Source organism: Nocardia sp. NPDC041819 (assembly GCF_055590505.1).
The window spans coordinates 227,294-341,726 of the sequence record NZ_JBVJAP010000005.1; the positions used below are offsets into that span (position 1 = coordinate 227,294).

At 67.2% G+C, this 114,433-nt stretch carries 108 protein-coding genes and 1 pseudogene (2 of these 109 cut by a window edge); 39 read left to right on the plus strand and 70 right to left on the minus strand.

What is annotated here, in order from left to right; genetic code table 11:
• A protein-coding gene (locus ACZ6DL_RS18025) for a TetR/AcrR family transcriptional regulator (protein WP_181720889.1) crosses the window boundary here: on the minus strand, window positions 1-41 show its 5' portion. It extends 526 nt beyond the left edge of the window; 41 of the gene's 567 nt are visible here — the first part of the coding sequence; its start codon is at window positions 39-41; its stop codon lies beyond the left edge, outside the window.
• An 87-nt stretch (window positions 42-128) separates the two neighbouring features.
• Between ACZ6DL_RS18025 and ACZ6DL_RS18030 the strand changes: the two genes are divergently transcribed.
• Window positions 129-698, plus strand: a complete 570-nt coding sequence (locus ACZ6DL_RS18030) for a hypothetical protein (protein ID WP_466052388.1) — start codon at window positions 129-131, stop codon at window positions 696-698.
• A 39-nt stretch (window positions 699-737) separates the two neighbouring features.
• A complete protein-coding gene (locus tag ACZ6DL_RS18035; RefSeq protein ID WP_466052390.1) occupies window positions 738-1,535 on the plus strand; it encodes an SDR family NAD(P)-dependent oxidoreductase in 798 nt (265 codons plus the stop codon).
• Between the two features lie 209 nt (window positions 1,536-1,744).
• Here the strand turns inward: ACZ6DL_RS18035 and ACZ6DL_RS18040 are convergent, their stop codons facing one another.
• Together ACZ6DL_RS18040 and ACZ6DL_RS18045 are read right to left on the minus strand one after the other, a co-directional pair.
• Entirely contained in the window at window positions 1,745-2,008 is a 264-nt protein-coding gene (locus ACZ6DL_RS18040; RefSeq protein ID WP_466052392.1) for an alpha/beta fold hydrolase, read from the minus strand.
• Between the two features lie 43 nt (window positions 2,009-2,051).
• Window positions 2,052-3,113 carry an AraC family transcriptional regulator gene (locus ACZ6DL_RS18045; RefSeq protein WP_466052394.1) on the minus strand — a complete coding sequence of 354 codons (1,062 nt, stop codon included), beginning with the start codon at window positions 3,111-3,113 and terminating at the stop codon, window positions 2,052-2,054.
• A 167-nt stretch (window positions 3,114-3,280) separates the two neighbouring features.
• Here ACZ6DL_RS18045 and ACZ6DL_RS18050 point away from each other — a divergent pair, with 167 nt between their 5' ends.
• Window positions 3,281-4,879: a DHA2 family efflux MFS transporter permease subunit gene (locus ACZ6DL_RS18050; protein ID WP_466052396.1), complete on the plus strand. Its 1,599-nt coding sequence runs from the start codon at window positions 3,281-3,283 to the stop codon at window positions 4,877-4,879.
• A 48-nt stretch (window positions 4,880-4,927) separates the two neighbouring features.
• Here the strand turns inward: ACZ6DL_RS18050 and ACZ6DL_RS18055 are convergent, their stop codons facing one another.
• Window positions 4,928-5,185 (minus strand): tyrosine-type recombinase/integrase, encoded by a 258-nt coding sequence (locus ACZ6DL_RS18055; protein WP_466052398.1) that lies wholly within the window; start codon window positions 5,183-5,185, stop codon window positions 4,928-4,930.
• Between the two features lie 17 nt (window positions 5,186-5,202).
• Window positions 5,203-5,466, minus strand: coding sequence for a hypothetical protein (locus ACZ6DL_RS18060; protein WP_466052400.1), 264 nt, complete (start codon window positions 5,464-5,466; stop codon window positions 5,203-5,205).
• Between the two features lie 362 nt (window positions 5,467-5,828).
• Here ACZ6DL_RS18060 and ACZ6DL_RS18065 point away from each other — a divergent pair, with 362 nt between their 5' ends.
• Window positions 5,829-6,377: a S1 RNA-binding domain-containing protein gene (locus tag ACZ6DL_RS18065; protein WP_466052402.1), complete on the plus strand. Its 549-nt coding sequence runs from the start codon at window positions 5,829-5,831 to the stop codon at window positions 6,375-6,377.
• A gap of 582 nt (window positions 6,378-6,959) precedes the next feature.
• On the opposite strand, the gene ACZ6DL_RS18070 is transcribed toward ACZ6DL_RS18065, so the two are convergent.
• From ACZ6DL_RS18070 to ACZ6DL_RS18080, 3 genes are all read right to left on the minus strand, one after another.
• Window positions 6,960-7,253 carry an AbiV family abortive infection protein gene (locus tag ACZ6DL_RS18070; protein WP_466052404.1) on the minus strand — a complete coding sequence of 98 codons (294 nt, stop codon included), beginning with the start codon at window positions 7,251-7,253 and terminating at the stop codon, window positions 6,960-6,962.
• Between the two features lie 162 nt (window positions 7,254-7,415).
• The gene (locus ACZ6DL_RS18075; RefSeq protein ID WP_466052406.1) at window positions 7,416-7,919 is read right to left on the minus strand and encodes an MTB12 C-terminal domain-containing protein; all 504 of its coding nucleotides are present in this window, start codon (window positions 7,917-7,919) and stop codon (window positions 7,416-7,418) included.
• Window positions 7,920-8,070: 151 nt separating this feature from the next.
• A complete protein-coding gene (locus ACZ6DL_RS18080) occupies window positions 8,071-8,856 on the minus strand; it encodes an enoyl-CoA hydratase (protein WP_466052408.1) in 786 nt (261 codons plus the stop codon).
• A gap of 274 nt (window positions 8,857-9,130) precedes the next feature.
• Between ACZ6DL_RS18080 and ACZ6DL_RS18085 the strand changes: the two genes are divergently transcribed.
• Window positions 9,131-9,784, plus strand: a complete 654-nt coding sequence (locus ACZ6DL_RS18085) for a TetR/AcrR family transcriptional regulator (protein ID WP_040864010.1) — start codon at window positions 9,131-9,133, stop codon at window positions 9,782-9,784.
• A 44-nt stretch (window positions 9,785-9,828) separates the two neighbouring features.
• Complete coding sequence (locus tag ACZ6DL_RS18090; RefSeq protein WP_466052410.1) at window positions 9,829-10,635, plus strand: acyl-CoA thioesterase; 807 nt, start codon at window positions 9,829-9,831, stop codon at window positions 10,633-10,635.
• 8 nt (window positions 10,636-10,643) lie between these two features.
• Here ACZ6DL_RS18090 and ACZ6DL_RS18095 read toward each other — a convergent pair whose 3' ends face one another.
• Both ACZ6DL_RS18095 and ACZ6DL_RS18100 read right to left on the minus strand, forming a co-directional pair.
• On the minus strand, window positions 10,644-11,531 hold the full coding sequence (locus tag ACZ6DL_RS18095) for an ArgK/MeaB family GTPase (protein WP_466052412.1): 888 nt from the start codon (window positions 11,529-11,531) through the stop codon (window positions 10,644-10,646).
• 25 nt (window positions 11,532-11,556) lie between these two features.
• A complete protein-coding gene (locus ACZ6DL_RS18100) occupies window positions 11,557-12,702 on the minus strand; it encodes a thiolase family protein (protein ID WP_466052413.1) in 1,146 nt (381 codons plus the stop codon).
• Window positions 12,703-12,823: 121 nt separating this feature from the next.
• Between ACZ6DL_RS18100 and ACZ6DL_RS18105 the strand changes: the two genes are divergently transcribed.
• Window positions 12,824-13,588 (plus strand): SDR family NAD(P)-dependent oxidoreductase, encoded by a 765-nt coding sequence (locus ACZ6DL_RS18105; protein WP_466052414.1) that lies wholly within the window; start codon window positions 12,824-12,826, stop codon window positions 13,586-13,588.
• Between the two features lie 404 nt (window positions 13,589-13,992).
• Here ACZ6DL_RS18105 and ACZ6DL_RS18110 read toward each other — a convergent pair whose 3' ends face one another.
• Window positions 13,993-14,487 carry a hypothetical protein gene (locus ACZ6DL_RS18110; protein ID WP_466052416.1) on the minus strand — a complete coding sequence of 165 codons (495 nt, stop codon included), beginning with the start codon at window positions 14,485-14,487 and terminating at the stop codon, window positions 13,993-13,995.
• 359 nt (window positions 14,488-14,846) lie between these two features.
• Between ACZ6DL_RS18110 and ACZ6DL_RS18115 the strand changes: the two genes are divergently transcribed.
• Complete coding sequence (locus tag ACZ6DL_RS18115; RefSeq protein ID WP_466052693.1) at window positions 14,847-15,077, plus strand: MmyB family transcriptional regulator; 231 nt, start codon at window positions 14,847-14,849, stop codon at window positions 15,075-15,077.
• Here ACZ6DL_RS18115 and ACZ6DL_RS18120 read toward each other — a convergent pair.
• Window positions 15,025-16,050, minus strand: a complete 1,026-nt coding sequence (locus ACZ6DL_RS18120) for an NAD(P)H-dependent amine dehydrogenase family protein (RefSeq protein WP_466052694.1) — start codon at window positions 16,048-16,050, stop codon at window positions 15,025-15,027. The two genes, ACZ6DL_RS18115 and ACZ6DL_RS18120, sit on opposite strands and share 53 nt — an antisense overlap.
• A gap of 121 nt (window positions 16,051-16,171) precedes the next feature.
• Window positions 16,172-17,233: a Rieske 2Fe-2S domain-containing protein gene (locus tag ACZ6DL_RS18125; protein WP_396983961.1), complete on the minus strand. Its 1,062-nt coding sequence runs from the start codon at window positions 17,231-17,233 to the stop codon at window positions 16,172-16,174.
• 141 nt (window positions 17,234-17,374) lie between these two features.
• Here ACZ6DL_RS18125 and ACZ6DL_RS18130 point away from each other — a divergent pair, with 141 nt between their 5' ends.
• The gene (locus ACZ6DL_RS18130; RefSeq protein WP_466052418.1) at window positions 17,375-17,992 is read left to right on the plus strand and encodes a TetR/AcrR family transcriptional regulator; all 618 of its coding nucleotides are present in this window, start codon (window positions 17,375-17,377) and stop codon (window positions 17,990-17,992) included.
• 141 nt (window positions 17,993-18,133) lie between these two features.
• Here the strand turns inward: ACZ6DL_RS18130 and ACZ6DL_RS18135 are convergent, their stop codons facing one another.
• The 3 genes from ACZ6DL_RS18135 to ACZ6DL_RS18145 form a co-directional block, all read right to left on the minus strand.
• The gene (locus tag ACZ6DL_RS18135) at window positions 18,134-18,709 is read right to left on the minus strand and encodes a hypothetical protein (RefSeq protein WP_466052420.1); all 576 of its coding nucleotides are present in this window, start codon (window positions 18,707-18,709) and stop codon (window positions 18,134-18,136) included.
• Between the two features lie 269 nt (window positions 18,710-18,978).
• Entirely contained in the window at window positions 18,979-19,914 is a 936-nt protein-coding gene (locus tag ACZ6DL_RS18140) for an alpha/beta hydrolase (RefSeq protein ID WP_466052422.1), read from the minus strand.
• Between the two features lie 57 nt (window positions 19,915-19,971).
• On the minus strand, window positions 19,972-20,991 hold the full coding sequence (locus ACZ6DL_RS18145; RefSeq protein WP_466052424.1) for an SDR family oxidoreductase: 1,020 nt from the start codon (window positions 20,989-20,991) through the stop codon (window positions 19,972-19,974).
• A gap of 320 nt (window positions 20,992-21,311) precedes the next feature.
• Between ACZ6DL_RS18145 and ACZ6DL_RS18150 the strand changes: the two genes are divergently transcribed.
• Complete coding sequence (locus tag ACZ6DL_RS18150) at window positions 21,312-22,325, plus strand: SDR family NAD(P)-dependent oxidoreductase (protein ID WP_466052426.1); 1,014 nt, start codon at window positions 21,312-21,314, stop codon at window positions 22,323-22,325.
• A gap of 503 nt (window positions 22,326-22,828) precedes the next feature.
• On the opposite strand, the gene ACZ6DL_RS18155 is transcribed toward ACZ6DL_RS18150, so the two are convergent.
• Genes ACZ6DL_RS18155 through ACZ6DL_RS18175 form a run of 5 tightly spaced genes read right to left on the minus strand, consistent with a single transcriptional unit; the run spans window position 22,829 to window position 29,605 of the window.
• On the minus strand, window positions 22,829-24,304 hold the full coding sequence (locus ACZ6DL_RS18155) for an aldehyde dehydrogenase family protein (RefSeq protein WP_466052428.1): 1,476 nt from the start codon (window positions 24,302-24,304) through the stop codon (window positions 22,829-22,831).
• Between the two features lie 32 nt (window positions 24,305-24,336).
• Window positions 24,337-25,353: a zinc-binding dehydrogenase gene (locus ACZ6DL_RS18160; RefSeq protein ID WP_466052430.1), complete on the minus strand. Its 1,017-nt coding sequence runs from the start codon at window positions 25,351-25,353 to the stop codon at window positions 24,337-24,339.
• Between the two features lie 32 nt (window positions 25,354-25,385).
• Window positions 25,386-27,326 (minus strand): hydantoinase B/oxoprolinase family protein, encoded by a 1,941-nt coding sequence (locus ACZ6DL_RS18165; RefSeq protein WP_466052432.1) that lies wholly within the window; start codon window positions 27,324-27,326, stop codon window positions 25,386-25,388.
• 1 nt (window position 27,327) lies between these two features.
• The gene (locus ACZ6DL_RS18170; RefSeq protein ID WP_466052434.1) at window positions 27,328-29,370 is read right to left on the minus strand and encodes a hydantoinase/oxoprolinase family protein; all 2,043 of its coding nucleotides are present in this window, start codon (window positions 29,368-29,370) and stop codon (window positions 27,328-27,330) included.
• 25 nt (window positions 29,371-29,395) lie between these two features.
• Window positions 29,396-29,605 (minus strand): hypothetical protein, encoded by a 210-nt coding sequence (locus tag ACZ6DL_RS18175; protein WP_466052436.1) that lies wholly within the window; start codon window positions 29,603-29,605, stop codon window positions 29,396-29,398.
• A gap of 189 nt (window positions 29,606-29,794) precedes the next feature.
• Here ACZ6DL_RS18175 and ACZ6DL_RS18180 point away from each other — a divergent pair, with 189 nt between their 5' ends.
• The 7 genes from ACZ6DL_RS18180 to ACZ6DL_RS18210 all read left to right on the plus strand — a co-directional run bounded on the left by ACZ6DL_RS18180 (window position 29,795) and on the right by ACZ6DL_RS18210 (window position 38,882).
• Window positions 29,795-30,784, plus strand: coding sequence for an AraC family transcriptional regulator (locus ACZ6DL_RS18180; RefSeq protein WP_466052438.1), 990 nt, complete (start codon window positions 29,795-29,797; stop codon window positions 30,782-30,784).
• A gap of 100 nt (window positions 30,785-30,884) precedes the next feature.
• Window positions 30,885-31,973, plus strand: a complete 1,089-nt coding sequence (locus ACZ6DL_RS18185) for a helix-turn-helix transcriptional regulator (RefSeq protein WP_466052440.1) — start codon at window positions 30,885-30,887, stop codon at window positions 31,971-31,973.
• A 130-nt stretch (window positions 31,974-32,103) separates the two neighbouring features.
• Entirely contained in the window at window positions 32,104-34,170 is a 2,067-nt protein-coding gene (locus tag ACZ6DL_RS18190) for a hydantoinase/oxoprolinase family protein (RefSeq protein ID WP_466052442.1), read from the plus strand.
• A 9-nt stretch (window positions 34,171-34,179) separates the two neighbouring features.
• The gene (locus tag ACZ6DL_RS18195; protein WP_466052444.1) at window positions 34,180-36,096 is read left to right on the plus strand and encodes a hydantoinase B/oxoprolinase family protein; all 1,917 of its coding nucleotides are present in this window, start codon (window positions 34,180-34,182) and stop codon (window positions 36,094-36,096) included.
• 17 nt (window positions 36,097-36,113) lie between these two features.
• Window positions 36,114-36,374 (plus strand): hypothetical protein, encoded by a 261-nt coding sequence (locus tag ACZ6DL_RS18200; protein ID WP_466052446.1) that lies wholly within the window; start codon window positions 36,114-36,116, stop codon window positions 36,372-36,374.
• A gap of 211 nt (window positions 36,375-36,585) precedes the next feature.
• On the plus strand, window positions 36,586-38,049 hold the full coding sequence (locus ACZ6DL_RS18205; RefSeq protein WP_466052448.1) for an aldehyde dehydrogenase family protein: 1,464 nt from the start codon (window positions 36,586-36,588) through the stop codon (window positions 38,047-38,049).
• Window positions 38,046-38,882 carry an SDR family NAD(P)-dependent oxidoreductase gene (locus tag ACZ6DL_RS18210; RefSeq protein ID WP_466052450.1) on the plus strand — a complete coding sequence of 279 codons (837 nt, stop codon included), beginning with the start codon at window positions 38,046-38,048 and terminating at the stop codon, window positions 38,880-38,882. The genes ACZ6DL_RS18205 and ACZ6DL_RS18210 overlap by 4 nt, the downstream gene beginning before the upstream one ends.
• Window positions 38,883-39,217: 335 nt before the next feature.
• On the opposite strand, the gene ACZ6DL_RS18215 is transcribed toward ACZ6DL_RS18210, so the two are convergent.
• The 7 genes from ACZ6DL_RS18215 to ACZ6DL_RS18245 form a co-directional block, all read right to left on the minus strand.
• Entirely contained in the window at window positions 39,218-40,372 is a 1,155-nt protein-coding gene (locus ACZ6DL_RS18215) for a lactonase family protein (protein ID WP_466052451.1), read from the minus strand.
• 121 nt (window positions 40,373-40,493) lie between these two features.
• Window positions 40,494-40,916 (minus strand): ester cyclase, encoded by a 423-nt coding sequence (locus ACZ6DL_RS18220; RefSeq protein ID WP_185757115.1) that lies wholly within the window; start codon window positions 40,914-40,916, stop codon window positions 40,494-40,496.
• Window positions 40,917-41,015: 99 nt separating this feature from the next.
• Window positions 41,016-41,585, minus strand: a complete 570-nt coding sequence (locus ACZ6DL_RS18225) for a GTP-binding protein (RefSeq protein ID WP_466052454.1) — start codon at window positions 41,583-41,585, stop codon at window positions 41,016-41,018.
• Window positions 41,586-41,604: 19 nt separating this feature from the next.
• Window positions 41,605-41,988, minus strand: a complete 384-nt coding sequence (locus tag ACZ6DL_RS18230; protein WP_466052456.1) for a DUF742 domain-containing protein — start codon at window positions 41,986-41,988, stop codon at window positions 41,605-41,607.
• Window positions 41,985-42,416: a roadblock/LC7 domain-containing protein gene (locus ACZ6DL_RS18235; RefSeq protein WP_466052457.1), complete on the minus strand. Its 432-nt coding sequence runs from the start codon at window positions 42,414-42,416 to the stop codon at window positions 41,985-41,987. The genes ACZ6DL_RS18230 and ACZ6DL_RS18235 overlap by 4 nt, the downstream gene beginning before the upstream one ends.
• Before the next feature lie 12 nt (window positions 42,417-42,428).
• Window positions 42,429-44,810, minus strand: a complete 2,382-nt coding sequence (locus tag ACZ6DL_RS18240; protein ID WP_466052459.1) for a sensor histidine kinase — start codon at window positions 44,808-44,810, stop codon at window positions 42,429-42,431.
• A gap of 65 nt (window positions 44,811-44,875) precedes the next feature.
• A complete protein-coding gene (locus tag ACZ6DL_RS18245) occupies window positions 44,876-46,009 on the minus strand; it encodes a lactonase family protein (RefSeq protein WP_466052461.1) in 1,134 nt (377 codons plus the stop codon).
• Between the two features lie 239 nt (window positions 46,010-46,248).
• Between ACZ6DL_RS18245 and ACZ6DL_RS18250 the strand changes: the two genes are divergently transcribed.
• On the plus strand, window positions 46,249-47,400 hold the full coding sequence (locus tag ACZ6DL_RS18250; RefSeq protein WP_466052462.1) for a lactonase family protein: 1,152 nt from the start codon (window positions 46,249-46,251) through the stop codon (window positions 47,398-47,400).
• Between the two features lie 77 nt (window positions 47,401-47,477).
• On the opposite strand, the gene ACZ6DL_RS18255 is transcribed toward ACZ6DL_RS18250, so the two are convergent.
• Together ACZ6DL_RS18255 and ACZ6DL_RS18260 are read right to left on the minus strand one after the other, a co-directional pair.
• Entirely contained in the window at window positions 47,478-47,849 is a 372-nt protein-coding gene (locus tag ACZ6DL_RS18255) for a hypothetical protein (RefSeq protein ID WP_357959402.1), read from the minus strand.
• A 104-nt stretch (window positions 47,850-47,953) separates the two neighbouring features.
• Window positions 47,954-48,673 carry a GntR family transcriptional regulator gene (locus tag ACZ6DL_RS18260; protein ID WP_195152440.1) on the minus strand — a complete coding sequence of 240 codons (720 nt, stop codon included), beginning with the start codon at window positions 48,671-48,673 and terminating at the stop codon, window positions 47,954-47,956.
• Window positions 48,674-48,911: 238 nt separating this feature from the next.
• On the opposite strand from ACZ6DL_RS18260, the gene ACZ6DL_RS18265 reads away from it, so the two are divergent.
• From ACZ6DL_RS18265 to ACZ6DL_RS18280, 4 genes are all read left to right on the plus strand, one after another.
• Entirely contained in the window at window positions 48,912-49,733 is an 822-nt protein-coding gene (locus ACZ6DL_RS18265) for an acyl-CoA thioesterase domain-containing protein (protein ID WP_466052463.1), read from the plus strand.
• Window positions 49,734-49,823: 90 nt separating this feature from the next.
• Window positions 49,824-50,942 (plus strand): NDMA-dependent alcohol dehydrogenase, encoded by a 1,119-nt coding sequence (locus ACZ6DL_RS18270; RefSeq protein ID WP_466052465.1) that lies wholly within the window; start codon window positions 49,824-49,826, stop codon window positions 50,940-50,942.
• 20 nt (window positions 50,943-50,962) lie between these two features.
• A complete protein-coding gene (locus tag ACZ6DL_RS18275; RefSeq protein WP_466052466.1) occupies window positions 50,963-51,172 on the plus strand; it encodes a hypothetical protein in 210 nt (69 codons plus the stop codon).
• On the plus strand, window positions 51,169-51,459 hold the full coding sequence (locus ACZ6DL_RS18280) for a WhiB family transcriptional regulator (protein WP_195152310.1): 291 nt from the start codon (window positions 51,169-51,171) through the stop codon (window positions 51,457-51,459). Before ACZ6DL_RS18275 ends, ACZ6DL_RS18280 begins: the two co-directional genes overlap by 4 nt.
• A gap of 458 nt (window positions 51,460-51,917) precedes the next feature.
• On the opposite strand, the gene ACZ6DL_RS18285 is transcribed toward ACZ6DL_RS18280, so the two are convergent.
• The 8 genes from ACZ6DL_RS18285 to ACZ6DL_RS18320 all read right to left on the minus strand — a co-directional run bounded on the left by ACZ6DL_RS18285 (window position 51,918) and on the right by ACZ6DL_RS18320 (window position 61,983).
• Window positions 51,918-53,273, minus strand: coding sequence for an MFS transporter (locus tag ACZ6DL_RS18285; RefSeq protein WP_466052467.1), 1,356 nt, complete (start codon window positions 53,271-53,273; stop codon window positions 51,918-51,920).
• Window positions 53,274-53,446: 173 nt separating this feature from the next.
• On the minus strand, window positions 53,447-53,974 hold the full coding sequence (locus tag ACZ6DL_RS18290) for a cupin domain-containing protein (RefSeq protein ID WP_466052469.1): 528 nt from the start codon (window positions 53,972-53,974) through the stop codon (window positions 53,447-53,449).
• Between the two features lie 96 nt (window positions 53,975-54,070).
• Window positions 54,071-55,027: an alpha/beta hydrolase gene (locus tag ACZ6DL_RS18295; protein ID WP_466052470.1), complete on the minus strand. Its 957-nt coding sequence runs from the start codon at window positions 55,025-55,027 to the stop codon at window positions 54,071-54,073.
• 51 nt (window positions 55,028-55,078) lie between these two features.
• Entirely contained in the window at window positions 55,079-56,587 is a 1,509-nt protein-coding gene (locus ACZ6DL_RS18300; protein ID WP_466052472.1) for a sugar ABC transporter ATP-binding protein, read from the minus strand.
• 5 nt (window positions 56,588-56,592) lie between these two features.
• The gene (locus tag ACZ6DL_RS18305) at window positions 56,593-57,675 is read right to left on the minus strand and encodes a hypothetical protein (RefSeq protein WP_466052473.1); all 1,083 of its coding nucleotides are present in this window, start codon (window positions 57,673-57,675) and stop codon (window positions 56,593-56,595) included.
• A complete protein-coding gene (locus ACZ6DL_RS18310) occupies window positions 57,672-59,840 on the minus strand; it encodes an ABC transporter permease (RefSeq protein WP_466052474.1) in 2,169 nt (722 codons plus the stop codon). The genes ACZ6DL_RS18305 and ACZ6DL_RS18310 overlap by 4 nt, the downstream gene beginning before the upstream one ends.
• A 6-nt stretch (window positions 59,841-59,846) precedes the next feature.
• Window positions 59,847-60,920: a sugar ABC transporter substrate-binding protein gene (locus ACZ6DL_RS18315; protein ID WP_466052476.1), complete on the minus strand. Its 1,074-nt coding sequence runs from the start codon at window positions 60,918-60,920 to the stop codon at window positions 59,847-59,849.
• 43 nt (window positions 60,921-60,963) lie between these two features.
• On the minus strand, window positions 60,964-61,983 hold the full coding sequence (locus ACZ6DL_RS18320) for an ABC transporter permease (protein WP_466052478.1): 1,020 nt from the start codon (window positions 61,981-61,983) through the stop codon (window positions 60,964-60,966).
• Between the two features lie 255 nt (window positions 61,984-62,238).
• Here ACZ6DL_RS18320 and ACZ6DL_RS18325 point away from each other — a divergent pair, with 255 nt between their 5' ends.
• Window positions 62,239-63,282, plus strand: coding sequence for a helix-turn-helix transcriptional regulator (locus ACZ6DL_RS18325; protein WP_466052480.1), 1,044 nt, complete (start codon window positions 62,239-62,241; stop codon window positions 63,280-63,282).
• Between the two features lie 186 nt (window positions 63,283-63,468).
• On the opposite strand, the gene ACZ6DL_RS18330 is transcribed toward ACZ6DL_RS18325, so the two are convergent.
• Window positions 63,469-65,070 (minus strand): sigma-54-dependent Fis family transcriptional regulator, encoded by a 1,602-nt coding sequence (locus ACZ6DL_RS18330; protein WP_466052482.1) that lies wholly within the window; start codon window positions 65,068-65,070, stop codon window positions 63,469-63,471.
• A gap of 196 nt (window positions 65,071-65,266) precedes the next feature.
• On the opposite strand from ACZ6DL_RS18330, the gene ACZ6DL_RS18335 reads away from it, so the two are divergent.
• Together ACZ6DL_RS18335 and ACZ6DL_RS18340 are read left to right on the plus strand one after the other, a co-directional pair.
• A complete protein-coding gene (locus ACZ6DL_RS18335) occupies window positions 65,267-66,145 on the plus strand; it encodes a helix-turn-helix transcriptional regulator (protein WP_466052484.1) in 879 nt (292 codons plus the stop codon).
• 306 nt (window positions 66,146-66,451) lie between these two features.
• A complete protein-coding gene (locus ACZ6DL_RS18340; RefSeq protein WP_466052486.1) occupies window positions 66,452-67,666 on the plus strand; it encodes a CoA transferase in 1,215 nt (404 codons plus the stop codon).
• A 134-nt stretch (window positions 67,667-67,800) separates the two neighbouring features.
• Here the strand turns inward: ACZ6DL_RS18340 and ACZ6DL_RS18345 are convergent, their stop codons facing one another.
• Complete coding sequence (locus tag ACZ6DL_RS18345; RefSeq protein WP_466052488.1) at window positions 67,801-68,973, minus strand: CaiB/BaiF CoA transferase family protein; 1,173 nt, start codon at window positions 68,971-68,973, stop codon at window positions 67,801-67,803.
• 277 nt (window positions 68,974-69,250) lie between these two features.
• Between ACZ6DL_RS18345 and ACZ6DL_RS18350 the strand changes: the two genes are divergently transcribed.
• Window positions 69,251-70,732 carry an aldehyde dehydrogenase gene (locus tag ACZ6DL_RS18350; RefSeq protein WP_466052490.1) on the plus strand — a complete coding sequence of 494 codons (1,482 nt, stop codon included), beginning with the start codon at window positions 69,251-69,253 and terminating at the stop codon, window positions 70,730-70,732.
• 23 nt (window positions 70,733-70,755) lie between these two features.
• Entirely contained in the window at window positions 70,756-72,150 is a 1,395-nt protein-coding gene (locus tag ACZ6DL_RS18355) for an MmgE/PrpD family protein (RefSeq protein WP_466052492.1), read from the plus strand.
• A 57-nt stretch (window positions 72,151-72,207) separates the two neighbouring features.
• Here ACZ6DL_RS18355 and ACZ6DL_RS18360 read toward each other — a convergent pair whose 3' ends face one another.
• The 10 genes from ACZ6DL_RS18360 to ACZ6DL_RS18405 all read right to left on the minus strand — a co-directional run bounded on the left by ACZ6DL_RS18360 (window position 72,208) and on the right by ACZ6DL_RS18405 (window position 82,370).
• The gene (locus ACZ6DL_RS18360) at window positions 72,208-72,426 is read right to left on the minus strand and encodes a hypothetical protein (protein ID WP_466052493.1); all 219 of its coding nucleotides are present in this window, start codon (window positions 72,424-72,426) and stop codon (window positions 72,208-72,210) included.
• Between the two features lie 95 nt (window positions 72,427-72,521).
• Complete coding sequence (locus ACZ6DL_RS18365; protein WP_466052495.1) at window positions 72,522-73,739, minus strand: acetyl-CoA C-acetyltransferase; 1,218 nt, start codon at window positions 73,737-73,739, stop codon at window positions 72,522-72,524.
• A gap of 13 nt (window positions 73,740-73,752) precedes the next feature.
• A complete protein-coding gene (locus ACZ6DL_RS18370; RefSeq protein ID WP_466052496.1) occupies window positions 73,753-74,901 on the minus strand; it encodes an acyl-CoA dehydrogenase family protein in 1,149 nt (382 codons plus the stop codon).
• A gap of 36 nt (window positions 74,902-74,937) precedes the next feature.
• The gene (locus ACZ6DL_RS18375) at window positions 74,938-75,594 is read right to left on the minus strand and encodes a GntR family transcriptional regulator (protein WP_466052498.1); all 657 of its coding nucleotides are present in this window, start codon (window positions 75,592-75,594) and stop codon (window positions 74,938-74,940) included.
• Window positions 75,594-76,769, minus strand: a complete 1,176-nt coding sequence (locus tag ACZ6DL_RS18380) for a CaiB/BaiF CoA transferase family protein (RefSeq protein ID WP_466052500.1) — start codon at window positions 76,767-76,769, stop codon at window positions 75,594-75,596. Before ACZ6DL_RS18380 ends, ACZ6DL_RS18375 begins: the two co-directional genes overlap by 1 nt.
• A complete protein-coding gene (locus ACZ6DL_RS18385) occupies window positions 76,766-77,557 on the minus strand; it encodes an enoyl-CoA hydratase/isomerase family protein (RefSeq protein ID WP_466052697.1) in 792 nt (263 codons plus the stop codon). The genes ACZ6DL_RS18380 and ACZ6DL_RS18385 overlap by 4 nt, the downstream gene beginning before the upstream one ends.
• Before the next feature lie 11 nt (window positions 77,558-77,568).
• Window positions 77,569-78,729: a CaiB/BaiF CoA transferase family protein gene (locus ACZ6DL_RS18390; RefSeq protein WP_466052502.1), complete on the minus strand. Its 1,161-nt coding sequence runs from the start codon at window positions 78,727-78,729 to the stop codon at window positions 77,569-77,571.
• A 14-nt stretch (window positions 78,730-78,743) separates the two neighbouring features.
• A complete protein-coding gene (locus ACZ6DL_RS18395; RefSeq protein WP_195152290.1) occupies window positions 78,744-79,913 on the minus strand; it encodes an acyl-CoA dehydrogenase family protein in 1,170 nt (389 codons plus the stop codon).
• 2 nt (window positions 79,914-79,915) lie between these two features.
• Window positions 79,916-81,871, minus strand: a complete 1,956-nt coding sequence (locus ACZ6DL_RS18400) for an AMP-binding protein (RefSeq protein ID WP_466052505.1) — start codon at window positions 81,869-81,871, stop codon at window positions 79,916-79,918.
• 37 nt (window positions 81,872-81,908) lie between these two features.
• Complete coding sequence (locus ACZ6DL_RS18405) at window positions 81,909-82,370, minus strand: MaoC family dehydratase (protein WP_067488553.1); 462 nt, start codon at window positions 82,368-82,370, stop codon at window positions 81,909-81,911.
• A 130-nt stretch (window positions 82,371-82,500) separates the two neighbouring features.
• On the opposite strand from ACZ6DL_RS18405, the gene ACZ6DL_RS18410 reads away from it, so the two are divergent.
• From ACZ6DL_RS18410 to ACZ6DL_RS18430, 5 genes are read left to right on the plus strand one after another with little or no spacing between them, the layout of a single operon-like run.
• Window positions 82,501-83,664 (plus strand): acyl-CoA dehydrogenase family protein, encoded by a 1,164-nt coding sequence (locus ACZ6DL_RS18410; protein ID WP_466052507.1) that lies wholly within the window; start codon window positions 82,501-82,503, stop codon window positions 83,662-83,664.
• The gene (locus ACZ6DL_RS18415) at window positions 83,661-84,560 is read left to right on the plus strand and encodes an HpcH/HpaI aldolase/citrate lyase family protein (RefSeq protein ID WP_466052509.1); all 900 of its coding nucleotides are present in this window, start codon (window positions 83,661-83,663) and stop codon (window positions 84,558-84,560) included. Before ACZ6DL_RS18410 ends, ACZ6DL_RS18415 begins: the two co-directional genes overlap by 4 nt.
• The gene (gene fabG / locus ACZ6DL_RS18420) at window positions 84,557-85,303 is read left to right on the plus strand and encodes a 3-oxoacyl-ACP reductase FabG (protein WP_466052511.1); all 747 of its coding nucleotides are present in this window, start codon (window positions 84,557-84,559) and stop codon (window positions 85,301-85,303) included. The genes ACZ6DL_RS18415 and fabG overlap by 4 nt, the downstream gene beginning before the upstream one ends.
• Window positions 85,300-86,169: an FAS1-like dehydratase domain-containing protein gene (locus ACZ6DL_RS18425; protein ID WP_466052513.1), complete on the plus strand. Its 870-nt coding sequence runs from the start codon at window positions 85,300-85,302 to the stop codon at window positions 86,167-86,169. Before fabG ends, ACZ6DL_RS18425 begins: the two co-directional genes overlap by 4 nt.
• Window positions 86,170-86,181: 12 nt before the next feature.
• Entirely contained in the window at window positions 86,182-86,634 is a 453-nt protein-coding gene (locus ACZ6DL_RS18430) for a MaoC family dehydratase (RefSeq protein ID WP_466052515.1), read from the plus strand.
• 55 nt (window positions 86,635-86,689) lie between these two features.
• Here the strand turns inward: ACZ6DL_RS18430 and ACZ6DL_RS18435 are convergent, their stop codons facing one another.
• The 8 genes from ACZ6DL_RS18435 to ACZ6DL_RS18470 all read right to left on the minus strand — a co-directional run bounded on the left by ACZ6DL_RS18435 (window position 86,690) and on the right by ACZ6DL_RS18470 (window position 95,753).
• Complete coding sequence (locus ACZ6DL_RS18435; RefSeq protein WP_466052516.1) at window positions 86,690-87,583, minus strand: HpcH/HpaI aldolase/citrate lyase family protein; 894 nt, start codon at window positions 87,581-87,583, stop codon at window positions 86,690-86,692.
• 55 nt (window positions 87,584-87,638) lie between these two features.
• Window positions 87,639-88,775 (minus strand): lactonase family protein, encoded by a 1,137-nt coding sequence (locus ACZ6DL_RS18440; RefSeq protein WP_466052518.1) that lies wholly within the window; start codon window positions 88,773-88,775, stop codon window positions 87,639-87,641.
• 267 nt (window positions 88,776-89,042) lie between these two features.
• The gene (locus ACZ6DL_RS18445) at window positions 89,043-90,542 is read right to left on the minus strand and encodes an aldehyde dehydrogenase (protein WP_466052520.1); all 1,500 of its coding nucleotides are present in this window, start codon (window positions 90,540-90,542) and stop codon (window positions 89,043-89,045) included.
• A gap of 129 nt (window positions 90,543-90,671) precedes the next feature.
• A complete protein-coding gene (locus ACZ6DL_RS18450) occupies window positions 90,672-91,415 on the minus strand; it encodes a GntR family transcriptional regulator (protein ID WP_466052522.1) in 744 nt (247 codons plus the stop codon).
• A 291-nt stretch (window positions 91,416-91,706) separates the two neighbouring features.
• Window positions 91,707-92,147: a nuclear transport factor 2 family protein gene (locus tag ACZ6DL_RS18455; RefSeq protein WP_466052524.1), complete on the minus strand. Its 441-nt coding sequence runs from the start codon at window positions 92,145-92,147 to the stop codon at window positions 91,707-91,709.
• Window positions 92,148-92,192: 45 nt separating this feature from the next.
• Entirely contained in the window at window positions 92,193-93,683 is a 1,491-nt protein-coding gene (locus ACZ6DL_RS18460; RefSeq protein ID WP_466052526.1) for an aldehyde dehydrogenase family protein, read from the minus strand.
• Window positions 93,680-94,129, minus strand: coding sequence for a VOC family protein (locus tag ACZ6DL_RS18465; protein ID WP_466052528.1), 450 nt, complete (start codon window positions 94,127-94,129; stop codon window positions 93,680-93,682). Before ACZ6DL_RS18465 ends, ACZ6DL_RS18460 begins: the two co-directional genes overlap by 4 nt.
• Window positions 94,130-94,199: 70 nt before the next feature.
• Entirely contained in the window at window positions 94,200-95,753 is a 1,554-nt protein-coding gene (locus ACZ6DL_RS18470; protein ID WP_466052529.1) for an aldehyde dehydrogenase family protein, read from the minus strand.
• A gap of 726 nt (window positions 95,754-96,479) precedes the next feature.
• On the opposite strand from ACZ6DL_RS18470, the gene ACZ6DL_RS18475 reads away from it, so the two are divergent.
• The 4 genes from ACZ6DL_RS18475 (at window position 96,480) to ACZ6DL_RS18490 (ending at window position 98,981) form a co-directional block, all read left to right on the plus strand.
• A complete protein-coding gene (locus tag ACZ6DL_RS18475) occupies window positions 96,480-96,773 on the plus strand; it encodes a putative quinol monooxygenase (protein WP_466052531.1) in 294 nt (97 codons plus the stop codon).
• Window positions 96,774-96,799: 26 nt separating this feature from the next.
• Window positions 96,800-97,342 (plus strand): hypothetical protein, encoded by a 543-nt coding sequence (locus tag ACZ6DL_RS18480; RefSeq protein WP_466052533.1) that lies wholly within the window; start codon window positions 96,800-96,802, stop codon window positions 97,340-97,342.
• Between the two features lie 42 nt (window positions 97,343-97,384).
• Window positions 97,385-98,728: a uracil-xanthine permease family protein gene (locus ACZ6DL_RS18485; protein ID WP_466052535.1), complete on the plus strand. Its 1,344-nt coding sequence runs from the start codon at window positions 97,385-97,387 to the stop codon at window positions 98,726-98,728.
• 61 nt (window positions 98,729-98,789) lie between these two features.
• Entirely contained in the window at window positions 98,790-98,981 is a 192-nt protein-coding gene (locus ACZ6DL_RS18490) for a DUF3072 domain-containing protein (protein WP_040866726.1), read from the plus strand.
• A gap of 134 nt (window positions 98,982-99,115) precedes the next feature.
• Here ACZ6DL_RS18490 and ACZ6DL_RS18495 read toward each other — a convergent pair whose 3' ends face one another.
• The 5 genes from ACZ6DL_RS18495 to ACZ6DL_RS18515 all read right to left on the minus strand — a co-directional run bounded on the left by ACZ6DL_RS18495 (window position 99,116) and on the right by ACZ6DL_RS18515 (window position 104,227).
• On the minus strand, window positions 99,116-99,484 hold the full coding sequence (locus ACZ6DL_RS18495; RefSeq protein WP_466052537.1) for a VOC family protein: 369 nt from the start codon (window positions 99,482-99,484) through the stop codon (window positions 99,116-99,118).
• 480 nt (window positions 99,485-99,964) lie between these two features.
• Window positions 99,965-101,224, minus strand: coding sequence for a cytochrome P450 (locus ACZ6DL_RS18500; RefSeq protein WP_396977903.1), 1,260 nt, complete (start codon window positions 101,222-101,224; stop codon window positions 99,965-99,967).
• Window positions 101,225-101,447: 223 nt separating this feature from the next.
• Window positions 101,448-102,620: an aminoglycoside phosphotransferase family protein gene (locus ACZ6DL_RS18505; protein WP_466052539.1), complete on the minus strand. Its 1,173-nt coding sequence runs from the start codon at window positions 102,618-102,620 to the stop codon at window positions 101,448-101,450.
• Between the two features lie 291 nt (window positions 102,621-102,911).
• Entirely contained in the window at window positions 102,912-103,064 is a 153-nt protein-coding gene (locus tag ACZ6DL_RS18510) for a hypothetical protein (protein ID WP_466052541.1), read from the minus strand.
• A gap of 65 nt (window positions 103,065-103,129) precedes the next feature.
• Window positions 103,130-104,227: a YihY/virulence factor BrkB family protein gene (locus ACZ6DL_RS18515; protein WP_466052543.1), complete on the minus strand. Its 1,098-nt coding sequence runs from the start codon at window positions 104,225-104,227 to the stop codon at window positions 103,130-103,132.
• A 277-nt stretch (window positions 104,228-104,504) separates the two neighbouring features.
• Between ACZ6DL_RS18515 and ACZ6DL_RS18520 the strand changes: the two genes are divergently transcribed.
• Window positions 104,505-105,536: a DUF2293 domain-containing protein gene (locus tag ACZ6DL_RS18520; protein WP_466052545.1), complete on the plus strand. Its 1,032-nt coding sequence runs from the start codon at window positions 104,505-104,507 to the stop codon at window positions 105,534-105,536.
• A gap of 59 nt (window positions 105,537-105,595) precedes the next feature.
• Here ACZ6DL_RS18520 and ACZ6DL_RS18525 read toward each other — a convergent pair whose 3' ends face one another.
• From ACZ6DL_RS18525 to ACZ6DL_RS18555, 7 genes and pseudogenes are all read right to left on the minus strand, one after another.
• The gene (locus ACZ6DL_RS18525) at window positions 105,596-106,180 is read right to left on the minus strand and encodes a GNAT family N-acetyltransferase (RefSeq protein WP_466052547.1); all 585 of its coding nucleotides are present in this window, start codon (window positions 106,178-106,180) and stop codon (window positions 105,596-105,598) included.
• Window positions 106,181-106,320: 140 nt separating this feature from the next.
• Window positions 106,321-107,016 carry an MBL fold metallo-hydrolase gene (locus ACZ6DL_RS18530; protein WP_466052549.1) on the minus strand — a complete coding sequence of 232 codons (696 nt, stop codon included), beginning with the start codon at window positions 107,014-107,016 and terminating at the stop codon, window positions 106,321-106,323.
• A 122-nt stretch (window positions 107,017-107,138) separates the two neighbouring features.
• Window positions 107,139-107,944, minus strand: a pseudogene (locus ACZ6DL_RS18535) (aldehyde dehydrogenase family protein); the annotation flags it as partial.
• A gap of 3 nt (window positions 107,945-107,947) precedes the next feature.
• Window positions 107,948-109,144, minus strand: a complete 1,197-nt coding sequence (locus tag ACZ6DL_RS18540) for a GDSL-type esterase/lipase family protein (protein WP_466052551.1) — start codon at window positions 109,142-109,144, stop codon at window positions 107,948-107,950.
• A 223-nt stretch (window positions 109,145-109,367) separates the two neighbouring features.
• Window positions 109,368-110,954: a GMC oxidoreductase gene (locus tag ACZ6DL_RS18545; protein ID WP_466052553.1), complete on the minus strand. Its 1,587-nt coding sequence runs from the start codon at window positions 110,952-110,954 to the stop codon at window positions 109,368-109,370.
• Window positions 110,955-111,138: 184 nt separating this feature from the next.
• Window positions 111,139-112,473: a lipase family protein gene (locus tag ACZ6DL_RS18550; protein WP_466052555.1), complete on the minus strand. Its 1,335-nt coding sequence runs from the start codon at window positions 112,471-112,473 to the stop codon at window positions 111,139-111,141.
• Window positions 112,474-112,606: 133 nt separating this feature from the next.
• Window positions 112,607-113,170, minus strand: coding sequence for a hypothetical protein (locus ACZ6DL_RS18555; protein WP_466052556.1), 564 nt, complete (start codon window positions 113,168-113,170; stop codon window positions 112,607-112,609).
• A 727-nt stretch (window positions 113,171-113,897) separates the two neighbouring features.
• Here ACZ6DL_RS18555 and ACZ6DL_RS18560 point away from each other — a divergent pair.
• Together ACZ6DL_RS18560 and ACZ6DL_RS18565 are read left to right on the plus strand one after the other, a co-directional pair.
• Window positions 113,898-114,383 carry a hypothetical protein gene (locus ACZ6DL_RS18560; RefSeq protein ID WP_466052558.1) on the plus strand — a complete coding sequence of 162 codons (486 nt, stop codon included), beginning with the start codon at window positions 113,898-113,900 and terminating at the stop codon, window positions 114,381-114,383.
• A gap of 38 nt (window positions 114,384-114,421) precedes the next feature.
• Window positions 114,422-114,433, plus strand: the beginning of a protein-coding gene (locus ACZ6DL_RS18565) for a helix-turn-helix transcriptional regulator (protein WP_466052560.1). The gene runs 663 nt beyond the window's last position; only the first 12 of its 675 coding nucleotides appear in the window; its start codon is at window positions 114,422-114,424; the stop codon falls past the right edge of the window.

Sequence of the window (114,433 nt, forward strand, 5' to 3'; positions counted from 1 at the left end):
CGCTTCTCCTCGCGGTTCTGCGGGCGTCGATTCCTGGGCATCTCACCACCTTATCTTGAATGTCGCTCAAGAAGGCGTTACGCTTCTTGAGCGACATTCAAGAGATCACGAGATGAGGCTGGTTTCCCATGGACACCGACAACGCGGCCGCCGAGCTGCGCCGGCTCGACACCAGCGGCCTGCTTGCCCTGTTCACCACTCTGGAAGCCCCCACGATCGCCGAGATCCACGGCGAGTACACCGCCACTCTGCTCGCCCAGCCCAATCTGTTCGCCGTCGTGACCGGAAAGGTGGCCGTAGCCAACCCGCTCGGGCCGTGGCTGTGCAAGGCATTCCGGCCCGTCGACGAGAACGGCGGGCGCGGTTACAACACTTTCGGCGAATTCGGCCGGGTCCGGCAGCGCTACCCGATGCGCACGCTTTTGGCCCCGTCCCGCTACGACGGCGCTCCGGCCTACACGCTCATCTACCGCGCCTATACCTCGATGTGCGGTTCGATCCACATGGTGGACGAGGTGCGGCGTGCCGCCACCGACGTCTACCTGGGCATGGGCACCTGGGGATTCACCGACGCTCAGCGCCGCGTCCCCCGGCCTTTCCTGCTGACCGGCCCGGTCGGCCCGTACCGCGGCGACATCGGCACAGCCCGGCCCGCCTTCACGCCCGGCCGCCGCGAGCTGCCCGGTCTACCTGCCTGACGCCCCTCACCTCCCGACCCCCACCCGAGCGAAGGAACCATGACCACCTCCCCCCGCACCGCGCTGATCACCGGCGCGTCCGCCGGCATCGGCGCGGCGTTTGCCCACCACCTCGCCGCAAGCGGCTACCAGCTGCTGTTGGTCGCCCGCCGCGGCGACCGGCTCCGAGAACTCGCCGCGCAGCTGACCGAACAGCACGATGTGCGCTGCGAGGTCTTCGCTGCCGACCTCACCGACCCCGTTGCGCCCACCGCGGTCTTGGACCACGCCGACCAGCAGGGCCTGAACATCGACATCCTGATCAACAACGCGGGACTGTCGGGCAAAACCGCCTTCGCCGACACCCCATGGGAGGTCTTGGCCAGCGAGATCCAGCTGATGGTGACTGCCCAGACCCAACTCGTCCACCTGGTCATCCCGGGCATGAAGGAACGCCGCTGGGGCCGCATCATCAACCTATCCTCGGTCGCCGCGTTCGCTCCACCCGCGGCCAGCCTGCTCTACACCGGCATCAAGTCCTACGTCCTCAACACCTCACAAGCCCTCGACATGGAACTCAAACCCCACGGCATCCACGTCACTGCCCTGTGCCCCGGCTTCACCCACACCGAGTTTCACGATGTGATGGGCACTCGCGACCGAGCTGACCACCTGCCCCGAATCCTCTGGCAGCAGCCCGACGCCGTCGTCACCGAGGGCTGGTCAGCCGTGATGAAAGGCAGACCCGTGTGCGTCCCGGGCACCGTCAACAAGATCTCCGCTGCCGCCATGAAGCCCCTGCCCGTCCGCTTGGGCTACCTCGCCGGAAAGACCCTCAACCCCTTCAAGAACAGCTGAAGCCGCCCACTCGCGTTGAGCGACGGCCTCTCACCCGCACCGGACCAAGGTCGCCTTCGACCACGCCGGAGGCACGCTCATCGGCAATAGCGATGGTCTGAGCCGCAACAGCTCTGGCTCGCCGGCCGTCTCGGCTTGGCCGCTTCGCTCAGCGCGATAGGCGGCAGTATGGTGCGTTCCGCCGGCTCAGTATTCCTCCCATCCGGCGGTTACAGGGCGAGCATGGCGGTAGCGACCTGGTCGGCCGCGGTGTGCCGCAGCGCGGTACCCATGTCGTCGAGGACGAGCAGTCGCGCCCCGGGGATCTCGGCGGCGAGGACCTCGCCGTTGCCGACCGGGAAGAACGGGTCGGCGCGACCGTGCACCACGAGCGTGGGCACGTCGAGTTCACCGAGCCGGCCCCGCCAGCGCGGCGCGCAATCGATCCGGGAGAACACCATTCCGAGCTGATTCGCCTGATCCTTGGACGCCACGCCACCTAGCCGACCCGAGAATATGGGCAATCGATGGAAACGTTCACCGGCGGTAGGTACTCGGAGAGTTTCCCGTCCACCGGGTGAACGACCTGCTGAACGCCGCAGAACCGGAGTATCCGAGGCGGATTGCGGTCTCCTGCACAGTGAGTCCGAGGACACTCAGCATGTCGATCGCCAGTGCACAGCGGACTTCCTCGTTGAGGACTCGGAAGCTGGTCCCCTCTTCGGCAAGCCTTCGGTGCAGAGTACGACGGTCCATGTTCAGTCTCGTCGCGATTTCCTCCGCCGTGGGCGTGGTGCCGATCTGCTGGAGAAGCACCGCGCGAATTCTGGTGGCGAGTTGACCACGCTGTCTTCGCTGCTGCAAAAGGTCCAGGCAGTGCTTCTCACATAGCGCGGCCGTAGCGGGATCGGGCATGGACATCGGTTCGGCGAGAAGATCGATGGGAAACGTCAGGCCGGTGCTCAGCCGGTCGGCGAAAATCGGGAACCTGTCGACCGGGTTGTGCGAAACATCGGAGAGCAGCTGAGCCATGCCGTCGATCATGGTGGCCGCGCTGCGGCTGGGCAATGCCAGCTCGAGGCGTGTATCACCGAGACGGTCTGCAAGTCGCGGGCTGAGGCAACGCAGCACGATCACACCGAAGATGATCACAATGTCACGCTCGAGCAGAAAAGCGCGGACGTCGGCGGGAATGGTGTCGTCCCGAAATTCGATCCGTCCTGCCGTCTGGCTGAGACTGACAGTTATATCGACGAACCGGTTGCCGATCCGCAATGTCTCCAGTGCGACCCGCAGGGCTTCACCGGCAGTGGGGCTGCTGAGCATGGCGAAGCCCAACAGCCCGAAGTTGGCCAATGAGAAACGCTTCGCCACCTCGGTGCCGAGTCCTGATCTGTCGCCGATGGTCTGCACCAGGTTGCGTGCGACCGACAGTTCTTGGATCGCTTCGACTTCCAGATCGTCGGCCTCGAGGTCGATCGGTCGCAGGCCGGTCGTGGCGAGCAGCCGACGCTCCGTGACGCCGTGATCGGTGCCGACCTGCACCATGTGACGGACTCCGATGATGCTGCGTCTGAAGTCCCACGATGGTCGCTCCACCGGCCCGAAACTATCAAAGTTCTGTCCCAAGTGAGCATTTCGGTCGAAATCAACGGTTCATACAGTGGCGTGACGCGGGTCGGAAGTCGGCGCGGGTGCGCAGGTGGCCGGCAGGGTTGCCAGTGGCGGCTCGGCACCGTCCGGCACAGACGAGAAGGGCGCAATAGGTGGATTCCCCGGTGATTCGATGGTTCGGTTTGGCGGCATTGTGCTTCGCCGAACTGCTGGTTTTCGTGGACAACACGATTGTGAATGTTGCATTGCCGAAGATTGCAACCGATTTGGGTGCGGGCACGTCCGGATTGCAGATGGTTGTGGACATGTACACGCTGGTTTTTGCCGGGTTGCTCCTCACCGGCGGCTATGTGGGAGACCGCTTCGGACGCAAGACGATACTCATCATAGGAATCGCGGGTTTCGCAGCGTTGTCGGCACTCGCGGCGACAGCGAACAACCTCGGGCAATTGATCGCCGCACGGGCCGGCCTCGGACTCTTTGCTGCTCTGGTGTTTCCGGCCACCTTGGCGATCGTTGTGATCATGTTCGACGATCTGCGCGAACGCGCAATCGCGGTCGCTTGCTGGGCCGCTGTCGCCGGAGCCGCCGCCGCGATCGGCCCCGTGATCGGCGGCTGGCTGCTCAACCACTACTCGTGGGGTTCGATCTTCTGGATCAACGTGCCCGCCGGCGCCATTGCCCTCATCGGCGCGGCGGTCCTGGTCCCGCAGAGTCGGAATCCTGAGGTCGGCCCGTTCGATTTCGGTGGCATGGTGCTATCGATGATCGGTATCTCGGTCTTCGTTTACGTCGTGATCGAGGCGCCGAACCACGGTTGGCTATCGCCTCGTACTGTCGCCGGGCTGGTGATCGGTTCAGTGGTGATCGGCGCATATGTGGTGTGGGAGAAACGGTTTTCGTCGCCGTTGTTCGATGTGCGACTGTTCCGCGACCGTAACTTCGCCACGGCAGCAATGATGCTTACCTTCGGCATGTTCGCCCTGATGGGATTTGTATTTCTCATGACGCAATATTTCCAGGGCGTCAAAGAATATATGCCGTTCGAAACGGGTATCCGCACCTTGCCATTCGCGATTGCAATGGCGGTATTTGCCGGGCCCAGCATGTGGTTGGGTTCGAAGATCGGAGCCGGCCGTGTGGCCGCGATCGGGTCGCTGGTGATGGCCGCGGCCTTCTGGCTGACGATCCGCTACGACATGTACACGTCTTATTGGGGCGTCATCGTTCCGGTAATGGTGACACTGGGTCTCGGAGTGACGCTCGTCTCCGGCCCCGCTACCTTTGCCGTGCTCAACGAGTTGTCGCCCGGGCAGGTCGGTGCAGGGTCAGCCGTCAACGATACGAGTCGCGAACTCGGTGGAACGCTGGGTGTTGCGGTACTAGGTTCGGTCCTGGCCTCCGTGTATTCGGGAAAGATGGCCGATGGCCTGGGCGCCATCCAGCTACCAGAGGAGGCACGCGGCGCGGCGGCGAATTCGATGTTGTCCGGTGTTCATGCGGCGCGGTCGATTCCCGGCCCAAGCGGTATCCAGCTCATCGATCTTGTGAAGGCGGCTTTTCTGGATGGCTTCCACATGGCCTCCATTGTCGCTGGTGGTGTCGCGGCAATTGCTGCGACCGCGGGATGGCTCCTTCTCGCAACTCGCTCACGCATGACTGACAACGGCGACGGGGACCACAGGTCGGGGGCCGGTAGTAATGGCACAGAAACTCCCCAGTCTGAACCGGACGCACCGTCGCGCAGGTGATGCGTGCCGATAAGCGCACGGAAATCGGCAACAGCGTGCGTCGAGTTGTCACGTACCCGAGGCCATGTAGGCAGCCAGGATGTAGTTGGCGTGCCGGTCGAGGTTGGTTCGAGCCCGGTCGTAACGCATGGTTGTCCGCGGGTCGGCATGGCGAGCGGCGATCTGAACATCACGTAGGTCGACGCCAGCGTCGAGCATCGTCGTGACGAAGGTGTGGCGCAGCATGTGCGGGTGCATATGCGGAAGCCGGACCACCGAATCCTTGGCCAAAGCGCGGAGTCGGCGGGTGGCGCAGTGACGGTCCATGCGGCGTCCACGAGAGTTCAGGAGGATCGGTCCGATATCACGGTCGGTGATCGCTCGGTCGGGCCGCGTCCGACCGCGGGCGGTAGCGGAAAGAGCACGATTCTGGAGCCCTTGCCCATGACGCGCAGGACCCGGTGGCCGTGTTCTTCACCGACGTCAGCGATGTCGGTGCCGCAGGTTTCAGCGATCCGTAAACCGGGCAGCCCGAGCATGACAACGAGCGCGAAGTCGAACCGATTGGCTGAGTCCCGGGCCGTACTCAGCAGCGCTTCGAACTGCAAGTGTGAAAGTCCCAGTGTCGGCAACCCACCATGCGAAGTACAGGCGCAGGTCCGAGCTGCAGTGGGTGCGGGAGGTTCCGGAGAACCGCGCAAGGTACGCGGCGCAAGACAGCCGCAACACGACGTCGTCACCAGCGAAGGTGACGTCTATGTCTGGTGAAGTGCCCATACATGACGCATGCCCACCCGGCAGCACCAACATCCACTCGGTGGCAGAAACGGGTGTCTACGCGGTGCCGGACCTCGCACTGGGACCCCGAGGGTCGCGGCATGAGCGTACGTTCCGGCGCTACTCGACTGCCATGGCGCGACGTTCCGCCGGGTAGTTGAGCGGGCTGTCCGTGTTATGAAAGGCTGGAGAGATGGACTGGCGGGCCGAGAGCCCCGAACTGTGGGCGTTCCTGGGGTCATTGCGGCTCGGCGAGATCCTTTCCGGCACCGTCACAGCGATTGAATCGTTCGGCGTGTTCGTGGCGTTGGACGATGGCCCCCCGCATCCGCTCTACCCGGGCGCCGGGTTCATCACGATCCCAGAATTGTCCTGGAGACGTTTCAAAGCGGCTTCCGACGTTGTTCAGGTCGGGCAGCGGGTTTCCGGTGAATTTCTGCAGTTCGACACCTGGAATGCCGAGGCCAGGCTGTCCCTGCGAGCAATGCAGCCCGACCCCTTCCATACCTTTGCTTGCACCGCTGTCGGCAGCGAACTACACGGGCACATCACCAAGCTGGTGCCGTTCGGCGTCTTTGTGCAAGTGGCGGATGGGATCGAGGGGCTGATTCATCGCCGAGACCCAACCCTGACGCCGGAGGATGTCGGCCAGATCGGGGACGATGTCATGGTCGTTGTCACCCATGTCGATCGGGAAAAACGTCAGCTGCTCCTCTCCCGGCAAACCACCGGTCAGCGCTGAGCTTCGAGCACTCTGGATCAGGAAGGGCTACCGTCCCAGCACGCCCGACGTCGCCAGTTGTGCACTCAACTCGGCAATACAGTGCGTTGGCCGTCAGCGCCCGCACCCACGAGGCTTGGAGGCGTTAGGCGCGAGCAACCTGGCCACCCTCCGATCAGGACTACCGAATACTGCACGTTCGGAATACGGGCACGTCACCAGTCAACCAGCGGTACCGACTCGGCATCCTCGTACCGGCGCAGTTTCGCCAGCTCTCTCGGCGAATATCTAAGGATGCACCTCCTGGCGAGCCTCGAGATGCCAACAAGCCGAAGTTCGTTCGAGGCTTGCTCCGAGCTCTCCACCGACTTTCCACGCAGAGGTGTGCTGACCGAGCAACGGCTCCGGATCCTGCTCAGTCGAGCTTCCATCCTCGTCCTCGCTCATCCAGCGGATTCCGCTGTCGATCTGCCGTGGACCGAAAGCCCCGCCGTGCTGAGATCCAGACCGTCTTCGGGAAGTTCACCCAGAGGTGGTTGGGATGCTCCTCATCAAGGACCACAGCCGGATGAAGCTCGAAGCGGTCACGCCGTACGACAGCACCTACGAGCAGCACCGCTTGCTGCCAATTTCCCATCCTGAGGACTGGAACGCGGCGTCGGAGGAGTTCAGGAGGGGCGACTTGCCGAACTCTTCCTGAGCGAGCACAGCGAGAGATCGGGCGCGTCCGTAGGAGCCGTGCTTCAGCAGCACGTCGGCGTCGCAGATCAGGCTCGAGGCGTTGACTATTAGCGCCTTCCAGATCGTGCGCGCTGTGCGCGGATGCATTTCCACAGTGAGATTCTCCCGCAGGGGAACGCAAGCCAGGCACAACGCGGTTCCGATCAGTGCGGTCATCGGCACTATCGTGCGTTGCCCGGAGCGCAGCCACGCATGATCGAGGTGCTCGTCAAGACTGAACGGCGTGTCGCCTTGCTCAGTGCAGTGAAGCCGGCACCCGGGGAAAGGCCCGGCACCGGAATCCACTCCGGTGCCGGGCCTTTCGGTGCGCAGCGGCGATCAGCAAGCCGGCGACGTACCGCCCTGGAGGGTCATCAACGCGCAGAACGTGGCGGTGGCGACCTTCCACCGGCCGCCGTCCTCGACCGCCTGCCCGGTCTGGTTCGGCAGCACCGGATTGCCGCCCATCAACAGCGTGTAGGTGACATCGGCGTTGTTCGCGTCCACGAGCTTCACCGCCGAGACCGTCACCGACGTGCCCTGGGACTGCGGGTTGGCCGCCTGCGCCTGGAGGACCGGCAGGAAGACATCGCCCTTCTGTACCAGCGCGGCCTTCTGGTCCGGCGGGGTCGAAGGGCTGAAGAAGCCGGTGTACACGTCGGTGATCGCCTTGGTGGTCGCCGCGTCGGCCTGGGCGGGCGCCGCACTGGTCGCCGCGGCGGCCGACGTACTGGACGCGGTGCCGGTCGATTCGTCGTCGTCGCCGCAGCCGGTCAACGCCGCGGCCGCGACGACGGCCAGGCCGCAACATGCCACGGCCTTGCGAAGGATGGAATCGCGCATGGAAATCCTCGTTTTCGGAAAAGGAACAGCGCGGGCGCGTTCGCGCCCGATCGCCGGTGAATCGCACGGACACGGTGTCCCTTTCGAGGCGGCAAGGGCCGTGCGAATACTGCCGGAACGCACCGGCAGACGATGGAGCCGGAGAACCGGCTTACTGCATGTTGGCCTTCATGTCGTCCAGCCGGACAAGGATCGGGAATCCGTTGACGCTCAGCGCGTTGCCGTGACCGGTCTGGTGCACGTCGAACACGGATTGGATCGCGGCGTAGAAACCCTGCACATCCAGTGTCTGGTTGACCGCGCGCTTGGCCTGGCGCAGCCCGAACGGGGGCATCGTCGCGATCTGCGCGGCCAGTTCCCTGGTCTGCCGGTCGAGCTCGGCGCGCGGCACCACCTTGTTCACCATGCCGACCTGCCGCGCCTCCTCGGCGGTCACGGGTCGACCGGTGAACAGGATCTCCTTCGCCTTACGCGCGCCGAGTTCCCAGGTGTGGCCGTGGTATTCGACGCCGCCGATACCCATGAGCACCACCGGGTCGGAGAACAGCGCGTCGTCGGCGGCCACGATGAGATCGCACGGCCAGCACAGCAGCAGGCCACCCGCGATGCACCGGCCCTGCACCGCCGCGATGGACGGTTTCGGTACGTTGCGCCAGCGCAGCGAGTACTCCAGGTAGCGGCGCGACTCCAGTCCGTAGATGCGGTCGAGGGTGATCTTGCTCGGGTCCGGCCACGATCTGTCCTTCAGATCGTGGCCCGCCGAGAAGTGCTTGCCCTCCCCGCGCAGCACGATGACCGCGACGTCGTCGTCCTCCGCGGCGCGCACCCAGGCGGCGTCGAGCTGGTCGAGCAGTTCGCCGTTCTGCGCGTTGGCCGCCTCGGGCCGGTCCAGGGTGATGGTGGCGATCCGGTCCGCGACCTCATAGCGGATGTACAAAACGAGCTCCTCGAGTCCGGGAAGGCCGGGCGCGGGCCCGGTCACGACGGCGCGGCGGAATGCGGCCGGGCCGACCGGAGCGGTGTCCGACGATCATCACGGCCTGCCTCCTTCCCGCGCCGATGCCTGAATGGGAGCGAGAATAGCATTCTCTTTACTGAAAAGGGTAGTCTCGCCAGGAGGTCGGACACGGTGACCCAGGAACCCGATGACACACCGTTCTCCGGTACAGTGCATTCATGTTCTCTTCAGATGACCGAGGACCGAGGCGCCCGTGACCAGCCCGAGCGAGAAACCGGCCTGGAAGCAGCGCGCCGTCGAGCGCTCCCTCCGCACCGCCAAGCTGCGCGCCGAGGAGCGTGTGCAGCGGTTCCTGGACGCCGCCCAGGCGATCATCACCGAGAAGGGCAGCACGGACTTCACGGTGCAGGAGGTCGTCGACCGCTCCCGGCAATCCCTGCGCAGCTTCTACCTGCAGTTCGACGGCAAACACGAGCTGCTGCTCGCGCTGTTCGAGGACGCCCTGAGCCGCACGTCCGAGCAGTTGCGCGCCGCCGCGGACGGCCAGACCGACCCGCTGGACAAGCTCCAGGTGGCCGTCGAGCTGCTGTTCGAGCTGTGCAGGCCGGATCCCTCGGCGCAGCGGCCGCTGTTCACCGATTTCGCACCGCAGCTGCTGATTTCGCATCCCGATCACGTGAAGGTCGCGCACGCGCCGATGCTGGCCCTGTTCACCGAACTGATGGATCTGGCCAAGGACGCCGGGCAGCTGCGGCCGGAGGTCAACTCCCGCCGGACCGCGGCCATGGTGATGCAGACCGTCATGTTCACCGCGCAGTCCGCGGGAGCCTCCGACGACGAGACGCAGCATCCGATCACCGCATCCGAAGTATGGAACTTCTGCGCGCACGGTTTCGCTCGCGGTTGAGAACGCTATTCTCCTGAAGGAGAATTTTACTTACACTCGGGCTCATGCCCGATCTGTGGAGTGATCTCGTCTCCTGCCTCGACTTGTCCGCGACACCCTCCGGTGACGACGTGTTCGAGGGCCGCAATCTGCGGTTGCCCTACGGGCGGGTGTTCGGCGGCCAACTGCTCGGCCAGTTCGTCCAGGCGGCCACCGCGGGCATCCCGGACAAGTCGATCAAGTCTCTGCACACGGTGTTCGCGCGTGAGGGCCGCACCGACGAGCCGATCCGCTACCGGGTGCACCGCCACCACGCGGGCCGCTCCTTCGCCACGCTGTCGTTGGTCGCCGAGCAGTCCGCCGGCGTCGTGGCGACCGCCTCGGTCTCCCTGCACGCGGAGGAACAGGGCCCGCACCGGCAGTCCGTCGCGGGGCCGGCGGGGCTGCTGTCCGCCGAGCACAAGGTGGAGTGGGACCTGCTGCCCTGGGAGACTCGCGCGAACGTGGACCTCGACGATCTCGGCGCCGCCCCACCGGAATTCGAGTTCTGGATGCGCACCCCGCAAGTCGATCCGGCGCTGGCGCCTGCGCTGACCGCCTACGCGACCGACCTCACGCTCATCGGCACCGCGCTGCTGCCGCTGGACGGATACGCCCAGGGCGGCAACGGCACCGCGTTCGTCTCTGCCGTCACCTCGCACACACTCTGGTTCCATCGGCCTTTCCGCACCGACGAATGGCTGCTGCTGCGCCAGCACAGCCCGCTGCTCACACAGGCTCGCGCCTACGGCCGCGGCGACGTCCTCACCGAGGACGGCACGTTGGTGGCCTCCTACGCCCAAGAAGCCATGGTGCGCATCCCGCAGACCTGACGACGGCGTCACTGCGGCGCGGGCAGCAGCAGTTCGGCCGCGCGGTAGGCGTCGCATTCGCCCGCCGCGACGGCGGCGGCCAGGCGGTCCAGCTCGGCATGCGCGCGCAACCGCGTCTGCGCCAGTGAGAGGATCTGCGCGCGGGCCCGCGCCGTGCGCCGCGCCGGGCTGTCGGCGCGATGGTGCGCCTCGATAGCCTCGGCCAATTCGGCGACCCGCTCGCCGCGCGCGGCGACCAAGGTGAGGATCGGCACGTCGGATTCGGCCCGCAGATCACGCACGGTCTGTTCGGCGCCCTCCCGGTCCGCCTTGTTCACCACCAGCAGGTCGGCCACCTCCAGCAAGCCCGCCTTCGCGGCCTGGACAGCGTCGCCCGCACCGGGATTGAGGATCACCAGCGTGGGATCCGCGACCGCCGCGATCTCGATCTCCGACTGCCCCACCCCCACCGTCTCCAGCAGCACGACGTCGTAATGCAGCGCGGCGAGCAGCCGGATGGCGGCCGGAACCGCGGCGGCCAGCCCGCCGAGGTGTCCGCGCGTGGCCAGCGACCGGATCAGCACACCGGGGTCGTCGATGTGCTGCGCCATGCGGATCCGGTCCCCCAGCAGCGCTCCCCCGCTGTACGGCGAGGACGGGTCGACCGCCAGGACCGCGACCCGCAGCCCGCGCGCGCGGTAGACGCCGGCCAGCGCGGCGATCGTCGTCGACTTGCCCGCTCCGGGCGGACCGGTCACGCCGATCACCCGGACCGCGCGCGGCTCGAGTGCGGCTTGCACCTCGTCGCGGTGGTCCCCTTCGACAAGGCTCAGCAACCGGCCCGTCGCCCGCGCCGACCCGGAGCGCGCCAGGGCCAGCAACTCGGCGACGGTCGCCGCCGCCAGGCTCACGCCCATCCCGCCGCGCCGCAGTGCGATGCGGTCACGGAGCGGGGACCTCGATGACCGTGGCCGCGCCCATGCCACCGCCCGCGCACATCGCCGCGATTCCCAAACCGCCACCGCGACGGCGCAACTCGTGGACCAGCGTGACGATCATGCGCGCTCCCGAGGCGGCCACCGGGTGCCCGAGCGAGCAGCCGCTCCCGCTGACGTTCACCTTGTCCGGATCGAGGTCGAGTGCGCGGATCGCCGCGATCGGGACCGAGGCGAAGGCCTCGTTGATCTCGATCAGCCCGACCGCCGACAGCGAGATCCCCGCCCGGTAGACCGCTTTGGTGATCGCCTCGATCGGAGCCAGACCGGTATCGGCGGGATCGACGCCCACCGACGACCAGGCGCGGATGTAGCCCAGTGCGGGCAGGCCCAGCCGGTCGCTGGCGATGGCGAGCGCGGCGGCGCCGTCGTTGGCGCCGGACGCGTTGCCCGCGGTGATCGAGAAGCCCTCGATCTCCGGATGCAGCACCGCGAGCGAGGCCAGTTTCTCCGGGCTGGTGTCGCGCCGGGGATGCTCGTCGGTGTCGAACAGGCCGTGCCGGGTCTCGATGGGCACGATCTCCTCTTCGAACCGGCCCTCGTCGATGGCGGCGATCGCGTTGCGGTGCGAGCGCAGGGCCCAGGCGTCCATCTCGGCACGGGAGATGCCAGCCTTCACCGCGGCGTTCCAGCCCACGGTGATGGACATGTCCAGAGCGGGGGCGTCCGGGCGGTCCGGGTGGCTCGGCGACACCCACGGATCGATCCACTCGTCCGCGCCGACCCTGAACCGTGCTTTGGGTGCGGTGGATTCGGAATTCACCCCGCCCGCGATCACGAGTTCGTCCATGCCGGAGCGAATCCCGGCCGCCGCGGTCTGCACCGCGGACATTCCCGCCGCGCAATGCCGGTTCTGGGCCAAGCCCGGCACCCTGGTCAGCCCCGTGGTCACGGCCGCGTGCCGGGCCAGCACGCCGCCGCCGTAGCGGCCCTCACCCAGGACGACGTCATCGATCCGGGCGGGGTCGAGCCCATCGGCGGTCGCGCCGACCACGTGGTGAGCCAGATCGAACGCGTTGGTGTCGCGCAGCGTTCCCTTCCGTGCGGTACCGATGGGCGTCCGCAGCGCGGACACGATGACGGCTTCGGGCATTGGGGGCCTCCATTCCGGGCGACGCGAGTGCGGCGCGGCGACTCTTCAGTGCTCATGCCGACAGTCATGAGAATATTATTCTTTCAATACGAGAGTACGACTTGCAAGATAGGATTACGACATGCAGATCAGTGGAAGCTCCGCGCTCGTCGTCGGCGGGACCGGAGGGCTGGGCGAGGCGACCGTGCGGCGCCTGCACGCCGCCGGGGCGAAGGTCGTGGTCGCCGATGTCGCCAACGACAAGGGCAAACAGCTCGAGAACGAGCTCGGAATCCGCTATACGCACACCGACGCCACCGACGAGGGCTCCGTGCTCGCCGCCATCGCGGAGGCGCAATCGCTCGGGCCGCTGCGCATCTCGGTGGACACCCACGGCGGTCCCGCGAAAGGCGGCCGCCTGATCGGCAAGGACGGCGCGCCACTGTCCCTCGACGGTTTCCGCACCACCATCGAGTTCTATCTGACCGCCGTGTTCAACGTGCTGCGTCTCACCGCGGCCGCGATCGCGAAGAACGACCCTCAGGAGGAGGGCGGGCGCGGCGTCATCGTGAACACCGCCTCGATCGCCGCGTTCGAGGGGCAGGTCGGTCAGCTTCCCTACGCCGCGGCCAAGGGCGGCGTGGTCGGGATGACCCTGGTGGCCGCTCGCGACCTCTCGCCGGTGGGCATCCGCGTGGTGACCATCGCCCCGGGCACCGTGAACACGCCCGCCTACGGCAAGGCCGCCGACCAATTGGAGGCGTACTGGGGTCCGCAGGTGCCGTTCCCCAAACGTATGGGACGCTCCGAGGAGTACGCCAAACTGGCTACCGCCATCATCGAGAACGACTATCTCAACGGCGAAGTCATCCGGCTCGACGGCGCTTTGCGGTTCCCGCCGAAATAGCCGCCGCCTCGCCGAGCAGGCCGATCGGCCTCGGCGGCCCGCTGTACGCGCCCCGGGTCGTCGAGTCGTGCAACATGCCCCCTCTCTGAACGCTGCATGGCTGCGCGGGAAGCCGCCGGGGCGGCGCCGAACGGGGCTTCAGACGAGGGGGGTCGAGAAGTCGATCCGGCGGCGCGTTGGAAAGGGTAGTGACCACGCAGGTGCCGACGGAGCCGGTGCGGTCGTAGAGGGTGGCGGTGCCGATGGAGATCCCGGCCGAGGCGATGGTGCTGTCGGCGCGCAGTCCGAGTTCGGAGAAGGCCATCGCGCGTCACTCATCGGTGAATATCGACGTCGCTCGGCGACGGGAGATCGTTGTATCGGCGAATTCCGGCGTCGGGGTCCCAGGTCCCCCCGCCGAGGGGCTACTGGCCGCTGAGGCCCCAAGCGTCGAGTCCGCTGTAGATGTGGGCCTCCTGGCAGCGAGAGGCGGTGTAGCCGACGGCTTCACCGCGATAGATGGCGATAAGTGAGTCCTTGCCCCGCCACCAAGTGTCGGTGAGGCCCTGGACCTCGGGTACGGGCTCGAATCCGTCGAGATCCACCTCTTCGACAGCGTCGCCCTTGATTCTCGTGACGGTCTGGGCCCAGCGGCCGGCGTGGTGGGCCAGTGCCAGGGCTTCGACCCATCCCTGCGTGCTGGCGTGCAGAGGTACCCAATGGTCGGCGTCGATTCCGAATTCGCCTCCGGGCCCGATCATGAATCCGTAGGCCATGGACACGCGGCAGTCGCCGGCTGGAAAGCGCCACCCGTCCGCGGCCGGACCCTCGGGGACGTCGGCTTCGAGCACACGCGGGCCGCCCTCGTACGCGGGAGCAGGGGGCAGGACGAGGCCGCCCCACATCTGTTGGAAGGCCACCGCCCGGTCGATCTCCGCAGCAGGTATCCCGTGCTCGAGCCATACATCCCGAGAGGGGCGGATATCCCGGCAGGGAAGACGCATTCCGTGCGTTTCGACGAAGCACTGGGCCCGGCGGCTCAGGCCTTCCGGCGTTCGAGGCGGCAACGGCACTCGCGCGTCCCTCATGAGCCGATAGCGAAGGCCGAACAGCACGAGCAGAGGAATCCGAGATCACCGAGCATGATCGGAGCTTAGATCGTGGCCCACGACGATCCGCGGCCGTCCGCGACCATTTGCCGCAGCAGCTCCGCGGCTTGTGCGCACCCAGGCAGGGCACCCCTACGACCGCGGCCCGCAAGACCTCGGCGGTGAACTGACTGACCACCCGCAGCGAGACCTTCCACCGGCTCTGGCGCGCCCACGACGTCCGCATCCACGTCACCGAGCGCTTCCATCATCCCGAAGTCGGCGAAGCCCCCGATATGCGGCGGCGGTTTGACGTCGCGAGCGGCTGCGGTGTTCTTCGCGCGTTCCGGGGTCGGAAAATGAACCCGTTCAACGTACGAAGCGACCGGCGAATCCGCGCAACGGCAGGTCGGCGCTGGTGATGATGCCTGGGCGGGCGGCGACGACGGATACGATCGAGTTCAGGGCGGGCAGCCCGGTGACGGTCATGCCGATCGAGGCGAAGTTGTCCGGGTTGGACAGATCGGTCCCCTTGCGCGGAATGATCATGTGTTTGCTGTAGATGTTCGGGTCGCCGGTGATCTGGGTGATATAGCAGCCCTTGATGTTCCAAGCCGGGTCGGTGTGCGGGGTCATCTGCCATTCGAGGTGGCTTTCCACGCGCGGCACGCCGTCGACGAGGCCCTGGTACTTGATGTAGTTCGCGCCGAGCGACCCCTTCGGCAAGAAGTACCAGCCCAGATCGATGTCCTCGGTGCAGGCGCCGAGTTCGTAGGTGAAGCTCACCTCGTCGAGCTCGAGGTCGAAGGCATCGGCCAGGAGATGGACCGAGTCGGCGAACACCGCGGTGTATTTGTAGAGCGAATCCGGGATGGTCGAGTCATCGATCGGGCGGCCGTAGCCGACGGCTTTCCAGGTGTCGACGGAATGGTGGCAGGAGACGTCGACCGATTCGGTGACGGTGATGTTCTCGATATCGGCGACATCGGCGCTGTGCACGATGCCGAGGATCTGGCAGAGGCCGGGATTCATGCCGGTGCCGTAGAAGGTCGCGTTGCCGCGTTCGCAGGCGGCCTGGATGACTTCGCTGACCTTTCGGCCGGACGGATGCGGATGGTTCTTGTCGCGGTGGTATCCGGTGATCCAATCCGCGGTGGTCACGACGTTGATACCCGCCTGGAGGACCCTCTCGTACAGGTCCTCGTCCGGGAACACCCCGTGGAATGTGAGCACGTCCGGCTTCGCCGCGATGATCTCCTCCACCGATCCGGTGGCGGTCACCCCAATCGCGCCGATGCCCGCTATCTCGCCCGCGTCTCGGCCGATCTTGTCCGGCGAATAGCAGTGCAGCCCGATCAGTTCGAGGTCGGGGTGGTTTCGGATACGGCCGATCATCTCGGTGCCGAGGTTGCCGGTCGCGACCTGAAATACCCGAACCTTGCTGGAACTCGTCACGTGTGGGCCTTTCACTAAGGGTTCGACGTCGGTATCCACGCCGCGGCGGCGAACGAACTCATCAGGGAGCCCTGCCATCGGCGAGACGGGCGGGGTCGACTGCGCCGCTGTAGAGCCGGTGCGGGTCGGTGCGAGCCGGTCCGCCGCCGGGGTAGAACTGTCGTGCCCATTCCCGCAGCGCCGTGAACCCCTGGTACTCCTTCTGCGACAGGGCGGGCGGATCGGAATAGCGCTGGTGCGCCCAGATGTGGATATCGGCTTCGAACTGTTCGATGACGAAGGCGGCCATCGTTTTCCCGTATCGAGTGATCTCGGGGCCGTCATCCCCGGGTTTGCGTCCGATCCATACCGTGAAGCGGACATCGGAGGTGTGTTCGTCCACGGGTGTCACCGCGGGCATCGTGCGATTGTCGACCATGCCCCAGCTCTTCGTGAGAGAACACCCCAGACCGGCGTTGATCGATTCGACGCCGCTGTCGACCTGGTCCGCGGTCACGCCCTCGTCGAAGGCGATGGTGAAGTCGACGTAGGAGACGGGTCCGGAGAAGTCGTGGCGGGTGAATTCCGGGACGAACGGTGTCTTGTGCACGAACTCGAAATGCGCGAAATCGACACCGTTCTCCATGACGTACTGCGGATGCAGTTCCAGCCCCGGCCGGTACAACGTGGCGATGGGCACCGGAGGGTAGTAGTCGGCGGCGGTCTTGCCGTCACCGAACGCTACGAACAGGTCGGGAACCTCGAAATACGGAGCGCGACCCTCGATGTCATACCAGATCCACACCGCTTCGTTCCGTTCCACCACGGGGTAGCTGCGGATCCTGCGTCCCTTGTTCGGATGCCTCTCGTAGGGAATGCAGACGTTGCGCCCCTCACCGTTCCATTCCCAGCCGTGGAACGGGCACACAAGATTCTCGCCCGCCACATGACCGCCGTAACCGAGGTGAGCGCCGAGGTGCTCGCAGTAGGCGTCGAACACCGCGACCCGGCCCGACGTCGACCGCCAAGCGACCATCTCGCGCCCGAAATACTTCATCTTGCGCACCGCGCCGACCGCGATCTCGCTGCACCAGGCCACTTGGAACCAGCCCGTCGGCTCCATCGACAGTGGTGGTTTCGCCATCTCGATCCTCCCCGCTCCAAGGGCAGCTCGGCTTTGAATCCCGGCCTCGGGACGATCTGATCGTAGAACCCTCTGCTAAAGTATTCAAGAGGGTTCTACGAAACTTGGAGTCGCCGACCGAGGCCGATAGACTCCGGCATTGTGGCGGAGGTGGCGGCAAGCGGACGACGTGCCAACCGGCGCGGGATTCAATCCCGGGAAAGCATGCTCGAGGCGGCGATCGCCTCACTGGCCTCCGGCGACCCCGCGGCGGTATCCGGCAACCGGATCGCCCGTGACATCGGTGCGACCTGGAGCGTGGTGAAATACCAGTTCGGCGACATCGACGGCCTGTGGGCAGCGGTCTTGCGCTACACCGCCGACAAACGCGGCGACCTGCCCGCCGGAATCAAACCCGACGGCACGCTGCATGAACGAGTGACCGCGATGATCACGGCCATGGCCGTAGGACTGCGCAGGCCCGAATCGCTTGCCATCGAAACTCTCCGCGCCGCCCTTCCCCGCGACCACGCCGAACTCGAACGCGACTACCCCCGCACCGCCGCTGAACTCGCCTCATGGAAACCACACTGGGACAAGGCTTGCCAGAAAGCATTCGTAGATCTTGAACTCGACCCGGTCAAAGTGCGGCAGGTAGCCGCGCTCCTCCCCGCAGCCATGCGCGGGATCACATCCGAACGCACTCTGGGCACCTATGGCAACCTCGACGACGCCATGCAGGCTCTGATCGGCGGCATAGTCGCCTACCTCGAGACCTGATCACAGCGGACGTTCGGGCGCATCGACATACCGAGCGCCCAGGGACGATGGGGTCCATCGTCACCGTGCAGGATTGGCGAGAGAGGTGCAGTCTGCGGCTGGACCGGCTCGGCGCCGGGCCGGCGATGATCGCCCGCCGATCTATGGCCCGAAGGTGAGGCCGAAATGCGCACCCAGGCGAGCGAGCGCCTTCGGATCACCGAAGACGGCTTCCCCGCTGACATCTTCGTCCGGCGGGTCGACCGAACAGAATCGTTCAGCGACACCGGTGTGAATTCCGGTGAGATAGGTCGCGAAGACGAGCGAGGCTTCCACGTCCTCGTCGTCGCCAGGATAGACCGGCCACGATTCGGTGACACCGTTGGAATCGAACAGGAGTTCCCAGTTCGACTCCCTCTCCACCAGCCGTACATCGGTGATGGTCACCACGCCGCGGCTGCAGGCGGCGATCGACTGCAAGGCCGACTCGTACCACTCCCGCCGCTCGTCGTCGGTGCAGTCATCGATGCCACGAAATGCCTTGTAGCTGAAGCTGTATCGGATGCCGACCTCGCTGAGCAGATTGAGTACGGCACTCTGCTCGGTGTGTCCGTAATAGGTCAGCGGCTCCTCGACCGATTCCGCCACGAAGGGCAGCCGCGCGAGGATGTCCGGATCGACGAGACCGAGTTCGACGATCAGGTCAACGACCTCCCGCACGGTGCGTTGGGTACCCATCGAGTCCTCCTCTGGGCCTTCACATTCGGGCAGCCGCAAGGGGCCGAGGGTATCCCGTTCCCGAACACTCCGTCCCAGCCGTGGATCTTCCCACTCCCGGGAGGTACAGACCCCGCGAGCGCCCTCAGCGCCACTCGGCCGAGCCGCGAACCCGCGAATGCCGGGGTGCTCGTCAACCGGCCATCGCAGCGCCGCCCCGCGGCGAAGCCGACCTGGGCGTCTTCGACTCGGCCTACGGTCTGGACCTCGACGGCGTTCAAAGCCACCGGTCAGAGATGGTCCTTGAAGAAGGGCACGAGGCGGTCCAACGCCTGCGACACCGCTTCGGGCTTGTCGTAGAGGTCGTAGTGCGTCACGCCCTCCAAGACGACGAGGTCCTTGTCGGTGGACGCGGCACGCTGGTAGAGCTCGAACCCGTCGCGGTAGGCGCCGAACGCGCCGGGTTTGTCGCCGACGACGATGCACAACGGCTGGGTGAGCAGGATCTCGGCGCGGGTATAGGCGTCCCAGCCGACGAGGCGGGCCTGCCGGGAGAACAGAAAGCTGGTGCGACCGTTGGGTTTACGCCCACGATCGGTCTTGTAGTACTCGGTCGCCTCGACCAGGTCGACATCGGTCAGGCCTGCCTGCTCGGCAGCTTCCGGCGACGGCGGCAGCAGATCGTTGACCTGCTCATCCTGGCCACGAGCCTCGGCGGTGCGCTGCGCGGCCATCGCCTCGAGCGCGCCGAGCGGGTCGTATTCGGTGAATCCCTCGAGCATCCGCCGCCCGACGTTGGCGCCGGTCACCGTACCCAGGGCTTTGATGCGGCGTTCGGTCATGGTCGCGCTGACGGCATAGCCACCGCCACCACAGATGGCCAGCACCCCGATGCGGTTCTCATCGACCCACGGCTGCGTGACCAGGTAATCGATGACGTAGCTGAAGTCCTCGGCACGGAAGCCGGGGTCCTCGATCAGGCGCGGTTCGCCGCCGCTGTCACCCTGAAAGCTCGCGTCGAAGGCGATCGCGACGAACCCCCGCTGCGCCAGCGCGGTGGCATAGATATTGCCCGCGGTTTGTTCCTTGCAGCTACCGGTCGGATGGGCGCTGATGATCGTGGTGTATTTCCGCTCGGCGTCGAATTCCGGTGGATAGTAGATGTCGGCCGCGAGATCCCAGGCCAGCGCCTTGATTCGAACGTGTTCGATGTTGTCGGTTGTCATGAGCTTCCTCTCTCGTCGGGTCGGAGCTTCCGAGTCGGGCGCAGTGTGCGTCGGTGCTTACACGGCGGTCCTTGCGCGGGCGGCCCATCTCGTTCCCAGCCCGCCGAGCGCACCGGCCCAGAGCAGGCGGCGTGCGGTGGGGTGGGTCGCCAGCCAGGTGTAGGGACTGAATGGCAACGCTTGTTTCCCGAAGTCCCCCTGAACGCGTGCGTCCCCGCTGGGCTCGTAGAGATTGCCGCCGGTTTCGGTCGCCGCGTCCTTCGTTTGCTCCATCGGGATACCGAATTTGGCCAGAACGACATCGGCCACTCTCGGGGTGAGATGTTGGGTCACCTTCATGAGCTTGGCCGCGCCGCCGGCGTAGAGATCGCGGACCGGGTGAGTGGCGGCGTACAGAACGCACTCGGCGACCACACCCGGGTCGTAGAACGGTGGGGCGCCCTTCGGCTTCACCTCCATCTTGTTGCGGCCGTTGTTGAAGAACGGCGTATTGATCGCGGCCGGTTTGATACTGGTGACCGAAATCGGCGTCTCTGCGGCTTGCAGCTCGCGCCGCAGCGCGTCCAGCATCCCTTCGACAGCATGTTTGGACGCGGCATAGGCGCTGTTGAGCGGCATGGAAATCACAGTCTCACCCGATCCGACCGACACCAGCGCACCCCCGCCGGCACGCCGCAGATGCGGCAGGGCCACCTGGAAGCCGTGCACCTGGCCCATGAAGTTGACTTCCATCAACCGACGAAACTCCTCGGGTGTGGTGTGTTCGAACTCCGCGTAGACCACCACAGCCGCGACGGCGACCCACGTGTCGATACGACCGAACCTCGCCACCGCCAACTCGGCAACAGACTCGACCTGAGTCCGATCGCTGACATCGCACACGGCATACGCAGCCTCCCCACCGGCTTCCTCGATCTCGCGCACGAGGGTCGCCAGCCCCGCTTCGTTGCGCGCCGCCGCCACCACCTTCGTTCCGGCGGCGGCCAACCGAAGCGCGGTCTCTCTACCGATCCCGCTGGATGCGCCGGCGACGACGGCCACCTGCTGCGCGAGTGGTCGGAGCTTGATACCTGCCATCCGGGATTCCTCCTATTCGACTGTCAAACGAGAATTACGCATTATGCTTAGTTGCGTTCACAGTAGGCGTACCCGCTACGGCGACTCCGAATCAGCGCGCAGAGTCTCCCTGCCGCTGCCTCCCGACCCGTGAGCGCGGAAGGCCGCGGTTGATCAGCTCTTGACGGGAGCGAGATTGAATCCGCGGACCTCGTGAGGCCAACCCCAACTGCGCCGACTCGCTCGTACAACCTGCAGGGCCCAGCTCATCCACATCGTCGCGGGCTGGGGGCTCGTGAACAGCCGACGCCGACCACCGCCGGCTGATTTCGCCCGATCTCTTGCCTCGACATACCTCATCCAACATATACTATTCAATATATTTTAGACTCGATGGGCCGTCCCGCGTCCCGTCGAACTGCGTCCATGCCACGCATGGAGGGAAGCGAGAGACCATGTTGCGTTTTGACGGGAAGGTCGCCATCGTCACGGGCGGCGGCCGGGGGCTCGGCCGTTCGCACGCGCTGCTGCTGGCCTCACGGGGAGCATCGGTCGTGATCAACGACTTCGGATCTTCTGCCGCGGGGCAAGGGTCCGATACCTCTCCGGCCGACGACGTGGTCTCCGAGATCATCGCGGCGGGCGGGAAGGCCGTCGCCAACTACGACAGTGTGTCGACCGGCGCCGAGGCGATCGTGCAGACCGCGATCGAGGCATTCGGACGTCTCGACATCGTCGTGAACAATGCCGGCATCAACCACATGACGCCTTTCGGCCCGGATGCGATCGAAGGCATCCGGCAGCACATCGAGGTCAACTTCCTCGGCACCGCGGCCGTGACGGCCGCCGCATGGCCGCATCTCATCGCGTCGGGCGCGGGACGAGTCGTCAACACCGCTTCGCCGACGCTGGTCGGGTTCGAACAGCAGAGCGCGTACGTCGCCTCCAAGGGCGCCATCTTCTCGTTCACCCGCACACTCGCCATGGAGGCGCTCAAAGTCGGTATTCGCGTGAACGCGATCGCACCCACCGCCTACACGCGAATGGCGGCGGAGGCGGAGATCCCCGACGATCTCAAAAAGAAGCTCGAGAAGACGATGACCACCGCAATGGTCTCCCCGACTGTCGCTTATCTCGCGCATGAGGACTGTTCCATCACCGGCGAGACCCTCCTCAGCCAGGGTGGTTTGATGCAGCGCTTCGCACTGACGATGAACGACGGCTATACGAACCCCGAGGCAACGCCGGAGGACATCCAGGCGAACCTCGACGCGATCCTCGATGATGTCAGTAGCAAGCCGGTCGGGATAATCGGCACGGACAAGGAGGGATCACTTCTCGACTTGTTCGACTGACCGGGTCCAGGCCGGGGTGAACAGCAACTTCATCCCGGCCGCAGCTCTTTACGCACCGCTGACCCAGCCACCGGAGGAGCACAGATCGACCGGCACGTCGTCGCCGATCAACGCTTCGTCCTCCCCCGCCCCGACAACCTCGACCCCGCCGTCGCGTGCGCGCTACCGACCGGCCTGCTCACCGAACACGGCGCACTCACCACCGCCGGCTTCACCACGGGCCAGAGCGCGCTCATCACCGGCGCTTCCACCGGCATCGGACTCATCGGCACCCAATTGGTCAAAGCCCTCGGCGCCGCCCAGGTCGTCGGCACCACCCGCACCGCCACTAAACGCGACCTGCTGGAAAAGGCCGGTGTCGACAGTCGGCGCCGTCGCCGCGGTGGCGGCGCTCTTCCTCGCCGACCCGCTCCGGGATCGTGAACGCGTGACTCGCTGGTCCTCGCCGAACAGGAAAATGGCCGGGAGACGACATTGTCTCCCCGCCATTCTCACTGGGCGGCTCAGCCCAGGTTCATGTAAACGGCCTTCGGGTAGAGGTAGCTCTCCACGTGTTCGCGGCCACCCTTCCAGCCGTAGCCGCTCATCTTCGTTCCGCCGAAGCCGACCGACGGGTCGAGGACGCCGTAACAGTTGACCCAGACCGTGCCCGCATTGATACCGCGCGAAACCTTGTGCGCGGTGCTGAGCTCCCCGGTCCAGACACCGCCGGCCAGCCCGTACGGGGTCGCGTTGGCCAGGCGCAGTGCCTCGTCCATGTCGTCGAACGGGATCACCGTCGCGACGGGGCCGAAGATCTCCTCCTGCGCGATGGTCATCTCGTTGGTGGCGGAGGCGAAGACGGTGGGTTCGACGAAGAATCCCGATGCGCGGTCGCCGTCGAGCCGCTTACCGCCGCTGACCAGTTCGGCCTCACCGGAGCCGATGTCGATGTAGTTCAGCACCCGGTCGAGCTGGCGTTGTGAGATCAGCGGGCCCATTTGACTGTTCGGGTCGAGGCCGTCGCCCACGCGGATCGTCTTGGTGAATTCGGCCATGCGCGAGACGAATTCGTCGTGAATCGAGCGCTGGACGAAGATTCGCGTTCCGGCGACGCAGACCTGGCCGCTGTTGGTGTACACGCCCATCGCCGCGCCCGGCACCGCCAGGTCCAGATCGGCGTCGGCGAAGACGATGTCGGGCGACTTGCCACCGAGCTCGAGCTGCAGCCGTTTCATGTTCCCGGCCGAGGCGCGCACGATGGTCCGGGCGGTACCCACCGAACCGGTGAACGCGATCCGGTCGACACCGGGATGCTCGGCCAGTGCCGCGCCTGCGTCCTTGCCGTAGCCGGTCACCACGTTGACGACACCGTCGGGAACACCGGCCTCGGTGAGCAATTCGGCCACCCGCAGCACCGACAGCGACGCGTCCTCGGCGGGCTTGAGCACGGCCGTGCAGCCGGTCGCCAGTGCCGGACCGAAGATCCACCACAGGCCGATGAGCGGACCGTTCCACGGGATGATCCCGCCGACCACGCCGACAGGCTCGCGATAGCGCAGGGTCAGGAAATCGCCGGGCAGCGAGTTCGGCGGAGTGCTGGCCGTGCCCGCGTCGACCTGCGAGGCGAAGAATTGCAGCACCTGCGAGGTCCACTCCCGCAGGCCTCGGGTCCGGGTCAGCGGGGCGCCCATGTCCAGGGTTTCGATGGTGGCGAGTTCCTCGAAGTTCTCGAGGACCAGGTCGTGGACGCGCAGGATCAGCGAGCGACGCTGGTGCGGGGTCCAGCGGCTCCATTCGCCCTCGAAGGCGGCGCGCGCGGCCGCGACGGCGGCGTCCACGTCGGCGGCGCCGCTCGCGGCGATGGTGCCCATGGTGGCACCGGTGGCGGGATTGACTACGTCGATGGTCTCGCCCGAGGCGGCGGGCACCCAGCGCCCGCCGATCAGGTTGTGCTTTGCCGTGCCGACGAACGCCGGCTCTGAATGAGTGGTGGTCATAATTCTCTCCGAGTCAGCGAAAGGCTTGGCGGTCAGTCGAACAGGAAGACGCCCTTGCCCGCGTCCTGCTTGTCGAACCACCGGTAGGCTTCCTCGGCCTGCTCGATGGTCCAGGTGTGCGAATAGAGGTTGTCGACCGGAAGCTTGTGCGCGACAACGTAATCGGCGCAGCGCGCCTGCTCGATCGTCGACATGGTCCAGGACGTCATCAGCGTCCACTGGTTCTTGTAGACGGCCTGGGTCGTGAACTCGACGTGACCGGGCAGGCCGATGAACACGGCCCGGCCGAAGGTGCCGAGCACGGCGAGCGCGTCGTCACCGGCCCGACCCGACGTTTCCAGCACGACATCGGCCATCCGGCCACCGGTGTGTTCGGCGACCACCTCGGCCACCGACCGCTCGCGGGAATTCACCACGAGATCGGCACCGAAGCGTTCGCTCTCGGCGAGCCTGCGATCGTCGACATCGACGGCGATGACCCGGGCGCCCATCGACGCGGCGAACATCGTCGCCGAAAGTCCCACCGGCCCTTGCCCGAACACCACCGTGGTCGTATCCGCGACGCCGCCGGCCCGCTTGATCGCGCCCCACGCCGTCCCGGTGCCGCAGCCGATGGCCGCGCCCGCCTGGAACGACAGCCCCTCGGGCATCGGCAGCAGCGCTGCCACCGGCACCAGGGCGAAGGACGTGTGACCGCCGTTGACGTGCACCGCCATGGTCTTGCCCGGCGCGGTCTCACACATCTGCGGCCAGCCCGCACGACAACGACGACAGGTGTTACAGCCGAAATAGTGGTGAATCATCACCCGGTCACCGACCGCGAACCGGGCCGGGTCGACGCCCGCGCCGACCGCGTACACCTCACCGCACGGTTCGTGACCCTGGATCACCGCGTGGTCGAAATCGAAAGCGCCGTGGTAGAAGTGCAGGTCCGAACCACACATCCCCGAGGCGCGGATCTTCACCACCACAGCGCCGTGGCCCGGCTCGGGTTCGGGGAAGTCCTTCAGCACCGTCGTCCCGTCTCCCGGGAACACGATCCCCTTCATCAGTTGTCTCCTGTCTCTTACGGCAATCAGGCTCAGGGGCGGGCGCGCAGCCGCGCTGTCGCCTCGTGATCGATGCGCAGGCCCTCGGGGTCCCGGCACGGGTCGCCCTCGATGACGACCCCGTAGTCGCGCGCGGCCCCCGCGATGCTCACGTACTCGTTGCGGACGTCGGCGAGCACCCGTTCGGGATCACGCTGCAACGGATCGCCCCACCCGCCACCACCATTGGTGAGGCACCGCAGGATCGTGTTCGGTCCCGTCGCCCACACCTGTTCGGCGGCGAAGTAGTGGTAGCGACCGTCGACCGGGTCCAGCGCCTTGGTGTCGGGGTCGAGCACCCCGGCGACGGGCACGCTGTCGGCGTAGACCCGCGGGTCGGTGCCGAGCAGGTTCGGGGTCGCGCCGTCGTCACTCGGAGGGAACAGCCACATCGCCCCGGTGGGCCCGGCCTGTCCGCCGTTGGCGCCCACGCCCGAGGGCTGTTTGGTGCGGAAGGGCGACAGGTAGTGCGCACCCGCGGTGAGCCACAGCGCGTCCTTGAGATTGGCCGCCCCGCCGCGGAAGGTGCCCGCGCCGCCGGTGTCGATGGCGTGTTCCTTGCGCAACAGCACCACCGGCGAATCGCGTTCGATCGTCTCGGTCGCGGGGTCGAGGTTGTTGAGCGTGAACAGGACGGTGTAGCTGTCGCCGTCGCCGACGTGGGTGGCGCCCCAGGGCCCGTGCTCGCCGCCGCACTGGGTGGCCGAGGTCCACGGGGTGCCGTCGGCCCGCAGACCGGACGCGTTGTGGGTATTGGTCGACCCGTAGTCACCACCGACGCCGTGTCGACCGAGGACCGGATTGAGCGCGTCGAAGATCGCCGACGCGACGGCCCCCGAGGCCTCCCAGAACATCATGATGCCGCCGTCGGGCGGCAGCGAGGAGACGATGGTGCCCGGCGGCACCGCGATGTCGACGTTGCGCCAGGTGCCCGAGGTGAACGGCACCTTCGGGTCGAGGAGCATCGTGAGGGCCACGCCCACAGCGGTTTTGGCGTCGAGGACACCGCAGTTGATGCAGGTCCGGGCCTGAGGCGAGGTGCCGGACAGGTCGATCTCCATGTCCTCGCCACGCTTGCGCACGAGCACCCGCACGGTGTAGTCGACGGTGTCGTCGAGACCGTCGGCGTCGATCAGCGCCGAGCCCGCGTAGTCGCCGTCGGGTACCAGCGCGATCGCGTCGCGCATCCGCTCGGCGGAGGTGTCGCACGAGTAGTCCAACGTGCCGAGGTATGCCCCGAGCCCGTAGCGGTCGATGTTCTCCAGCACCAGCCGCTCCCCCAGCTTCAACTGCTGGAAGATGCTCTTGAAGTCGGGCAGCAACATGCCGCCCCAGCGGGTGTTGTCGAAGATCAGGCTGAAGGTGGAGCGCACCGGTTCGTCCTGCGACCACAGCAGCATGGGCGGGATCACCAGCCCGTTCTCGTAGACATTGCTCTTGGTCGCCGAGAAACCGCCGGGCACCGTGCCACCCATGTCGAGCTGATGCGCGCACATGGTGACGAAGGAGACGATCTCTCCGTCGACGAACACCGGCCGGGTGAACGCCACGTCGTTCACGTGCCTGCCGCCGCGATACGGGTCGTTGCAGATCAGGACGTCACCGGGACGCAGGTTCTCGGACCCGTACTCCTCCACGGCGTTGCGGACCGCGTCGCCCATGGTGCCGAGGAACACCACCAGGCTGTTGCTGACCACGGCCATCGGATAGCCCTTGTTCGCGGGACCGCTGATGGTGCAGGCGAAGTCGTACCAATCGCGGATGATCGGCGAGAACGCCTCACGCATGAACCCGGTCGACATGTGCTCGACCGCGTAGCGCAGCCGGTTGGTGATCACGGTGACGCTGAACCGGTCGGCACCGTAGCGCTCGCGGAACTGGGCATCGGTGAGGTCTCGCAGCCGGGGGGCGGTGGGGATGGCTGGACTGGACATGTCACTTCCTCCGGATCACGATTTCGCCGTACTCACCGACGGTGGCCTGCTGACTCGCGCCGACGTGAGTGGTCGACAGTTCTTCCTCGACCACGGCGGGGCCGTCGAGCACATCGCCGGCTCGCAGGCTCGTGCGGTCGTAGACCCGGGCCTGCTGGGCGCCGACACCGTCCGCGTCGAGGTCACCGAGGTACCGCAGGGTCACGGTGCGGATCGAGGTGAGCGGCCCGTCGGCCGCCGACCGGGCCGGGAGCGCGGCGTATTCGACCTTGGGGGTGTCGAGCACCGCGCGCACCCGGAACGTCACGCCTTCGACGGGCATGATCTCGAAGCGGTTGCCCGAGCGGGCCTCGTAGGTGTCGTGGAAGGCCGACACCATGGTGGCGACGGCGGCCTCGTCGATCGTGCCGCTCGGCACCGGCACGAACGGGGTCTCCCAGCTCTGCCCGGCCAGATGCGCGTCCATGCTGCGCAGCATCCGTACCGACCCGCCGCCCGTGCGCGCCCGCAGCTGTTCCTCCATCTCGGCGAACAACGCGTCGATCGCGGGGGCGGCCTCGCCGGTGAGCATCAGGTACGCGCTGCGGTCGACCGTGAAAACCTGGTCGGTGGAAAGCAATCCGACCGCCGAGAACAGGCCGGGATTCGGTGGCACGATCACCTGCTTGCACTGCACGGTGTCGAGCACCGCGGGCAGCAGCATCGGGCCTGCCGCACCGAAGGCGACCAGACTGTAGTCACGCGGGTCGACACCGTTCTTGATGGCGACGTTGAATACGCCCTCGGCCATGTTGTCGACGGCCATCTCGTAGGCGTAGCGCACCCGGTGAGCGAGGTCGAGCTCGGTTTCCAGGCTGTCGAACGCCCGTCGCGCCGCGGCGGCGTCGAGTTGCAGTTCCCCGTCCGCGAAGTCGTCAGGGTCGAGGATTCCGATCAACAGGCACGTATCGGTTGTCGTCGGTTGGGTGCCGCCGCGGCCGTAACACGCGGGTCCGGGCTGGGCCCTCGCGCTCTCCGGTCCGACCTGGATCTCGCCCGCGGAACCGATCGACACGATGCTCCCGCCGCCGGCGCCGATGCTGGAGATGTCGTTGGCGAGGGCGTTGACCACGAGGTCGTGCTCGAGTTCGAAGGTAGTGTCGACGAACGGTTCGCCGCCGCTGACCACGCTGATGTCACACGAGGTGCCGCCCACGTCGGCACACAGCAGGTCGTTCTCCTCGATCAGCGCGCCGAAGTGCGCGCAGGCGACAGTTCCGGCGGCGGGACCGGAGAACACGATCCGGAACGGCTGCTCCATCGCCTGCGCCGACGGGACCAGGGTCGCCGCGCAGTCGGCGAAGTTGAGCTGACCGGCGAAACCGAGTTCGCTCAGGCCCTTCTCCAGGCCCGCGGTGTAATCGGAGTAGATGATCTTCATCATCGTGTCGACCACGGTGGTTGAGGCGCGGGCGTATTCCTTGGCCAACGGCGACACCTCGCTCGAGATCGAGCACGGCACGTCGCCGAGCACCTCACCCACCAGCTCACGCAGCCGCACTTCGTGCACGGGGTCGACGTAGGCGTTGATCAGGCAGATCGCGACGCCGGCGACCTCGCATCGGCGCAGCACCTCGAGTTCGGCCCTGGCCTGGTCCTCGTCGAGTGCGAACAACACTCCGCCGTCGGCGGTGATCCGCTCGTGGATGCCGCGCCGCAGGTAGCGCTGCACCAGCGGCCTGGAGGCGTCGCCGAAACTGCGCCGCCAATGCGGGTCGAGGATGGCCTCGGCGGGGCGCCACACGCGGCCCATGTCGAGGATGTCGCGGTGGCCCTCCGTGGTCAGGAAGCCGATCTTCGGCAGCCGGCGGGTGATGACGGCGTTGAGGCCGTGCGTGCTGGCGTGGTTGAACACCGCCGCATCGGCTACGCCGAGCACCTCGGCGCCACGCAGTACCGGGCCTGCGACCTCGGCGTAGTCGGTGGAGATCTTGGCGGTGTGGATCCGCCCGTCGCGCCAGGCGACGACGTCGGTGAACGTGCCGCCCACATCGACTGCGATCATGGTGTCTCCTGAAGTGATTCGGTGCTCAGACGAGGTCTGCGAGCAGTTGGATGGGGCCTAGCCGATGCCACGGTTCCCGCGTCACGGAATGCAGGCACTGCTGGCACTTGACCACCTGCACCCAGCCCTGTTCGGCGACGACGGGGTACGCGCGCAGTTCGGCGGCGCCGCATCGTGGGCAGGTGCCGTCGCGGGGTTCGCGGTTCACCTCGAGTGATGTCGGTGCGTCAGCCATGACCGGGTCCTCCTACGGCGGTGAAATGTGCGGCCGGGTGCCGTGCGGACGACGGTAGGATCGGGAGACCTGGGTCACAATCCGCCCGGCGAAGGCACACTGTCCGTCGAGCGAAGCATGACTCGAATTGCACACAGTATATTATATTCATTATGTGATACCTATCACGCCTGAAAGGAGGGTCTGCCGTTGTCGTCAGCACCCGTGGCGTGCGTGAGCACCTTTCGCACGGAAGATCCCGCCGCCGCCCACGATCACGTGGCCGCGACCTTCGCCCACCACGAGCTCGTCCTCGACGAGCGTCGCGGGATCGACTTCGCCCTGGAGACAGTGCGATCGGAAAGTCTGACCGTCGGCCGGATGGCCTACGGCACCGACGCGCGCATCGACGGACCACCGATGCAGACGTGCTATCACGTGAATCTGTCCGTCGCGGGACAGAGCACGGTGGCACAACACGGCACCCGCCGATCCTTCGGCGCGGGTGAGGCCGGAGTGGCGTTCGTGCACGACGCGCCGGTGTCCATCCGCTGGAGCGCAGACGCCGCGCACTATCACATCAATCTGCGCCGCGTGCCGTTCGAACGCCACGCGGCTCGGCTGCTCGGTCGCCGGGACACCGAGCCGGTCCTGTTCGATCTCACCTTCCCCATCGACTCCCCAGCGGGTCGCGCCCTGCTGGCCTCGACCCGGTTCGTCTACGACGAGTTGGCCCGCGAAGGTGGAGTGTCGACGATGCCGCTGGCCTGCCGCGAACTCGAGTCGACGCTGATGACGCAGATTCTGCTCACCGCACCGAGCCAGCTGACACCGATACTGACCGGTTCCGCGCCGAGCATCGGACACGCGCGAGTGCGCGAGGCCGTCGCCTACATCCACGCTCATCCCGATGCCGACATCTCGACCGCCGAACTCGCCGCCCGCGCCGGGGTCACCGCCAGGGCGCTCCAATTGGCTTTCCGGGACGCGGTAGGCATGTCGCCCAGCGCTTATGTCCGATCCGTGCGACTCGACCGGGTGCGTGGCGAATTGTCTTCCGGCCGCGTGGTTTCGGTGAGTGACGCGGCGATGAAGTGGGGCTTCTTCCATCTCGGCCGCTTCGCACAGCAGTACCGCGAAAGGTTCGGTGAACTGCCGTCGGAGACCGCGGGCCGCGGCGGCCTCGACTCCAGTCCCTGACCAGCCGCACCGGGCCACAGCCAGGAGGCGGGCTTGACTGCGGACCTCAATACCGGATCACTATATTTTATTTAATACTGGCGGATTACAGGAGCCGAGTATGCGCAGCGCATCGAATCAGTGCAGTGTCGCTGAGCTGAACGCCACCATCACCGAGATCGCCGAGCACGCGTACACCGTGCTCGACCGCGATCCCGCCGAGAATCACCCACCCACCGGTGGTTGGAACCTCGGCGAGCTCTGGGACGTGGTGACCACCCGCGCACTGCGCGAAACCGACGGCTCCTCTCCCGCGCGGCTGGCCGAATTGATCGGTCTTCTCGACCGGATCAGGGCGGCGGAATCGATGCAGGCACAGATGCGGCTCGCGAACCGGACCCAGCGGGTGAGCGAAGTGCACGCCGCGCTGTCGGAAGTGAGTTCGGCGACCACCGTGGATTCGCTGCTCACCCGTATCCCGGAAGCGACCTGCGGCCTCGGGTTCGACCGCGCGTTGGTCTCCACCGTGGACGGCGCGTGGCGACTGCACACGATGCACGTCGTCCGCGATCCCCAGTGGGCAGCCGATATTGTCGCGGTCGGGCGGGAGAACCCGCCGATCCTCGACCAGGGGCTGGTCGAGAACGACACGGTGGTCGACGCACGCACGGTACTCGTACACGAGGTGCAGGACCATCCGCGAGTCAACCGCCCGCTGGCGGCGATCACGAAGTCCTCCTCGTACGGGATCGCACCGCTGCTGGTCGACGGTGAGGTGGTCGGCCTCGTGCACGGGGACTGCTATCACCAGCAGCGCGTGCTCGACGATGTCGATCAACTGCTGTTGTCCGCCTTCGCTCAGGGGGTGGGCCAGCAGTTGGCTCGCTTGTCGGTGCTGGAGGGGATGTCGGCGATTCGTGCCCAGCTCGACGGGCTGGGCCGGTGGTCGGCGCCGCGGCACGCTATCGCGGAGTCGATCGCGCTGAGCCGTGACGACGACGCCGTGCTGACCCGCCGGGAAGTGCAGATCGTCCGGTTGCTCGCCGAGGGCGACTCCAACGCCCGCATCGCCCGCAAGCTCACCATCTCCGAGGGCACCGTCAAAACCCACATCACCCGCGTGCTGCGCAAGCTGGGTGCCGCCAATCGCGCGGAAGCGGTGTCGATCTGGTTGCGGAACTCGAACTCGTCCGGGTCGCTGCGCGCCTGATGACACCGAACCGGCCGAAGGTCGTACGAATCTCCCACCCGCGCCAGATGTCGTCGTACCCGCCGAGCGGAAAAGTGACGTGCGACATAGAGCGGCAGCACTGCCGCCGCACACGGCACGGAGGCGCGGGATGACACAGAGCGAACGGGAAGCCGACTGGATCGTCGGCATCGACGTCGGTGGCACGTTCACCGACATCATCGGGCTGAACCAGGCCACCGGCGAGGTCCGCGACGGCAAGGTGCTGTCCACCACGGAACAGGAGGTCGGCGTCCTCGCGGCGCTGGCGGCGATCGACGTCGCCGTGCCCGAGGTCGCCGAGATCGTGCACGGGCACACGGTGGGGATCAACGCGCTGCTGAGCCGCACGGGCGCGCACACCGGCCTGATCGCCACCGGCGGCCACCGCGATCTGCTCGACATCGGGCGCATGCACCGCGAATTCGGTGACCGTTTCTACGATCCCACCTGGCTGCGCCCGCACCAGGAGCGCCCGATCGTGCGGCGCGAATCCCGCTTCGGTGTTCCGGGTCGGCTGCGCTACGACGGCACCGAACTGCTCGCGCTCGACGAGGACGCCGTGCGCCGCGCCGCCCGCGAACTCGGCGAACAGGGCGCCCGCTCGGTGGCTGTATGCCTGATGAACTCCTACATCAACACCGGGCACGAGCAACGCACCGCCGAGATCGTCGCCGAGGAACTGCCCGGCGCCTATATCCAGACCTCGGCGCTGTATCCGGTGACGCGCGAACACGAACGCACCACCACCGTGGCGCTGGACGCCTACGTGGGACCGGCCGTCGTCGGCTATCTCGAACGCTTGATGGCCCGGCTGTCCGAGCAGGACTACCGGGGCACCTTGTGGATCATGATGATGAACGGCGGCGTGGCGACCTTCGCGGACGCGGGCCGGGCACCGGTGTTCCAGCTCGTCTCCGGCCCGGTCGGCGGGGTGAGCGGCAGCGTCAAGCTCGCCAACGAGAGCGGCGCCCCGAACCTGCTCACCATCGATGTCGGCGGCACCAGCACCGATGTGGCCGCGATTCGTGGCGGCAAGACCCCGCTCACCGACACCTGGACCCTGGAGACCGGGTTGACCCTCACCATGCCGCTGGTCGACGTCGAGAGCATCGGTTCCGGCGCGGGTAGCCTGATCCGGCCCAGCGCCCTCGGCACTGTCGCCGTCGGCCCGGCCTCGGCCGGATCGAATCCGGGCCCGGTCTGCTACCAGCGCGGCGGCGTGGAACCGACCCTCACCGACGCGTGTGCCGCACTCGGCATCCTGCAGCCGGACCTGTTCGCCAACGGCGCGATCCAACTCGATGTCGACGGCGCCGTCGAGGCCTTGCGCACCACTGGCAAGCAGTGGGGCATGTCGGCGCTCGAACTCGCCTCGGCCGCTTACGAAATCGCTTGCCAGGACATCGCCGCGAAGGTGCGCAGCATCTCGGTGTACCGCGGCCTCAACGTCCGCGAGTTCGCCCTGCAACCGTCCGGCTCGGCGGGGCCGATGCTCGCCGACCGGGTCGGTCGGATCCTCGGCCTGGACAAGGTGATCGTGCCGCGCAGCCCCGGCCAGTTCTCCGCACTGGGTCTGCTGCGCAGCGATCTGATGGTCACACGCGCGCAATCCATCATGACTCCGCTCGCGCCCGACCACGCCGAGGCTGTGGAGGCCGCGTTCACGGCCTTGCAGGACAGCATCCGGACCGATCTGCGGGACCAGGGCATCGACGTGTCGCGCCTGCGCTTCGAACGCGCCGTGTTCGCGATGTACCGCGGTCAGACCTGGGACAACCGGCTGCCGATCGAGGCGGGCGCGATCACCGCCGAGCGGGTCGGCGAACTGATCCCCCGATTCCACGAGTTCTACCAGGACTCCTACGGTTTCGCGGCACCGGAGATCCCCGTGGTCGTGTCGACCGTCGAAGTGACTGCGGTGATCCCGCGCGAACTCGGCGCCGCCGACCACACCCCCGAGCAGGGCGAGTCCTTCCTACGCACCACCCGGCTGACCGTGCCCGGCACCACCGAACCCGTCGAGGTACCGATCCACGTCCGCGAACGTCTCGCGCCGCACCACCCGGTGCCGGGCCCCGCCCTGATCGCCGAGAAATTCGCGACCACCCTGGTGCTGCCCGGCCGGGTGGTCCACGTAAACGACGACCTCGATCTCATCATCGAGCCGCAGGCCTGAGGAGCAACCATGACCACCATCGAAACCCCCGGCCCCGCCGTCGACGTCGAACTCGACATCCTGCGCTACGGCCTCATCGAAGTCGCCCGCGAAATGCTGGATTCCCTGATGCGCAGCGCCTTCTCCCCGGTCTGCCGCGACATCCTCGACTGCACCAGCGCCATCCACATGCGCACCGACGACGGCTGGGAGACCGTCGCCCTGTGGGAGGGTTGCATGCAGCACGCCTTCACCGCACCGCACATCGCGAACTTCGTGATGGACGACTGGGACGTCGACACGATGCAGCCCGGTGATGTCATCTTCGTCAACGACCCGTGGCGCGGCACCATCCACCAGTCCGACGTGAACCTGCTGCGTCCGGTGTTCGTGAACGGCCGCGTGGAGTTCCTGCTGCACTCCACCTCGCACCTGGTCGACCTCGGCGGCGCGATCCCCGGCGGCTTCTCCAACGGCACCCAGACCCATTTCGAGGAACAGCTCAAACTGCCGCCGACACTGTTGTACGCCAATGACGTTCCGGTGCGGCCGACCTTCAACCTCATCCTCGAGAACAACCGGGTACCGCAGCTCGTGCTCGGCGACCTGCGCGCACTGCACGGCTGCCTGGTCGTCGGCGAACGGCAGCTGCAGGAACTCGTCGCCCGCAGCGGCCTGGACAAGATCCGTGCGGCGGGACGCTATGCCATCGAATCCACCGAGGCGAGCATGCGCCGCGGTATCGCGAGCATCCCCGACGGCGACTACACGGCCGAGGACTTCCTCGACGAGGACGGCGTGAGCGACGAAGCGATCCCCGTGCACGTGACCGTGAAGGTCCGCGGGGATTCGATGGAAATCGACTTCTCCGGTTCCGGCCGTCAGCCGCTGGGCAACTGCGGTACCGCCTGGTGCGAGGCCACCCGCTGCATCGAGGCGGTCAAGCTGATGGTCGACCCGTCCACCCCGGTCAACAGCGGCACCTTGCGGCCGGTCGAAACCATCCTGCCGCCCGGCAGCGTGGTACAGGTACTGCCGCCGTCGAGCTGCTCCAACCACGCCGATATCGGCGCCCGCGGCATCAATGTGGTGACCCAGGCGCTGAGTCAGGCCACCGACGAAGCCTTCGCCTGCGACACCGGCACCGCCGTGGTCGTCAGCCTCGGCGGCATCGACACCCGCGCCGGGCACGAGGGCATGCCATGGGGTGCGTTCGCGCTCGCCGGTGGCGGCTGGGGCGGCACCTGGAAGGAAGACGGGGTCTCGTTCTGCGTGATCCCGATCGGCAACTGCCGCACCTCCGTCCAGGAACACCTCGAGATCGAGAGCCCGCTGGTCGTCGTCCAGCACGAGATGGTGATCGACACCGCCGGGGCGGGGCAGTATCGCGGCGGTGCCGGTTCGGTGTATTCGATCTACGCCGAGTGCGACACGATGGTCACCGTCACCGCCGACCGGATCCGCGTCGGCGCGCCCGGGTCCAACGGCGGCGGCGCGGGCGCTCCCGCATTCGGCTGGTACATCGAGAATTTCGATCTCGCCCGGCACGGCGATCCGCTCGATCTGCGCGGGATCGAGCCGTTGTTCGGCATGTTCGACGCCGAGGGCAGGCCCGACCCCAACCACGGCGAATTCGGCCGGGGCGCGCGCTATCGGACGGGCAAGTTCTCCGGACTGATCCTGAAAGCCGGAGACGCCCTGCGGTTCGTCATCGGTGGTGGTGGCGGCTGGGGCGACCCACTCGAACGCGAAGCCGATCGGGTCGCCGCCGACGCGCGGGCCGGACTGGTGAGCCCCGAATTCGCCGCTGCCGGTTACGGAGTCGTGCTCGCTGCCGGCGAGGTCGACGAAGCGGCCACTACCGCACAGCGTGCGCACCTGGCGACCGAGCGTGCTCGAGGGCGCTGGCAGGTGCCGGTCGCCACTCCCCTCACCTGGAACCTCTGAAGGCAAGGACCACTCCCATGTCAGTCGATCGTCTCCTGTTCCCCCGCCCCGAAACCGACCGCGTGTACGTCGAACGCGTGCCCGTCGACGGTGCGTGCCCGGCCTGCGGTGCGGCCGAGCTGGCGCGCTATCCCGTCGCGAACTTCCTCGGTCCGCGCATGGTCGTGAAGTGCCAGCAGTGCTTCCATCACATGTCGGTGACCAGGCCCGAACCCGAGGACCACTGGCCCGCCTGGCGCTCCCCCGCCCGGGACTGGCCGGCTTCCCGCGTCGGATAAGTCCGCACCCGCCATCATTCGTTCCGAAAGGTCATGGCGCGCATCCCCTCGGCCCGGCGCTCACCCAGCCGCGGGAGATCGCGGAGATGGCGTGCTGGCTGTCCGACCGTGCCGCCTACGCCACCGGCGGCGAATTCGTCGTCGACGGTGGCTATATGGCGGGATGACCGCTCCCTTCGCAAATTGATCTCTACCCGAACAGGATTCAGGCATGACAACACTGATCGGCGCGGCCGCGAGTTACATCGACGGTCGCTGGAGCGGTGGTGACGGCGACGCCATCGCAACGATCAACCCCGCAACTGGACTCCAGGTGGCGCTCACCCCAGCCAGCGGACCCGCCCAGGTGACCGCGGCCGTCTCCGCTGCCCGACGCGCCTTCGACGGTGGCGTGTGGAGCCGTCTCGGTCCGGCCGAGCGCGGCGCCCTGCTGCACCGCCTCGCCGAGCTGCTCGACGAGAACCGGGAAGAACTGGTCGGGCTCGCGGCCACCGAGATCGGCACCCCGATCAGCAGCGGACCCACCCTCCACGTCGACCTGCCCGCGAAGTTCTTCCGCTGGTTCGCCGACGCCGCCATCCGGGGCCCCCGCGACGGCTACGAACAGCCCATGCCGCTCGACCACGACCCGATCACCACCAGCAGCCTGCTGCTGCGCCAACCCACGGGCGTGGTCGCCGCGATCGTCGCCTACAACGTGCCGATCATGATGAGCGCCTACAAACTCGGCGCCGCCCTCGCCGCAGGCTGTTCCACCGTGCTGGTCACCTCGCCCAAAGCAGTGCTGCTCACCGCCGCCTTCGTCAGCCTGGTCGAGGAGGCCGGATTCCCTCCGGGCGCGGTCAATTTCGTGTTCGGACCACCGCTGGTCACCGAACAGGTCGTCACCGCCGCCGAAGTCGACATGGTCACCTTCACCGGCTCCTCCACCGTCGGCAGCACGATCCTCACCCTGGCCGCACCGACGTTGAAGAAGGTGGTCCTCGAACTCGGCGGCAAGTCACCCAACATCGTGCTGCCGGGCACCGACCTGGAACGCGCGGTCCCCGCCTCGGCGCTGCGGTTCACCCGCAACAGCGGCCAAGCTTGCGGAGCGACCACACGCACCCTGGTGCCACAGGCCGATTTCGACGAATACGTCGAGCGTTCGGGCGCGTTCCTGCGCACCCTCACCGTCGGCGACCCGCTCGCACCCGACACCGTCCTCGGCCCACTCATCACCGGCGAACACCGCGCCAACGTCGAAGGATTCCTCGCCCGAGCACGTGACGCGGGCGCCGACATCCCCGTCGGTGGCGGCCGGCCGGCAGGCCTCGACAACGGATTCTTCCTCGAGCCGACCCTGGTGACCGGTGTGCCGAACGAAGCCGAAATCGCCCAGGAAGAACTGTTCGCTCCCGTCGGCGTCGTCATGCCCTACACCGACCTCGACGACGCCGTCCGCATGGCCAACGACGTCAAATACGCCCTCAACGCCAACGTCTGGGGACCGACGCCCGCCGCCATCGAGTTCGCCCGGCGGCTGCGCTCGGGCACCGTCACCATCAACGGTGGCGGCGGCATGCGCCCCGACGCCCCTTGGGGCGGCCCCGGCCACAGCGGCATCGGCAGAGAAGGCGGCGAAGAAGGATTCCGCGAATTCTTCGAGGTCAAACACCTGCAGTGGCCGCTGTGAGCCTGTTACACGACAAGGTCGCCGTCATCACCGGCGCGGCGAGCGGAATGGGCCTTGCCGGCGCGGAAACCTTCGTCGAACACGGGGCGAAGGTGGTACTGGCCGACATCCAGGACGAACGCGGAGCGGCCGCCGCCGCACACCTCGGCGATTCGGCACTGTTCGTGCGCACGGATGTCACCTCCGCGGAGCAGGTCGAGTCCGTCGTCAGCGTCGCGGTGGACACCTTCGGCCGACTCGATGTCATGTTCAGCAATGCCGGTGCCGCCGTGGACCTTTCACCGATCGATGACCTCACTCCGGCAGGACTCGACCGCACGCTGGCGCTGAACCTGCAGGCCCATGTCGCCGCGCACAAGTACGCGGCCCGGCAGTTCCGTGCACAGGGCAGCCCGGGCTCGATCATCACCACCGCCAGTGTCGCCGCGTTGCAGGCCGGGTGGAACGGCGCCGCGTATTCGATGGCCAAGGCGGCCGTGCTCGCCTTGGTCCGTCAAACCGCCATGGAGAACCAGGGCACCGGCATCCGCTCGAACGCCATCCTGCCGGGCGCGGTCCTCACCTCGATCATCACCGACATGTTCGGGGTGAGCCGAGACCGCGAGGACGAGTTCCTGACCGGTATCGGCGACCGCATCGGTGGCGAGACGCTGATCGGGCGCGCGGGCCAGGCCCGCGATATCGCCAACGCCGCACTGTTCCTCGCCTGCGATCTGTCGGCGTGGATCACCGGCGTCGCGCTGCCGGTCGACGGCGGCGCGACCGCGGTCACCAAGGACGCCACGGTCTCGCTCATCACCGAGTTCGCCACGGAGTTCCACACCGGTTCGTGAGCAGGCCCATCCGCGGAATTTGCCGGTCCTGACAGGCCTCGCCCCACATTCTCATCAGTGCGGTGACCTGTCAGTGCTGTCGCTCGCGCCGCGTCATCAGGTGGGCGACCAGGAGGACGGTGAGCACCGCAGTCCAGCCGACGGCGCCGACTGCCAAGGCGATGCCGGTTCCGGTGCTGCTCGGGTAGCCGCCGGGGCACGCAGCGATAGCTGAACACCTCGGCGAACCTGCCGGTGAGCGGGTCAACTCAGTTGCATAACTGCGGTGATGCCGCGCATAGCGCCGACGCGCGAATGCCCCTCCGGCCGAGGCCGGAGGGGCCTTGTGTGTCAGATCAGCGTCGGGGAACCAGCGACAACGTTCGACCGTCGGCAACATACGTGCCGGTGTAGACCGCGACCGATTCATCCAGGTCGAGAACACCGTCGGAGCCGACTGTGAACCGCCTCAGGATCTCTTCGCCGCCGCGCAACGGGTCGGTACCCAGAGCCCACAGAACCTCACCGCTCGGTGACATCACCGACGATTCGGCGAAAGCTCCGGGCTTCTCCGGCGCGAAAGCGACATCGGGCAGCGGGGTGAGCACACCGTTCGGCTCCACCGCGAAGGAGCTGATGTGACCCGACCCCATGTTCGGCACATACAGGAAGCGACCATCGGGCGTGATGCTCGTGACGTGCGGCAGCATGCCGGTCGGGAACGGCGACCCCCCGACCTCGGTGAGCGTACCGTCCCCGGCCCGCGTGAAGCCGGACACCGAACCGCTGATCTCGTTGATGACATACACGTGCCTGCCGTCCGGGGTGACCCGCGGATAGATCGGATTCAGCCCGGTCGACACCCGCTGCTTGACCGGGGAAACCGACCCATCGGCATTGATGTCGAACACCAGCAGCTGACGGGGCAGCAGGCTGGCCACGTACAACTGCTTGCCGTCCGGCGAGACGGTGCCAGAGGCGACGCCGTCGAGCGACTCCCCGAAAAGCATGGGCGAACCGTTGAGGGTGGGGGTTCCGTCGGCACCGATACGCACCGACACCACCTGCGCATTCTGCAGACCGACGACGACGAAGGCGTCGCGGTTGTTCGGCGCGAAGATGATGTCCACCGGGACATCGGGCATCGCGAGCGGCGTCCCCGCGGTGAGTTCGCCGTCGGTGCCGATGGCATAGGGGATCAGCTGGGGGTTCGTTCCCGGGGCGACGAACAGGAACCGACCGTCCGGGGTGGGCGCCTGCGGCCAGTTCAGCGCGCCGGGCATCGGCTTGCCCTGGATCTGTGTCGGCTGGTCCGTGTCGGAAGCGTTGTAGCCGGCGATGCCGTTGCCGAGGAAGCCGTGGGCGTAGATGTGGTAGCCGCCCGGGTCGGCCGCCGCGGGTTGTGCTGTCGCCGTGAAGCCGGGCAGAACGGTCGCCGCGAGGGCGAGCACCCAGCCCGCTCGCGCGCGCCGCGTCCCCGAACCACCTGTCGACATTGAATCAGAGGTCATGTCCGGGAGGTTATGGCCCGAACCGCCAGCAAAATGTCCAGAAAACTGCACACCGGCCACCGGCACAGACAGCGAGACCCCTCCAGCCGAAGCCGAAGGGGTCTCGCGTCGAAAGGGCCGCTCAGCCCTGGGCGGGCATCAGGCCGAGCTGGGTCAAGAAGCTCACATTGTCCCAATAGACGCGGTGCTCACCGACCTTGCCGTCACGCAGGGTGAAGGTGTCGATGAGCGGGAACGTCACCGTGCGACCGGACGGTGGAACCTCACCGTCGGCGGTCGCCAGCGGCCCGGTCTGCACGCCGGTGAAGACGATCTCGGCGATCGCGGTGTCACCGTCGACCCAGGTGTTGCGACGCTCGATCTTCATCCCGGGGAACGCGGTGATGAAGGCGCCGATCATCCCGCGCAGCGCCTCGATCCCGGTGAGCGGGCCGGACGGGAACTGCGCCGCCACATCCTCGGTGAAGGGGCTCGCGGCCAGTTCCAGATCGCCGCCTTCGAGGCCGGCGTAGTGCACGTTGACGAGGTCGAGCAGATCGCTCATTGGTTGACCTTTCGATGAGGTTCGCATCCGGATCCCGGACAGCAAATAATATATTGTGCTTTGCTAGTTTGCGCCAGAGTTGTTGTGCGCCTTTAGAATTCAACTCAGATGCGTCCGCACGGCGGTGGTGCTCGCCATGATGTATTCGAACAGGGAGACCAGTACCTCCTTGCACGACGCGCGATCACGCGCATCACACTGCATGATCGGCACATGGGTGGGCACACTCAACGCGGCGCCGATCTCTCCAGGCGTATACCGATCCGCGCCGTCGAAGCAGTTCACCGCGACCACGAACGGAATCCGCCGGGACTCGAAGTAATCCACCGCGGCGAAACTGTCGGCCAGCCGCCGAGTGTCGACCAGCACCACCGCGCCGAGCGCGCCACGCGACAGTTCCGGCCACAGGAACCAGAACCGGTCCTGCCCGGGAGTACCGAACAGGTACAAGATCACCCGCGGATTGATCGTGATCCGGCCGAAATCCAATGCCACCGTGGTGGTCTGCTTGCCTTCGATACCGCGCAGATCGTCCACGGAACTACTCAGTTCGGTGAGCTGTTCCTCGGTGCGCAGTGGGGTGATCTCGCTGATCGCACCGACCATTGTCGTCTTTCCGACCCCGAATCCCCCGGCCACCAGGATCTTCACCGCCAGTTCGGTGGACATGACCGCCGAACCGCGTCCGTCAGAGGTTGCGTATGCCATCCAATACCGCCTGCAGTAGTTCGGGGTCGGGGCCTTCCTCGGCCCTCGGTGGAGATCGGAAGATCACATAGCCGGCCGCGATGAGGTCGCTGACCAGCACCTTCACGGTGACCAGCAGCAATTTCAAGTGGGCGGCGATTTCGACGATCGACAACGGCTGATGGCGGCACAGCTGGAAGATCCGGGCGTACTCGCGGTCGAGCTTGCTCACGTCGGAGTCGTAGCCGACCGAGATCACCAGGGTCAGGATGTCCAGCTCCGGCAGATCCCTGCCCGCTCTGCCGCGGGTCAGCGCGAACGGCCGAATCAAGGGCCCCGGGTCGTCGTCCTCGTAGCCCCACACCTCATCCGGCCCCTCACTCACGGCACTCGCGTCGACATCGAGGTTCTCGGCGCCGCCGACAGATGCTCACGCACCTGGCCGACGATCACGTTCATCTCGTAGGCGATCAGGCCGAGATCCGCGTCGGCGTCGGTCAGCAAGGCCAGACACGCGCCGTGCCCGGCCTCGGTGACCAGCAGATAACCGTGCTCGAGCTCGACAACGGTCTGATGCAGCGGGCCCTTGGCGAAACGCGTGCCCACACCACGAGCCAGGCTGTGCAGGGCCGACGACATGGCGGCCAGATGCTCGAGATCCTCCCGCTCGAAACCGTCGGACCCGGCCAGCGCCAGACCGTCCGCGGACAGCACCACGGCGTGTTCGGCGCCCGACGTCGTTGTCACCAGATTGGTGAGCAGCCAGTCGAGTGTGCCGGCCGGTGCCTGACGAACCATTGTGTCCTCGTTCATGTTCTGACCGTTCTACGGATGGGAATGGGGTGGTCGGACGCGGGCCCGGCGCGTGCCGTTCTGCAGCGAACTCATCGCCGTGCGCACCGTCTCGGGTGCTCGGACGCGCGCAGTCGACCCAGGCGGCACCGTGTGCGGATCCGCGTCTCCCACATCGGTGCCGAGTTGGGGCGACAGGTGCGCGAGCCGTTCACGTATGGGGAGGGCGGGCCTGCGGTCCACCTCGGCGACCGGGTGCCCGTTGAGCCTGGCCGGAGGCTCCGGGCTCGCCGCGTGGTACCCGTTGTGCCGGACCGGGTCGGCCCGGCCGACCCGGTCCGGTAAGGCCGGCGCCGGAACCTGGTCGGGCCGCCGCGCGCCGGGCAGCGCGGTGGCGGCGGGAACCCGGTGCACGGCGTCGCGGGTTCGCACGGGTTCGACCGCGGCCGTCGGGTTGTCGTCCCCGGCCTCGAGCACGGCCCACGGCACCAGCACGATCGCGCGCACACCGCCGTACGGCGATTCCTGCAAGGTCACCGAAATGCCATGGCGCGCTGACAGTCTGCTCACCACGAACAGCCCGAGACGACGATGTCCTGCCAGGGCCATCTCGTGGAATCGCGGCGGCTCGGCCAGCATCGCGTTCAGGCGTTCCCGTTCCTCGAAGGAGATACCGAGTCCCTGGTCGTCGACCTCGACCACCACTCCCCTGCCGACCGAGTTGCCGTGCACCGCCACCGGCGCGTCCGGCGGAGAGAACGCCGTCGCGTTGTCGATCAGCTCGGCCAGCAGGTGGATGAGGTCGGCGACCGCCGCACCCAGCACGCTCAGCGCCGGCAACCGGATCGCGCTCACCCGTGCGTACCCCTCGGTCTCGGACACCGCGCTGCGCACGATCTCCTCCAGCGCCACCGGGTTTCGCCAGCGCCGTCCCGGTGCGCGACCGCCGAGGATGAGCAGGTTCTCGGAGTTGCGGCGCGCGCGAGTCGCCAGGTGGTCGAGCTGGAACAACAGCTCCAGGTCCTCCGGGTCGTCCTGGCGGGCCTCGGCGACATCGAGTACGTCGAGCTGCCTACGCACCAGGGCCTGACTGCGGAACGCGATGTCGAGGAACACCTTGTTGAAACCGTTGCGGGTGCTCGCCTCGCCCACCGCGGTCTCGATCGCGGTGCGCTGAGCGACGGCGAATGCCGCGGCCACCTGACCGATCTCGTCACGACCACTGTCGACCAGGGCCGTTTCGGCCTCCGCGTCGACCTGTTCGCCGTTGTGGATGCGGCGGATGAGGTCGGGGAGCCGGTCGTTGGCGAGCTCGAGGCTGGCCGAGCGCAGGGTGCGCAGGCGACGCAGCAGCCGGTTCGCCAACACCAGCGAACCCGACACCGCGAGGATCGTGACGATGAGCATGACGGCGGAGACGATCAGCAGCTGGTTGATCAAGCGGTCGGCCGCCGCGCTCGTCGCGTCGACCGTCACCCGGAACTGATCGCGGATCACCGCGATCAGGCGGGTGTCGACCGCGCGTTCGGCGGCCAGCCAATGCTGCACCGGCATCGTCAGCTCGCCCCGCTCGGCCATCTCGTCCTCGCCGGCGGTGCCGACACGCCAGTCGGCGCCACCGGTCAGCGACCGAACGCTGGTGCGCACGTCCGTCGACAAGCGGGTGTCGACGAGGTCGAATTGTTTACGGTAGACGCCGATATGCTGCGCGAGAACGCGCCGCTCACGCGGCGACAGGCCGTCGGCCGCCGCCGTGCCCGCGGCCACGAGACTCACCACCCGCGAGTGGCTTTCGGCTGCGCGCAGCAGGTCGATCGCGGTCATCTCGGCGTCCATTGTCGTGGTGTCGGACGACTTCAACCGTGCGGAGTCCTGACCCGCACCGAGCATGGCGGCGATGAGGTCGCTGAAATATTGGTCGACGTCGCCCGTGGTCGCCTTCCTGCTGTCGACCGATTCCCGGATCACCTGCATCCGTCCGACAAGATCCGAGAGCGCCTGGATGGATTCCGCACCGGTGTTCTGATCCATCCCCTGTGCCGCCGAGGCGATCCGGGCGGTCTCGGCGATCGCGCGGTCGGTGTCATCGCGGCTGGTGCGCAGTTCCGCGTCCGCCCCGGGCGAGTGATCCTGCGCGGTGACGCTGGCGAGTCGTTCCGACTGGATCGACGTCACGAACCGCAGCAGCGGGTCGATCACCGTGCCCCGGTAATCGGACCACTCCTTGACCGACTGCGCCCGGAGCCCGACCAGCGTGACCGCGACCGCCCCCGTCGCCAGCAGCACCAGGCTCGGGATCAGGGCGATCGCCAGCACGCGAGTCCGCACGCTCGTACCGAAACGGGCACGCAACGGGCGACGTGAGCTGCCGGAACGGGTGTCCTCGACGCTCGGCTCTGCTTCGGCCGACGGCACAGCGGTTCTCCTCCGGGTGGACAGGCGTGGACGTCGCGGTGGGCCGGGCGGCCCACCGCGATGGGTCATCGTGCGGGGGTCAGGTGGGCGGACGGGCCGTCGTGGAAGATCACGCCGGTGTCGACGGCGGGCAGACCCGACGGGACGACGCTGCCGTCGGCGGCGACGTTGTAGGTGTGCACCCTGGCCGTGCCGTTCACGGTGAGGGAGTCGATGACCCAGAGCTCGTCCTCGTCGGGGCTGAGCACCACGCGGCCGGGGACCGTACCGCCCGGCGCGGGGTAGGGTGAACCGGGCAGCGGCGAGAGCGCCCCGCCGGCGCCGATACGGAAACCGTCGACCTGGCCGCCGCTCGAGGCGGGCACATACATACGCTTGCCGTCCGCGGTGATCGCCGAACCATGCGGGGTGTCACCGGTGGGGTACGGCGAGCCCGGCGCGTTCGACAGGCTTCCGTCCGGTGCGATCACGTAACCGGACAGGGTGGCGTTGCCTTCGTTGCTGATGTAGAGGTAGCGACCGTTCGGGGTGATGGCGGGCAACGCGGGGCGCTCGCCCGTCGCGAGGGTAGGTCCGACCTGGGTCAGCGAAGCGTCGGCATTGATCGCATAGCTGGTCACGGTGGCGCCGATGAACGTGCTCACGATCAAGTTTCGCCCGTCGGGAGTCACCTGCGGCAGGCTCAAACCGCTCATTCCGGGTACCGGGGTGGCGGGCGCGCCGGTCGGGACGAGAACGCCGGAGGCGGTGATGTCGAAGGAACGGACCTCGGTGGTCAGCGAGCCGACGGTCGCGAACAAACGGGAACCGTCCGGGGTGATCGTCACGCCGATCACGGGCGCGGCGAAATCCATTCGGCTGCCCGCGATCTCGTGCAGCGAACCGTCGGCGCCGAGGTCGTAACCGATGATCGAGCCCGAGACCACGTGCCCGGTGTAGACCCGGCGGCCGTCCGGGCTGATCTCGAGAGTCAGCGAGCCGGTGTCGCTGGCGAACGGCGCGCCGGGCACCTCGGTGAGCGCGCCGTTGTCATCGACGCGCAGGACGCTGATGTTCGAAGAACCGGTGCCGGTGACCAGCAGATAGCGTGGCGCGGCGCCGGCGGGGGCCGAATGCGCGAGAGCCGGGGACAGCGACAGCGCGAGCGCGGCGGCCACGCCTGCGGCGACACGTCGCGGTGTGAATGCGTTCCTGAGCATCAGGATGCGATACCTCCGGGTATCGGGCAGGCCACGTCGCCTGCCCGGAATTATGCACAATATAGTGTGCAATCTCACTTCGGAAAGTGGATTTGAAATAGCGCAACGGCATGCCCGCCCGGTTGTCACGGCACACAACGAAGGTTGCCAGATCGTATACAAAATGTGATCGTTCCGGCTTGTCGCGCGATCCGCCTCCTGCCGATCGCGGACTCCGAATCTCATCGAGGAGATCACCGATGACTTCCTTCTCCGTACCCTCCCGATCCCGCGCGCGAAGTCGACTACTCCGTTGCGCCGCGGTGGCTTTCATCGCCATGCTGCTCAACGTCGTCGGCTGGAGCACAGCACCCGCCCCGGCTTCGGCCGCGAACGCCCGGTTCCTGATGGTCGCGGGCACCGCGTCGATGGGCATCAGCGTCCTGCGGGTGGCCGAGGACGGGACATTGTCGAGCGTCCCGAACAGCCCGTTCCCGACCGGGTTCGGCGTTCTCTCGCTGGTAGTGGCCCCGGACGGCCGCACCGTCTACGTTCCGCACGCCGGCGACTTCGGCGTCTCCGGGTACCGCCTGGACGACCGCGGGACGCTGCATCCGGTCCCCGGCGCGGACATCACCGTCGGCGGCCCGCCGACCGCCGCCACGCTCAGCCCCGACGGCACCCAGCTGTTCGCAGTGGTCGGTGGAGCGCCGGGCCACGTCGAGTCGTTCACGGTGACGCCCTCGGGCGCGCTCATCCCCACGGGAGCGCCGACGGTTCCGGTGGACGGGTTCAGCGCCGTCGGTATGGCGGCTGTCGACCCGAGCGGGCGGTTCCTCCGGGTGGTCACCTACCTCGGAAACACCATGTCCAATTACGCCATTGCACCGGACGGCACGATGACTCCGCTCGGCGCCACCACGGTGAAACTCGGCCCGGTGGCGCCGGGGTTCAGCCCGGACGGGCGATACCTCTACGTGAGCAACGAGTTCGGCTTCGATCTGTCCGGGTTCGCGATCGGTGAGAACGGGCAACTGACGCCCACACCCGGCTCGCCCTACCCGACCCACGGAGTTCCGCACGGCGCGGTGGTAACCGCCGACGGCACCCGCCTGTACGTCCCCGATGCCATGGGCCAGTCGATCGCCGGCTTCGACCTGCACGCGGACGGGGGGCTGGTCGAACTGCCCGGGTCACCGTACGCGGCGCCCGCGGCCACGCTGCCGGGTCAGGTCGCCCTGCATCCCGACGGCAAGACGCTGTACTTGATCGATGTCCTCACCGCCGAGGTGACGACACGGGTGCACACCTACACGATCGGCGTCGACGGTAGCCTCGCGCCCTCCGGGCGACCGTCGGTCGACACCGGCGTGGTCATGTCCGACGGACCCGTCGCGGCCATCACCCCCTAGACGGCCGAAAGGGCCCGGTGCCGTGACCATCTCGGTCACGGCACCGGGCCCCTACCGCGGAGAACCCTCGTTCGGGATCAGGGCTGGACGCCCATCTCCGGACCGATGTACTCACGGACCCGTGCCGCCTTGCCGTCGCGAACCTCGACGATTTGCACCAGATGCAGCTTCGTCCGCTGACCGGCGATCTCGATCTCGGTGGTCGCCTCGTTGAAGAAGCCCTTCTCGGTGAAGGTCACCCCGACCGGAACGAAGGTGGGAATCGGGCCGTCACCCGAACGCTCGTACACGGCGGCGACCGCGTCGGCGACCGTCACCCACTTGTCGTCGGCACTGTGCCACACGAGGCAGTCCTCGGTGCTGATCTCGTTGAAGAGATCGATATTCGTAAGGGCCTTGACCCAGTTGTCCGCGAGGTCTCTGGTGGCCTGATCCGGGGTGCTGCTCATCGTTGAACGGTGCCTTCCTGTCCGGTTTGCTGCAGTGCTGTCCTGCGCCACCCATGCTGCGCGCGAACCGGTTGACCGAGTGTCCAACTTTTGGACACTGCGGCCTAGGCGGTGGACTTCTCCTGCGTCGACCACATGCCCTGCTTCTCCAGCATGGCGATCAGTTCGTCGGCGCCGGACATGATGTGATCGCGCATCAGACTGCTCGCCGTCTTCGCGCGACGTTTCCGCAGTGCCTCGAGAATGGCCGGATGAAAGTCGAGGGACTCGTTGGCATGGCCCTCGATATTGCCGTAGAACCGGTTGGGCAACTGCTTGACGATCGAGCGCAACAGCAGCGCGAGACGGCGGGAATCCGCGGCCAGGTTCACGGTGCGATGGAATTCGTGCCCCAGCGCGACGATGCGGTCGAGATCGGCTCCCTCGGCGACCGCCTGTTCGTGCTGGGCAACCACGTCGGCCAAGTGGGCGAGCTGGCGCGGCGAGATGGATTTCGCTGCGCGCGAAGCCAATTCACCGGCCAGCGTGGCCTGCGCCCAGAACAGATCGCGCACATCCTGCCTGCTGAACGCCGACACCATGAACCCGCGCCGCGGGACCAGTTCGACGAAACCTTCACCGCTGAGCAGCAGAAGGCCTTCACGCACCGGCGTGTTACTCACGCCCACCGCTTCGGCGATCGGTTCGGTGCGCAGGAACTCACCGGAGCGCACCCGGCCCGAGATGATCAGTTCCCGCACGTAGCTCGCGACGTCTTCGGACAACTGCTGACGCTGCGAATTCACCCGGCGGGGTAACTCCCGCGGCGAGGAATCGGCGTCCAGTGGGTCTTTGTCGTTCGGCACTTACGCATTATGCGGCCCCGAAGCACAATCGCGCAGCACCGCCCCATGGAAACGACGTCACCGGAGGGTTGTGGCGCATGGATGTGACATGCGCGGCGGTGACCTACGCCGTGGCCCGAGGCCCCGCGGGGATCAGAAGGGTATCGGGAGGTCTACTGTTCGACTTCGACAGTAATATACTTAATATCTTGGCCTTGACGTACTCGGAGGCGCACCGATGACCGCAGCACTCTTCCGCGCACAGGGCGGCCCGCAAGGGATGGAGTTGATCCCACAGGCCGAAGCCGCGAGCGGGTGGGGCGAGCAGCACATGCGCGGCCTCGCGGTGAGTTCGGCACTGGCACGCGCCACCGAGCAGCAGATCCACACCATCGGACGCACCGACCTGGTGCCGGTGCGGTGGACCGTCGACCTGTTCCGGCCCGCCCGGCTGCGCCCGTGCACCACCTCGGCGGCCGTCGTCCGGGAGGGCACGCGGTTGTGCTTGATCGACAGCGTGCTCGAACAGGACGGCAGGCCCGTCGCCCGAGCATCGGCACTGTGGCTGGCGCCGAGCCAGAGCCCGCCGGGTACGGTCTGGTCGGGAGGTACTCGGCCGGAGCCGCCTCCACTCGGCGCCGCGCTGGTCGAAGCCCAGCACCGGCTCTACTTCACCGAGAAGACCGGCTGGGGCGATGCGGCACAGTCCACCAACGACGCTCGCAAAATGATCTGGCACGAGCAGATCCCCGTAGTCGCGGGTGAGCAGGCGACACCGTTCCAATTGGCCGCGGGCATCGCCGACGTGGTGAATGTGGCGGTCAATCTCGGCAGCAACGGGCTCGAATTCATCAATGCCGACGTCTCGTTGGCACTGGGCCGCCTGCCGGTAGGGCCGGCGGTGGGTTTCGCCACCACCGACCGGATCGAGCAAGCGGGCATCTCGGTCGGCACCGCGGTCGCCTTCGACCGCATCGGCGTCTTCGGCACCGCGACCCTGTGCGCGCTCGGCGACGCGCACCGCGCCGTCGATGTGCAGAGCTTTCGGCCGATCGCGTGACGAGGGTCTCAAAATATATTATGCTGAATCAAAGCATGGAAGGAGTGCAGCGATGACCCGCTGGGCGAAGACCGACGACAAGGCCACCTCGTGCTGACCCGCGGCGCGGTGCTGCGACAGACACCCGGCGCCTACGAGATCGTCGAACTCGACATCGAAGACCCCCGCCCCGGTGAGATCCGGGTCAAGATGGCCGCGGCAGGGTTGTGTCACTCCGATGACCATTTCGCTGTCGGCACGCAGACGCCTGGCATCCTGCCCCTCGCGGGTGGACACGAGGGCGCCGGTGTCGTCGAAGCGGTCGGCCCGGGCACCAAGGGCTTCGTCGAAGGCGACCACGTCGTGTTCTCCTTCCTGCCGGTGTGCGGCCGCTGCCGGTGGTGCGCGCACGGCCACCAGAACCTGTGTGACCTCGGCGCGTTCCTGGCCACGGGTGCGCGTTTCGACGACCCCACCTCCTATCGGCTCTCGCTCGACGGCGCACCGGTCGGTCAGCTCGCCGGGCTCGGCACCTTCTGCGAATACACCACTGTCTCCGCGGTCTCGGCGATCAAGATCGATCCGTCGATCCCGCTCGACATCGCCTGCCTCACCGGCTGCGGTGTCGGCACCGGGTGGGGTGCGGCGGTGAACTCGGCCGAGGTGAAACCCGGGCACGTCGTGATCGTCATGGGCATCGGTGGTATCGGGATCAACGCGGTCCAAGGTGCCGCACACGCGGGCGCCGCCGCGGTGATCGCCGTCGACCCCGTGCCCTTCAAGCGGGACTCCGCGCTGAAGCTGGGCGCCACCCATGCCGTCGCCGACATCGAGGAGGCGGCCGAACTCGCCCGCTCGATGACCAACGGCCAAGGCGCGGACTCCTCGATCGTGACCGTCGGCATCACCACCGGTCGCCAAGTCGGCCAAGCCCTGAGCGCGGTGCGTAAGGCGGGCACCTGTGTCGCCGTCGGGCTCGGCGACGCCACCGTGGGCGCGGGCGACATCAACCTGCACGAGCTCACGCTCTACCAGAAGCGCCTACAGGGTTCCTTGTTCGGCGCGAGCTCCCCCACCGCCGACATCCCGGCGCAGCTGGCGATGTATCAGCAGGGCTCGCTGAAACTCGACGAACTCATCACCACCCGCTACTCCCTCGATGACATCACGCAGGGCTTCGCCGACATGAATGGCGGCCGGAACCTGCGGGGCGTCGTCTTCTACGACTGATCCCGTTCGAAGGACCGATCATGAACGTGCTGATCGAAATGACCGCATTGTGTCCGACCCGCCCCGCCCCCGGGGCGGACGCGCAAGCGCTCGCCGCCTGGTACGCGGCGAAGGCCGGGTTGCACGACCATCTGGCCGGTCTCGGCGGACCCGACAGCGGGCGCGAACGTGAGCTTGCCGCGGCGGCTCACCGGCGCGCGCTCAGCGTCACCGCTGGCGAACCGGTATGAGGCCGGCCCGAGAGAAGCCATTGCAGCTGCCCGCGCCGCGCGCGGAGGCCTGGGCCTGGCAGATGCATGCCACCTGCCGCGCCTACGACGTCAACGACTTTTACGACACGGCTCAGGAATCACGAAAGATGCTGGCCGCCAAGAAGGTCTGCGCGGGCTGCCCAGTGCTGACCCACTGCCGGGATCACGCTGTCGCCGCCAACGAGCCGTACGGCATCTGGGGCGGGATGACACCGCGCGAGCGAGCCAGGTACCGCTGGGTGCACTACCGGCCGAAACGCCTGTGACGCTGGTCGAACACCCGCATCGACGGAGTTATCCTCGGTCGAGATGAGCGTACCCGTGCACCGCTACCGGAGCAGTGCCGAATCGAGCCGAGTTGGCCGACAATCCAGTCGACACAGCGCAGTTCCGCTTCGGGAATCCCGGCGGAGCCGGCCGCGCCGGGCTTCGAAGACGCCGAGGAGATCGGGCGATCTCGACGCAGCCGCAGACCTGCTCACGAAGAGCAGGGGGCTGTCGGCCGACGGCGGCGGTGTGGACTTCCGCCGCCGAACTCCTCGTCGCGAGCGCCGCAGTGGACCGTCGACCGATGGCCAGGCCGCGCGCCGGGTTGTTGCTCGGTGCCGCGCCGGCGGGGCGGGCGCCGAGACGAGGCCGAACGCACTCTCGCACCGTTGATGCGGCAACGCACCCTTCTCGGCCTGACCCGCCTGCCCGCCGACGCCGTGCCGACCTGGAACGATCAACGAGCCGGCTCGGCGATACCACCCGGATCAGGGTCGGGGGCTCGCACTTCGGCGACCTCGTCGTCGACCGTCGAGGCGGGCATCAGGATCACGATGGCGGCGGCGATCACCGCCGGAATCGCGAAGGCGTAGAAGTTCCAGTGGCTGCCCAGCGAGGAGCCGACGACCCAGCCACCGATGGATGGCCCGAGGATGGAACCGACGCGTCCGAGACCCATGCTGGCGCCGACGGCCGATCCCCGGCACGAGGCGGGGTACCTGGCGGCGACGTAGCCGTAGGCGAGCGAGCTGCTGCCGATGGACCCGAGCCCGGCACCCGCTACCGCGACCATCAGCACCGCGGTATCGAGCTTGCGGCTCAGAGCCAGCAGCGATACCGCGCCGATGAGGAAGAACACGACCAGGATCCGCCGGGACCCGTACCGGTCGGCGAGCATGGACCCGCCGATCATGCCGACGATGGCGCCGACCTGCAGGACCAGCAGGAATTGCAGCGAGGAGCCCAGTGGGTAACCCGCCTCGCGCATCAGTACCGGCAACCACGTGTTCAGGCCATAGGTGATTACCTGGGCGCAGACACAGACCAGAACGAACAGTAGCAACGACGGCAGGTAACGGCGGGTGAGGAGCATGCGCAGCCCGCTCTTGCTGTCGGCGCTCGCGGAAGCGTCGACCTGGATCCGCTGCTCGGCACGCACCGCGTCGATGTCGAGGCCGTACGCAAGGGCGAGTTCGGCGGCCTCGGCGTCCTTGCCGCGGGCCACCAGCGAGTTCACCGATTCCGGTAACCAGAAGTACATGACCGGGACCACGATCACACACAGCGTGCCGACCGCGTAGAGCATGCGCCAGCTGTGGTCGGGCAGCAGGGCGATGGCGACCAGCGCGGCGACGATGCCACCGAAGGAGTACCCGGTGAGCATCATGCCGTTGTAGATCTGCCTGCGGTTACGCGGCGCGAATTCCATGGTGAGGGCGACCGCTGACGGGACGACGCCGCCGAGGCCGATGCCGGTGAAGAACCGTGCGGCACCGAGGAATTCGGGCGACGTGGTGACGGCACAGATCGCGCACCCGGCGGAGAACCAGACGACACCCGCCATCATCACCTTGCGGCGTCCGATGCGGTCGGCAAGCGGACCCGCGAGCAGGAACCCGACCATCAGGCCGACCAGTGTCCAGCTGCCGATCAAGCCCGCGGTGCTCGCCGACATCCCCCATCCCGGCTCGTCCAGCAGGCTGGGCACGGTAGCTCCGTAGACGATGAGGTCATAGCCATCAGCCACGATCGTCAGAAAGCAGAGCACGACCACGACGAGCCCACTTCGTTTGCGCGGGGCCGGACCATCCATTTCGTACTCCTTCAACGTTCCACCACGGCGACAATGCCGAGCGACGTAGATCACGATATAGCACAATATATGATCCTGAATACATTTTGCTCCGACAGCCCGGCGCGCAATCACAACAAAGGCCTGGGAACCGTCGACGGTTCCCAGGCCTTGCGTACCAGAATGTTCAGCCTTCAGCGCTTACCGGGCAGCATGACCGCGACCATGGTCACCGGCTTGTCGGTCCGGTTGCTCCAGGCATGCTTGATCCCGCGGTTGACCACAGTGTCGCCCGCACGCAGCAGGGTCTCCCCCGTCTCGTAGATCGCGTAGATCTCGCCGTCGATGATGGTGGCGATGTCGACGGTCTCGGTGGCGTGCAGGCCGACGATCGCGCCGTCCTCTGCCTTGGCGTCCTCACCGTGCAGATTGCCGATCGATTCCGCGTACACAGCCGGATCGATCTCGCTGTCGGGCGGGAAGGTCGCCAGGCGCACCACCACGCCCGCGGCGGGCGGATCCAGCTCCACCTCGGAGCCGAGCGTGTCGCCGTCGGCCATGGCGGCGGGCAACCCGTCGACTCGCCACACGTCGTTCACCGTGAACGCGGGCAGGGCGATGCGTGTAGCGGTGCTCTCGTCGACGGCTATGGTCGATTTGCCGTCGGCGTCGAGGCCCGCGATCACACGTCGGGCGGTTCTGACTAGATGCTCGCCGGTCATGGATGTCATCCTTCGAGTCGGACGGACGAGATGCCCGTCACATCGGTCGATAATATATTTCATATCACATCTTCGAAGGGTGGCACTACCTAGGAATCAGAGATTGGCCGTGAAGAAGGGGGCCAGGGCGGCCAGGGCTTGGTCGACGTACTCGGGGCGGTCGTAGGGACCCACGTGGCCCGCTCCTTCGACCAGCACCAGGTCGGTGTTCTCCGGCAGCCGCTTGTGCAGGGCCTCCGCCTGCCACAACGAACCGGCGGCCGACCCGGCGACCAGGAGCACCGGCTGGGTCAAGAACTCGGCGCTCGCGAAGGCGTCGTAGTCGAAGATCCGGGTGACGCTGGCGGTGAACAGCATCCGGTTGTCGGAATTCGGATGCTGCGCGCGCGGGGTGCGGTAGTACTCGTGCGCTTCGACCATGTCGGCGTGGGTGGTGTCGTCGAGGATCTCGGGCACGTAGGTGATCTCGGCGATCTCCCCGCCCGCGGCTTCGATCGCGCGCTGACCCGCGACGGCGTCGAGCGTGGCGATCTGCGCGTCGAGCGGCAGCGAGCCGTCCCAGCCGCGACGGAAGGTGGCGCCGATGTCGACCGGGCTCACGGTGCCGACGGCCTTGATCCGGCGGTCGGTCTTGGTGGCGTCGATCGCGTAACCGCCGCCGGCGCACACACCGAACGCACCGATCCGGTCGGCATCGACGAAGTCGAGGGTCGACACATAGTCGACCGCGGCGCGGACGTCCTCGACCCGGGCGAAGGGGTCTTCCAGACGGCGCGGAATACCGCCGCTCTCGCCCTGGTGGGAGGCGTCGAAGGCAAGGGTGACAAAGCCCTCGGCGGCCAGCTTCTCCGCATACAGACCCGCGGTCTGCTCCTTCACGCCGCCGCCGGGATGAACACACACGATCGCCGGGTAGTACCGGTCGGCGGAGAAGTTCTCGGGTAGGTACAGATCGCCCGCCATGGTGACTGTGGCGTTCGGGAAGTCGATGTGCTGCACGATGATGTCCTCGGCTCGTCGGGGTTCTTTCCGGATGACATCAGTCTTCGACATCCGGAAAGCCCCTGGCAGGACGACTCTGTTCCTGGGAAGGATCCTTCCCCCTCAGTGCACCGCCGCGAACATCAGTCGTGCGTCGTCGGCCTCGGCCGGATCGAACTCGGCCACGATGCTGCCCTGCTTGGCGACCAGGATCCGGTCCGAGAGCGCCCGGATCTCCGGCAGGTAGGACGAGATCACGATTACCGCGACACCGTCGTCGGCCAGGGCGCGGATCATCGCGTGGATTTCGGTGATCGTGCCGAGGTCCACACCGCGGGTCGGCTCGTCGATGATCGCGACCAGAGGCTGGCGGGTCAGCCCTTTGGCCAGCACCACCTTCTGCTGGTTGCCGCCGCTGAGCTCTTCGAGTCTGGCCCGGTCGGGTCGCAGCGTGCGCACATGGAAACGCTCGACGAAGCGTTGAGCCACGGTCTTGCGCTCCCCCGGCCGCACCAGCAACGGCAGGCGTGGCGCACTGCACAAATGCCCGAAATAGATGTTGTCGGCGATCGAGAAGTGGCCGAAGAAGCCCGAGGCCTTACGGTCCTCGGTGATGTAGACCAGGCCCGCGCGGCGGGCGTGGCGCGGTGTCCGGAAACGCACCTTGCGGCCGTCGAGTCGGACGGCGCCGCCACGCAGACGCCGGCGCTTGGTCACCCCGGCGACGATCATCGCGGTCTCGCTGCGCCCGGCACCGACAAGGCCGTAGATGCCGACGATCTCCCCCGCGTGCGCGGAGAACGACATGTTGCGCACGGCTGGAAGCAGTGTGAGGTCCTCGACCTCGAGCACCGGGGCCGGGTCGGGCTCCCGATTCGGCGGTACCCGTTGATATTCCACGCTGCGCCCCACCATCATTCGCACCACCTCGGCACGATCGAAGGCCGGTTTGTCCAGCGTGCCCTGCACCTCGCCGTCGCGCAGCACGGTGATGCGGTCGGCCTCTTCCAGCGCCTCGTCGAGCATGTGGGTGATGAAAACGACCCCGATGCCCTGCCTTTTGAGCCTGCGCATCGACAGAAACAGTTGCAGCCGTTCCTCCGGTGTCACCGAGGCGGTCGGTTCGTCGAGGATGACGACCTTGGCGTCGCGGTGCACGGCGCGGGCGATCTCCACCATCTGCTTCTGGGCGATACCGAGCGCCCCCGCGGGCACCTCGGGCCGGATGTGGAAGTTGTGTGACTCCAGCAGTTCTCGCGCCACCACGTTGAGCTGGGAGAGATTGTTGAAGGCCTTCTCGTCACCGAGGAACAGGTTCTGCGCCACGGTCATCGACTCGACGAGGGATCCTTCCTGGTACACCATCGCGACCCCGGCCTCGGCCGATTCCTTGGGGGTACTGAAGTTGCGCATGCGGCCGGTGACGAGCAGGGTGCCCGCGTCGTGTTCGATCGCCCCCGAGATCACCTTCACGAGGGTGGATTTTCCCGCGCCGTTCTCGCCGAGCAGGGCGTGGATCTCGCCCGGAGCGACCTCGAAGTCGACATCGCGCAGCGCGTATGTTCCGTTGTAGTGCTTGCTGATCCGGCTGAGCCGGATCACCGGCTCGGCCGCGACGGCGGTGTCGCTCACTGTGCTCACCTTTCGTTGTCTGTCTGCGGCTCGAGCAGGTTGCGGAAGCCGCGCGCGGCCACCACGATTCGGCCGTCACGTGACGCCACGCCGGTGACCCCGTGGCGGTCGCTGTCCGCACGCGAATGCACACTTTCGGCGATGCGTCCCCGCTGATCGATCCGGAAAGCCAGGCCGTACGACCGCGCGGGCGCCCACGGTTTGATCACGCCGTGTACACGCAACTGCCCCAGTTGCAGGGTGTCGGTGTAGGGATCCGGGCACCGCAGGCGGGGGACGAACCACTGGTCCTGAGGAATCGTCGCGGTCATTTCGCGCAGCAATTCGGGTTCGTCGAGCAGCAATTCGGTGAAGCGGTTGCGCGCATAGGGCGCGGCGACCCACCAGCCGTCCGTGGTGGCGGCGATCCGGCCGGGGTACACCGGCAGGTTCGGCCGCACCGCGGTCCCGGGCTTACCCAGGGCGGCCACGCCGCGCCGTTCGATGCGATGGTCGAAACCCAGCGACACCAGAACCTCACCGTCGCAGACGTTTTCGATGCCGCTCGGCCAGCCGAGACCTTCGGCGACCACCTCGGCGCGCGAGCCGTCGACGCGCACGATGCGCCCGCTCCGATTATCGGCGACCAGCGCGGCGGACCAGTCCGGTACCTCACGGGAGCCGATGGTTGCCAGCACGACACCGTCGGGCAGCAGCGCCAGATCGGTGACGCACGCGGCCAGCTCGGCATCGGTGCACAGGTCGGCGGCCACTCCGCTCGCGTCGACCGTGACGAGGCCGACGCCCTCGACGGCGGCGACAAGCCGGTCCTCGGCGACCAACAGACTCCCGACCTGCCCGCCGAGCGTCACCACGTGCGTGACGACGCCGTCGGTCAGCGTGAAAATGCTGTCGCCGCTGGAGAAGACGACCTCACCGTTGTCGCGGATGAGCACGTCGTCGGGTTCGAACTCGGCATCGGGCAACAGGGGCATGCCCTCGTCGAGCCGGCGATTGGGCCGCAGCCCCGCCTCGAACGGCGGCACCGCGCGGTGCCGGGCCCAGTCGGGGTTCAACCATTCCTTCATGGCGCTGATCCTGCGGTTCATCGCTGCACCTCCACCATCGATCGACCGGGCACGATCAGCCCGGGAACGGCGGCCGGGTCGATCGTTCCGACCTCGCTCGGGTCGAGCGTGAGTCGACCGATGCGGTTGTTGCTGACACCGCACAGATAGAGCTGACCGGCCCGTTCCTTCACCGCGGTCACCATCGGGTAGTTCGCCAGCGACGAATCCCACAGCACCTGAAGGACTTCGCCGCGATCGTTGAACTTCATCACGCACGAGACGTTGAGTTGCGGCACCACCCAGCTGTCCAGCGGCATCTCCTTGGTCATCCGCCTGCGCACCGCCGGGTAGCGGTTGAGCAGGTCCGACATCGGCGTGCGCATCGACACGAACGGTAGCCAGTAGTTGCCGTCGGAGGAGCGGTTGAGGTTGTCGGGGTTACCGGGCAGGTTCTCCAGCACCGGTTCCAGCTGCCCCTGCTTGGGTCCGGCGATCCAGAGCCGATCCACCCGGCACAGGCCGGTGCTGGCGATGAGGATCGACTGGCCGTCGTGCGAGGTACAGATGCCGTTGGGGAACACACTGTTCGAGACGACCACCTCGGTGCCGCCGTCGGGATCGATGCGGACCACGCGCCCGTTGGCCCGCGATTCCACCAGCTCCACCAGGTATTCGGCGGCGTTGGTTCGCGTCGAGAAGTCCGACACGTAGATCGAACCGTCCGGTGCGACGTCTAGGTCGTCGACGGCACGCAGGCCGGAATCGTCGAGCAGGGAGAAACGACTGCGCCTGACCTTCGTCGCGATCGGCTCGGATTCACCGTCCGGGGAGATCCGGTAGATGCCCATGCCGCCGACGGCGACGAGCAGCTGCCCGTCCCGATCCCACCCGTGGCCGAGCGGAAAACCTCCTGTGCGAGCGAAGATCTCACCCTCGTCCGGGTTGTCGGCACGGAAGCGCCACACCCAGCCGCGACGGTCGCCGCAGTAGACGTTGCCCTCGGGGTCGACCGCGCAGTCCTCGGCGCCTTCGATCTTGCCGAGGCCGATCGGGGGCGCGTCGGTCGTTCTGTTGTTGATTGTCCACACCGTGCCCGACTCGGTGACATCGATGAGCGGGCCGAGAATGATCCGGCCCGGATCGATCTTGAGCTTGTCGGCGGTACGCTGCCGATACTTGCCCCATTGCAGGTCGAGCACCGCGAACACGAGCAGTGCGGTGGCGAGAATGACCGTGTAGTACGAACCTTCGAGTCGCAGCGCCACGGTGGCCTGCTGGATCACCTGCACGACGATGATGCCGACGGTGGCCCGCAGCACCGATCCCCGGCCGCCCGCGAGGCTGACACCACCGAGCACCACGGCGGTAAGGGCGATGATCTCCCAGCCCTGGCCCACGTCCGGGTCGGTACGCCCGACCCTGGCCGAGGTGAACAGGGCGGCCAACCCGGCCAGCGCACCCGAGAGGACGTAGACGAAGAAGGTGACCCGGTCGACGGGGATGCCGTTGCGCCGCGCCGAACGCCGATCGCTGCCGACTGCCGCGACCCACCAGCCCCACCGCGACCGGGTGAGGCCGACATGCACGGTTATCAGCACGCACCCGAAGAAGAACCAGCCCGTCGGGATCAGCGCGATGCTGCCCTCGCCGAGGAAGTCCCAGACGATATCGGGTTTCGGCATACTCAGCTCGAAACTGAACGCCGACTGCAACGCGGCGGCCGCACCACCGAAAGCGACCAGGGTGACCAATGTGGTGATGAACGGCCGCATCCTGCGGTAGGCGATGAAGTAGCCGTTCACACTGCCGAGCAGCGCACCGAAGACCACGGCGCCCGGTGCGACGATCGCCATCGGCCAGTCCCAGGCGCGGGAGGCGACCATCGCGCCGATCGCTGTCAGGCCGACCATCGAACCGATCGACAGGTCGATGCCACCACAGACCAGCACCACGGTCAGCCCGATGGCCAGCAGCCCCTTCTCCGACACCTCGTCCAGGATGATCGGGGTGTCGGCCGGTCCGACCGGGGTGAAGGAGACGAACAACAGGCTGAGCAACAGGGCGAGGGCGAGTGGTACCGCGCCCTCCATCCAGCGTTTCTCGAACAGGTCCGACAGTGTCCTGGCCGGCGCGAGCCGGTCACGCCACTTCCCGCCGGTCAGGGGGAAGGCGTCGATTCCCCGCGAGCGTGACTGTAGTTTCATCGCCGCTCACTGCCCCTTGTAGCAGGCGATGGTGGTGTTGTCGACGTTCGCGCGGTCCACGATGGTGTGCGGCACGAACGCGACGGTGTGGCTGCTACCCGCTGGTGCGCCGGTCTGGACGAGCTGCTGGGTGGTGACCACCGCGGCGGTGCCGACGCCTTGGACATCGTAGGAGGCCGAGGCGGTCACCTTGCCCGCGCGCAGCGCGTCGCACCACACGGTGTCGGCAGCCATCGTGTAGGTGCCGAGGGCATCGGCGTGGATCACACCGCGCGAGACCGCACTTTGCACGGCGTCACCGACGGCGACGGAGTTGAGGTCGTAGGTGACCAGGAACCCGCAGAAGTTGTTCTTCTGCTGCTGGATGATCGACTCGGCGGCCTGCTGCGCGAGCGAGTTCTGCCACTGGGTGTGTGCGGTGGTCACCACCTCGAAACCGGCGGGGTCGAGCACGTTGTGCACCCCTTTGGACCACAGCAGTGAGGCCGCGTCATTGCCCGGACCGTCGATAATCGCCAATCGATGGGGAGCGCCACGCTTTTCGCAGTCCTGCACCGCCCGCTGGGCGATGTCCTCGGCGGCGGCGAGGTTGTCGACACCGATGTAGGCGTCGCCGAGGCGGCTCGAGATCATGTTGACCACCACTGTGTAGATCCCCGCGCGCTGAGCGTCCTCGATCTGCTTGGACAGGACACCGACGTCGGGGTTGTGCAAGATCAGCACGTCGGCGGCCTTGCGGGCGATCAGGTCGCTGATGATCCTGGTCATCTTGTCGGTGTCGAAGTTGGGGTCGTAGACCTGGAAGTCGGCGCCGAGGTTGCCGAAGGCGCGCTCCATCGACGCGCCCCAGTTCATCGTCAGGTTGTAGCCCTTGTAGAGAATCGGCACGAAGGCGACCTTCTTGCCCTGCATCGACTCGTGCACCTTCTGCGTCGCGTCGAACAGCTGCACGTTCTCACCGAACGTCTGACCCTCACCTCCCGCGGGTCCGGTGGCCGAGGTGCGACCACCGGTGGAACAACCTGCGAGCACGACGGCCGAGACCGAGGCGAGAGCGAGGGCGATCAACTTCTTCTTCATCGTTGAAGACTCCTTGTGAGCGAAAGGTTTCGGGGCGAGGGCATTACAGTTCGCCGCTCTTGGCGGTTTCCTCGTCGCGCGGATGCAGCCACGAGTCCAGCGCGATGGCCGCGATGAGCACACCGCCACGGATCAGGTCCTGCACCGCGGACGTGAGGCCGTGCAGCACGAGCAGGTTGTTGAGCACACCGATGAACAGCGAACCGGCGAGCACCCCGAGGATCGAGCCGCGGCCACCGGCCAGCGAGATGCCACCGATGACAGTCGCGGTGAGTGCGGTGAACAGCAGCGGGTCGAACGAGGTGGCGGTGGTCTGCACGCTGCCCTGGATCGACACCGTCAGGTACCCGGCGAGCAGGGCGAGCAGAGCGGAGATCACGTAGGTGAGCATCTGCAACGGCCGGACGGGGGCACCGGTGGCGCGGGCGGTGGCGAAGTTGTCGCCCATCGCCCGGATCAAACGGCCTGCCGAGGTGTAGGTGACGAAGAGCCAGGCCAGTACGAAGACGGCGGCGGCGATGATGATCGGTCGCGGCACACCGAGGACCGAACCATTGCTGAGCTCCGCGATCCATGACCCGCCGGGCAGGGCGTAGTAGTTGCTGTCGAGCAGCAGCATGTCCACCCCACCGATGACGAGCAGACCGGTGGCCAGGGTGACGAACAGCGACGGCACTTCGACATAGGCCACGAGCACGCCGTTGACGAGCCCGACGATCAGTGCGACCGCCGCGGCGATCGCGATCGCCTGCCACTCTGGCATCCCACTCGAGATCAGGGCGAGCGTCGCCTGCGCGCAGCCGAGCGCGACACCGGCGATGGACAGATCGATGCCTTTGCCCAGAATGACGAGGGCGACGCCGACGGCCAGAATCCCGAAGGCCGCCGACAACCGCAACAGGCTGGCGAAGTTCCCGGCGGTGAGGAATCCCGGCGTCGTCGCGGCACCGGCGACGCACAGCACGGCGGTGATGCCGAGAACGAAATAGGCCTGCTCCGAGCGACCGAGCTGGTCGCGCAGGCTGGGGCGGGGCGTGGTGGCCGCCGCGGTGGACGTCGTCATGATGCTCCCCGCATGGGTTTCTCCTCTGAGACTCAGGTCACTCTGGCGAACTGTGCGAAATATTAAATATGCGGTGTCGTGCTCACTAGAAGATCGACCCTCGATCAGCTGAAGGGTCTACAGTGCTGCAACCAACGGTTGATGCGACATCAGAGTTTCGGACACGATTCGGACGCACCCCGCGCGATCGCACGATATATTGCATATTCCGTTTGGAAGTGGTATGAGGACTGGAGTTGACACGTGGTAATCGACATGAGGACACCCAGCGGCGACGTCGCGGTCGAGGCCGAGCTCATCGCCGTCACCACCGAAGCGTCGGAGGTCCTCGGGCGCCGGATCCAGCCGCCCGGCACCCACTCCCCCGAGGCGGCCAAGCGCCTGCTCGCGCAGCTGTGGGACGAGGCCGTCGCGATACTGTCCGACATCACAGATCACGCGGATATCCAGCGAACGACCGCGCTACTGGCCCGCATTCGCGCCGCCGAGGCCGACCTGGCCGCGGCCGACGCCGCGAGCTCGGCCACCCACCTGCGGATGGCCGCGCAGGCGATCGCGCGATTACACGGCGCGCGCGGTGTCGACGACTTGTTGAGCCGGGCCGCGGAAGCGATGGGCGCGATGGGCTTCGACCGCGCGCTCGTGTCGACCACCGAAGGACAGCGGTGGCACCTGCACACCATGTTCGTCGTCGACGACAAGCCCTGGGCCGACGCGATTCTGGCGACCGGACGCGAGTCCTCACCGACCCTCGACGGCCATCTGGTCGAGAGCGACATCGTGCAGCGGGCCCGGCCGGGGCTCGTCTTCGATGTTCAGCACAATCCTCGCGTCGTCCGGCCGCTGGTGGAGATGACGCACTGCAGTTCCTACGCCGTCGCGCCGCTCACCCTGAACGGCGCGGTCGTCGGACTGGTGCACGGTGACTACTACTTCCAGCGGCGCGAAGCCGACGCGACGGCGCGGGCGATGCTCGCGGTATTCGCCGCGGGTCTGGGCCACGCACTGGCGGGCGCGAACCTGCTCGACGGCGTGACCGCGCTGCGCAGTGGACTGGATCGACTGACGGCCTCCGCGACCGCCGGCGCCTCCCACCCGGAGGGCCCCGCGCTCTCGCCGCGCGAACTCGACGTCGTCGAATTGCTGGCGGCGGGCCGAGCGAACCGCCAGATCGCCCGCGACCTGGCGATCTCCGAGGCCACGGTCAAGACCCACATCACCCATATCCTGCGCAAACTCGGCGCGGCGAACCGTGCGGAAGCTGTCGCGTACTGGCTGCGCGGCAGCGTCGCGCGTTGAGATCCTGTCCCCCGTGATCGGCTACAGCGTCACCGTTTTCGCCCTACGAAAAGCCCCGCTCGCCCCCTACACGCGCGGGGCTTTCGCATCCCGGTCCGGCTGGCCTCGACCGGTGACATCGACAGTAGAGAGAGCACCGGGCGTGGCATGTCCAACTATCTGGACATGCCACGCCCGGTACAGCTTTCACGCGATACGCAATGCCCTTATGCGGTTGTAGAGGGTGGAGCGGCTGACGCCGAGCGCACGCGCGGCCTGCAGCTTGTTGCCACCGGCAGCTTCGAGGGCCGCTATGATGACCTCCCGCTCGGCCTCGCGGATCGGCGAGCCGGGCACCTGACCACCGCGGTGCGAGGCAGGCAGATCGGTGGGGATGATGTCGCCGGCCGATCGGACACTCGCCACCACTTCCACGACCCGGCGCAGCTCAGCCAGGTTGCCCCGCCACGGTTGAGACGCGAGTACTCGCATCGTCTCGGCGGTGAACCGGGTCCCGGTGTGGCCCGTGACCTCGGTCAGCATCTGCTGCGCCAGCCCCGGGATCTCGTGCCTGCGCCTACGCAGGGGAACCAATTCCCTGCGGTCGTTGCACAGCGCACGCAGCGGAGCGTGTACGGCATCGAGGTGTTCGCCAGGCGTGGATGTGAGCACGACTTCGCGGGTGGTTTCCCGCAATCGCTGTGCGAGCAACGCGGTGAGCTGCTCGGAGAGCAGCTGGATGTTCTCGATGATCGCCGGGGGCCCGCCGCCCGCGAGCGTCTCGCCGAGCTGGGCGGCCCACGCGCTGTCACCGATGAGCACGATGTCGGTCGCGTCGAGTGTGCGGGCCGCGGGGCCGACCAAGCCCAGCGCCTCGGTGGTTCGGCCGGTCCCCGCCTCACCGACCACGAGCAGCGGCCACAGCGGCATCCGGTCCGAGGCCACCCTGACACGTCGAACACCGGACTCCTGGGTGATGTCGACGAGCACCCCATCGGCTCCGTCGATCGACCGGCAGGCCAAACGCACCGCACGGCCGGAGGACAGGACGAGTTCCTGGCTGTCCTGACCGCCGACGGGCACGGCTTCGGCGCAGGCGCGCAACGCGGCATGGTCTGCCGGTTCGAGCAGGTCGACCGCGGCGGGGGTGGCGAGGACCAGTCCGTCGCCGATGACGACGACGGCCCGGCCACGGCGGCTCGAGGCCGCCTGGAAGGCGCTCATCAACCTGCTCTGCGCACGGGGGGAATCGCGCTGGAGCCGTTCTTCGATATCGCGGACCATGCGGCGGGCCAGCAGCGCCGACAACCGGTGGTCCGCACTGGTTTTGGCGCCGATCCCCAGCACACCTTCGAGGCGGCGGGTCACCGGATGAAAGATCGGATGCCCGTAGCAGGTGAATCCGCGAAACAGTGCCAGGTAGTGCTCGTCGGCGCGCACGAGCAGGCTGCGCCGGGTTTCCAGCGGGGTGCCGAGCGCGTTGGTGCCGATGCGGTCTTCACCGAGCTCGACACCCGGCACGATGCCGATATCGGACACCGCTCGGCGGATCGATCGGGCGGCGCCGTGGATGTCGACCACCCGGCCGGCCTGATCGGCGAGCACCAGCGCCACCGACGTGCCTTCGAGCTCACTCGCGACCCGGCGCAGGACCGGGCTCGCCGCTCGCGCGAGGAAGCTGTCGGCATTTCTGCTCGCGAGGTCGAACGGCGGCATCGCGTCTTCACGGATGCCGTGGAGCCGCGATCGGGCCCACGCCGACTCGATGTCCGGTCGAGTCGAATCCCGGTAAGCCTGCAATACAGTCATGGATACTCAACACCACCTTGTCCCGGCCGCCTGAACATGCGGTCGACGCCCGGTCGTCTGTGACCGAGCGCACTTGTATTTTATACACAATATCTGCTTGGTTCCTCGGCCTTTGCGGCGATGCCGACGATTCTCCGGTCGACGTGGGAAGAATTTGTCCCAGGTACGGCCACACCGACGGGCATATCGTGGAGAGATGACCGAGAGAGCGCCCCACCTTCGCGAGCTAGGTGGATTCCTGAAAGCACGGCGTGCCGAACTCAGTCCGGAGAACGTGGGCTTGAGCGTGCACAGCGCCGTCGCGCGCCGGGTGGCAGGTTTGCGCCGCGAGGAGGTGGCGGACTTGGCCGCGATCAGCCACGACTACTACACCAGGATCGAACAGGGCCGTCTCGCACCGTCGGAGCCGGTTCTGGACGCCCTGGTACGGGTCCTACGCCTGGACGACGCCCAGCGCGACTACGCCGAGAACCTGGTCCGGCGCTCCGATCGCCGCCCGGCCAAGCGAGGCCAGAAATCCGTGCGCCCCCAGCTGCAGCGTCTGCTCGACCAGCTCACCGAGACACCTGCCCTGGTGTTCGGGCGCTATCTCGACGTCCTCGCCTGGAACCACCTCGCGGCAGTTTTGATCACCGACTTCGGTCGGATGACACCCCGGCAGCGCAACTATGTGCGGATGGTCTTCACCGATCCGGCGATGCGCACGCTGTACGACGACTGGGAAAGCGTCGCGCGCACGTGCGTCGCCATCCTCCGTATGGACGCCGCGGCCAATCCGACCGACCCCCAGCTCACCGCGCTCGTCGGCGAACTGTCCATCGCCGACGAACAGTTCCGCCAGTGGTGGGCGGCACGGAACGTGGCCCGGCAGGAGTTCGGCTCCAAGACGCTCCATCACCCGGATGTCGGCGAGATGACCCTGAATTGGGACACTTTCAGCTCGTCGGGCGATTCGGAACAGCAGCTGGTCCTCTGGTCGGCCGAGCCGGGCACGACCTCCCACGAGAAGCTGCGCATTCTCACCTCGTGGTCGGCACCGGTCCCGGAACGGGACGCGGCGGACCACCCGAACTGACCCCCTCGGACGAACCACGCGCGTGCGACTACCCCGCCTCGGCATCGAGAGTAGTCCAGCACTTCCCCGACGGCTCGATTCAGCACGATGTCGTGGCCACCCGCGGCCCACCCTGCGGCCGGCGCGCCCCCGTCCCGATGCGTAGGATGACCGGCCCCACGCGAGCCGATAGTGGCGCGGGCACTCCGCCCTTGCCGGAGTAACATATATTATATTTGCAATTGCAGGAGGAGCGGTCCGCCGCGGACGAAGGAGTAGTGCGATGCAGATTCCAGGCCTGGTCGACGTTTCCCCGGTGGCGCACGGGTGAGCGGGCAGCCGCTGGCGGGCCTGCGCGTGGTCGAGTTCGCCAGTTTCGTGGCGGGACCGTCGGCGGGTATGACCCTCGCCCAGCTCGGCGCGCAGGTCATCCGGGTCGACCCGCTCGGCGGCGGGCCCGACTACCGCCGGTGGCCGGTCGCTCAGCGCAACGGCGAAAGCCTGTACTGGAATTCGCTCAACCGGGGCAAGCAGTCGATCGCGGTGGACGTGCGCAGCGAGCAGGGCCGGGAACTGGTGCTGGCGCTGGCGACCGCGCCCGGCAAGGACGCGGGGATCATCGTCGACAACGCGGTCGGGCGGCCGTGGTTCTCCTACGAGGCGCTCGCGGACCGCCGCGCCGACGTTATCAAGGTGCACATCGGTGGTCGGGCCGGTGGCGGTCCCGCGGTGGACTACACCGTCAACACCGAGGTCGGCGTCACCGATCTCACCGGGCCCGCCGATTCGCGTACCCCGGTGAACCATGTGCTGCCCGCGTGGGATCTGGTCGCGGGTATGACCGCGACCACCGCGCTGCTCGCGGCCCTGCACCGTCGGGAACGGTCCGGCGAGGGCGCGCATCTGCAGATCGCGCTGGCCGATGTCGCCTTGGCCGGTGTCGCGAATCTGGGGTGGCTCAGCGAGGTTCGGGAACGCGGTGACCGCCCGCGCCACGGCAACTACATGTACGGCTCGTTCGGCGCCGACTTCGTCACCGCCGACGAGGGGCGCGTCATGGTGGTCGCGCTCACGCCGCGTCAGTGGCAGGCGTTGTGCACGGCGACCGGCACGGCGAAGGTGATCGCCTCGCTCGAACAGACCCTGGGTGTGGACTTCGCCGACGAGGCGCACCGGTACATCCATCGCGAGACCATCGCCGCGGTGATGCGTCCCTGGTTCGCCGCCCTGTCCCTCGACGCGGTGGGCGCGTCGCTCACCGAGGCGGGCGTGCTGTGGAGCCGCTACCGCCGGATGAGTGAGGTGGTGGCCGATTTCGAGGCGGGCGTGGGCAGCCGTGTGCTGACCGAACTCGACCAGCCAGGTATCGGACCGGTCATCTCGGCGCACAGCCCGATCCGCGAGGACAGCGAGTACGGACCGGTGCGCCCGGCCGCCGCCCTAGGCGCCGATACCGAACAGGTCTTCGCCGAAGTCCTCGGTCTCAGCGACAGTGAACTCGGGGAGTTGCGTTCCGCGGGCGTCCTTGGGTCCGCCGAATAGCATTGCCGCCCTGACGTTTACGTAAACAGCACTCGGGCCGGTACGTGAAGACGACAGTGTCTTCGCGTACCGGCCCGAGTCGTGTGGGCCGGCGACGCCGACCCGAACCGACCCCCGCGTTCCCGCCGCCCCGGTCAGCCGTCCACCGAGAGCACGCCCGCGGCCACGAGTTCGTCGACCTTCTCGGCCGGGTACACCTCACCGGCGAGAGCGCGGGTGTCCGCACCCACTCGCGGAGCGACGCCGGGGCGCTCGGGCCGCTCGCCGGCGAAGCGCCACGGCGGACGCAGCAGCGCGAGCCCGTCGTCCTGGGGCTCGATCATGCGCAGCCATCCGACCTGTTCGTGCTCGACGTATCCGGTCATCGACAGCACCGGCGCGAAGGGCACGTCCTCGGCGGTGAGCCGCTTCTCCCACTCCGCGAACGAGCGCTGTTCGAATTCGGCCTCGACGATCTCGGCCAGCTCGAAATAGTTCGCCTCACGGGGCCGGTATTCCGCGAAGCGCGGGTCGACGGCGAGGTCGCCGCGGTCCATCGCGCGGCACAGCGCCTGCCAGAACTTCTGCGATGAAGACAAGTGCACGGCGATGTACTCCCCCGAGGCGGTCGGTGCACAGAAGTTCTGCGCCTGCGGATGCCTGCTACGCCGGGTCGGGTCGGCACCGAGTTCGAAGGCCTGGGTGATCCCGTCGGTGACAAGCACGCTGACCGCTTCCATAATGGAGGTCTCCACGTGCTGGGGTTCACCGGTGCGGTACCGGCCGACCAGCGCGGCGAGCACGCCCGCGGCGGTGCTCAGCCCGGTGACCAGGTCGGCGCTCAGGCCTCCGGTGAGCTGGGGATGGCCCTCGTCGCCGAACAGGGAGTACAGGCCACCGAACGCTTGCCCGATGGTGTCGTAGGCCGGCCGGCCGGCCAGCGGGCCGCCCGCGCCGAAGCCGGTCACCGAGCCGTAGACGATGTCGGGGCGTAGTTCGCGGCAGACCTCGGGGCCCAGGCCCATCGCGGCCACCTTGCCGGGGCGCATGTTCTCTAGCACCACGTCGAAGCGCGGGATCAGCGCCTTCACCAGGGCGATGCCCTCGGGCTGCTTGAGGTCGACGGCCAGGCTGCGCTTGCCGGTGTTGTACTGACGGAAGTACGGGCTGGCGTCGTTCTGGTGACGGCGGAAGTCCTCGCCCACGATGGGGCGCTCCACCTTCACGACTTCGGCACCGAGGGCGCACAACATCGAGGTGGCGAACGGGAGCGAGATGTAGCCCCCGATCTCCAGGATCCGAATTCCGTCGAGCGGCCTGTGCTCCATAGCCTGTCTCCCTCTGGTCACGTGCTCATATTATATATTATCTTCCCATCGCGGTGCCATGGGTCACATCCGGCGAAGGTCGATCGGCGCGCGACGGCAGCCGACAGAATAGGCGCAGTGGCGGCGAGTACGGCAGCCCCGGCCTGTGCGCTAAGTTATATCATATACTTTACATGAGCCGGGTCACATGGGCCGCGAAAGGCGCTGCGCGCGAAATTACCGCTGACCAGGAAGTTCCCACCCGGAACAATCGCCGACGAGGACGATAGGTCTACCCATGAGTGTTCAGACGAAGTTGTGGCAGGGGCAGTTCGACAGGCTGTTCATCGGCGGCGGGTGGGTGAAGCCGGCAACGCAGCGCACGTTCGAGGTCGTCTCCCCCGCCACCGAACAACCCCTCGCCCGCGTCGCCGAGGGCAGCGAGGCCGATATCGACGCCGCTGTCGCCGCCGCTCGCGCCGCCTTCGACCGTGGCCCGTGGCGCCGGATGGAGCTCACGGAACGGATCGCGGTGCTCACCCGCGTGAGCGAGATCCTCGCGGACCGGCAGGACGAGGTCGCGCGGCTGATCAGCGCCGAGATGGGGTGTCCGGTCACGCTGTCGACACGGATGCAGTCGATGGGCACCCGCATGTTGCTCGACGCCTTCCTCGAACTCGCCCCGCAATACCAGTGGTCCGATATCCGCCGCTCGGTCACCGGCAACGCACTCGTCACCCGCGAGCCCGTCGGGGTCGTGGCCGCGGTGGTGCCGTGGAACGCGCCGCTGCAGATCGCCATCATCAAACTGGCGCCCGCGCTGCTGGCCGGGTGCGCCGCCGTGCTCAAGCCCTCGCCGGAGACCGCGATGTCGGCGTATCTGCTCGCCGAGATCTTCGAGCAGGCCGGTCTGCCCGACGGCGTGGTGAACATCGTCGTCGCGGGGCGCGAGGTCAGTGAACACCTGGTCCGCCATCCCGGCGTCGACAAGGTCTCGTTCACCGGCTCGACGGCCGCGGGCCGCCGGATCGCCGCCATCTGCGGGCAGGACCTGCGCCGGGTCACCCTCGAACTCGGCGGGAAGTCGGCCGCGGTGCTGCTCGACGACGCCGACCTCGATGCCGTGGTGCCGGTGATCCGGGCGCTGTCGCTGCGCAACACCGGTCAGGTGTGCAGCAACAAGACCCGCATCGTGGTGGCCCGTTCGCTGCGCGACGAGCTCTACGACCGGTTGCGCGAGATGGTGGGATCGATGCCGGTCGGTGACCCGTTCGATCCGGCGACCGAGGTCGGTCCGCTGGTGACCAGCGCGCAGCGGGAACGAGTGGAGGGCTACATCGCGCAGGCCCGGTCCGAGGGCACCCAGGTGCTCGTCGGCGGTGGCAGGCCCGAGGGCCTGGACCGCGGCTGGTACATCGAGCCGACGATCTTCGCCGACGTCGACCCCGACGCGCGGATCGCGCAGGAGGAGGTGTTCGGTCCGGTACTGACCGTGCACACCTTCGACACCGAAACCGAGGCGATCGATATCGCCAACAACTCCGACTACGGCCTCAACGGTTCGGTCTTCGCCGCCGATCCCGCGCACGCACTAGCCGTGGCTCGCCACATCCGCACCGGCACCGTCGAACTCAACGGCACCCCCGCCGGCTTCTTCGCTCCGCTCGGCGGCTTCAAGAACAGTGGCATCGGCCGCGAAGCCGGGCTCGAGGGTTTCGACGCCTACATCGAATGCAAGTCCTACGGCCTGCCGCAGCCCCTGCTCGACACGTTGGCCTGACCCCCACTTCCGAAAGGTTCTCCATGCCTCCTCTTCCCCCCTTGGAATCCGCCGTCGCACGGCTGGTCACCGACCTCGAGTACGACTCGATCCCGGCCGAGGCGCTGGCCGGCGCCCGTCGGTTGATGCAAGACCAGCTGGCCGTGCAGATCGGCTGCGCGTCGCTGCCGTGGAGCCGGGCGGTGCTCGAGCTGACCCGGGCCGCGCACGCCCCCGGTTCCGCCCACGTCACCGCGTCAGGTGACGAAATGAGTGCGGCCGACGCCGCTTTCGTCAACGCGACCTACGGGCACGGTTTCGAGTACGACGACGCCCACCGCTCCAGCTCCAGCCACCCCGGCAGCGCGGTGGTCTCGGCGGCCATCGCCGTCGGCGAGGAGCTCGGTGCCTCGATGGCGCAGGTTATCACTGGCATCGTCGCGGGGTACGAGGTCTACACCAGGATCGGCGTCCTGGCCGCGCCGCAGTTGCTCGAGCGCGGCTTCCATCCGCATGGTGTGTTGTCGGCGTTCGGCGCCGCAGCCGTGGTCGCGAAGATGCGCGGGTTCGACGCCGAGCGCACCGTGCACGCGCTGTCGATCGCGATGAGCCACAGCTCGGGCACCACCGAGTACACATCCACGGGCGGCTCGGTGAAACGGCTGCATTCGGGAATCGGTACCCGCAACGGTATTCGCGCCGCGGAGATGGCGGCGGCCGGCATCACCGGCCCGACCACGTTCCTCAGCGGCGGCAAGGGCTTCTACCGCACCTTCGTCGGCCGCCCCGTCGCCGAGGGCACCGCCGAATTATTCTCCCCGACAGCCTCTTTCGAGATCACCCGCGTGTGGATCAAGCCGTACTGCTGCTGCGGTATCAACCACGCCTATATCGACGGCGCCCAGCAGCTGACCGCGCGGGCATCCGAGGTCGAGTCCATTCGGCTCGGTATCCAGTCCGGCGGTGACGTGATCATCGGCAATCAGAACGCCAACGCCTACGCACCGCAGATCATCGAGCACCTGCAATACAGTCTGCCGTTCCAGTTCGCGTTGGCGATCCTGGGCCGTGGCAACGGTTTCCGTGCCCACCACGACTACATGGCCGGGAGACTGGACCTCGGCGAGGGCAGCGAGGTCGCCGAGATGGCGCGGCGGGTGAAGATCGAGGTCGACACCGAGCTCGACGCCGGATACCCGGGGCGCTGGATCGCCGACATCACAGTCACCTACCGCGACGGCTCCACCGAGCACGTCTTCGTCGACAACCCTCGGGGCACCGCGGAGAACCCGATGACGCAGGCGGACCTGAACGCCAAGTTCCGTGACCTCACCGTCGCTGATCTGGGTGCCGAACGTAGCGAGGCCCTGCTGACGGCGATCAACGCGGGGGATCCGGCCACCCCGGTCACGGAGTTCGCCGCGCTTCTGCGCGCCTGAGTGGATCGAAAGCCTGGTCGGGCCTGGTATTCAAGGCACGGCCAGGCTTTTCGGTATTCAGGGCTGCAGGTACAGGCGTTCATTCGGTAGCCGGGGAAGGTCCGCGTAATGGACGGCCCCGACCGTGACGTCACAGGGATGACGCCCTGCCACATCCTGGACGAAGACCAGCGCGGCGGTCAGGCAGGCCACGAATTCCATCCGGATGGTGGCGAATTGGACCATCAACCGGACATCCGGTTCTTGTGGGCGTGGTGATCGCTTGTCAGGTTTCATCGGTTAACGACCTGCTTCGTTCTTGTCGTCCCGAATGACTGTGCCCCGGCGGGCCTGTTCGGTTCGCCGGGGCACAATCGGTACCTGAACGGTGATCAGGCGGTCTCGAAGGTGGCGGCCATACCTTGACCGCCACCGATGCACATCGTGGCAAGACCTCGGCCGCCGCCACGGCGGCGCAGTTCGTGCAACAAGGTGGTGACCATGCGCACGCCCGTGGCGCCGATGGGGTGGCCGAGCGAGATGCCGGACCCGTTGACATTGAGCCGGTCGTGATCGCGCCAGCCCCAGCCTTCCAGGACCGCCAGGACCTGGACCGCGAACGCCTCGTTGACCTCGACGAGATCCATCGAATCGAGCAGCGAGACGGTATCGGTGCCCTGGCGCGCGGCGAGTTTCGCGACTGCGGGAACCGGGCCGATTCCCATCCGGGAGGGTTCGCAGCCCGCGGCCGCCCAGCCGGTCAGGTAGCCGATCGGTTCGAGGCCGAGCGCGTCGAGTCGGTCCTCGGCGACGATGAGGAGCCCCGCGGCGGCGTCGTTCTGCTGGCTCGAGTTGCCCGCGGTGACGGTGCCGTCGGGCATGATCGTGCGCAGCTTCGACAGGGTCTGAGGCGTGGATTCCGGGCGGATCCCCTCGTCGGCGGCGAAGACCACCGGATCGCCCTTGCGCTGCGGTACGGTCACCGCAACCACCTCGTCGCCGAAGCGCCCTTCCGCCCAGGCGGCGGCCGCCTTCTGGTGGCTGCGCGCGGCGAAGGAGTCGGCCTCCTCCCGCATCAGACCGTAGTCCCGCGCAAGGTTTTCGGCGGTCTCGATCATCCCGGAGATCTTGCCGAACCTGGCCACGGGCTGGGAGCGTTCGCGGCCGCGATCGAGCCGGTCGAACAGCTGCACAGTGCCCGCGCGGGCACCCCAGCGAGTACTGGTCGAGTAGTACTCGATGCGGCTCATCGACTCGACCCCGCCGGCCAGCACCACATCGGCGGCACCGGTCTGCACCATCATCGCCGAGGTGGCCAGAGCCTGCAGACCACCGCCGCAGCGCCGGTCGAGCTGCATGCCGGGCACGGAGATCGGCAGTCCGGCGTGCAGGGCCAGCCAGCGACCGACGCACGGCACCTCGGAGTTGGCATAGGACTGGGCGAACACGACATCATCGATGCGCTCGGGATCGATCCCGGAGCGCTCGATCACCGCGTTCACCACGGTGGCGCCCAGGTCCTCGACGGGCACGTCACGCAGGGAACCGCCGAAGGTGCCGACGGGGGTGCGGGTGGGTGCGACGATCGCCGCCCGGCGCAGTGTTGACATTCGCTGACTCCGATCAGATCGCGTTGCGCGCGATGAGCTGTGCGGCAATGACATTGCGCTGGATCTCGTTGGTGCCCTCACCGACGATCATCAGCGGCGCGTCACGGAAGTAGCGCTCCACGTCGTATTCCTTGGAGTAGCCATAGCCACCGTGCACGCGGATCGCGTCGAGCGCGATCTGCATCGCGGTCTCGGAGGCGAACAGCTTGGCCATGCCCGCCTCCATGTCGGCGCGCTCCCCCGCGTCCAGCTTCTGGGCGGCGTCGAGGGTCAGCAGGCGGGCGGCGCGCTGCTTGGTCGCCATGTCGGCCAGCAGGTTACCGACGGACTGGTGCTTCCAGATCGGCTTGCCGAAGGACTCGCGTTCCTGCGCGTAGCGCACGGCGGCGTCGAGTGCGGCCTGGCCGACACCGAGCGCACGCGAGGCGACCTGGATGCGCCCGACCTCGAGGCCGCGCATCATGTGGCTCCAGCCCAGGTTCGGCACGCCGCCCAGGATGGCGTCGTCGCCGACTTTGCGGCCGTCGAATACCAGCTCGCAGGCTTCGACACCGCGGTAGCCGAGCTTGGGCAGCTTCTTGGAGATGATCATCCCGTCACCGGGTTCGACCAGGATCACGCTCATGCCCTTGTGGGTGGGCTCGGCGTCCCGGTCGGTGATACACAGCAGACCGATCAGACCCGAGTGCGCGGCGTTGGAGATCCAGGTCTTGGAACCACTGATGGACCACTGGTCGCCCTCGCGCACGGCGACGGTGCGCATGGCCTGCAGGTCGCTGCCGCCGGCGGGCTCGGTGAGTGCCATCGTGGCCCGGATCGCGCCCTCGGCCATCTTCGGCAGGTACTTCGACTTCTGCTCGGGCGTGCCGAAGGTCTTGATCAGGTAGGTGATCACCGAGTGGCCGCCGATGGCGCCCGCCAAGCTCATCCAGCCGCGCGCGAGTTGTTCGGTGACCCCGGCGAAACAGGCGGTACTCACGTCGACACCACCGAATTCGGCGGGCGCGAGCAGACCGAAGAAGCCGAGCTTCTTCATCTCCTCGATGAACTCCTCGGGGTAGATATCGTCTTCCTCGAACTCGCGCACGCGGTTCTTGACCCGCTGATCGACGAAGTCGGCGACCAGATCGACCATCTGCCGCTCATCCGCTGTGAGGCTCATGCCTACCCTTCCCTAGTTCACGCATAAAATATTATATCATCTCCAGAAGCCGCGGGATTCCAGCATGTGCACCGCCCGGGCACCACCGTGCAGGAAGTGCTCCTCGGTGACGGCGCGAGCCGTGGCCACATCCCGGGCCAGCAGGGCCGCCAGGATCTCGCGGTGATCGCGGTCGGCGGTCTCGGGCCAGTCGTCGTGGGTCTCGTAGAAACCGTGCGGGCCCGCGCTGCCGAGCACTTTGAGTTCGGTGAGCAGACGCCGGGACCCGCTCGCGCGGTTGATTACGCGATGGAACTCGAAGTTCAGCGTTTCACGGTCGCGGCTCGACGCCGTGGTCATCCGGTCCAGGATCCGGCCGAGCGTGTCGAGCGAGGACGCGGGTATCCGGGTGGCCGCGCGGGCGGCGGCCAGCCCCGAGACCACGCCGAGCAACCAGTAGTGATCGCGCACGTCGTCGCGCGTCATCGGGGCGACGAACGCCCCACGCCGGGGCGGCATGTCGACGATGCTCTCCAGTTCGAGGGCGATCAGCGCCTCGCGCACCGGCAGCTTGCTGATTCCCAGCGAATCCGCGATCTCGTCCTGGTCGATCTTGTCGCCGGGACGCAGCTCACCCGCGAAGATCCGCCGCCGAATCTCTTGCACGGCGGTAGTTTTCAGGCTGGTCGGCGGGGTGACGCGCGGCAGGTCCATCAGGTCTCGCTCGGCTGGGCGCCCCGTGGCGCGAATTCGGCCCGGATGGCGTCGGTATGGGCGCCGAGCGCGGGCACCGAACCGTTGGTCACCGGCCAGTCCCGTGCCGTCCCCGGCGGCAGCAAGGCCGGTACGGGTCCGGACGGAGTCCCGATCTCGCGCCACCGGCCGCGTTCCCGCAGCTGGGGATGCTCGGCGAGCTCGCGCACGCCGTTGAGCCGCGCGTTGCCGATACCCGCCTTGTCGGCGGCGTCCTGGATCTCGACGAGAGTTCGTGTGACGCACCACTGTTCGATAATCGCGTCGACCTCACCGCGGCGCGCGACCCGGTCGTCGTTGTGCAGGTAACGCGGATCCTCGGCCAGTTCGGGGCAGCCCATGAGCGCGGTCATCCGCCGCCACTCCCGGTCGCTGGTAGTGCCGAGGACCGCCGTCTGCCCGTCGGAGGTCGGATACGCGCCGTACGGGGCGATCATCGGCGAACCCATACCGACCGGCACCGGCTCCGTGCCCGCGTGCAGCACCTGGTTGAGCGCGAAGCCCATCATCTCCGACACCACATCGAGCATCGCGACCGGAACGACCGCGCCGCGTCCCGTGCGCTCACGGTCGTAGAGCGCGGCCAGGACCGCCGAGTACGAGTACAGCGCGGTGCCGATGTCGGCCACCGGGACACCGGGCTTGGCCGGATGTCCGGGAATACCGGTGATCGCGCACGAACCCGCCTCGGCCTGGATCAGCAGGTCGTAGGCGCGTTTGTGGTCGAGCGGACCGCCACGGCCGTAGCCGGAGATGTCGACGATGATCAGCCGGGGAAACCGGCGCGTCAACTCGTCGACACCCAGACCGAGCCGGTCCAGCGCGCCAGGGCCGAGATTGCTGACCAGCACATCGGCCTCGGCCAGCATCCCTTCCAGGACCGCCAGGTCATCGGCGGCACGCAGGTCGAGCGCCGCCGATTCCTTGCCGTGGTTGAGCCAGGTGAAGTGCGCCGACAGGCCACCGACCACCGTGTCGTAATGCCTGGTGGAGTCGCCGTATCCGGGCTGCTCGACCTTGATCACCCTCGCGCCGAGGTCGGCGAGGTGGCGGGTGCACAGCGGGGCGGCGATGGCCTGTTCGAGGCCGATCACCGTCACCCCGGCCAGCGGAGCACGCTTGGGTTCGGTGCTCATGAGAACTTGGGCTCCCGCTTCTCGCGGTGTGAGCCGACGCCCTCGACGACATCGGGGCCACCGAAGTGATAGAACTCGAGGCCCAGTGAGGCGTCGAAGATCGGCATGGCCTGCCGGTACCAGCCGTTGAGCGCCATCTTGGTGCCCTGGATGCCGGCCCGCGAGCCTGCGGCCAGCTTCTGCGCGATCTCCATGGCACGGTCCTGGACCTGGTCGTCGTCGACGCACAGCGACACCATGCCGATGCGTTCGGCCTCCTCGCCGGTGAGCACCTCGTTGGTCAGCAGGTGGTACTTGGCCTTGGCCATCGAGGTGAGCAGCGGCCAGCAGATCGCGGCGTGATCGCCCGCCGCCACGCCGAGGCGTACGTGTCCGTCGACGATCTTGGCGCGCCGGCCGGCCACCGAGATGTCGGCGAGCAGCGCCGCCACCAGACCCGCGCCGGCGGCGGGGCCGTTGATCGCGGAGATGATCGGCTGGGGCACCTCGATGATGTTGCGCACCAGGTCGCGCGCCTCACGCATCACCCGTGTGCGGGAGGTGTAGTCACCGATCATGGCCTCGACCAGGTCGAAGCTGCCCCCGGCGGAGAAGGCCCGCTTCCCCGCGCCGCGGATGACGACTGCTCGCACCGATTCGTCGAGAGCGATCACCGGCCAGATGTCGGCGAGGTGCCGATGTGCCTCGGCACCGACCGAATTCAGGTTCGGTCCGTCGAGCACGATCCGCAGCACGCCGTCGGCTGGGCGGTCGATCGTCAACGACGAGAACTCCTCGTAACCGGGCACTTGTTGTCCTCTCATTCGCTGATCGACACCGCGTCGGCGCCGGTGGGGGTGGCGGTGGCGGTGGCCCACCGCGCCAGAATGTCGTCGAGGTCGCCGAGACCGGTGGGCGGGCACGACGGGGTGCGGGCCGGCGTCCGGTCGAAGCGCGGCGCGGGCGCGGGGTGCAGGACTCCCGAAACACGGTGGAATACTCCGCGTTCCACGTTGTGGGGGTCTTCGGCGGCTTCATCGAAGGTGAGCACCGGGGACACACAGGCATCGGTGCCCTGATATATCTGCCACCACTCGTCGCGGGTCCGCTTCGACACCGCGTCGGCGATGAGTTCGCGCAGTCTCGGCCACTGTTCGCGGTCGTCCTGGCCCGGCCAGCCGGTGGTGTCGACACCGAGCCGACTCGAGAACTCACGGTAGAAGTCGGGTTCGAGCGCGCCGACCGCCAGGTACCGGCCATCGGCGCACCGGTAGGTGTCGTAGAACGGCGCACCGGAGTCGAGGAAGTTGGTTCCCGGTTCGTCGGAGTACAGCCCGGCGGCGCGCAAGCCTTGCAATTTGGCCGTCAACACGGCCACACCGTCGATCATCGCCGCGTCGATGACCTGACCTCGGCCGGTGCGCGCGGCCTCCACCAGCGCGCAGGCGATGCCGAACGCGCCGATCGCCCCGCCACCGGCGTAGTCACCGAGCAGGTTGATCGGCGGCCGCGGCGCCCCGCCTTCGGAGGCGAGGGCGTGCAGGGCGCCGGACTGGGCGACGTAGTTGATGTCGTGTCCGGCGTCCTTGGCGCGGGGACCGGTCTGGCCGTATCCGGTGAGCCGGACGTAGACCAGTCCGGGGTTGCGTGCGGTGGCCACCTCGGGGCCCAGCCCCAGCCGCTCGGTGACACCGGGGCGATAGCCCTCGATGAATACATCTGCCGAATCAGCAAGACGCAGAACGGCTTCGCGACCTTCGAGATCCTTCAGATCCACCGCCACCGACCCGACACCGCGGTTGACCACATCGGTCTCCTCGGTCAGGCCGACGGTCTGGCTCAACTCGCGCGCCGAACGGTGCGGTGGCCGCACCACCCGGACGACGTCGGCGCCCATGTCGGCCAGCAGCATCGACACATAGGGCACCGGCCCCATGCCTGCGAGCACGACGACACGCACACCCGCCAACGGTCCCGTCATCGGTATGTCCCCTTCTAGTAGGAACGCGGTAGGCCGAGCACCTGCTGGGAGATGTAGTTGCGCACCATCTCCTGGGAGAACGGCGCATTACGCAGCAGACGCACCTCCCGCCACAGCCGCTCGATGTGGTACTCCTTCGCATAGGCGTACCCGCCGAGTGTGGAGAACGCACGATCACACGCCTCGAAACCGGCTTCAGCACCGAGGTACTTGGCCGCGGCCGCCTCGGGACCACACGGCAGACCCGCGTCGAACAGTTCCGCGGCACGCATGATCATGCCCTCGGCGGCTTCCAGGCGGATCCACGAATCGGCCAGCGGATGCGCCACGGCCTGGTTCTGACCGATCGGACGGTCGAACACGACGCGGTTCTTGGCGTATTCGGCGCCGATCTCCAGCGCGGCGCGACCCAGGCCCACGCCTTCCATGCCGACCACGATGCGCTCGGGGTTCAGGCCGTCGAGCAGGTAGTAGAAGCCCTTGTCGACCTCACCGACGAGCCGGTCGTCGGATACCTCGAGGTTGTCGATGAACAGTTCGTTGGTGTCGATCGCGGCACGGCCCAGCTTGTCGATCTCGCGCACGGTGATCTTGGAGCGGTCCATGTCGGCCAGGAACAGCGACATGCCCCACAGCGGCTTGTCCTCACGCCGCGGCGAGGTACGAGCCAGCAGCAGAATCTTGTGCGCGTTCTGGGCGTTGGTGATGAACACCTTCTGCCCGTTGATCACCCAGCCGCCGTCGACCTTGGTCGCCTTGGTCTTGATGCGCGAAGTGTCCACGCCCGCAGTGGGTTCGGTGACGCCGAAGGCCATCAACATCTCACCGGAGGCCAGCTTGGGCAGGTACTCGCGCTTCATCGCCTCCGAGCCGTACTTCACGACCGGGGCAGGCGGGAAGACGTAGAAGTGGATCGCCGAACCACCGCTCATCCCGGCGCCCGAGGCCGAGATCTCGCCGAGCATGACCGCGGCCTCTTTCAGGCCCAGGCCGATGCCGCCGTACTCCTCGGGGATCATCGCGCCCAGCCAGCCGCCCGCGGCGAAGGCTTTCACGAAGTCCCAGGGGTATTCGTGCTTGTTGTCCTTGTCGAGCCAGTAGTTGTTGTCGAACTTGCGCGCGAGCTCGCGCGTGGCCTGTCGGACGACTTCGACGTTGTCGTCGGTCGCTGTAGCGGCAGTCATTGCTACTCCTGTTCGTCGCCCGCGGACACGGGGATCGCTTCGAGTGGGGTGGCTGGGTCGAGGGAGGACATGTCTCCGGTCGGCGCCCCGAGATACCGGGACCGAATGGCCCGGCGCATGATTTTTCCGTTCTTGGTCTTGGGCAGGCTCTCCACGACGACGACCGAGGGGGCGAACGAGCGTCCCGCATTGCCGATCGCGGTGTCCTGCAGGTCTTCCGGTGTCTGGCCGGTGGACCGCAGCACGGCGAACGCGACCGCGCGCTGGCCGCGCAGTTCGTCGGGCACGCCGATCACGGCGACCTCGGCGATCCGGTTGTCGCGCAGCAGCGCCGCCTCGATCTCCGCGGGACCGACCCGGCGACCCGACAGTTTGATGGTGTCGTCGGATCGGCCGTGGATGCGCCACATGCCCTGGTCGTCGATGCCGGCCAGGTCGCCGTGCACCCACACACCGTCCCACTGGTTCCAATAGGTCTCGAGGTAGCGCTCGCGGTCCTGCCAGAAGGCATGGGTCATGCCGGGGAAGGTGTTGCGTACCACCAGTTCCCCGATCTCACCGACGACCGGGTTGCCGTCCTCACCGAACACCGCGGCGTCCACGCCGGGCAGTGCGCCGGTGAAGGCGGCCGGGGCGGCAGGCAGGAACGGGTACCCGATGAGGATGCCGCCGCCGACCTCGGTGCCGCCGCTGTAGTTGACGATGGGCCGGGTGCCGCCGCCGACCTCCTGGAACAGCCACCACCAGGTGGGTTCGTCCCATGCCTCACCGGTGGACACGAAGGTGCGCAGGCTCGGCATCGCGTGGGTCACGACCTCACCCGCCGCCTTCAGCGCACGCGCCGCGGTCGGTGCGATACCGGCGACGGTGACACCGTTGCGTTCGATGATCTCCCACATCCGGTGCGCGGTGGGGTGCGTCGGCAGGCCCTCGATCATCACGATCGTCGCGCCCAACTGCAGCGGACCGGTCATCAGCATGGGGCCGACGAGCCAGCCGAGGTCGGTGATCCAGGAGACGACATCGCCCTCGTGCACGTCGAAGCCATAACCGAAGTCGACCGCCGTCTTCACCGCGAAACCACCGTGGGAGTGCACGATGCCCTTGGGGCGACCGGTGGTGCCCGAGGTGTAGACGATGGTCAGCGGGTCGTTGGACTCGGTGTCGGCGGTCGGCACCGGGGCCGGATCGGCGTCGAGCTCGTCGTAGTACACGTCGCGGCCCTCGCGCATCGGCACCTCGGTGCCCAGCTGCCGGATGACCACGACCTTGGCCACGGTGGGCGCCGACTCCAGCGCCGCGTCGGCGGTCGCCTTCAGCTCGACCCGCTTACCGCGCCGCGTCGTCCCGTCGGCGGTCACCAGCAGCACCGCTTCGGAATCCTGCAGGCGGGTGGCGAGCGCGTCCGGTGCGTAGCCGCTGAAGGTGGGCACAGACACGGCCCCGATCATCGCGATCGCGAGGAAGGCCACCGCGGCCTCGGGCACCACCGGCATGAACAGCACCACCCGGTCACCGCGCCGCACACCCAACTGGGTGAGGTTGGCGGCGAAACGCCGCACCTGCGCGTCGAGTTCGGCGAAGGTCAGCGTGCGCCGCTCGCCCTCGTCGCCCTCGTAGACCACCGCGAGCCGATCGGCGGCGGGGCCTCGCGCGTGCCGGTGCGCGGCCAGCCGCGCGATGTTGACGCCACCGCCGGTGAACCACCGGGGGAACGGTTTGCCCGCCGAGTCGTCGACGACGCGGTCGAACGGGACCGAGAAGTTCACGCCCAGGTCGGTCGTCGCGGCCCGCCAGAACCATTCGGGCTCGGCGATGGCTCGCTCGTTGAGCTCGGCGACCGCCGCGGCGTCGTCACCGAATCCCCAGGCGCGCATCGCCGCGAGCAGACGGCTGCGCTCACGGATCTGTGCATCGGGCACCCAGGCCGGCTGCTCGGCAGGCTGAACGTCCACCATGACGTGTCCTCCTCGTTGCTGGTTCGTCGTGGCCGGATCAGGCCTGCTCGGCCGGACGCTTCATCATCAGGCCGACGCGCAGGGCGTCACAGACCACCTCGTCGCGCTGGTTGATACCGAGGTGGCGGAAGGTTACGATGCCGGAGTCGTTGCGGCTCTTGGATTCCCGCTTGTTCTCGATCTTGGTCTGCACGTGGATGGTGTCGCCGTGGAACACCGGCTTGGGAAACTTGATCTGCTCGAAGCCCAGGTTGCCCAGGGTGGTGCCTTGCGTGGTCTCCGGCACGGTGATACCCGAGACCAAGCCGAGAATGAACAGACTGTTCACCAGGCGCTGCCCGTAGATGGAGTTCTTGCTGTACTCGGCGTCCAGGTGCAGCGGGGCCAGGTTCAACGTCATCACACTGAACAGCGTGTTGTCGGCCTCGGTGACCGTGCGGCGGGTGGGGTGGTCGATGACCATTCCCGGCTCGAACTCCTCGAAATACAGGCCAGCCATGTCGCATCCTCCTTGAATATATTATGTACTAGACGGTGTCGAACGGATGCTACCTCACCGTTCGACTTATCGTATATTATATCATCGTATATTATATCTAGTATCAGCCTCAGCCGCAGAGGAGCCGAGAGTGTCCGAACTCAGTGCCGAGGACTTCGAGCCGATCCTGGCTCACGTCCATACGTTCATCCGTACCAAGGTGGTCCCGCGCGAGCAGGAGATCCTGCAGACCAACGCGATTCCTGACGACATCCGACAGGCCGCTGCCGAGATGGGCCTGTTCGGGTACGCCATCCCGCAGCAATGGGGCGGTCTCGGTGTCGACCTCACCCAGGATGTCGAGCTGGCCATGGAGTTCGGCTACACCTCGCTGTCACTGCGGTCGCTGTTCGGCACCAACAACGGCATCGCCGGCCAGGTGCTGGTCAACTACGGCACCGACGAACAGAAGAAGCAGTGGCTCGAGCGGATCGCCTCGGGCGAGGTGCTGGCCTCCTTCGCGCTCACCGAACCCGGCGCGGGATCCAATCCCGCAGGTCTGCGCACCCGTGCCCGCCGTGACGGCGAGGACTGGGTGATCGACGGCCAGAAGCGGTTCATCACCAATGCCCCGCTCGCGGATCTGTTCGTCACCTTCGCCCGCACCGCCGAGCCCGGCCCCGACGGCCCCGGTATCGCGGTGTTCCTGGTGCCCGCCGATACACCGGGCGTCATCGTCGGACCCAAGGACGCGAAGATGGGCCAGGAAGGTGCTTGGACCGCCGACGTCACGTTCACCGATGTCCGTGTCCCCGCCGACGCCTTGGTCGGCGGCTCGGAGAACGTCGGATACAAGGCCGCGATGGCCTCGCTCTCGCGTGGTCGCGTGCACATCGCCGCGCTCGCCGTCGGTACCGCCCAGCGCGCGCTCGACGAATCGGTGACCTACGCCGCCACCGTCACCCAGGGTGGTACGCCCATCGGTGATTTTCAGCTGGTCCAGGCGATGATCGCCGACATGCAGACCGGGGTGATGGCCGGCCGCGCGCTCGTGCGCGACGCCGCCGCCAAGTACGTCTCCGGCGAGGACCGCCGCATCTCCCCTTCGGTGGCCAAGTTGTTCTGCACGGAGATGGTCGGCCGTGTCGCCGACAACGCGGTGCAGATCCACGGTGGCAGCGGGTACATGCGTGAGGTGACGGTCGAACACATCTACCGCGACGTGCGCCTGCTGCGCCTGTACGAGGGCACCAGCGAGATCCAGCGCCTGATCATCGGTGGCGGGCTCGTGCGCGAAGCGAAGAAGCGCGCGTGAGCACGAATACCGCGACCGATCTCGCCATCCGGGTCCGCGTCGCGTCGACCCTGCTGTTCGTGCCTGCCGACCGTCCCGAACGCTTCGCCAAAGCCGCCGCGGCGAATCCAGGTCTGGTCGTGCTCGATCTCGAGGACGCGGTGGCGCCCGATGCCAAGGAGGCCGCCCGCGAAAACGCCGCCGCCTGGATCGAGGCGGGCAACGAATGCGCCGTGCGCATCAATGCGGCCGCAACCGTATGGCACGCCGATGATCTCGCGGCCCTCGCACCGCTGCGCTGCGCGATCGTGCTGCCGAAGGCCGATATCGAGGTTCTCGAGGGTGTCGTGGCCACCCTCACCGAGGCACGAGCGAGCAGTCCCTATCGCCCGGAAGCCGGCGGCAGCCGACCCCCGCTGATCGCATTGGTCGAAACCGCCGCGGGGGTACTGCATTCCACGGCTGTCGCGGCCACGACGGGTGTGGAGCGGCTCGCGGTCGGCACCTTCGACCTCGCCGCCGAACTCGGTGTCGACCCCACCGATCGCGAAGCGCTCGCCGGTACCCGGCACGCACTGGTCCTCGCTTCTGCCGCCGCGGGCCTGCCCGGCCCGATCGACGGTGTCACCGGTGCCGTCGGTGATGCCGGCCTGGTCGAGGACGACGCTCGCTACAGCAAGCGGCTCGGCTTCACCGGCAAACTCTGCATCCACCCGAGTCAGCTCGTCCCGGTAGCCACAGCGTTTCGCCCCACCGGGGCCGAACAGGCCTGGGCACGGAAGATCCTCGCCGCCATCACCGACACCTCCGGGGTCGCCGTGGTCGACGGTGCCATGGTCGACAAGCCCGTGCTCGACCGTGCCCGGCGCATCCTGGCGCAGCTCGACGCCACCACCGACAGTGAGGAACAGCCATGACCGGACCACTTCTGGCCGACAAGACCGCCGTCATCACCGGCGCCGCCCAGGGCATCGGCTACGCCATCGCCGAACGATTCGTCGCCGAGGGCGCGCGCGTTGTCATCGGTGACATCGACGGTGCCGCCGCGCAGGCCGCCGCCGACAAACTGGGCGGCGCGACCGTCGCCCGTGGGGTGCGGTGTGATGTCACCGTCGCCGACGACGTCCAAGCCCTGATCGACGCCGCCGCCGAATCCTTCTCCCCCGTCGACGTGATGGTCAACAACGCGGGCATCACCCGTGACGCGACCATGCGCAAGATGACCGAGGACCAGTTCGACCAGGTCATCGCCGTCCACCTCAAGGGCACCTGGAACGGCACCCGGCTGGCAGGTGCGGTGATGCGGGAACGCGGCAGCGGCGCCATCATCAACATGTCCTCGCTCTCGGGCAAGATCGGCCTGCCCGGCCAGACCAACTACTCCGCGGCCAAAGCGGGCATCGTCGGCCTGTCGAAGGCCGCAGCGAAAGAGCTCGCGCACCTGGGCGTGCGGGTCAATGCCATCCAGCCCGGCCTGATCCGCACCGCCATGACCGAGGCCATGCCGCAGAAGGTGTGGGATCAGAAGATGGCCGAGATCCCGCTCGGCCGCGCCGGTGAGATCGACGAGATCGCGACGGTCGCACTGTTTCTCGCTTCCGACATGTCCTCGTACATGACGGGCACGGTGCTCGAGGTGACCGGCGGGCGGTTCATGTGACGGCGTCCACCTGGCAACCGCATACGGAAACCACCACCGAACTCCTCGATCCCGCGCCGGTGGCCGCGTTGGCCGCGCTGCTCGACGACGGCCTGCCCGCCCCTGGCCCCGGCGATCCGCTGCCACCACTGTGGCACTGGGTGGCGCTGCCGCGTTGGGCCACCTCCGGCGTGCTCGGATCCGACGGGCACCCTCGACGCGGCTCGTTCCTGCCACCGGTCGACCTGCCGCGACGCATGTTCGCAGGCGGTGAGATCCTGCTGCACGCACCGCTTCTCGTCGGATCGACGGTGCGGCGCGAGGCCGAGGTGGTCTCGGCGACCGAGAAGAACGGCCGATCCGGCGCACTGGTCGTGGTCGACGTACGGATCCGTTTGTTCACCGATACCGACCAGCTCGCCGTCGAGGAAACACAGCACCTGATCTACCGGGAGGCCGCACCCGCGCCGGAACACCCCGCGCAACCGCCTTCGGCCGAGGACACCCTGCCGCGCACTCCCCTGCACCGCACGGCGGACAACGCCTGGGAGCTGCGGACCGATCCGTCACTGCTGGCGCGGTTCTCCGCGGCCACCGCCAACGCGCACCGCATCCACTACGACTGGCCCTATGCCACCGGCGTCGAGGGATACCCGGGGCTGGTCGTCCACGGCCCGTTGCAGGCCATCGCACTGGCCGAGATCCACCGCCTGATGGGCGGGGCGCCGGTGCGGGAGCTGCGCCACCGCGGCCGGGCGCCGCTGTTCTGTGGGCAGCCCGCACGCTTGCTCGCCACCGAGGTGCCCGACGGGGTGGCACTCGAATTGTTCGGTCCCGGTGGCGCATCCGCCGGACCGAACGCAACCGTCGACGTCACCACCGATTGATCAGGAGAGACCGTGCCCCGCGTATTCACCACCCTCGACGAGGTCCGCTCCGCCGTGGGTGAGCCGATCGGCCCGAGCGAACCGTATCTGGTCGACCAGGCGCGCATCTCGGCGTTCGCCGAGATCACCGATGACGAGCAGTGGATTCACGTCGACCCCGAGCGTGCCGCCGCCGGACCGTACGGCACCACCATCGCCCACGGGTATCTCACGCTGTCGCTGATCTCGCATTTCCGGCCGGAGCTGCTCGATTTCCGATTCGGCTCGGCCCGGGTGAACTACGGCGTCAACAAGGTTCGCTTCCCCGCGCCGTTGCCCGCCGGGTCGCGGCTGCGGGCAACCGTGACGATCACCGATGTCACGGACACTCCTGCCGGGACCTCGGTGACGGCGAAGTACGTGCTCGACGGCGGCGCGGTCAAACCCGCCTGCGTGGCCGAGACGGTCCTGCTGATCGTCGACTGATCGCCTGACAAGAGAAGGGGGCGGCCGCGGCCGCCCCCTTCTCCTATTGTCGCTACTACACGTCGGCCGATACCGCGTCGGCCAAGGCGATCACGCCCTCCGCGGTCTTCACGTGCGCGAGATCGATGTGCTGGCCTTCGAAGTCGACGGCCGCGCTGCCCGCGGCCTCCGCCTCGTTGAACGCCGCGATCATGCGCCGGCAGTAGTCGACGGTCTCCGGCGACGGCGAGAACACCTCGTTGGCGATCGCGACGTGCGACGGGTGGATGGCCACCAGGCCGCGGTAACCCAGCTGACGGTTGTCGAGGCAGAAGCGCCGGGCGCCGTCGAGGTCCTTGATGTCCTGCCACACACCGGTGACCGGGTGGTGCAGCCCGTTCGCCCGCGCGGCCAGGATGATCCGGCTGCGCAGATACAGCGTCTCGAGCCCGGCGGGGGTGAACTCGAAGCCGAGTTCGCGACCGACGTCGGCATTGGGACCGGTGGCACCGAGCAGGGAGGCCACCCGGGGGCTCGCGCCCGCGATCTCCTCGCAATGCGCCATCGACACCGCGGTCTCGAAGGACACGATCAGCTGCACCGTCCCGACTTCGATGCCCTCACGCTGCTCGATGTGGCTCAGCACCGCGTCCAGGCGCACGATCTCGTCGGCCGTGAACACCTTCGCCAGGAACAGCCCGGCCAGCCCCGGTCGCACGACGGCTTCCAGGTCACCGCCGAGCAGCCCGCTCACCTCCGGGTTGGCCCGCACCCACAGGTCGGGGCGCACGCCTTCGGCCGTGAGACGGTCGATCGTGGCCGCGACAGTGCCGCGCGCCTCGACCTTGTCCGCAGCCGGCACCGAATCCTCGAGGTCGAGGATCAGCGCGTCGGCGCCGGAGGCGACGCCCTTGTCGGCCCAGGAACCCTTGTGACCGGGGACGAAGAGCATCGAGCGGTACGGTTTCATCGTGTGCCTCCCTGGCAGCTACTGTGCGAGTCTACTCAATATAATATATGTAATATCATCGCTGTACCGCCAGTACCGCGTTGGCACCGTCGGCGAAGATCAGCCCCGTGTCGACGGACTGCTCCCCCGTTGCTGTCAGCCGCCCGTCGGACGCCATCGCATACGTATGCACGCGCGCGGTGATGCCGACGGTCAGAGTGTCGATGAGGAAAACCCGCTGCGATTCCGAGTCGACCACCACGCGGCCCGGCAAGGTGCCCGCCGACGCCGGGTACGGCGATCCGGGCAGCGGGCTCAGCGACCCGTTCTCCGCGATCCGGAACCCACCGATCTGGCCCGCCATCGCCTCGGCCAGGTACATCCGGTGACTGTCGGCGGTGAAGACCGCACCGTGCGGCAACGGCATCATCCCGGTACGGAAGGGCGACCCCGGAACGGGACTCAGCTTTCCGTCGGCACCGATCGCATAGCCCGAGATGTCACCGCTGGCTTCATTACTGACGTACATGAACCGGCCGTCCGGCGTCACTCCGGGCAGGGTCGACATCAGACCGGCCGCGGCGGAATCGACGAGGGTGAGCCCACCATCGGGCCCCACGGCGAAACTGAACGCCGTCGCCTGCAGCCAGCCGACGGCGAAAACGAAACGGCCGTCCGGGGCGATCGCGAGCTGATTGAGCGCACTCACGCCGGGCACCTGAACCGCACCGGTGAAAACCAGGCCACCGGCGGCGGTGATCGAATAAGTGCGGATTTCGTTGGTCACCGAACCGCTCGTCACGAACAGTCGCTTCCCGTCGGGCGCGACCACGGCACCCACACCGGGGACGCCCAGCTCGAGGTTCGCCTCGGGAATCGGGGTGAGAACGCCGTCGCTGCCGAGGCGGAATCCGTTCACGGTGCCCGACACCGTGTTGATCGAGTAGACGTGACGCCCGTCGGGCGTGACCGTCACCGCCAGCGAACCGGTCCCGGACGGAAAGGGTGAACCAGGCACTGTCGACAACCTGCCCGCGTCGTCGAGGCCGAGCACACTGATATTCGACGATGCCGCCCCGCTGATCACCAGAAACCTGGCACCCGGATCCGCCAGAGCGACCGAGGAATCCAGCCAGCCGCCCGAGGCGAGTGCGAGCGTCACAGCGAGACCGGCGGCCGCGCGCCGGGAACGAAAACGCTGGGTAGAGAACATGTGTGCAACCTCCGACCGACCGACGAGCACCGCTGCTCCCCGACCGAATAGAACACGCGCGATCTGCGCCAGGAACGAATAGGACGACGTTGTCCGCATGCCACCCTTTTCCCGATAGACGCTAGCCAGGTTTCCATGCACGCAATGTCCAGAATATGGACAGTAAAGAATTTTCGGTCAGCACAATTTCCATATCCCGGCGAACAGCGCAAAAGGCCCCGCCGACCGAAGTCGACGAGGCCCTTTCCGGTGAAATATCGGTACGGATCAGTAGCCGAGACCGGAAATATCGGTCGGCTCGTTCTCGAGCACCAGCGTTTTGGTTTCCAGGAAGGACAGCAGACCTTCCGAACCACCTTCGCGACCGACGCCGGACAGCTTGAAACCACCGAAAGCGATCGAGAAATCGGTACGCGGACCATTCTGCCCGACCGTGCCGGTCCGCAGCTTGCGTGCCAAGCGGTAGGCGCGGTCGGCGTCGTTGGTGAAGACCGAGGCGTTGAGACCGTACGGGTTGTCGTTGGCCAGCGCGACGGCGTCGTCCTCGTCCTTCGCCGCGATGACGGCCAGGACCGGCCCGAAGATCTCCTCGGTCGCGATCACCGATCGGTTGTCGACACCGGCGAAAACTGTCGGCTCGACGAAGAAGCCGCGCTCGAGCCCGGCCGGTCGGCCACCACCGGTCACCAGGCGCGCGCCGTCGGCTTTTCCTGCGGCGATGTAGCTTTCGACGCGTTCGCGTTGGCGGGTGGACGCGAGCGGCCCCATGGTCACGCCCTCGTCGAACGGGTCACCCACCCGAATCGCGCTCATCGCGGCGCCGAGCGCGTCGGCGAGTTCGTCGTGACGCTTCTCGGAAACGATGACGCGCGTCAGGCTGTGACACACCTGCCCGGCCAGGTAGCTGATGCCACCGGCGAGCACCTTCGCCGCCGTGCCGGTGTCGTAGTCGTCGAGCACGAGAGCGGGCGACTTGCCGCCGAGTTCGAGGGTGCAGCGCGCCATCCGGTCGGCACAGATCGCGCCGATCGCGCGGCCCGCCACCGTGGATCCGGTGAAGGTAACCATGTCGATGCCGGGGTGGCGCACCAGTGTTTCCGACACCTGCCGGTCGGCGGTCACCACATTGACCACCCCCGGCGGCAGCCCCACCTGGTCGCAGATCTCGGCGAACAGGTACGCCGAGGTCGGCGCCTCCTGCGGTGGCTTCAGCACGATCGAGCAACCGGCGAGCAGAGCCGGCGCGCACTTGTAGGCCATCAGGCCTGCGGGGCCGTTCCAGGGCACGATCGCCGCGACGACACCGACCGGTTCGCGCACCAGCAGACCGGCGCCGCCGCCCGCGGGTGTGTGCGGCTTCCGGAACGCGAACGTCTCGGCCAGATCGGCATAGGCGTTGAAGGCGCCCGACAGGAACAGCGGAAGACGGGTCTTGGCCAGCGAGTACACGATGCCCGATTCGATCGACCAGAGCCGGGCGAAGTCGTCGCCCCGCCTGGTCAGTTCGGCGGCGATCGCACGCAGGTAGCCGGCGCGCTCGGTCGGCGACATCAGCGGCCACGGACCGGTGTCGAAGGCCTTGCGCGCGGCCGTCACCGCGGCATCCACGTCCTCGACGGTCGCCGCGCCGACGGCGGTGACGACCTCCTCGGTGGTGCAATCGAGGATCTCGAAGGTCTCCGAGGACGACGCCGGAACCCACCTGCCGTCGATATAGGAGGCCTCGGGATGCGCAGGCAGCACGCCTGCCACAGCCGACCTGGTCATGGAAAGTCCTCTCACCGCTGTGACGCATGCAACGAACAGAAATATATACTATATTCCGTATCGAAGCACCACGCCTTGAACAGGCACAACGCGGGCGAGGGAGGCCGACGGGTCGAATCGGCCGACAGGTCAGGCCGTGGATCTGCGGGCCGACTCGGCCCACAGTCCCTGCTTCTCCAACATGGCGATCAACTCGTCGGCACTGGACATGATGTGTTCGCGCATCAGGGTATCGGCGGCCTTGGGGCGACGCTTCTGCAACGCTTCGAGGATCAGCGGGTGGTCACGCAACGTGTCCTCACCGTGCCCCTCGATATTGATGTAGAAGCGATTCGGCAGCTGCTTGACGACGGTTGACAGCAGCATGGCCAACCGGCGAGAGTCCGCCGCCAGGTTGATCGAGCGATGGAACTCGTGACCGTAGGCGACGAGCGCCTCGTCGGATCCGTTCTCCGCCGCCTGCGCGTGCGCTTCGACGACGCCCGCGAGATGGTCGAGTTCGCGTGCGGAGATCGACTCCGCGGCCCGGCTCGCCAGTTCACCGGCCATCGTCGCCTGCGCCCAGAACAGGTCGCGCACATCCTGTTTGCTGAACTCCGACACCATGAATCCGCGCCGCGGCACCAGTTCGACGAAGCCTTCGCCGCTGACCAGTAGCAGACCTTCGCGCACCGGAGTGTTGCTGACACCGACGGCCTCGGCGATCGGTTCGATCCGCAGGAACTCACCGGGCCGCACCCGGCCCGAGATGATCAATTCACGAACGTAGGTCGCGACATCCTCCGACAGCTGATGACCCTGCTTGTTCGCACTGCGCGGCAAACGCTGCAGGCTGGTTTCCACCGGGGTCCTTTCGGTCGCCTGTTCATGCATTATGCCTCATATGTGACTTCAACGCAGGCAGGCGTGACACCGAAGTCCTGAGCATTTGACCGTTGGGGTGTCCAAATTGCTGGACACCGCGTGGTGCGCCCGGCTCAGGCTCGCCGAACGCCGCTCCTCACCCGGGCGAACACCCGGCAAGCTCCAGCGTGCCGGGCCGAAGAACGCAAGACCAGCTCACCCGTCCCGGCTCCGGCCGCGACGCCCTGTCCGTGGTAGCCCAACTGTCAGCGGCTGCACGGCAACCCCGTCGATGCCGATTCCAGGAGATTGCAGTCCGCGCTACGCGAAGACCGGGCTGTCCGCGACGAAGCTCGCGAATTTCAGGCTTCGCGTCTGCCACTGCCCTTCGCGATTGACGAACTCGAAAGCGTATGTCCCCGAGAGCAGTACCCGCGTCTCATCAGCGGCGAGGCGGAAGTAGAAGACATCGGTGGCCGCTGTCGCGGTCTCACCCTGGATATCGATCACGGGATTGGTGATGTGGTGATGACACTGGGGAACTTCACGCCACACCTTCCGCACCAGTTCCCGAATACCGTTGGTACCATGTCCCTCACCGCGAGGAAGCAGATAGTCGGCATCGTCGGACCAGATGCTCATGAAGGTCTGCTCGTCCTTCTGGTCTATCCCGTGGCAGTACTTCGCCATCAGTATCTTGATCTGCTCGACGTCGACGACCCACTGGATCTTCTGCTCCAGGCCGCCATTGAGATTTGCCATAGTTGATCGAACTTTCGAGAGTCGGGTTGAAGTGCTCCGTTGACATCAGCGGTCGAGCAGCGTGACGACCGATTTCGTCTCGAGGTATCCCTCGAGTGCGTCGGGGCCGTTCTCTCTACCCCACCCGGACTGTTTGAAGCCGCCCACCGGCATCTGGACGCCCCCCGCGCGGTGGATGTTCACGCCGATGCGACCACCGCGCAGGCGGCGGGCGACGCGATGGGCCAGTGCGACGTCGCGCGTCCAGACACTGCCCGCCAGCCCGTATTCGGTGTCGTTGGCCGCGGCGATCGCGGAGTCGAGATCGGTGAACGACATGGCCGCGATCACCGGGCCGAAGATCTCCTCGCGGACGATCCGCATGTCCGGTGTCGCGTCGGCGATGACGGTCGGCGGGTAATAGAAACCGGGGCCGTCCAAGCGCTTTCCGCCACTGACGAGCCGCGCCCCCGCTGCTCGGCCACCCTCGACGTACCCGGCGACCCGGTCGAGCTGACGCTGGGAGATCAACGGGCCGAGCAGCGCGTCCGGGTCGGTGCCGTAGCCCACCTTCATGGCCCGGCCCTGCTCGGCGATCCCCTCGACCAGCTCGTCGTAGATGTCGGTGTGCGCGAACAACCGCGTCCCCGAGGTACAGATCTGGCCCGAGTTCCAGAACACGCCGATGGCGATCCCCGCCGCGGCGGCGGCCAGGTCGGCATCGGGCAGCACGATCACCGGCGACTTGCCGCCCAGTTCCAGCGACACCTTCTTCAGGTTGCCGGTGGCCGCGGCGACGATCTTACGACCCACTTCGGTGGAGCCGGTGAAGCTGATCTTGTCGACGCCGGGATGCTCGGCCATCGCCGCGCCCGTCGCCCCGAAACCGGTGACGATGTTGACGACACCGGCCGGAACCCCTGCCTCGAGCAGGATCCGGCCGAGGGCCAGCGCTGAGAGCGGCGCTTCCTCCGACGGCTTGAGCACACACGTGCATCCGGCCGCGAGCGCGGGCGCCAGCTTCATCGACATGGCGATCAACGGTGCGTTCCACGGCACGATCATCGCCACGACACCCACCGGGTCGCGATAGGTGGCGCCCTGCAGCCGACGCTCGGCGGTCCCGATGCCGACGGTGGTGCCCTGGATCTTGTCCGCCCAGCCCGCGTAGTACCGGAACTGGTTGACCGCCTCGGCCACCATCAGTTCCGCCTGGGCGACTGGCATACCGACGTCGAGACTCTCCAGCCGCGCCATCTCCTCGGACTTCGCCTCGAGCAGATCGGCCACCCGCCACAGCACCACGCCGCGCTGCGCCGACGACAAACGCAGCCACCGTTCCTCGTCGAAGGCGCGCCGCGCCGCGGCGACCGCGGCATCGACATCAGCGCCTGCCGCCTCGGCGACCCGACCGACTACTTCCTCGGTGCCCGGATCGATCACCTTGAACGTCGCGCCCGTGGCGGCGGGCACCCACTCACCGTCGATGAGCAGGCGCCCGACGCCGGAACCGAGTGCGGACTGCACCACCGCTTCCACACTCACGACCGAGTTCATGCGTGATCGTGGATGTAGGGAACCGGGTGCGAGATCTTGGTGCCCGGCGGCGGACTCTGCACCGCATTCGGATCACCGGAGACCAACTCGACCAGGTAGCCGTCCGGGTCGGCCACCATGGCCAGGGTCACCGGACCGAAATCGGTTGGTTCAACTCGCATTTCGTATCCGGCGGCCTCGATCTCCGCAGCCGCCGCGTTGACGTCGTCCACGACCAGCACCAGCGGCGCGTACCCGGGGACCGCGGCAGGTGCCGGCAGCAGATCACCGTTGAGCAGAACCAGGGTGCGCACGCCTTCGGAGTTCTCCAGCATCACCTCGGTGAGTTCCGGATCCACGAATTCGAGCAGCGCGCCGACCTTCTGATCGAACAGTTTGTAGAACGCCAGCGAGCGGTCGAGATCGCGAACGATCAGCTTGAAATTGGTGAACTGACCTTTGATCATAAGATTCCCCGTTGGATCTTTCGAACACGAGCCGGGCCTTCCGGGCACGCGCAAGTTCTGCGGAAACGTGCTACTCGGCCGAGGGCGGGGTGCCGAGCACCAGGCCGTAGGCGCGACGGCTGACATCACCGGACAGATCGATGGTGATGCCCTTGTCCTGGGTGAACTCGTCGAGTGCGTCGGGCCCGAGCTCACGACCGGTGCCGGACTGCTTGAATCCGCCGAAGGGCAGGTACTGAGAGATGTTGTGGTAGTCGTTGATCCACACCGAACCGGCCTCGATCTGGCGGGCAACCTCGAGCGCGCGCTGGTTGTCGCGGCTCCACACGGCGGCGGCCAAACCGTACTCGGTGTCGTTGGCGATCTTGATCGCTTCCTCCTCCGAGTCGTACTTCAGCACCGACAACACAGGCCCGAAGATCTCCTCGCGAGCGATGGTCATATCGTTGGTGACGCCGGTGAACACCGTCGGCTCCACCCAGTAGCCCTTGTCGAAGCCCGCACCGGTCGGCACACCGCCACCGACGACGACGGTCGCGCCCTCGGCCTTGCCCTTCTCGATGTAGCTCAGGATCCGCTCGTGCTGGGTCTTGTTCATCACCGCGCCGATGTCGGTGGCCGGGTCGAGCGGGCTGCCGATCTTCAGTGTCTTCAGCCGCTCGACCAGGCGGGCGACGAACTCGTCGTGGATCGAGGCGGGCAGCAGCAGCCGGGTGCCGGATTCACACGCCTGGCCGGCGTGCAACAGGAAGGCGTAGATCGAGCCGTCCACGGCCGCAGTCAGATCGGCGTCGTCGAGCACGATGTTCGGGCCCTTGCCACCCAGTTCGAGCAGCACCCGCTTGACGGTGCCCGCGGCGTCGGCCATCACCTGACGGCCGGTCGCGGTAGAGCCGGTGAACGAGACCAACCGCACGTCGGGGTGCTTGACCAGGTGACCACCGACCGTGGGTCCGTCACCGACGACGACATTGAGCGCACCGTCGGGCAGTCCGGCTTCCTGCAGCAGCGCGGCAAGTTCGAGGGCGAAGATCGGGGTCTTCTCGTCGGTCTTGAGGACCACTGTGTTGCCCGCAGCCAGTGCCGGGATCGACTTCCACACGGCGATGACCGCCGGGAAGTTCCACGGGACGATTCCCGCGCACACACCGACCGGCTCCTTACGAATGAAGCTCGCCGAAAGCACCTGTCCGGCAACCGGTCCCGAGCGCTCCCACGCATAGGTGCGGGTCAGCTCCGCGTAGTGGCCCAGGTGCATCAGCGGGAAGCCGACGCCGATGGCACCGGCCAGCCGCAGCGGCATCCCGGTCTCCTTGGCGCTGAGCGCGGCCAGCTCGTCCATCTTCCCGCTCAGTGCGGCGATCACCCGGTCGATCACTGCGGCACGCTCGGCGGGCGGGGTGTTGCGCCAGACCCCAGAATCGTGGGCCCGCTTGGCGGCCGCCACCGCGGCGTCGACGTGGCTCGTATCGGCCTGGGCCACGGTGACCACGACCTCTTCGGTGGCCGGGTTGATCACCGGAATGGCGGTGTCGGTGTCGACCCACCGGCCGTCGATGAACAGCCGGTAATGCGGAACTCCGTCACGATCGACAGCCGGAGTTTCGGGAAGAGTGGCAGTCATTTCTCACCTCTGGTTATGTGGTTCGCCGGAATCTCGGCGCGTGGAATTCAGGAACGGATCATGCGGCGGGATATCGGTTTTCAACTCGTCCCGGCCCCGGAATCAACAGTAGAGAGATCAGCGACACGCGGGTGTCCAAGTTTCTGGACAGCCGATTCGATGCATTTCTGCTATCTCCCAGCAATGTGCACGGAGGCAGCGGAGAACACTAGTTACGGGCCGGTGTCGAACGCCGCGCGAGCGGCTCGGATCGCCCGGCCCATGTCCGCGCGCGAGCCTGCCACCACCCGGCCGATCGGCTGCCGTGAACGGCGAGACGACTTCGAAGTGTTCCCGGCCTCGGGAGCGAGCCAAGCACCGCCGATGAACGAACTCTCGTGGTTGTCCGACCGAACCACCATGTCAACTCCCGCCGAATGAAAGCAGCCGAATGCACTGCACCATCGACGAGATGACCGCTGCCGCGCTGCAATGAAAAACTCCGGAATTCACGTTTCCGCTGAGTGACTTCGATCATATCGAGCACTACGGGCTATTCAATTGACGTTTTCCGAAACGCCGCTTCGCTCATCCCGAACCCCGATATCCAGGCACTTCACGCTGGTCGAATCGACACTTTCCGATTTGCCAATTGGCTTGGAATGTGATGTGCGTTACGGTCGGTCCGTTCGCTGCCGGAGTTTCCGCCGAACATTCGTTTTCCCGCCGAGAGGAGTCTGCATTTCCATGGCTATTCAGGTGACGATCGACATGGCCGCCAAGGCCGGCCGCTTCGGCGATCTGCGGGAGTGGTTCGTCGAGAACCTTCCCGGCACCCGCAGCTTCGCGGGCAACATCAGCGTCGAGGTCGCGCGCAACCAGGACGAACCGGCCCGCATCCTGTTCGTCGAGAAGTGGGACACCCGGGCGGATTTCGAGGCCTACCTCGCCTGGCGCGACGAGTCCGGCGTCATCGCCGAGTTGCTCGAGATGCTCGACGGCGACATCACCTTCCGCTACCACGATTTCCTCGGCGTCTGACACGACGGCGAGGGGGTAGGTAGTCGATGACGACATTCGTACGAAGCAGGGCACGCCGTCGCGCCGCCCTGCTCCAGAAACCGGCCGCCGCGTTCGCGGCCGTTCTCCTCGGTGCCGGCTGGGCAGCGGGCGTCGCCGCAGCAGCTCCCGGCCACGACGCTCGGTTCCTGCTGATGGGCGGCACCGCGACCGGCGATGTGGCGGTCCTGCGGATCGCCGACGACGGTGGCCTGTCCCCTGTCGGGGGCTCACCGTTCAGCGCGGGCCCCGGAGTCCTGTCGGTGGCCGCGGCTCCCGACAGCCGCACCGTCTATGTCACGCAGGTGGGCGCCCAGCGCGTGACCGGGTACCACATCGGCGGCAACGGCGCGGCCCATCCGATTACGGGTGGCGAGGTCGCGTTCAGCGGCGGCCCGGTGGTCACCTCGATCCTGACACCCGATGGGCGATTCCTGTTCATCGGCGCGGGCGGCGTACCGGGCCGGATCAGCACCTTCGCGGTCTCCCCCCCTGGTGCGCTCACCTTCCTGCGCGAGACCACGGTCACCAGGTTCGCCGTCTTCCGGTGAGCGAACACGGCGCGACGACCGGGAATGCCGCACACTGCTCCCATGACGACGCCCGAGACGCGAACAAGACCGATATTCCGGTGGACCGAGGTCGGCACCGGCGGTGTGATCGCCCCCGGCGAGCGATTGACCTGGCCGCGCACGATCGGGATCGGGTTGCAGCATGTGGTGGCGATGTTCGGCGCCACCTTCCTCGTTCCGGTCCTCACCGGGTTCCCGCCGTCGGCGACGCTGCTCTTCTCCGGGGTCGGCACCCTGCTGTTCCTGGTGATCACCCGCAACCGGCTGCCGAGCTATCTCGGTTCGAGTTTCGCGATCATCGCGCCGGTCCTCGCGGCCACCGCCTCCGACGGCATGGGCGCGGCCCTCGGCGGGATCGTCGTGGTGGGCGCCCTGCTGATCGTCATCGGCGTGGTGGTGCACTTCGCAGGCACCCACTGGATCGAGGCGCTGATGCCGCCGGTGGTCACCGGCACCATCGTCGCCCTCATCGGGCTGAACCTGGCGCCGACCGCCGAAACGAACTTCGAGAAGGACCCGATCACGGCCACGGTCGTGCTCATCTTGCTGATCTCGTGTCTCGTACTCTTCCGCGGATTGATCGGCAGGCTGGCCATCGTCGCCAGTGTCGTGCTCGGTTATCTGCTCGCGCTCGCGCGCGGTGAGGTCGACACGGCGGCGATCGGGAGCGCCGCATGGGTGGGACTGCCCGACTTCCACGCGCCGAGCTTCCACCTCTCGGTGATTCCGATGTTCCTGCCGGTGGTGCTGGTACTCGTGGTGGAGAACATCGGGCACGTCAAGTCGATCACCACGATGACCGGTATCGACTACGACCGGCGCATGGGCCGCGCGCTGGCGGCCGACGGCCTGGCGACAGTCCTCGCCGGCAGTGGCGGCGGCTCGGCGACCACCACATACGCGGAGAACATCGGCGTGATGGCGGCGACGAAGGTGTACTCGACCGCCGCGTACTGGGTGGCAGGCGCCGCCGCCATCGCGCTCAGCCTCTCACCGAAGGTAGGAGCGGTGATCGCAGCCATCCCCGCCGGGGTGCTCGGTGGTGTCACGACCGCGCTCTACGGCCTGGTCGGGATCCTCGGCGTGCACATCTGGGTGAGCAACCGGGTGGACTTCGGCACACCGATCAACCAGTTCACCGCGGCCATACCGCTGGTCATCGGCATCGCCGACTTCACATGGAAAGTAGGCGATCTCGACTTCGGCGGCATCGCCCTCGGGGCCCTCGCCGCGCTGGTGATCTACCACGCGATGCGGCTGATCGGGCGATGGCGCGGAACGGTCGAACCCCACCACGCGCACGACGAGACGAAGCCGGCGGAACCGACGGACCGCCGACCCGGCGGCGGTTCATCCGGTGATTGAACCTCCACGACCCGGGTAGACAGGAGTCGAACACATGTTCTGTCGAGCGTGAGGAGCGACGATGGTACAGCCGAAACCGGAAAAGGATCCGGACCAGTGGACCACCGGCGACGAACCGATGACCGGACCGCAAGACTCCTACCTGCGCACCCTGGCCCAGGAAGCGGGCGAGGAGGTGCCCGAGGGCCTGACCAAGGCCGAGGCGTCGCAGCTCATCGATGAGTTGCAGCAGCGCACCGGCCGCGGCGCCTGACCGGCCGGGCTTGCCGCCGTGCCCGGGGCCGAGTCCTCCGATGGTGGACAGGACTCCGGGCGGCCGGCTTGCCCTTGGTACCGACGAAGCGCGCCGAGTCCCAGGCGAGGTGAATGCGCCTGCGGTCCGGAACGCTACTGCTGGAGCACGGACAGGACGTTGCCCGCGGGGTCGGTGAACCACGCGATCAACGGACCGCCGCCGCGGTGAATGCCTTTCTCGTCCTGCTCGGCGAATTCGTACCGTTCGAAGCGCACGTTCCGGCGCGTGAGTTCATCGACGGCCGCTTCGATATCGGGGACGGGGAAGTTCAATACGGTGAAGGTCGCGGGCGCATGGTCCGGCTTCGGGTATACCAGGACCGTGCCCCCGCCGCCGAGGTGTAGCTGGAGCATCCCGTTCTCCTCGGAGACTCGTATCCCGAGCGTCTCGGCGTAGAACCTCTTCGCCGCCTCGATATCGTCCACCGAGAACCCACTGAACGCGCTGCTGTCGGTAAGCATCACTCGCCCCTCTCGGTCATCGCAGCCCGGTGCTGCTCATCGAATCGAACGTAGTCGCCATGGCGAGTCGATCGGGGTGGCGAACACACCGGTGTCGCAATCGGCGAGTTCGGCCGGTTATCGACGTCATCGATGCGCCCCGCCATCGCCCGCGAGGGCGGGGCTAAGGATGATCACCTTCGCCCGGGAGTTCGCTCGGCGTCATCTCGTCGATCATCAAGTAGCCACCGCTGGTAGTCAGACATCGTAGCCTGGGCCACCGGATCTCCGGTCGACCTTCGACGCGAAAATCCCCCGCGCCTGGGTTGCCCCGCTCGGAGTATATAGATAGATGCGCATATCTACGTATAGGCATGAACGCGCGCTCCCGGGGGGCGCGATCGGCTTGAACAGGCTTCTCAGCCTGCGACCGGCACCCGACGACCGACCCGCGCCCGCCCCCGGGAGAACTCGATCGGCACAGCCGTAGTGGTGGCGCTGTCAGATGTTCAGCGGAGCGGTGGGCGGGAAGGTGACCGGCAATTCGGTCAGTGCCCGGTGGAAGGGACCCGGCCGCCAGTTCGGTGTCCGGTCCGGCAGATTCAGTTCGATCTCCGGCAGCGCGTCGAGGAGTTGGTCGATCGCCTCTTGCGCGATCAGATAGGCCAAGGATCGCGCCGGGCAGGCATGCGGGCCCAGGCCCCAGGCCAGGTGGGAGCGATTGCCGGTCAGGTCGCCGGTCCGGATCGCGGGATCGTTGTTGCACGCGGCCATGCTGATGACGACGGGCTGGTGCGCGGGCAGCCAGACGCCGTCGATGAGAATCGGGTGGCGGGGATAGGTGATCAGCAGGTTCGCCAGGGGCGGGTCGTTGAACAAGACCTCGTCGAGGGCATCGCGAGACGACAGGTTGCCGCCGAGGAAGCTGTCGCCGAAGCGCGCGTCGGTGAGGATCAGCAGCAGGGTGTTGGTGATCAGATTCAGCTCGAATTCGATCCCGGTTCCGTAAACCTGGGACACATGGTGAGACGCCTCCACGTCGTCCAGCCGGGCGGAGTGCTGGAGCAGGACCGAGGTGATGTCGCGTTGCGGTTCGGCGCGTTTGAGTGCCACCAGTTTCATCAGCGCCTCCCCGAGCATCTGATTGCCCTTCTCGGCGTCGACACCCTCGAGGAGGGCAGCGGTACCGGCGGCGACCTGCCCGCCGATATCAGGCGGGCAGCCCAGCAGATAGTTCACGACCTCGAATACGAGGGGGAACACATATTGGCGGATCAAGTCCGCATTGCCGTCCTGGCAGAAGGAGTTGATCAGCGGAACGGCCAGTCCCTCGACGACGGCCTGGAGGGCGTACAGATCCACCTCATCGATGCTCGCGGTGATCGCCCCCCGGTAGCGGGTGAAGTCGGACCCGGTGCTGCGACTGGCCATGGGCCGCCACTCCAGGAGCGGGAGAATGGGGCAGTCGGCTGGGATGTTCTTCTGCCAAGCGCGTGGGTCGGCGGGGAAGTGCTCGGGATCGTTGAGGATTCGCACCGCGGTGCCGTAGCCGATCACCAAGGTGGCGGGTACGCCGGGCGCCAACTCCACCGGCGCCAAAGACCCGTACTGTCGGCGCATTTCGCGGTAGGCACGGTGTGGCTCGGCCGCGAACTCGGGCGTATAAAGGGGCACCCGTGTGTCGTCCGAATCAATCGGCGAGCCGTGCACAACCGGGCACGACGGCGCTGGAACCTCGGACTGCGGCGTACTCAAAAGCAAACTCCCAAACTGTCGGTATGCACTGCACGATTGCTGATATACCGGCTCGCCGCTCGAGCGAGAAGCGGATCGCCAGGGCTACGCCGGAACCGGTAGATGGTATAGCGCGCACGCATCAGCCTCGCAAGCGCACGAAAACGTGCTAACCAGAATGTTTTCGGTCCCGTACGGCCGGACTCCCGTCCGGCCGCTACACAGCGATGGGCAGCGGAACAGAGTTCTATCAGACTCCGAGCGCATCCAGCGAATCGTGATCGTCGATAGCCGTGGTGATTCGCTTCAGCAGCGTCAGGCACGTCTCCACCGGTTGCATCTCGGGCTGGTACACCGCCCTGCCGATCGTGAACGCCCACGCCGCGTAGGCGAACATGGATTGTTGCCGGTAGGCCAGCCACGCGTCGTCGAAGGACGGGGCCCGGCCGTCGAGGGGGCCGAGTTCGTCGAGGTAGGCCGCCAGCAGTTCACGGTCCCAGGCCCGGCGATCCTCGGGCTCGCATCCCGAGTTGACGGTGTAGGCGAAGTCGTGCGCCCAGCCGCCCCGCATCACCACCTGCCAGTCGACGAATCCCATTCGCCCGGACTCGGTTCGGTAGGTCTGGCCGATGTGCGGGTCACCGTGCAGCAGGGTCGGGGGCAGCTCGTTCGTCGCCTTGTCGATCGCTCGCTCGACACCGGCCCACAGCCGATCCGCTTGCCCGTGCAGCGCCTCGGGCACCACTTCCTCGGCCCGCCGCAGTCCGACCTCGCAACGCTTCTTCATGTCGATGGCGGCGAGATATGCCTGGAGCGCTTCGGTCGTGGTTTTGAGGTCCGTGATCGAAGGGTGGATCCAGAAGGCGCGGTGCAGCCGAGCGAGATTGCGCACCAGATCTTCGATCTGGTCGCGGGCGATCGGGGCGTTCGGCTCGATGAACCGCGCACCGCGGGTCGATGCGATGTCTTCCATCAGAGCGATCGAACGCCACGACCCGGCGTCGGCGGCGCCCCAGTAGCCGAACGGGGCCTCGATATCGACCTGCGGCCGAAAGTCCCTGAAGAAACGGGTTTCACCGTCGATCATCTTCCCGCCGCCGAGCAGAATCCGCTGCGAGAAGGCTGTTGTCGTCTTCGCGAAGAGATCGGTCGGCAAATTCGCCTGCTTACCCGCGTCGTTGTACTCCACGCGTATCGCTACGCGAGTGGACGTTCCGCGGCTGCCGTTGGAGGTTTCGAACGAGAGCACCTCGGCGCCGGGGACATCGCGGCACAGGACTGCCGTCAGCCACTGCGGTGTCACCGTCTCGCCGGACACCGGGACGTCGTCGACGTCCCGGGCCTTCGGCCGGAAGATCCTCTCGCCCATGATGTGAGCACCGACCGTGACAGACCGTCCGAGCAGCCAGAGCTTGTGGTTCATTCGCTTGCCTCGATTCCGGAATACGACGCGACCGCCCGGGCGACTGGATGCCTGGCGCACGGGCCCGCAGGACAGTAACCCATCCTCTCGAGAAGCCCTTCCGACGATGCGATTGCCGAACCCCCTCGGCGAGAACGGCTCCGGGCTGACATGCGCACGAGCCCACCGGACTTCTCACCCGTGGGATGAGGGGCCGTCGGGCAGCCGAACCCGGCACGAGCGACCTCGAGAAGCCGCCGCCGAACTCGGGCGGGAGCATCTAGCCTCGGGAGTTCCGCCCGGAGGCAGTGGTCACACTGCTCCGCCGAGTCGCCGCGCCTCGGCGGGTTCTTTCCGGGCCGGCCTCCCGGCCAGTTCGCGCAGCGCCGCGGTGACCTCGTCGGGGCATTCCAGCGGCGCGCAGTGCCCGCTGTCGAGTTCGCGCAATTCGATCAGATGTGGCAACTGCGAAGCGATCAGGCGCGACCGCGATGGTGGCGCGATCTTGTCCTACCTGAGACGACCGCGTCTTACTCGCGCCGAGCGGACTTCGCGGCCTGCGCCGCGTCCTTGTCCGCCTCGTCGAGTTTGCGGGTGTCGCGCGGTTCGGCGAAGGGCTGCATGTCCTCCGGCAATCCCTGGGCGATGGCTTTGGCGTGGTCGAGTTCGGCGTTGATCTCGGCTCCCAGCAACAGCGCGATATTGGTCAGCCACAACCACACGAGGAAGATGACGACACCCGCCATCGACCCGTAGGTCTTGTCGTAGGAGGAGAAGTTGGCGATGTAGACCGCGAACAACACCGAGACGATCAGCCAGATGAGGACTGCGATGACACCGCCGGGGCTGATCCATTTCACCCCGCCTTGCCTGGCGTTCGGGCTGGCCCAGAACAGGATGGCGAGCAGCACCGACAGGAGCACGAACAGCACCGGCCATTTGGCGATGTTCCAGAGCGTCACCGCGGTGTTCCCGAGACCGAGGAAATCGCCGATCTGATGGGCGACCGGCCCGCTCGCCACCACGATGGCGGTGCTGATCACCAGGAGGATCACCGCGATGAGGGTGACGCCGAGCCGGATCGGCGCGGTCTTCCAGATCGGGCGCCCCTCCCCGATGCCGTAGACGACGTTCGAGGCACGCATGAACGCCGCGACGTAGCCCGACGCCGACCACAGCGCGATGGCGAGACCGAATATCGCCCCGAGGCCCGCGCCCTGCTTGTTGGCCTGGGCTTGGGTGATGAGCGTGTGTACGAATTCGGCGCTCGATCCCGGCGCGATCTGCTGCGCCTGGTTCATGAGTTCCTCGGCGGCATTCGGCCCCAGCAGTCCGAGCAGCGAAACCAGGACGATGAGGCCCGGCACGATCGACAACACCGCGTAGTAGGTAAGGGCGGCTGCCAGGTCGGTCAAGTTGTCGCGCTGGAACTCCCTGCCCGCACGTTTGACCACCGCGAGCAACGATGGTTTCGACAGTTCGACCGGGCTGCTCGGCTCGTTCGGGTCGAGATCCGGCCGGGCTCCGGTATCGGTCGCGCGGCCTCGCGTCTCGACGCGGTTCCGCGTACTCGCCGAGTCGACGGCCTCGTCCTCGTGCCGGTTCGGTCTGCCGTGATCTGTAGCCATGTCGGTTCGCCTCGCTCGAACGCATCTCTCGGTCACGCGCGGGAAGGCGCCAGCACTTCCGCGCTGAACGAGTGGTGCCCGAAGGAGCAGTTCTGAAACACCGGGCCCGCCGCCTCCGGCGAACTGGTCACCGAGATCCGAGGTCGTTCGGTTTGGGGCGCAGCACCGTGGCGCCGCGCCGACCACGCGGTGGGGAAACTTGTCCCTCGCGCAGCATCGCGATTCCACACCGGGCGAGCGCCGAGTTCACCCGCCGCGTGCGCTAGGGTTCGAACCCGTGTCCAAGCTGCGGCGGCGGGTGGCCGAGGCTGCGGAAGCGGCTCTGGCCCAGCGCAAATACGTGTCGGCGGTCGATGTATTCGCCGTTCTGGGGTGGGTGCGATCCAGTCACGTCGATCGCTGGCGGCAGGGGCAGGTGCGGTCGTTGGAGCAAGTGACGGCGGTGGACGCGCGGCGGATGCACGATGCGGCGCAACTGTTGGGCGAATGGGCCCGCGAGCACGACCTCACCGCGAGCACAGCGGCGTATCTGTCGGGCGGGCGCGATCGCGAGGCGCTGCGGTTCGTCGATACCGGCGAAGACGAGGTGTTCCGGGTGCACTGGCTGTCGGGAAAGCTCACCCCGGCGCAGCGCGAACAGGTCGTCCAACGCCAGAACCGTGCCCCGGATCTGACGGTAGTCGAGGCCGCTGAGCCGTGGACCTGCACCGAGTGCGCCGAAACCGGCCCGTATCTGATCACCTCCGCCGCCGGACCGCTGTGCCTGACGTGTTCGGACCTCGACCATCTGGAGTTCCTGCCCGCCGGGAACGCGGCGCTGAGCCGACGCGCCAAGAAGGAGAGCCCCCTCGCGGCCGTCGTGGTGCGCTTGAACCAGCGGCGTAAGCGCTACGAACGGCTCGGCGTCCTCGTCGAGGAGGCCGCCCTGACCCGCGCCGAACAGCAATGCCTGGCCGACGACGATGCCCGCGCCCGCCGCCGCGAGCGCGACCGCGTCCGCCGCGCCGACCAGGACGTCGAATACTGCGCCCGCATGTCCGATGAAATCCAACGGCTGTTCCCCGGCTGCCCCACCGATCGTGCCGCCGAGATCGCCGAACACGCCGCCGCCCGCGGCAGCGGCCGGGTAGGCCGCACCGCCGCAGCCAAACTCCTCTCCCCCGAAGCGCTCACCCTCGCCGTCATAGCCTCCATCCGCCACCGCGACACCGACTACGACCACCTCCTCATGACCGGCATCCCCCGCAGGGAGGCCAGGGCCCGCATCCGCCCCACCGTCGACCACGTGCTCGAAACCTGGCGCGGCTGAGACCCGGCCGCGTCACCTGCTGACGCCCACCACATCCAGCGATCGGCACCGAGCCGAGATCACCGACTACGGTGATCGAGAGTTTCCGTCCTGTTCGATCGGGACTTGAACGTGTGCAGCCCGGCCGTTGCGAGAGTCTGCTGTGCGCCGAACTCCTCGAAGGTGCTGACCGGGTGGAAACCGAGCCGGGCCGCGAGTTTCAGCGAACGGTGGTTCGCGGTCTGGGTCACGACGAGAACCGGTTCGTCGGGAAGTTCGTCGGCGGCGGCGCGCAGTGCGGCGGTGGTGGCTTCGAATGCCAGTCCCATACCCCAGGCACGGTGCCGCAGAACATAGGTCAGCTCGAGTTCATCGGCATCCTCGATGATATGTCCGGGCTGGTCGGCGGACCGACGATGGAGCATCAGCGTTCCGATGAGACGGTCGGTGGTCTCGTCTGCGATGACATAGGCGCCGGGAGCGGCTGTCACGTTGGCAGTGCCGACCGCGTCGAGGTACTGCTCGACGGCAGCGCGCGGCCGCGGCCCGCCCAGATATGTCCGCACCTGAGGGTCGGTCTGCAACTCGATGAGTCCCTCGCGGTCGTCGTCGTGCGCTTTGCGCAGTATCAGGCGGTCGGCGGTGATCACTGGAGCGGAGAGCATCGGAAGGACCATGCGGCCATTCTGCGGCATGAAGGCGTCGGTCCAGCGAACACGGCCTCGCCGCCATACAGCCCCGAGGAGCGGGATCCGCCGCCCGCCCTACCGTTCGGTATGCCGACCGAGGAGCCGCGTACAGCGGGTCAACCGGCCGATCGCCGACTCCGCCACGCCTGCAGGGACTCTGCCGTCAACACGTCGCCGTGGCCCACACAGACGACGTCGACGTCCAACTCGGTCAGCCGGTGCGCGGCCGTTTCGACGGCGGCGCTGTCCAGGTTGAACACACCCGGCATGGTGACACCGCGGACATTGGCCAGTGTGTCGCCGGTGAACAGCACGCGATGACGCGGCAGATGCAACGCCACACTGCCCTCCGTGTGGCCGGGGACGGCCAATACCTTCGCTCCGCCGCCGAAGTCGAGTACCTCACCATCGCGCAATTCGCGATGCACGGGGGCCGGGCGCGGAGGCGGGCCCAGTTCCAGGGCGTCGGCGATCGGACGTTCCCAGTCGCGCAGCACAGGCGCCGGTTGCGGACGTTCGCCTCGCACGATATCGGCATCGGCGTGATGGACCCAGATCTCCGCTCCCCACTCGGCGAGCTCGGCCGCCGACCCGATGTGATCATCGTGGGCATGGGTGAGAATCACACGCCGTACTCGGTCAGCGGTGAAGCCCAGCGCATCGAGTCCTTTTCCGATCTCTTCGGCCGCGCCGGGCAGCGCGCAGTCGATCAGCGTCACCTCCGCGCCGTCGTTCCACACGTAGACGTTGAGGTCGTTCACTTCGGCGAACCGCAGCGCCGAAAGCTGGGGCGACACAGGCACGATTTCCACACGGCGAAGCTACCCGCGGCAAGCCGCGACACCCGCTCGATCTGCTTCAGGCAGAAAAGCAACACCTCGGCATCGACAATCTGTCACGCGGTAGCGGCCTCCGGCCCGGGCGGTGGAAATTCTCATCCGACACCGGACACGGATTTCGTCGTCAGTAATCCGGCCAGACCCTCGCGGCCGATGCCGCTGGCCTTGACTCCGCCGAAGGGCGCGAAGGGGGATCCATGCTGTAGGCCTGATTGATGCCGAAGCTTCCGCTGCGGATACGGCGCGCGACCGCGAGCGCCCGGTCCGGATCACTGGACCAGTCCGAGCCCGACAATCCGTAGTCGGTGTCGTCGGCGATCGCGATCGCCTCGTCGGCGCCGGTGTAGGGGATGACGGTCAGGACGGGACCGAAGATCTCCTCGCGGGCGATCCGCATCCGTGGGTCGACCTCGGTGAAGAGAGTGGGGCGGACGTACCACCCCCGGTCACAGCCGACCGGCATGTCCGTGCCGCCGACGGCCGGTCGCGCGCCCTCACGGATTCCGGTGTCGATGTAGTCGCGCACCCGGGCCTGCTGACGTTCGGACACCATCGGGCCGATGTCGGTCGCCTCGTCGAAGGGGTCGCCCACGCGCAGCGACCACACCATCTCGCTGAGCGCTTCCACGTACTCCCGATACCGATTGCGGGGCAGCAGAATCCGCGCTTGCACAACGCAGGCCGGACCGCCGTTCATGAGCGCGGCCACTCTGATCCCGTCGGCGACCTGCCCGGGGTCGGCGTCGTCCAGCACCACCGCCGCCGATTTGCCGCCCAGCTCGAGGCTCACCCGGCGCAGCGCAGGCGCGCAGGCGGCGGCGACCTGCCGTCACGCGGCGGTGGAGCCGGTGAACGACACCTTGTCCACGCCGGGGTGGGCGACGAGATGGGTAGCGGAGGCTCGTCAGCAGGCGGGTGATGGAGAGTTGCCGAGCAGAGCCAGGTCGACCGTCTCGGCCATCGCGTGGTAGCCGGCGAGGCTGGGATGCAGGCGATCCGGGCTGGCGTAGTCATTTCGCAGGACAAACGGGTTCGCGGGGTCGCGCAGGGCGGCGTCGAAGTCGACGATGCCGTCGGCGAGGTTCTGGGTGCGTATCCAGACGTTGATCTGCTGCCGGTCGGTCTCGCTGCGGGGTGCCAGAAGTACACCGTCGACGATGCCGTCGGAGGCGGGAAGCAGTGTGCCCAGCCAGATCTTCTTGCCGTGCCCGTGTGCGGTGGCGATGAGTTTCTCGTAGCCTGCGATCATCTGGGCGGCCCCGGCGGGCGGCGGCAGGCCGAGATCGTTGATGCCTTCTTGGACGAGAACCCCGCTGACACCGGACTGAGCGAGCGCGTCGCGCTCGAAGCGCGCCAGCCCGCTGGGGCCGAGCAGAAGCGGCTCACCGCTGGTGAGCACACGATTGCTGCCGATTCCGGCGTTGACCACCGAGATCGGAATGCCCGCGGCGTCCAGACGACGTTGCAGCACGTCGGGATAGCGCCCGTTGGTGTCGGCGACCGCGCGATCGACCGGCACGCTCAAAGCGGTCGCTCCCACGAAACCGTCGGTGATGGAGTCACCGAACGCCACCACGGCACGGGTATCGGAGGGTGCGAGAACGTCCAGCGCGGCGACATACAACCAGGAACCGGTGGTGGAGCCGAATCCGTCGGCGCCTGGCCGCCCGGTGAGATCACCGCTACCGGCGGGAGAGTAGAACGAGGTGGCGTTGGCGTTCCAGTGCTTGGTCGGCGGCCCCGCCGAATCGGGAACATAGATACTGACCGCCAACGGGTCGAACGCCGCGACACCGAAGGACACCGGGTCGCTGACGACATCGGCTCCGGCAGGCAAGGTGATCGCTGCCTGCCCGCCGAACAGCACCGGCACCGCGTTCGCCACCGCCGCGCCGGATACCTGGTCGGCGATGCTCACCCGTTCGAAGGTGACCGGCGTCAGCCCGAACCGGTTGGTCAAATGCACACGCAGTCGCGATCCACCCAAGTGCGGAGTGATGACCATCCGAAAACTCTGATCGTCGACCGCGACCGGAATCGGCCCTCCGGCCGCGTCGAGGGGAGTCACCGAATCGGTGGGGCTGGCCGTCCACGACGCCACGAAATGCTCCCCGCGGCACTCGGAAGGTTGCGCCCGAGCTGTCGTGGTATTCCCCACGACCGCCGTGGCTCCGGCGGCGAACACGACGGCAGCTACCAGCGCCGCCCCGCGAAGACGGGTACGCCGCCGGATTCGCTTGCCGGGGAGCATCTCGACCGAAGTCGCAGAAGCCATTACAGAAGATTTCACGATGATGACCACTCCGTCGATGAATACTCGCGAGTCAGATCCGGGTGCCGATGTCGCGAGCGACGATATTGTCCATGGCGCGTTCGGCGACCGCCGCGATGGTCATCGACGGGTTGCACGCCGCGGTGTTGCCCGGCATCAACGCTCCGTCGAGGACATAGAGCCCCGGTTGGTCGTGCACGCGGCCGTCGAGGTCGCAGACCACGCCCATCCCCGCCCCACCCAGGGGATGCCAGGTCGAGGGAAACAGCGTATTGGTGTCGAGCAGCATGCCGTCAGGACCGGCGATCCGGTGGACGGCGGGTCCGATGTGATTGTCCTGGATGTAGCTGTCACCGTCGGTGGGCCAGTGCAGGATCGCGTCGTCGCGTGCGGAATCGTAGGTGAACGTGCCGCGTCCGTCGCTGACGCCGTATCCGACCATCATGGTGCTGCGAGGGTCCAGCGACAAAGGCGGGATGGATGCCTGGATGACCGTGTGGGCGGCGTGCGGATCGTCCCAGTTCTTGCTGCCGTAGACCACCGGCCCACCCTGGGGAGCGCCGAATTCGGCGGAGGGATCGGTCCAGACGTAGATGCGGTCGGCGTTGGAACCCCAGCCCTGGCCCAACCCGTCCGGCAGATCACGGATGAGCCCCTTGGCGCCCGCGCGCACCAGCAGGCGGGTGGTGTTGAGACTGCCCGCCGCCAAGATCAACGCGCCGGTGGTGAGGACCTTGTTCTCGACCACCGCGCCGGTGGTATCCAGGCGCTGCACATGCACGATCCACCGGCCGTCGGATGCGCGTTCGACGTCGGTGACCTCGTGCAGGGTTTCCACCCGAACCAGACCGGTGGCCTCGGCGGCGGCGATATAGGTGACATCGACCGAGTGCTTGCCGCCGTTGTTGACGCCCATCGCGCCGTCACCATTGGTGTAGGACGGTTTCATCTCCCCGCGCAACTCGGCCAGCGCGAAATCCCAATCGATGGGCATCGGGATCTTCGACAGCGGCATCCCCGCCCGCCGGACACGATCGGCGAAGACTCGTGCGGCCCGGTAGTTGTCGCTGGCGATCAGCTCGTCGGGCGCCTCGGCCAAGCCCAGCATCCGGGCCACTCGCGGATAGTGGACCTTGTTCATCAGTGCCCAGTCCAGTTCCGCGGGGAAGTGGGTGTCGAACACCTCCCGCGTGGGCTGTAGCGACATTCCCTGGTAGACAAGGGAACCGCCACCGACACCCGACGCGCACAGGGCGGTCATGTTCACTCCCGGCACCGCTTCGACCAAGCCGGTGTAGGGCTCGAACACCATCGGCCGCCCGAACAGATTCGGACTGGAGCGATACCACAGCAATCGCTTGTCCGGTGACGAGGCGCGGGGGAACGTTTCGGCATTCGGCCCGGTGGTCCAGCGCATCCCGCGCTCGAGGACGGTCACGGGGACACCCGCTTGCGCCAGGCGCAGGGCACTGACTCCGCCACCGAAACCGGAGCCGACCACCACCACGCGGTGCTCCTCGTGGGTCAGCGCGACGTTGTTCACCTGCGCGGCGGCAGGGACAGGTGTGCGGGCGGCCAAGGCAGCGGCACCGGTCGCGGCGATACCGGTCAACAGTGACCGGCGCGAAATTGCTGGCATTACAGATCCTTCGGTGGCAAATACATGTCGAACCACGTCCTGAGCGTCGTGCGAGCCGGGCTTCCGACTGCCGGATCAGGTGGTGTGCGCGTGGCAAGGCGATCTCCGCCGCGAGCCGGGTGGGACCGGCTCGGGCGGTCGGAGATCTCGGTCAGCGCCGATTCGAGCCCGGCGCGAGGGGCGGTCAGTCGAAAGTGCAGCCGGTGACGGGTTTGTCCGCGAGGCGATCGAGCAGGTAGGTGATCGCGTTGTCCGGCCCGAAGCCGTCGATCATCTCCGGCCCGAAATGATTCGGGATAGTGGCCCCTGGAAGGATCGGCGGCAGATCATTGGTGCGGAAAGTCACCGTGGCGCCCTTCGCACACCAATCCTCGGCCAGCCGACGCGCTTGACCGTAGGGGACCGTGTCGTCGTTCAAACCGCTGGTGATCAACACCGGCGACGCCGGGGTGAGATTACCGATACGCAACTCGGCCAGCACGGGCCCGGCCTCGGGAATCGCCGCCAGATGCTCGCTCAGCGAACGGCCGTCGTTGGTGAGCGAACTGGTCTTCAGAAACGGGTGACGGATGATGATGTCGCCGATGCATTCATCGCTGAGCGTCTCCAACATCGCCCGCCCCGCGGGCGTGGTGACCCGATCGACCGCCTTGTTCAAATCCGGGTACCGCGCGAGCAGACCATTGATCGCGAACCCGATGGCACCACCGATCAACGCGCCGTCGATACGTTCCAGGATCGCCGCCAGGTCCGCCACCGGCCCGCCTGCCCAAGTACCCTTGATGTTGAGTTCCGGCGCGTAGTCCGGTTGCATCTCCGCCGCCGCGGCGGTCGCCCCGCCGCCTTGCGAGTAACCCCACAGCACCACCGGGGTCTCCGGTCCCACACCCGCCAGATTATGGGCTGCGCGCACCCCGTCGAGCACCGCGTGCCCGGCCTCGATCCGGTTGGCGTAAGTATGAATTCCCGGCGTGCCCAGACCGATGTAATCGGTCACCAGCACTCGCGCACCCAATCCACTCCACACCACCGAAGCCGGAAGTTCTTGATTCGCCGACAAACTCGGCGAAGGATCGGCGAACACCGTCACCCCGGTGGAGAACGCCACCGACATCGCACAGCGATCACCCTGCCCCGACGTACCCGGACCGATCACCACCGTCGGACGCGGGCCCGGCCCCTGCCATGGCCCCGTCGCATCGATGAACGTCCCGGACACCGCCACCGGAGACCCGTCCTGCAACCGCGAGGTGTACATGACGTGCTGCGCCTTGCCCGGCCACCCCCTGTCCGTGGGCAGCGTCGCGAACAGCGCCATCGGCGCGGTCTTGATGATCGCGCCTCGTTCCGACGGGATCTGCGCGGGCGGAAGGTAGAAGTCTCCGACCGGCGCGGCCGCCGCCTCCCGCGTGTCGACTCCCACCACAGTCACCACGGTGACGCACACCGCGGCCACCGCCATCGCGACCGGAGCGGCCCAGCGCCAACCCCACCGGGAACGCCCATGCTGTCGTTGCATCGATCAACTCTCCGTGAACTCCACCCGGCACCGTCGCCGGGTGTCCTGCGTCGCAATAGCCGGATGACATGAACTACGTCACAGCATGCAACCTACGGAACGGTAACACGGTTACTCAAAAGTTGGAATCGCGTCATCGCCATCCCCCGAAGGTCGGCGAGAAATCGGTCCGCGTAGGTCGGCTCGGGCGGCCGACCGGGCTGAGGTCGGCCCCGACCGGAGCCGCGGCCGACAGCCCGCTACGGAACAGCTCGATCGCGCCGACCGCGGCCCCGGTGATCGTCGCGGCATGCAACGCCTGCGCTTTGAACGCTCGCGCGGCGATACTCAATCGGTGCAGGACCGGATCGACCCGATGTCCGGAGAGGGACGGCCACCCCGCACCCCACACGACCACTTCCACACCGCCGTCGTCCAACGCCTCGCGCAAGCCCCGGCGCGCGCGGCGATCGTTTGCGCAAATGTTCGCACCGGCAGCCAGCGCGTCCGGCCGACGCCCCTCCCCCGACGGGGCGAGCGCGGACTCGAGTGGCACCACCTTCGCGCCCAGGATGCGCAGCGGGCGGGTATCCGACATGTCCGCGACGAGCACTGTCACGTTCCAACCCGCCGCCGCACGATCGAACAGCCAGCCACCAGCGTGCTCGACGGCATCGGCAACGCTGCTCGCGATCACATCGAGGCGATACCTCCGCATCATCGCCCCCTCGGCTCGGGTGGCGTGCACAGCGAGCCGACCACGACAGTTGCCGCCTCGCGACCATCGATTCCCACGCGGCCGACGCCACGACTGCCGCGATCCGACCGGCCCGTGCTCGCGCTTCCGACGAGACGTTGTTGATGCATCAAATGACTCCCCGAGACTCCACCACCGCGACTTGCCGTCCTGAGTGATGCAGATCACTAAGATGACGTCCACCACAGTGCGACCCACCGCACAGTAACACAGTTACTCACGTCGGATCGTAAACCGATCGTGGGAGACATGAGGGCATCGGGCGAGTGCGAAGACCTCGCGATGGCCTGCCCCCTCAACTTCGCAATCGCTGACAGCTCTCACCATCGAGGTAGGAGATGCCTCTAGTAAGGCCGCCGGAACGATCGGACCAGCCCAGCGACGCCAACGCTGCCGTTCCGCCGCGGCCGCCTGTCGAGGAGAAGTCCCGGAGGGTGTTCGTCTCCGTGGCGATCGGCTCGTGCATCGGCCGGATCGTTGGTGACGGGGGCTACCGACGCCCGCAGGGAATGGCTCCCGAAGATTTGGGACTGGCTCGAGTAACGAGCCGAGGACGCTATCGCGGTGGATCCGGAGGCAGGCTCCACCGCGTGCGACGGCGGGCGCGACGGCGGTTTCGACACGTTTGTCCGACAGCCGGATTCGCCTGCTCGACCGCAGCGGTGAAGTGTTGAGAACCGATCGGTAAATGACCAGTGCCGGGCTGTACTGGCCGGAGACGTTGAACGGGCCACAGCGCGGAAACACCGACATGCCGTTGTCGTTTGGGGCTGTCATGGTGACCCTCGTGAAACACGACAACACTCCCCCCCAGGGTCCGCACGCTGTCCTGCTTACCGGCTGGACGGACCTGTGGAATGGCGACTTGGACCAGGCGAGCCGGATCTGCGCATCGACCGTTCGAGTTCGGTTCGGCGGACAAGCGATCGGTGCGCTCGGCGACGAGGTCGACACGCCCCGAGAACTTGCCGACCTCATCGGAGACTTCCGATCGACTCGCCCAGGCCTCACCTACAGCGTCGTCGAAGCCCGGACGACGGAAGACTGGGGCTACTGCGTCTGGAACGCGTCGATGGGTGACCTACACGTGGGCGGCATCGACACCTTCACTTTCGACGAGGTCGCCATTACCAATGTTCACTCGGTGACGGCAGAACGCCCCATGAGTCCCTGAGCCCCATCAGCCCGCTCCCGGGACGGGAGGATAAGCGTGTGCGCCGCCTC

Coding starts and splice junctions, on each gene's coding strand:
- ACZ6DL_RS18330 (WP_466052482.1), bottom strand. CDS start 65,070: ATGACTGTATTGCAGGCTTACCGGGATTCGACTCGACCGGACATCGAG.
- ACZ6DL_RS18125 (WP_396983961.1), bottom strand. CDS start 17,233: ATGGCGAAACCACCACTGTCGATGGAGCCGACGGGCTGGTTCCAAGTG.
- ACZ6DL_RS18360 (WP_466052493.1), bottom strand. CDS start 72,426: ATGAAACCTGACAAGCGATCACCACGCCCACAAGAACCGGATGTCCGG.
- ACZ6DL_RS18030 (WP_466052388.1), top strand. CDS start 129: ATGGACACCGACAACGCGGCCGCCGAGCTGCGCCGGCTCGACACCAGC.
- fabG (WP_466052511.1), top strand. CDS start 84,557: ATGACCGGACCACTTCTGGCCGACAAGACCGCCGTCATCACCGGCGCC.
- ACZ6DL_RS18310 (WP_466052474.1), bottom strand. CDS start 59,840: ATGAAACTACAGTCACGCTCGCGGGGAATCGACGCCTTCCCCCTGACC.
- ACZ6DL_RS18215 (WP_466052451.1), bottom strand. CDS start 40,372: ATGACCTCTGATTCAATGTCGACAGGTGGTTCGGGGACGCGGCGCGCG.
- ACZ6DL_RS18555 (WP_466052556.1), bottom strand. CDS start 113,170: ATGCGGAGGTATCGCCTCGATGTGATCGCGAGCAGCGTTGCCGATGCC.
- ACZ6DL_RS18295 (WP_466052470.1), bottom strand. CDS start 55,027: ATGTCGAAGACTGATGTCATCCGGAAAGAACCCCGACGAGCCGAGGAC.
- ACZ6DL_RS18185 (WP_466052440.1), top strand. CDS start 30,885: ATGCGCAGCGCATCGAATCAGTGCAGTGTCGCTGAGCTGAACGCCACC.
- ACZ6DL_RS18280 (WP_195152310.1), top strand. CDS start 51,169: ATGAGGCCGGCCCGAGAGAAGCCATTGCAGCTGCCCGCGCCGCGCGCG.
- ACZ6DL_RS18245 (WP_466052461.1), bottom strand. CDS start 46,009: ATGCTCAGGAACGCATTCACACCGCGACGTGTCGCCGCAGGCGTGGCC.
- ACZ6DL_RS18480 (WP_466052533.1), top strand. CDS start 96,800: ATGACGACATTCGTACGAAGCAGGGCACGCCGTCGCGCCGCCCTGCTC.
- ACZ6DL_RS18290 (WP_466052469.1), bottom strand. CDS start 53,974: ATGACCGGCGAGCATCTAGTCAGAACCGCCCGACGTGTGATCGCGGGC.
- ACZ6DL_RS18065 (WP_466052402.1), top strand. CDS start 5,829: ATGGACTGGCGGGCCGAGAGCCCCGAACTGTGGGCGTTCCTGGGGTCA.
- ACZ6DL_RS18090 (WP_466052410.1), top strand. CDS start 9,829: ATGCCCGATCTGTGGAGTGATCTCGTCTCCTGCCTCGACTTGTCCGCG.
- ACZ6DL_RS18075 (WP_466052406.1), bottom strand. CDS start 7,919: ATGCGCGATTCCATCCTTCGCAAGGCCGTGGCATGTTGCGGCCTGGCC.
- ACZ6DL_RS18400 (WP_466052505.1), bottom strand. CDS start 81,871: ATGGTGGACGTTCAGCCTGCCGAGCAGCCGGCCTGGGTGCCCGATGCA.
- ACZ6DL_RS18365 (WP_466052495.1), bottom strand. CDS start 73,739: ATGTCAACACTGCGCCGGGCGGCGATCGTCGCACCCACCCGCACCCCC.
- ACZ6DL_RS18320 (WP_466052478.1), bottom strand. CDS start 61,983: ATGACGACGTCCACCGCGGCGGCCACCACGCCCCGCCCCAGCCTGCGC.
- ACZ6DL_RS18550 (WP_466052555.1), bottom strand. CDS start 112,473: ATGCAACGACAGCATGGGCGTTCCCGGTGGGGTTGGCGCTGGGCCGCT.
- ACZ6DL_RS18560 (WP_466052558.1), top strand. CDS start 113,898: ATGACCAGTGCCGGGCTGTACTGGCCGGAGACGTTGAACGGGCCACAG.
- ACZ6DL_RS18465 (WP_466052528.1), bottom strand. CDS start 94,129: ATGATCAAAGGTCAGTTCACCAATTTCAAGCTGATCGTTCGCGATCTC.
- ACZ6DL_RS18395 (WP_195152290.1), bottom strand. CDS start 79,913: ATGACTGCCGCTACAGCGACCGACGACAACGTCGAAGTCGTCCGACAG.
- ACZ6DL_RS18165 (WP_466052432.1), bottom strand. CDS start 27,326: ATGTCCAGTCCAGCCATCCCCACCGCCCCCCGGCTGCGAGACCTCACC.
- ACZ6DL_RS18055 (WP_466052398.1), bottom strand. CDS start 5,185: ATGGACCGTCACTGCGCCACCCGCCGACTCCGCGCTTTGGCCAAGGAT.
- ACZ6DL_RS18380 (WP_466052500.1), bottom strand. CDS start 76,769: ATGAGCACCGAACCCAAGCGTGCTCCGCTGGCCGGGGTGACGGTGATC.
- ACZ6DL_RS18440 (WP_466052518.1), bottom strand. CDS start 88,775: ATGTTCTCTACCCAGCGTTTTCGTTCCCGGCGCGCGGCCGCCGGTCTC.
- ACZ6DL_RS18160 (WP_466052430.1), bottom strand. CDS start 25,353: ATGAAGGGGATCGTGTTCCCGGGAGACGGGACGACGGTGCTGAAGGAC.
- ACZ6DL_RS18120 (WP_466052694.1), bottom strand. CDS start 16,050: ATGATCGGCCGTATCCGAAACCACCCCGACCTCGAACTGATCGGGCTG.
- ACZ6DL_RS18135 (WP_466052420.1), bottom strand. CDS start 18,709: ATGGGTACCCAACGCACCGTGCGGGAGGTCGTTGACCTGATCGTCGAA.
- ACZ6DL_RS18355 (WP_466052492.1), top strand. CDS start 70,756: ATGCCTCCTCTTCCCCCCTTGGAATCCGCCGTCGCACGGCTGGTCACC.
- ACZ6DL_RS18325 (WP_466052480.1), top strand. CDS start 62,239: ATGAGGACACCCAGCGGCGACGTCGCGGTCGAGGCCGAGCTCATCGCC.
- ACZ6DL_RS18140 (WP_466052422.1), bottom strand. CDS start 19,914: ATGACAACCGACAACATCGAACACGTTCGAATCAAGGCGCTGGCCTGG.
- ACZ6DL_RS18435 (WP_466052516.1), bottom strand. CDS start 87,583: ATGAAACCGTACCGCTCGATGCTCTTCGTCCCCGGTCACAAGGGTTCC.
- ACZ6DL_RS18255 (WP_357959402.1), bottom strand. CDS start 47,849: ATGAGCAGCACCCCGGATCAGGCCACCAGAGACCTCGCGGACAACTGG.
- ACZ6DL_RS18225 (WP_466052454.1), bottom strand. CDS start 41,585: ATGTCCACCGAACTGGCGGTGAAGATCCTGGTGGCCGGGGGATTCGGG.
- ACZ6DL_RS18195 (WP_466052444.1), top strand. CDS start 34,180: ATGACCACCATCGAAACCCCCGGCCCCGCCGTCGACGTCGAACTCGAC.
- ACZ6DL_RS18100 (WP_466052413.1), bottom strand. CDS start 12,702: ATGCCCGAAGCCGTCATCGTGTCCGCGCTGCGGACGCCCATCGGTACC.
- ACZ6DL_RS18460 (WP_466052526.1), bottom strand. CDS start 93,683: ATGAACTCGGTCGTGAGTGTGGAAGCGGTGGTGCAGTCCGCACTCGGT.
- ACZ6DL_RS18220 (WP_185757115.1), bottom strand. CDS start 40,916: ATGAGCGATCTGCTCGACCTCGTCAACGTGCACTACGCCGGCCTCGAA.
- ACZ6DL_RS18250 (WP_466052462.1), top strand. CDS start 46,249: ATGACTTCCTTCTCCGTACCCTCCCGATCCCGCGCGCGAAGTCGACTA.
- ACZ6DL_RS18495 (WP_466052537.1), bottom strand. CDS start 99,484: ATGCTTACCGACAGCAGCGCGTTCAGTGGGTTCTCGGTGGACGATATC.
- ACZ6DL_RS18370 (WP_466052496.1), bottom strand. CDS start 74,901: ATGAGCCTCACAGCGGATGAGCGGCAGATGGTCGATCTGGTCGCCGAC.
- ACZ6DL_RS18265 (WP_466052463.1), top strand. CDS start 48,912: ATGACCGCAGCACTCTTCCGCGCACAGGGCGGCCCGCAAGGGATGGAG.
- ACZ6DL_RS18285 (WP_466052467.1), bottom strand. CDS start 53,273: ATGGATGGTCCGGCCCCGCGCAAACGAAGTGGGCTCGTCGTGGTCGTG.
- ACZ6DL_RS18545 (WP_466052553.1), bottom strand. CDS start 110,954: ATGCCAGCAATTTCGCGCCGGTCACTGTTGACCGGTATCGCCGCGACC.
- ACZ6DL_RS18445 (WP_466052520.1), bottom strand. CDS start 90,542: ATGACCAGGTCGGCTGTGGCAGGCGTGCTGCCTGCGCATCCCGAGGCC.
- ACZ6DL_RS18235 (WP_466052457.1), bottom strand. CDS start 42,416: ATGAACGAGGACACAATGGTTCGTCAGGCACCGGCCGGCACACTCGAC.
- ACZ6DL_RS18190 (WP_466052442.1), top strand. CDS start 32,104: ATGACACAGAGCGAACGGGAAGCCGACTGGATCGTCGGCATCGACGTC.
- ACZ6DL_RS18455 (WP_466052524.1), bottom strand. CDS start 92,147: ATGGCAAATCTCAATGGCGGCCTGGAGCAGAAGATCCAGTGGGTCGTC.
- ACZ6DL_RS18095 (WP_466052412.1), bottom strand. CDS start 11,531: ATGGGCGTGAGCCTGGCGGCGGCGACCGTCGCCGAGTTGCTGGCCCTG.
- ACZ6DL_RS18450 (WP_466052522.1), bottom strand. CDS start 91,415: ATGCATGAACAGGCGACCGAAAGGACCCCGGTGGAAACCAGCCTGCAG.
- ACZ6DL_RS18350 (WP_466052490.1), top strand. CDS start 69,251: ATGAGTGTTCAGACGAAGTTGTGGCAGGGGCAGTTCGACAGGCTGTTC.
- ACZ6DL_RS18475 (WP_466052531.1), top strand. CDS start 96,480: ATGGCTATTCAGGTGACGATCGACATGGCCGCCAAGGCCGGCCGCTTC.
- ACZ6DL_RS18345 (WP_466052488.1), bottom strand. CDS start 68,973: ATGGAGCACAGGCCGCTCGACGGAATTCGGATCCTGGAGATCGGGGGC.
- ACZ6DL_RS18035 (WP_466052390.1), top strand. CDS start 738: ATGACCACCTCCCCCCGCACCGCGCTGATCACCGGCGCGTCCGCCGGC.
- ACZ6DL_RS18405 (WP_067488553.1), bottom strand. CDS start 82,370: ATGGCTGGCCTGTATTTCGAGGAGTTCGAGCCGGGAATGGTCATCGAC.
- ACZ6DL_RS18315 (WP_466052476.1), bottom strand. CDS start 60,920: ATGAAGAAGAAGTTGATCGCCCTCGCTCTCGCCTCGGTCTCGGCCGTC.
- ACZ6DL_RS18490 (WP_040866726.1), top strand. CDS start 98,790: ATGGTACAGCCGAAACCGGAAAAGGATCCGGACCAGTGGACCACCGGC.
- ACZ6DL_RS18335 (WP_466052484.1), top strand. CDS start 65,267: ATGACCGAGAGAGCGCCCCACCTTCGCGAGCTAGGTGGATTCCTGAAA.
- ACZ6DL_RS18515 (WP_466052543.1), bottom strand. CDS start 104,227: ATGGCTACAGATCACGGCAGACCGAACCGGCACGAGGACGAGGCCGTC.
- ACZ6DL_RS18485 (WP_466052535.1), top strand. CDS start 97,385: ATGACGACGCCCGAGACGCGAACAAGACCGATATTCCGGTGGACCGAG.
- ACZ6DL_RS18200 (WP_466052446.1), top strand. CDS start 36,114: ATGTCAGTCGATCGTCTCCTGTTCCCCCGCCCCGAAACCGACCGCGTG.
- ACZ6DL_RS18525 (WP_466052547.1), bottom strand. CDS start 106,180: ATGCTCTCCGCTCCAGTGATCACCGCCGACCGCCTGATACTGCGCAAA.
- ACZ6DL_RS18175 (WP_466052436.1), bottom strand. CDS start 29,605: ATGGCTGACGCACCGACATCACTCGAGGTGAACCGCGAACCCCGCGAC.
- ACZ6DL_RS18470 (WP_466052529.1), bottom strand. CDS start 95,753: ATGACTGCCACTCTTCCCGAAACTCCGGCTGTCGATCGTGACGGAGTT.
- ACZ6DL_RS18155 (WP_466052428.1), bottom strand. CDS start 24,304: ATGACCACCACTCATTCAGAGCCGGCGTTCGTCGGCACGGCAAAGCAC.
- ACZ6DL_RS18505 (WP_466052539.1), bottom strand. CDS start 102,620: ATGAACCACAAGCTCTGGCTGCTCGGACGGTCTGTCACGGTCGGTGCT.
- ACZ6DL_RS18390 (WP_466052502.1), bottom strand. CDS start 78,729: ATGACGGGACCGTTGGCGGGTGTGCGTGTCGTCGTGCTCGCAGGCATG.
- ACZ6DL_RS18205 (WP_466052448.1), top strand. CDS start 36,586: ATGACAACACTGATCGGCGCGGCCGCGAGTTACATCGACGGTCGCTGG.
- ACZ6DL_RS18275 (WP_466052466.1), top strand. CDS start 50,963: ATGAACGTGCTGATCGAAATGACCGCATTGTGTCCGACCCGCCCCGCC.
- ACZ6DL_RS18105 (WP_466052414.1), top strand. CDS start 12,824: ATGCAGATCAGTGGAAGCTCCGCGCTCGTCGTCGGCGGGACCGGAGGG.
- ACZ6DL_RS18070 (WP_466052404.1), bottom strand. CDS start 7,253: ATGACCGCACTGATCGGAACCGCGTTGTGCCTGGCTTGCGTTCCCCTG.
- ACZ6DL_RS18375 (WP_466052498.1), bottom strand. CDS start 75,594: ATGGACCTGCCGCGCGTCACCCCGCCGACCAGCCTGAAAACTACCGCC.
- ACZ6DL_RS18145 (WP_466052424.1), bottom strand. CDS start 20,991: ATGGCAGGTATCAAGCTCCGACCACTCGCGCAGCAGGTGGCCGTCGTC.
- ACZ6DL_RS18170 (WP_466052434.1), bottom strand. CDS start 29,370: ATGATCGCAGTCGATGTGGGCGGCACGTTCACCGACGTCGTCGCCTGG.
- ACZ6DL_RS18305 (WP_466052473.1), bottom strand. CDS start 57,675: ATGAACCGCAGGATCAGCGCCATGAAGGAATGGTTGAACCCCGACTGG.